The organism is Streptomyces angustmyceticus (genome assembly GCF_040701845.1).
GTDB lineage: Bacteria > Actinomycetota > Actinomycetes > Streptomycetales > Streptomycetaceae > Streptomyces > Streptomyces angustmyceticus_A.
Genome location: NZ_JBFBHQ010000028.1, coordinates 1 through 94,095, shown reverse-complemented (window position 1 = coordinate 94,095; position 94,095 = coordinate 1). Strand labels below are relative to the sequence as shown.

General features: G+C 72.6%; 88 protein-coding genes, 1 tRNA gene, 2 pseudogenes and 1 riboswitch. Of the genes and pseudogenes, 53 read left to right on the top strand and 38 right to left on the bottom strand.

Going from position 1 to position 94,095, the window contains the following annotated elements; genetic code table 11:
* Nucleotides 1-240, bottom strand: a 240-nt coding sequence (locus AB0411_RS33035) for a cbb3-type cytochrome c oxidase subunit I (RefSeq protein ID WP_366420957.1), incomplete at its 3' end; no start/stop codon positions are given.
* Between the two features lie 126 nt (nt 241-366).
* Between AB0411_RS33035 and AB0411_RS33030 the strand changes: the two genes are divergently transcribed.
* The 3 genes from AB0411_RS33030 to proP all read left to right on the top strand — a co-directional run bounded on the left by AB0411_RS33030 (nt 367) and on the right by proP (nt 4,118).
* Nucleotides 367-1,116, top strand: coding sequence for an RNA polymerase sigma factor (locus tag AB0411_RS33030; RefSeq protein WP_366420956.1), 750 nt, complete (start codon nt 367-369; stop codon nt 1,114-1,116).
* A complete protein-coding gene (locus tag AB0411_RS33025; RefSeq protein ID WP_366420955.1) occupies nt 1,109-2,140 on the top strand; it encodes a CU044_5270 family protein in 1,032 nt (343 codons plus the stop codon). Before AB0411_RS33030 ends, AB0411_RS33025 begins: the two co-directional genes overlap by 8 nt.
* A 484-nt stretch (nt 2,141-2,624) precedes the next feature.
* Entirely contained in the window at nt 2,625-4,118 is a 1,494-nt protein-coding gene (gene proP / locus AB0411_RS33020; RefSeq protein WP_366420954.1) for a glycine betaine/L-proline transporter ProP, read from the top strand.
* A gap of 159 nt (nt 4,119-4,277) precedes the next feature.
* Here proP and AB0411_RS33015 read toward each other — a convergent pair whose 3' ends face one another.
* Entirely contained in the window at nt 4,278-5,144 is an 867-nt protein-coding gene (locus tag AB0411_RS33015) for an AraC family transcriptional regulator (RefSeq protein ID WP_366420953.1), read from the bottom strand.
* A 67-nt stretch (nt 5,145-5,211) separates the two neighbouring features.
* Between AB0411_RS33015 and AB0411_RS33010 the strand changes: the two genes are divergently transcribed.
* The 3 genes from AB0411_RS33010 to AB0411_RS33000 all read left to right on the top strand — a co-directional run bounded on the left by AB0411_RS33010 (nt 5,212) and on the right by AB0411_RS33000 (nt 6,703).
* Nucleotides 5,212-5,673, top strand: a complete 462-nt coding sequence (locus AB0411_RS33010; RefSeq protein WP_366420952.1) for a DUF2000 family protein — start codon at nt 5,212-5,214, stop codon at nt 5,671-5,673.
* Nucleotides 5,674-5,734: 61 nt separating this feature from the next.
* The gene (locus AB0411_RS33005) at nt 5,735-6,067 is read left to right on the top strand and encodes an antibiotic biosynthesis monooxygenase family protein (protein WP_366420951.1); all 333 of its coding nucleotides are present in this window, start codon (nt 5,735-5,737) and stop codon (nt 6,065-6,067) included.
* A gap of 63 nt (nt 6,068-6,130) precedes the next feature.
* Nucleotides 6,131-6,703 (top strand): GNAT family N-acetyltransferase, encoded by a 573-nt coding sequence (locus AB0411_RS33000; protein WP_366420950.1) that lies wholly within the window; start codon nt 6,131-6,133, stop codon nt 6,701-6,703.
* Nucleotides 6,704-6,779: 76 nt separating this feature from the next.
* Here AB0411_RS33000 and AB0411_RS32995 read toward each other — a convergent pair whose 3' ends face one another.
* Entirely contained in the window at nt 6,780-8,858 is a 2,079-nt protein-coding gene (locus AB0411_RS32995) for an MFS transporter (RefSeq protein ID WP_366420949.1), read from the bottom strand.
* 232 nt (nt 8,859-9,090) lie between these two features.
* Here AB0411_RS32995 and AB0411_RS32990 point away from each other — a divergent pair, with 232 nt between their 5' ends.
* Together AB0411_RS32990 and AB0411_RS32985 are read left to right on the top strand one after the other, a co-directional pair.
* Entirely contained in the window at nt 9,091-10,212 is a 1,122-nt protein-coding gene (locus AB0411_RS32990) for a peptidoglycan-binding domain-containing protein (RefSeq protein ID WP_366420948.1), read from the top strand.
* Between the two features lie 263 nt (nt 10,213-10,475).
* Nucleotides 10,476-11,138 (top strand): HAD-IA family hydrolase, encoded by a 663-nt coding sequence (locus AB0411_RS32985; RefSeq protein ID WP_366420947.1) that lies wholly within the window; start codon nt 10,476-10,478, stop codon nt 11,136-11,138.
* A 101-nt stretch (nt 11,139-11,239) separates the two neighbouring features.
* Here the strand turns inward: AB0411_RS32985 and AB0411_RS32980 are convergent, their stop codons facing one another.
* Nucleotides 11,240-11,821 carry a TMEM165/GDT1 family protein gene (locus tag AB0411_RS32980; protein ID WP_086721272.1) on the bottom strand — a complete coding sequence of 194 codons (582 nt, stop codon included), beginning with the start codon at nt 11,819-11,821 and terminating at the stop codon, nt 11,240-11,242.
* A 179-nt stretch (nt 11,822-12,000) separates the two neighbouring features.
* Entirely contained in the window at nt 12,001-12,759 is a 759-nt protein-coding gene (locus AB0411_RS32975) for an ABC transporter permease (protein ID WP_366420946.1), read from the bottom strand.
* 211 nt (nt 12,760-12,970) lie between these two features.
* Here AB0411_RS32975 and AB0411_RS32970 point away from each other — a divergent pair, with 211 nt between their 5' ends.
* The 7 genes from AB0411_RS32970 to AB0411_RS32940 all read left to right on the top strand — a co-directional run bounded on the left by AB0411_RS32970 (nt 12,971) and on the right by AB0411_RS32940 (nt 21,537).
* Nucleotides 12,971-13,615 carry an HNH endonuclease family protein gene (locus tag AB0411_RS32970; protein ID WP_366420945.1) on the top strand — a complete coding sequence of 215 codons (645 nt, stop codon included), beginning with the start codon at nt 12,971-12,973 and terminating at the stop codon, nt 13,613-13,615.
* Between the two features lie 133 nt (nt 13,616-13,748).
* On the top strand, nt 13,749-15,497 hold the full coding sequence (locus tag AB0411_RS32965) for an alkaline phosphatase D family protein (RefSeq protein WP_366420944.1): 1,749 nt from the start codon (nt 13,749-13,751) through the stop codon (nt 15,495-15,497).
* A 206-nt stretch (nt 15,498-15,703) separates the two neighbouring features.
* The gene (locus AB0411_RS32960; RefSeq protein WP_366420943.1) at nt 15,704-17,803 is read left to right on the top strand and encodes an FAD/NAD(P)-binding protein; all 2,100 of its coding nucleotides are present in this window, start codon (nt 15,704-15,706) and stop codon (nt 17,801-17,803) included.
* Nucleotides 17,804-17,882: 79 nt separating this feature from the next.
* Complete coding sequence (locus AB0411_RS32955) at nt 17,883-18,347, top strand: DoxX family protein (RefSeq protein WP_366420942.1); 465 nt, start codon at nt 17,883-17,885, stop codon at nt 18,345-18,347.
* Nucleotides 18,348-18,658: 311 nt separating this feature from the next.
* A complete protein-coding gene (locus AB0411_RS32950; protein ID WP_366420963.1) occupies nt 18,659-19,267 on the top strand; it encodes a DedA family protein in 609 nt (202 codons plus the stop codon).
* A 136-nt stretch (nt 19,268-19,403) separates the two neighbouring features.
* The gene (locus AB0411_RS32945; RefSeq protein ID WP_366420941.1) at nt 19,404-19,985 is read left to right on the top strand and encodes a GNAT family N-acetyltransferase; all 582 of its coding nucleotides are present in this window, start codon (nt 19,404-19,406) and stop codon (nt 19,983-19,985) included.
* A gap of 259 nt (nt 19,986-20,244) precedes the next feature.
* Nucleotides 20,245-21,537 carry a class I SAM-dependent methyltransferase gene (locus AB0411_RS32940; protein ID WP_366420940.1) on the top strand — a complete coding sequence of 431 codons (1,293 nt, stop codon included), beginning with the start codon at nt 20,245-20,247 and terminating at the stop codon, nt 21,535-21,537.
* Here AB0411_RS32940 and AB0411_RS32935 read toward each other — a convergent pair.
* On the bottom strand, nt 21,513-22,280 hold the full coding sequence (locus AB0411_RS32935; RefSeq protein ID WP_366420939.1) for a MerR family transcriptional regulator: 768 nt from the start codon (nt 22,278-22,280) through the stop codon (nt 21,513-21,515). The two genes, AB0411_RS32940 and AB0411_RS32935, sit on opposite strands and share 25 nt — an antisense overlap.
* Before the next feature lie 247 nt (nt 22,281-22,527).
* Nucleotides 22,528-23,040 carry a hypothetical protein gene (locus tag AB0411_RS32930; RefSeq protein ID WP_366420938.1) on the bottom strand — a complete coding sequence of 171 codons (513 nt, stop codon included), beginning with the start codon at nt 23,038-23,040 and terminating at the stop codon, nt 22,528-22,530.
* Between the two features lie 104 nt (nt 23,041-23,144).
* Between AB0411_RS32930 and AB0411_RS32925 the strand changes: the two genes are divergently transcribed.
* A complete protein-coding gene (locus AB0411_RS32925; protein ID WP_366420937.1) occupies nt 23,145-23,801 on the top strand; it encodes a nucleoside/nucleotide kinase family protein in 657 nt (218 codons plus the stop codon).
* Here the strand turns inward: AB0411_RS32925 and AB0411_RS32920 are convergent.
* Nucleotides 23,758-24,180: a hypothetical protein gene (locus AB0411_RS32920; protein WP_366420936.1), complete on the bottom strand. Its 423-nt coding sequence runs from the start codon at nt 24,178-24,180 to the stop codon at nt 23,758-23,760. The two genes, AB0411_RS32925 and AB0411_RS32920, sit on opposite strands and share 44 nt — an antisense overlap.
* 169 nt (nt 24,181-24,349) lie before the next feature.
* Here AB0411_RS32920 and AB0411_RS32915 point away from each other — a divergent pair, with 169 nt between their 5' ends.
* The 3 genes from AB0411_RS32915 (at nt 24,350) to AB0411_RS32905 (ending at nt 27,444) form a co-directional block, all read left to right on the top strand.
* Nucleotides 24,350-25,063, top strand: a complete 714-nt coding sequence (locus AB0411_RS32915) for a MarR family winged helix-turn-helix transcriptional regulator (protein WP_366420935.1) — start codon at nt 24,350-24,352, stop codon at nt 25,061-25,063.
* Nucleotides 25,060-25,914: an alpha/beta fold hydrolase gene (locus tag AB0411_RS32910; protein ID WP_366420934.1), complete on the top strand. Its 855-nt coding sequence runs from the start codon at nt 25,060-25,062 to the stop codon at nt 25,912-25,914. The genes AB0411_RS32915 and AB0411_RS32910 overlap by 4 nt, the downstream gene beginning before the upstream one ends.
* 129 nt (nt 25,915-26,043) lie before the next feature.
* Nucleotides 26,044-26,258, top strand: a riboswitch (cobalamin riboswitch).
* Nucleotides 26,257-27,444, top strand: coding sequence for a HoxN/HupN/NixA family nickel/cobalt transporter (locus AB0411_RS32905; RefSeq protein ID WP_437044175.1), 1,188 nt, complete (start codon nt 26,257-26,259; stop codon nt 27,442-27,444). (Overlaps the previous riboswitch by 2 nt.)
* A gap of 224 nt (nt 27,445-27,668) precedes the next feature.
* Here AB0411_RS32905 and AB0411_RS32900 read toward each other — a convergent pair whose 3' ends face one another.
* The 7 genes from AB0411_RS32900 to AB0411_RS32870 form a co-directional block, all read right to left on the bottom strand.
* Nucleotides 27,669-28,169: a VOC family protein gene (locus AB0411_RS32900; RefSeq protein ID WP_366420933.1), complete on the bottom strand. Its 501-nt coding sequence runs from the start codon at nt 28,167-28,169 to the stop codon at nt 27,669-27,671.
* Between the two features lie 346 nt (nt 28,170-28,515).
* On the bottom strand, nt 28,516-29,067 hold the full coding sequence (locus AB0411_RS32895; RefSeq protein ID WP_366420932.1) for a DoxX family protein: 552 nt from the start codon (nt 29,065-29,067) through the stop codon (nt 28,516-28,518).
* Nucleotides 29,068-29,256: 189 nt separating this feature from the next.
* A complete protein-coding gene (locus AB0411_RS32890; RefSeq protein WP_366420931.1) occupies nt 29,257-30,057 on the bottom strand; it encodes an enoyl-CoA hydratase/isomerase family protein in 801 nt (266 codons plus the stop codon).
* Nucleotides 30,054-31,307, bottom strand: coding sequence for a CaiB/BaiF CoA transferase family protein (locus tag AB0411_RS32885; RefSeq protein ID WP_366420930.1), 1,254 nt, complete (start codon nt 31,305-31,307; stop codon nt 30,054-30,056). The genes AB0411_RS32890 and AB0411_RS32885 overlap by 4 nt, the downstream gene beginning before the upstream one ends.
* A 132-nt stretch (nt 31,308-31,439) precedes the next feature.
* The gene (locus tag AB0411_RS32880) at nt 31,440-32,810 is read right to left on the bottom strand and encodes a M20/M25/M40 family metallo-hydrolase (protein ID WP_366420929.1); all 1,371 of its coding nucleotides are present in this window, start codon (nt 32,808-32,810) and stop codon (nt 31,440-31,442) included.
* A gap of 220 nt (nt 32,811-33,030) precedes the next feature.
* A complete protein-coding gene (locus AB0411_RS32875) occupies nt 33,031-34,335 on the bottom strand; it encodes an MFS transporter (protein WP_366420928.1) in 1,305 nt (434 codons plus the stop codon).
* Nucleotides 34,336-34,535: 200 nt separating this feature from the next.
* Entirely contained in the window at nt 34,536-34,982 is a 447-nt protein-coding gene (locus AB0411_RS32870; RefSeq protein WP_366420927.1) for an ATP-binding protein, read from the bottom strand.
* 250 nt (nt 34,983-35,232) lie between these two features.
* Between AB0411_RS32870 and AB0411_RS32865 the strand changes: the two genes are divergently transcribed.
* The 5 genes and pseudogenes from AB0411_RS32865 to AB0411_RS32845 all read left to right on the top strand — a co-directional run bounded on the left by AB0411_RS32865 (nt 35,233) and on the right by AB0411_RS32845 (nt 38,594).
* Nucleotides 35,233-36,132 (top strand): LysR family transcriptional regulator, encoded by a 900-nt coding sequence (locus AB0411_RS32865; protein ID WP_366420926.1) that lies wholly within the window; start codon nt 35,233-35,235, stop codon nt 36,130-36,132.
* Between the two features lie 343 nt (nt 36,133-36,475).
* Nucleotides 36,476-37,060, top strand: a pseudogene (locus tag AB0411_RS32860) (transcriptional regulator); the annotation flags it as partial.
* Between the two features lie 240 nt (nt 37,061-37,300).
* Nucleotides 37,301-37,516: a hypothetical protein gene (locus tag AB0411_RS32855; RefSeq protein WP_403152032.1), complete on the top strand. Its 216-nt coding sequence runs from the start codon at nt 37,301-37,303 to the stop codon at nt 37,514-37,516.
* Complete coding sequence (locus AB0411_RS32850; protein WP_366420925.1) at nt 37,513-37,899, top strand: hypothetical protein; 387 nt, start codon at nt 37,513-37,515, stop codon at nt 37,897-37,899. The genes AB0411_RS32855 and AB0411_RS32850 overlap by 4 nt, the downstream gene beginning before the upstream one ends.
* Before the next feature lie 512 nt (nt 37,900-38,411).
* Nucleotides 38,412-38,594, top strand: a complete 183-nt coding sequence (locus tag AB0411_RS32845; protein ID WP_366420924.1) for a hypothetical protein — start codon at nt 38,412-38,414, stop codon at nt 38,592-38,594.
* Between the two features lie 161 nt (nt 38,595-38,755).
* Here AB0411_RS32845 and AB0411_RS32840 read toward each other — a convergent pair.
* Nucleotides 38,756-38,848 (bottom strand): annotated as a pseudogene (locus AB0411_RS32840) (helix-turn-helix domain-containing protein); the annotation flags it as partial.
* Between the two features lie 366 nt (nt 38,849-39,214).
* Nucleotides 39,215-39,286: transfer RNA gene (locus AB0411_RS32835), tRNA-Val, on the bottom strand.
* 142 nt (nt 39,287-39,428) lie between these two features.
* On the opposite strand from AB0411_RS32835, the gene AB0411_RS32830 reads away from it, so the two are divergent.
* The 7 genes from AB0411_RS32830 (at nt 39,429) to AB0411_RS32800 (ending at nt 46,195) form a co-directional block, all read left to right on the top strand.
* Nucleotides 39,429-40,817 (top strand): hypothetical protein, encoded by a 1,389-nt coding sequence (locus tag AB0411_RS32830; protein ID WP_403152037.1) that lies wholly within the window; start codon nt 39,429-39,431, stop codon nt 40,815-40,817.
* 151 nt (nt 40,818-40,968) lie between these two features.
* Nucleotides 40,969-41,718, top strand: a complete 750-nt coding sequence (locus AB0411_RS32825; protein ID WP_366420922.1) for a DUF4383 domain-containing protein — start codon at nt 40,969-40,971, stop codon at nt 41,716-41,718.
* 244 nt (nt 41,719-41,962) lie between these two features.
* On the top strand, nt 41,963-42,670 hold the full coding sequence (locus AB0411_RS32820) for a FadR/GntR family transcriptional regulator (protein WP_366420921.1): 708 nt from the start codon (nt 41,963-41,965) through the stop codon (nt 42,668-42,670).
* A gap of 138 nt (nt 42,671-42,808) precedes the next feature.
* Entirely contained in the window at nt 42,809-43,954 is a 1,146-nt protein-coding gene (gene dgoD, locus AB0411_RS32815; RefSeq protein ID WP_366420920.1) for a galactonate dehydratase, read from the top strand.
* 254 nt (nt 43,955-44,208) lie between these two features.
* A complete protein-coding gene (locus AB0411_RS32810) occupies nt 44,209-44,829 on the top strand; it encodes a bifunctional 4-hydroxy-2-oxoglutarate aldolase/2-dehydro-3-deoxy-phosphogluconate aldolase (protein ID WP_366420919.1) in 621 nt (206 codons plus the stop codon).
* Entirely contained in the window at nt 44,826-45,953 is a 1,128-nt protein-coding gene (locus AB0411_RS32805) for a sugar kinase (protein WP_403152042.1), read from the top strand. Before AB0411_RS32810 ends, AB0411_RS32805 begins: the two co-directional genes overlap by 4 nt.
* 26 nt (nt 45,954-45,979) lie before the next feature.
* Nucleotides 45,980-46,195, top strand: a complete 216-nt coding sequence (locus AB0411_RS32800) for an FmdB family zinc ribbon protein (protein WP_366420918.1) — start codon at nt 45,980-45,982, stop codon at nt 46,193-46,195.
* A gap of 108 nt (nt 46,196-46,303) precedes the next feature.
* Here AB0411_RS32800 and AB0411_RS32795 read toward each other — a convergent pair whose 3' ends face one another.
* From AB0411_RS32795 to AB0411_RS32780, 4 genes are all read right to left on the bottom strand, one after another.
* On the bottom strand, nt 46,304-46,927 hold the full coding sequence (locus AB0411_RS32795; protein ID WP_366420961.1) for an O-methyltransferase: 624 nt from the start codon (nt 46,925-46,927) through the stop codon (nt 46,304-46,306).
* Nucleotides 46,928-47,154: 227 nt separating this feature from the next.
* On the bottom strand, nt 47,155-48,030 hold the full coding sequence (locus AB0411_RS32790; RefSeq protein WP_437044142.1) for an HAD family hydrolase: 876 nt from the start codon (nt 48,028-48,030) through the stop codon (nt 47,155-47,157).
* Entirely contained in the window at nt 48,030-50,585 is a 2,556-nt protein-coding gene (locus AB0411_RS32785) for a phosphoribosyltransferase (RefSeq protein ID WP_366420917.1), read from the bottom strand. Before AB0411_RS32785 ends, AB0411_RS32790 begins: the two co-directional genes overlap by 1 nt.
* Before the next feature lie 33 nt (nt 50,586-50,618).
* Entirely contained in the window at nt 50,619-51,791 is a 1,173-nt protein-coding gene (locus AB0411_RS32780; protein ID WP_366420916.1) for an HpcH/HpaI aldolase/citrate lyase family protein, read from the bottom strand.
* Between the two features lie 218 nt (nt 51,792-52,009).
* Between AB0411_RS32780 and AB0411_RS32775 the strand changes: the two genes are divergently transcribed.
* Entirely contained in the window at nt 52,010-53,149 is a 1,140-nt protein-coding gene (locus AB0411_RS32775) for a TerD family protein (RefSeq protein ID WP_366420915.1), read from the top strand.
* Nucleotides 53,150-53,212: 63 nt separating this feature from the next.
* Here the strand turns inward: AB0411_RS32775 and AB0411_RS32770 are convergent, their stop codons facing one another.
* From AB0411_RS32770 to AB0411_RS32745, 6 genes are all read right to left on the bottom strand, one after another.
* A complete protein-coding gene (locus tag AB0411_RS32770; RefSeq protein WP_366420914.1) occupies nt 53,213-53,956 on the bottom strand; it encodes a TerD family protein in 744 nt (247 codons plus the stop codon).
* A gap of 99 nt (nt 53,957-54,055) precedes the next feature.
* Nucleotides 54,056-55,183, bottom strand: coding sequence for a DUF475 domain-containing protein (locus AB0411_RS32765; protein WP_366420913.1), 1,128 nt, complete (start codon nt 55,181-55,183; stop codon nt 54,056-54,058).
* Between the two features lie 53 nt (nt 55,184-55,236).
* On the bottom strand, nt 55,237-55,812 hold the full coding sequence (locus tag AB0411_RS32760; protein ID WP_366420912.1) for a TerD family protein: 576 nt from the start codon (nt 55,810-55,812) through the stop codon (nt 55,237-55,239).
* Between the two features lie 226 nt (nt 55,813-56,038).
* The gene (locus AB0411_RS32755) at nt 56,039-56,614 is read right to left on the bottom strand and encodes a TerD family protein (protein WP_328387028.1); all 576 of its coding nucleotides are present in this window, start codon (nt 56,612-56,614) and stop codon (nt 56,039-56,041) included.
* 174 nt (nt 56,615-56,788) lie between these two features.
* On the bottom strand, nt 56,789-57,247 hold the full coding sequence (locus AB0411_RS32750; RefSeq protein ID WP_030081426.1) for a peroxiredoxin: 459 nt from the start codon (nt 57,245-57,247) through the stop codon (nt 56,789-56,791).
* A 147-nt stretch (nt 57,248-57,394) separates the two neighbouring features.
* A complete protein-coding gene (locus tag AB0411_RS32745) occupies nt 57,395-57,826 on the bottom strand; it encodes a DUF3052 domain-containing protein (RefSeq protein ID WP_030081424.1) in 432 nt (143 codons plus the stop codon).
* A 515-nt stretch (nt 57,827-58,341) separates the two neighbouring features.
* Here AB0411_RS32745 and aceE point away from each other — a divergent pair.
* Nucleotides 58,342-61,074: a pyruvate dehydrogenase (acetyl-transferring), homodimeric type gene (gene aceE / locus AB0411_RS32740; RefSeq protein ID WP_366420911.1), complete on the top strand. Its 2,733-nt coding sequence runs from the start codon at nt 58,342-58,344 to the stop codon at nt 61,072-61,074.
* A 128-nt stretch (nt 61,075-61,202) separates the two neighbouring features.
* On the opposite strand, the gene AB0411_RS32735 is transcribed toward aceE, so the two are convergent.
* Both AB0411_RS32735 and AB0411_RS32730 read right to left on the bottom strand, forming a co-directional pair.
* The gene (locus AB0411_RS32735) at nt 61,203-61,622 is read right to left on the bottom strand and encodes a peptidase inhibitor family I36 protein (RefSeq protein WP_366420910.1); all 420 of its coding nucleotides are present in this window, start codon (nt 61,620-61,622) and stop codon (nt 61,203-61,205) included.
* A gap of 536 nt (nt 61,623-62,158) precedes the next feature.
* On the bottom strand, nt 62,159-63,646 hold the full coding sequence (locus AB0411_RS32730; protein WP_403152106.1) for an MFS transporter: 1,488 nt from the start codon (nt 63,644-63,646) through the stop codon (nt 62,159-62,161).
* 229 nt (nt 63,647-63,875) lie between these two features.
* On the opposite strand from AB0411_RS32730, the gene AB0411_RS32725 reads away from it, so the two are divergent.
* The 7 genes from AB0411_RS32725 (at nt 63,876) to AB0411_RS32695 (ending at nt 71,945) form a co-directional block, all read left to right on the top strand.
* Complete coding sequence (locus tag AB0411_RS32725; protein WP_366420908.1) at nt 63,876-64,571, top strand: TetR/AcrR family transcriptional regulator; 696 nt, start codon at nt 63,876-63,878, stop codon at nt 64,569-64,571.
* A gap of 172 nt (nt 64,572-64,743) precedes the next feature.
* Complete coding sequence (locus AB0411_RS32720; protein WP_366420907.1) at nt 64,744-65,958, top strand: alpha/beta hydrolase; 1,215 nt, start codon at nt 64,744-64,746, stop codon at nt 65,956-65,958.
* A gap of 207 nt (nt 65,959-66,165) precedes the next feature.
* Nucleotides 66,166-67,044: a DUF4429 domain-containing protein gene (locus tag AB0411_RS32715; protein WP_366420906.1), complete on the top strand. Its 879-nt coding sequence runs from the start codon at nt 66,166-66,168 to the stop codon at nt 67,042-67,044.
* A gap of 162 nt (nt 67,045-67,206) precedes the next feature.
* On the top strand, nt 67,207-68,574 hold the full coding sequence (locus tag AB0411_RS32710; protein ID WP_366420905.1) for a sensor histidine kinase: 1,368 nt from the start codon (nt 67,207-67,209) through the stop codon (nt 68,572-68,574).
* A complete protein-coding gene (locus AB0411_RS32705; protein ID WP_366420904.1) occupies nt 68,571-69,251 on the top strand; it encodes a response regulator transcription factor in 681 nt (226 codons plus the stop codon). Before AB0411_RS32710 ends, AB0411_RS32705 begins: the two co-directional genes overlap by 4 nt.
* Before the next feature lie 188 nt (nt 69,252-69,439).
* Nucleotides 69,440-70,606 (top strand): alpha/beta hydrolase, encoded by a 1,167-nt coding sequence (locus AB0411_RS32700; RefSeq protein WP_366420903.1) that lies wholly within the window; start codon nt 69,440-69,442, stop codon nt 70,604-70,606.
* A gap of 100 nt (nt 70,607-70,706) precedes the next feature.
* Nucleotides 70,707-71,945, top strand: coding sequence for an acyltransferase family protein (locus tag AB0411_RS32695; RefSeq protein ID WP_366420902.1), 1,239 nt, complete (start codon nt 70,707-70,709; stop codon nt 71,943-71,945).
* 69 nt (nt 71,946-72,014) lie between these two features.
* Here AB0411_RS32695 and AB0411_RS32690 read toward each other — a convergent pair whose 3' ends face one another.
* Complete coding sequence (locus AB0411_RS32690) at nt 72,015-73,040, bottom strand: aldo/keto reductase (RefSeq protein ID WP_366420901.1); 1,026 nt, start codon at nt 73,038-73,040, stop codon at nt 72,015-72,017.
* Between the two features lie 6 nt (nt 73,041-73,046).
* A complete protein-coding gene (locus tag AB0411_RS32685; protein ID WP_366420959.1) occupies nt 73,047-73,505 on the bottom strand; it encodes a MerR family transcriptional regulator in 459 nt (152 codons plus the stop codon).
* Between the two features lie 212 nt (nt 73,506-73,717).
* Here AB0411_RS32685 and AB0411_RS32680 point away from each other — a divergent pair, with 212 nt between their 5' ends.
* On the top strand, nt 73,718-74,539 hold the full coding sequence (locus tag AB0411_RS32680) for a serine hydrolase domain-containing protein (protein WP_366420900.1): 822 nt from the start codon (nt 73,718-73,720) through the stop codon (nt 74,537-74,539).
* A gap of 69 nt (nt 74,540-74,608) precedes the next feature.
* Here AB0411_RS32680 and AB0411_RS32675 read toward each other — a convergent pair whose 3' ends face one another.
* Nucleotides 74,609-75,280: a pirin family protein gene (locus AB0411_RS32675; RefSeq protein ID WP_366420899.1), complete on the bottom strand. Its 672-nt coding sequence runs from the start codon at nt 75,278-75,280 to the stop codon at nt 74,609-74,611.
* A gap of 57 nt (nt 75,281-75,337) precedes the next feature.
* Here AB0411_RS32675 and AB0411_RS32670 point away from each other — a divergent pair, with 57 nt between their 5' ends.
* The 5 genes from AB0411_RS32670 to fabF all read left to right on the top strand — a co-directional run bounded on the left by AB0411_RS32670 (nt 75,338) and on the right by fabF (nt 80,316).
* Nucleotides 75,338-76,522, top strand: a complete 1,185-nt coding sequence (locus tag AB0411_RS32670) for a PucR family transcriptional regulator (protein WP_366420898.1) — start codon at nt 75,338-75,340, stop codon at nt 76,520-76,522.
* Between the two features lie 89 nt (nt 76,523-76,611).
* On the top strand, nt 76,612-77,562 hold the full coding sequence (locus AB0411_RS32665; RefSeq protein WP_366420897.1) for an ACP S-malonyltransferase: 951 nt from the start codon (nt 76,612-76,614) through the stop codon (nt 77,560-77,562).
* 13 nt (nt 77,563-77,575) lie between these two features.
* Nucleotides 77,576-78,622: a ketoacyl-ACP synthase III gene (locus AB0411_RS32660; protein WP_366420896.1), complete on the top strand. Its 1,047-nt coding sequence runs from the start codon at nt 77,576-77,578 to the stop codon at nt 78,620-78,622.
* Between the two features lie 105 nt (nt 78,623-78,727).
* Entirely contained in the window at nt 78,728-78,976 is a 249-nt protein-coding gene (locus AB0411_RS32655; RefSeq protein WP_006605825.1) for an acyl carrier protein, read from the top strand.
* A gap of 77 nt (nt 78,977-79,053) precedes the next feature.
* Nucleotides 79,054-80,316: a beta-ketoacyl-ACP synthase II gene (gene fabF, locus AB0411_RS32650; RefSeq protein WP_366420895.1), complete on the top strand. Its 1,263-nt coding sequence runs from the start codon at nt 79,054-79,056 to the stop codon at nt 80,314-80,316.
* Between the two features lie 58 nt (nt 80,317-80,374).
* On the opposite strand, the gene AB0411_RS32645 is transcribed toward fabF, so the two are convergent.
* Both AB0411_RS32645 and AB0411_RS32640 read right to left on the bottom strand, forming a co-directional pair.
* On the bottom strand, nt 80,375-81,265 hold the full coding sequence (locus AB0411_RS32645) for an NAD(P)-dependent oxidoreductase (RefSeq protein WP_366420894.1): 891 nt from the start codon (nt 81,263-81,265) through the stop codon (nt 80,375-80,377).
* A gap of 69 nt (nt 81,266-81,334) precedes the next feature.
* Nucleotides 81,335-81,829, bottom strand: a complete 495-nt coding sequence (locus AB0411_RS32640) for a DUF3145 domain-containing protein (protein ID WP_366420893.1) — start codon at nt 81,827-81,829, stop codon at nt 81,335-81,337.
* A 322-nt stretch (nt 81,830-82,151) separates the two neighbouring features.
* Here AB0411_RS32640 and AB0411_RS32635 point away from each other — a divergent pair, with 322 nt between their 5' ends.
* The 3 genes from AB0411_RS32635 (at nt 82,152) to AB0411_RS32625 (ending at nt 85,029) form a co-directional block, all read left to right on the top strand.
* The gene (locus AB0411_RS32635) at nt 82,152-83,051 is read left to right on the top strand and encodes an SGNH/GDSL hydrolase family protein (RefSeq protein ID WP_366420892.1); all 900 of its coding nucleotides are present in this window, start codon (nt 82,152-82,154) and stop codon (nt 83,049-83,051) included.
* A gap of 108 nt (nt 83,052-83,159) precedes the next feature.
* Nucleotides 83,160-84,206: an aldose epimerase family protein gene (locus tag AB0411_RS32630; RefSeq protein WP_366420891.1), complete on the top strand. Its 1,047-nt coding sequence runs from the start codon at nt 83,160-83,162 to the stop codon at nt 84,204-84,206.
* 121 nt (nt 84,207-84,327) lie between these two features.
* Complete coding sequence (locus AB0411_RS32625; RefSeq protein ID WP_366420890.1) at nt 84,328-85,029, top strand: DUF4097 family beta strand repeat-containing protein; 702 nt, start codon at nt 84,328-84,330, stop codon at nt 85,027-85,029.
* Nucleotides 85,030-85,079: 50 nt separating this feature from the next.
* Here AB0411_RS32625 and AB0411_RS32620 read toward each other — a convergent pair whose 3' ends face one another.
* The gene (locus AB0411_RS32620) at nt 85,080-87,623 is read right to left on the bottom strand and encodes a beta-glucosidase (RefSeq protein ID WP_366420889.1); all 2,544 of its coding nucleotides are present in this window, start codon (nt 87,621-87,623) and stop codon (nt 85,080-85,082) included.
* 141 nt (nt 87,624-87,764) lie between these two features.
* Between AB0411_RS32620 and AB0411_RS32615 the strand changes: the two genes are divergently transcribed.
* Nucleotides 87,765-88,445: a TetR/AcrR family transcriptional regulator gene (locus AB0411_RS32615; protein WP_366420888.1), complete on the top strand. Its 681-nt coding sequence runs from the start codon at nt 87,765-87,767 to the stop codon at nt 88,443-88,445.
* A 14-nt stretch (nt 88,446-88,459) separates the two neighbouring features.
* On the opposite strand, the gene AB0411_RS32610 is transcribed toward AB0411_RS32615, so the two are convergent.
* Complete coding sequence (locus AB0411_RS32610) at nt 88,460-89,332, bottom strand: LppU/SCO3897 family protein (RefSeq protein ID WP_366420887.1); 873 nt, start codon at nt 89,330-89,332, stop codon at nt 88,460-88,462.
* Between the two features lie 164 nt (nt 89,333-89,496).
* On the opposite strand from AB0411_RS32610, the gene AB0411_RS32605 reads away from it, so the two are divergent.
* Complete coding sequence (locus tag AB0411_RS32605; RefSeq protein WP_366420886.1) at nt 89,497-90,807, top strand: pyroglutamyl peptidase; 1,311 nt, start codon at nt 89,497-89,499, stop codon at nt 90,805-90,807.
* Between the two features lie 360 nt (nt 90,808-91,167).
* On the opposite strand, the gene AB0411_RS32600 is transcribed toward AB0411_RS32605, so the two are convergent.
* Nucleotides 91,168-91,836: a TIGR03086 family metal-binding protein gene (locus tag AB0411_RS32600; RefSeq protein ID WP_366420885.1), complete on the bottom strand. Its 669-nt coding sequence runs from the start codon at nt 91,834-91,836 to the stop codon at nt 91,168-91,170.
* Between the two features lie 52 nt (nt 91,837-91,888).
* On the opposite strand from AB0411_RS32600, the gene AB0411_RS32595 reads away from it, so the two are divergent.
* On the top strand, nt 91,889-92,359 hold the full coding sequence (locus AB0411_RS32595; RefSeq protein ID WP_366420884.1) for a MarR family winged helix-turn-helix transcriptional regulator: 471 nt from the start codon (nt 91,889-91,891) through the stop codon (nt 92,357-92,359).
* Between the two features lie 153 nt (nt 92,360-92,512).
* On the top strand, nt 92,513-93,919 hold the full coding sequence (locus AB0411_RS32590; RefSeq protein ID WP_366420883.1) for a nitrilase-related carbon-nitrogen hydrolase: 1,407 nt from the start codon (nt 92,513-92,515) through the stop codon (nt 93,917-93,919).
* A 38-nt stretch (nt 93,920-93,957) separates the two neighbouring features.
* Here AB0411_RS32590 and AB0411_RS32585 read toward each other — a convergent pair.
* Nucleotides 93,958-94,095 (bottom strand): ATP-binding protein (locus tag AB0411_RS32585; RefSeq protein ID WP_366420958.1); only part of this gene is annotated, 138 nt, incomplete at its 5' end.

The window sequence follows — 94,095 nt, the reverse complement described above, 5'->3', positions numbered from 1 at the left end:
GTTCGCGAAACCGGCGAACAGCGGCGTCGCGAACATCAGCAGCATGATCGTGCCGTGCATCGTGAACGCCTGGTTGAACTGCTCGTTCGACATGACCTGGTGGCCGGGACGGGCCAGTTCGGCGCGCATCAGCAGCGCCATCACCCCGCCGACGCAGAAGAACGCGAACGCGGTGACCAGGTAGAGCGTGCCGATCGTCTTGTGGTCGGTGGTCGTCAGCCACTTCACGGGAGATCTCATGCTCCGTAGGTGTCCGCGGCCGCCGCGGACGTCACCCCCGGCCGGGAACGGCGGGCCCGAGCGCCGGTGGGAAGTCTCACCCCACAAGGGTGTGAAGATCGGCGCCATGCCGGACACCAAGGGTTCATGAGCACGGACGACGCCTTCGCCGAGGCCTATCGCGCGCACTACTGGGCGGTCAGCCGCTTCGTGGCGCGGCGGCTGGACGGGCAGGCACACGAAGTCGAGGAAGTGGTGGCGGAGGTCTTCTCCATAGCCTGGCGGCGACGCGCCGAACTTCCCGATGCGCCGCTGCCCTGGCTGTACGGGGTGGCCCGCAACTGTCTGGCCAATACGGTGCGGGGGCTGGGCCGCTACCGGCGGCTGCTGCACCGGCTCGGCAACCACGAGGCGGCGCAGCGGGGACAGACCGTGGAGAGCCCGGACGCCGAGCGGCCCGGCTCCTGGGTGCACGAGGCGCTGACCCGGCTCGCCCCGGCCGATCAGGAGGTGCTGCGCCTGACGGCCTGGGAGGAACTGAGCATCGACGAGCTGGCGGTGACCCTCGGGTGCGGCCGGAGCGCGGCGGCCATGCGGCTGCACCGGGCGCGCGGCCGGCTCCGTACCCAGATCGAGCGGATGCAGCGAGGCACCACCGGGCCCGAGGCGCCTCCGCCACGGCCCGAGGCGCCACCGCCGCCGTCCGACGCACCCCCACCGCGGTCCGACGCACCCCCGCCAGGTGCCGACGCACCGCCGTCGCGTCTCCCCTCCCCCTCGGCGCCCGCACCCCGCCCGGCACCCACTCGCCCCACCCGTGACTCCCCCGCCCCCGAACCCACCCGACGCTCCCCCCACCCCGTACCGACCCGAGCGGGAGGCCGCCGCCATGACTGAGGAACTGGAGCTGCTGCGGCAGGCCGACCCCGTCTCCGCCGACGAGGGACCCTGGCGCGACCGCCCCCTGACCGCGCGGGCCGAGGCCCGCCTGCAGGACCTGACCGCCGGCGCCGCCCCGCGCGGCCGCCCCCGTCCCGTGCGCCGTAACCGCCTGGTGATGGGGCTGACCGCCGTATCGGCGGCCGCCGTCGCCGCCCTGGCGCTCGCCTTCTCCGGCGCCGGCAGCAGCCCCGCCGTCGCCGCGCCCGCCGCCCTCGCCCTGCGCGCCGACGCCCCGTCCGTCCCGCTGGACGTCCTCGCCCGCCGGGCGGAGGCCAGGGCGCGGGCGGCCGGCGCCGGGGACGGGCCGCGCCGGGGCAGTCATCTGCAGAGCTGGTACATGACCATGGAGTCGGGCCCCGACGCCGATCCGCCCGTCACCGTGCCCGAGGAGCACATCACCCGCTGGCACGCCGACGGCAGCGGCTCGGAGCTGGTGGTGGCCACCGACCCGCGGCATCCGGGCCGCCCGGTGATCCACGACGACGACGGCCGGTGGCAGACCGTGAGCGACGGCAAGGTGCTGCACCGCAAGACCTACCCCGCGGGCTCCGAAGCCCAGCACGGCGGCCTCGCCTCCCGTACGCGGCCGTCGACGGACCCCGCGGGCCTGCGGGAACAGCTGTCGTGGCTGTACGGCGGGCCCGGCGGCCTCCGCACCACCCCCGAGCTCCTGTCCGCGCTCTCCTCCTTCCGGCAGGAGTGGACCCCGGGCCCGCGGGAGACCGCCGCCGTCGCCCGGATCCTGGCCGATGCCGACGGGCTGCGGCAGGCGGGCGCGGTCACCGACCGGCTGGGCCGGCGCGGTCTGGCCTATGTGTACGACGGTCCCGACGGCGCCGCGAACGCCACCCGGCAGATGGTGATCCTCGATCCGCGCACCGGCGAACTCCTCGGGCTGGAGATCACCTTCACCAAGGACGACCGGGACTCCAGGGTCAAGGCGGGGGAGGTCATGTCGTACGAGGCCTGGATGCCGTGAGCCGGCGCCTCCCCGCCGGCCCGCGCCCGAGTGGCGGGGCCGGCGGTCATGGCCGATCCTTGAGAGAACGCGACGATCCACCTCGGCGCGGCGGGCAGCACTGTGCCGCCGCGCCGTTCTCGTGTCCGTACGCGTCGTGCGCGTACCCCGAGCGGCGCGCTCGCGCACCCGGTCCCGCCGCCTCCCCCTCCCGGCCGGTCGGCCGGCCGGCCGCCCCGTGACCCACCTCACAAACCCGTGAGGGTTGCAGCGGATCACCGCGATATGGATCACAGACCTAAGCGCCACTGATTGCTTCCCGACAGGGCGTTTCCCCTGCAAGGAGCGGGTATACGGCCACCTGCGCGGTCGTCCGCGCACTGTCCGTGATGATCCGGTCTGCCCCTATGGTCGACCTTTGCCCGCCGCTCCATGGCGGGCTGTGGCCCGCCCGAGGCGGGCGGAGTCATGTTGTCGTCCAAAGAGAGCGCAGGCGAGCGAGCACGTGCCGACGCAGTCCCCCGTCGCCCCCGGGCCCCGCAACCCCGTCGGCGGCCGTGCCGACACCGCAACCGAGCGGAAACAGCCGTCCGATCCGGCACAGCAGGCATCGGGCGAGGTGACCGTCGTCGATCCCGTGATGGTCAAGCGTGCCGTCTCGGCGGCCGCGCTCGGCAATGCGATGGAGTGGTTCGACTTCGGCGTGTACAGCTACATCGCGGTCACCCTCGGACACGTCTTCTTCCCGTCCGGGAATCCGACCGCGCAGTTGCTGTCGACGTTCGGAGCGTTCGCGGCGGCGTTCCTGGTCCGCCCCATCGGCGGCATGGTCTTCGGGCCGCTCGGTGACAAGATCGGCCGGCAGAAGATCCTCGCGATCACCATGATCATGATGGCCGCGGGCACCTTCGCCATCGGCCTGATCCCGTCCTACGCCTCCATCGGCGTCGGGGCGCCGATCCTGCTGCTCGTCGCCCGCCTGGTGCAGGGCTTCTCCACCGGCGGCGAGTACGGCGGCGCCTCCACCTTCATCGCCGAGTACGCACCCGACAAGAAGCGCGGATTCCTCGGCAGCTGGCTGGAGTTCGGCACCCTGGCCGGTTACGTCGGCGGCGCCGGCCTGGTCACGCTGATGACCGCGCTGCTGTCCACCGAGGACCTGACCTCCTGGGGCTGGCGCATCCCGTTCCTGATCGCCGGACCGATGGGCGTCATCGGCCTCTACCTGCGGATGCGGCTCGAAGAGACCCCGGCCTTCGCCCAGTTGGAGAAGGAGGCGCGGACCAAGGAGAAGGCGCGCCGCGAGGCCGAGAAGCGGATCGGCGTCCGCGAGATGATCTTCGGTCAGTGGCGGTCGATGCTGCTGTGCATCGGCCTGGTCCTGGTCTTCAACGTCACCGACTACATGCTGCTGTCGTACATGCCGAGCTACCTGACCTCGGAGCTGAAGTACGACGAGACCCACGGGCTGCTGGTCGTGCTCGCGGTGATGGTCCTCATGATGTGCGTCCAGCCGTTCGCGGGCCGGCTCACCGACCGCTTCGGCCGCCGCCCGGTCATCGGCGCGGGCTGCGTCGGCTTCCTGGTGCTGTCCGTCCCCGCCCTGCTGCTGATCCGGCAGGGATCGCTGGCCGCCATCGCGGTCGGCATGGCCGCCCTCGGCCTGCTGCTGGTCACCTTCACCGCGGCGATGCCGTCCACGCTGCCCGCGCTGTTCCCGACGAAGGTGCGCTACGGCTCGCTGTCGATCGGCTTCAACGTCTCCGTGTCGCTCTTCGGCGGCACGACGCCGCTGGTGGTCACCGCCCTGATCGGCGCGACCGGCAACAAGATGATGCCCGCCTACTACATGATGGCGGCGGCCGTGATCGGCGGCATCGCCGTCCTGCTGATGTCGGAGAGCGCCCGCAAGCCGCTGCCCGGCTCCCCGCCGGCCGTCGAAACCGAGGCGGAGGCCCGCGAGGTCCGCGCACCGGCCACGGCCGACTCGGCGGCCTGACCGCCCGGACCGCCCCGGGCACCGGCCGGCATCACCGGCACCGTTGCTCCGCTCCGCCCCGTCGGCCTCCGCCGGCGGGGCGGAGTGCTGTGCTCGGCGACCTCCCGCGCCGGACGTCTCTGCGGTGGCCGGCGCGGAGGTCCCGCCCCGCTCGGTCCCTCAGCCCTTCGCCCCTTCACCCCGCGCGCCGGCCCGGCGGAAGGCACCCGGGGTGATGCCGAAGCAGCGCACGAACCAGCGGTGGAAGTGCGCCTGGTCGGCGAAGCCCGCCTCGGCGGCGGCATCCGATGCGGCGCGGCCCTCGGCGAGGAGGGTGCGGGCGCGGCGCAGGCGCAGCAGCCGCTGGAAGTCGCTGGGCGCCATGCCGTACTCGGCGCGGAACGCCCGGTAGAGCGCGAAGCGGCTGCATCCCGCGGCGTCGGCGAGTTCCTGGGCCGACAGCGGCTGGTCGAAGGCCGCCATCAGCAGATCCCGCGCCCGCCGGGCCGCCTCGGCCTGTGCGCCCGCGGGGAGTTCGCGGGGTCCGGCCGCCGCGGCACCGCCCGTGGCGTTGCGCCGCACCATGGCCTCGACGGCCGCGGTGAGCCGTTCTTCCCGTACGAGGGGATCGGCGCCGCCGACGAGCGCCGGATGCAGCCGCCGCAGCGCGCGGGCCAGCACCGGGTCGTCGACCACCGGCCGGTCGAACAGCGGCATGGCACCCCGGCCGCCCGTCACGTCGTCGAGCACGGCGCGTACGACGTCCGGGCCGATGTGCATGATCCGGTAGGTGAAGCCGAGTTCGACGGCGGACTCCCCGTCGTGCGGGTCGTCCGGGTTGAACGCCATCACCATGCCGGCGGCGCTGGTGTGGCCCGCACCGCGGCAGGTGAAACGCTGGGCGCCGCTCTCGGTCACCGCGAAGGAATAGGCGTCGTGGCTGTGCGGATGGAAGACATGGCGGACGAAGTGCGCGTGCATCGCTTCCAGCGGCCGGTCCGGATCGCGCCAGTAGCGCGCCCAGTCCCCGTCGTGCTGCCTGCTCATCGCTCCAGTCTGCCGGGCCGCACCAGCGTTCAATACGGCAGTCCGGATGGCGGACGAGACTCCCCGTATGACGACCGCACCCACCGCAACCGAATCCCCCCGTACGGCACCGGCCGCTCCCCGCTTCGAGACCAAGATCGCCGTGATCGTCCGGGACGACCTCGCCGGCTGGCAGAAGTTGAACGTCACCGCGTTCCTCGCCAGCGGCATCGCGCACGCCTCCGGCGACATCATGGGCAAGCCCTACGAGGACGCCTCCGGCCACGGCTACCTGGCACTGCTGCGCGAGCCGGTGCTCTGCTACGCCGCCGACGCCGCGGCCCTGACCCGCACCCATGCCCGCGCGCTGAGCCGGGCCGTGCCCACCGCGGTGTACACGGCCGACATGTTCGCCACGGGGAACGACGACGACAACCGGGCGGCGGTACGGGCGGTGGCCGCCGACGACCTGGACCTGGTGGGGCTCGCCGTCTACGGCCCCCGCGGCATCGTCGACAAGATCACCAAGGGCCTGAAACTGCACGGCTGACCGGGCCGCGCCCGCCGCCCTGGCCTGCCCTCGCCGTGCACCATGCGGCACGATGGTCGCCATGAGCATCGTGAAGATCAATGTACTGACCGTGCCCACCGAGCAGCGAGAGGTCCTGGAGAAGCGCTTCGCCTCCCGCGCCGGCACGGTGGACTCCTCGGACGGCTTCGAGTGGTTCGAGCTGCTGCGCCCCGTCGAGGGCACCGACCAGTACCTCGTCTACACCCGGTGGCGGGACGAGGAGTCGTTCCAGGCGTGGATGGAGGGGCCGATGAAGGCCGCGCACCAGCAGGGTGCCGGCGCCGAGGGCGGCGAGCGGCCCAAGCCCGCCGCGTCCGGGTCGACGCTGTGGTCCTTCGAGGTGGTGCAGCAGACCGGTCCGAAGCAGGGCTGAGCCCCGGCGGCGTCGCTCGAAATCCGTTGCGCCGTGCGCCGCCCCGGTGCCCACAATGACGACATGAGCGACGCCGCCACCCTGCGCCTCCCCTGGACCGTCACCCCGGAGCCGGTCGGGTCACCGGACGCCGGGGCGCTGTTGCGCGAGTACTACACCGAAGTGGCCGACCGGTACTTCGCCCTGCACGAGGGCCGCGGTTCGACGCCGGCGGAGATCGACGAGGGCATCGCGGAGTACCCCAGCGCCGATCTGACGCCACCGGACGGCGTGCTGCTGGTGGCCCGCCACGGCGGGGCGGTGGCGGGCTGCGCCGGGGTGCGGATGCTGGACGCGCGGACCGCGGAGCTCAAGCAGATGTTCGTACGGGCCGCCCGGCGCGGCCGCGGCGGGGCGGGCGTGCTGCTCACGGCCGCCGAGCGGGCCGCGGTGCGGCTGGGCGCCGAGCGGATGCGGCTGGACACCCGGCTGGACCTGGTGGAGGCCGTCGCGCTCTACCGGCGGCACGGCTTCGTGGAGATCGATCCGTACCACGAGGACCCCTACGCGGAGATCTTCTTCGAGAAGCGACTGGCGGGCCCGGACGCCGGGGACGACCGGGCGGGCGGCGGGGGCGCGCCGACCGGCACCGGCTGACGGCCGGTGCGGCATCCGGGCGCCGAGCCTCCCCGCCGGCCACCGGATCCCCCCGCCGACACCCCGTCCTCCCCACTCACTTGGCAAGATCCGGCGGCCCCGGCGTGCGCGGAGGGATGCGGGGCAGCGGGCGGCGGGTGTCGCCGTGGTGGGGTTCCTCCTCGTCCGAGCCGCACAGTTCCGCGGTCAGTTCGCGGACGAGTGCGGTGAGGTCGGTGGGCCGGTCGTCGGTCCACCAGTCGCCGAGCAGCTCCGCGAGCGACTGCTGCCGGGCCGCCGAGAGCCGTTCGGCGGTCTCCAGGCCGTCGCCGGTGAGCCGCAGCAACACCCCGTCGCGGGTGGCGAGTCCGCGTTCCTCGATCTGCCGGACGCTCTCGGCGAGCACCCCGAGCGGGACGGTGCTGCGTTCGGCGAGCCGTGCCGGTTCCACCGCGCCGCAGCGGTGGATGCGCAGGATCAGCCAGCCGGCCGCGGGTCTGAGGTCCAGGCCGGCCCGTGCGGTGATCTTCTCGTAGATGTGCTTGCGGCCTTCCCTGCTGCCGAGTTTGGACAGGGCGCGGGCGCATTCGTCGCGCGAGGACCGCTCGACGGGGTTGGAGGAGAGCACCTCGCTGGTGTCCGGGGCGGTGACGCTGCCGCGCAGCGGCTCCTCCTTGAGGAACCAGGCCAGGACGAACGCGACCAGGACGACGGGGACGGCGTAGAGGAAGACATCGGTGATCGAGTCGGCGTAGGCGTGCAGGACGCCGGCGGCCTGTCCGGACGGCAGCCGGGCGACGGTCCGCGGATCCTCGGCGATCGTGGCGGCGTCGACGCCCGGCGGCAGGGGCACCCCGGCGACGGCGTCGGCGATCCGCGGCCGGAGGTGGTTGGTGAAGACCGTGCCGAAGAGGGACACGCCGAACGAGCCGCCGATGGAGCGGAAGAAGGTGGCACCGGAGGTGGCGACGCCCAGGTCCTGGTAGACGACGGCGTTCTGCGCGATGAGCACCAGCACCTGCATCACCAGGCCGAGTCCGAAGCCGAAGACGAAGAAGTACGCGCTCATCTCGGCGACGCCGCTGGACGGGTCGAGCCGGTGCAGCAACAGCAGTCCGAGCGCGACGACGCCGGTGCCGGCGATCGGGAAGACCTTGTAGTGGCCGGTGCGGCTGACGATCTGCCCGGACCCGGTGGAGGCCAGCAGCATGCCGCACACCATCGGCAGCATGTGCACACCGGACAGGGTCGGGGTCACCCCCTGCACGACCTGCAGGAACGTCGGCAGATACGTCATCGATCCGAACATCGCGAAACCGACGACGAAGCCGATGACGGCGGTCAGCGTGAAGGAGCGGCTGCGGAACAGGCGCGGCGGCAGGACGGGTTCGGCGGCCCGGCGCTCGACGACCAGGAACACCGCCAGCAGCACGACGCCGAGTGCGCCGCATCCCACGATCTGCCAGGAGGACCACGGGTAGCTCACGCCGCCGAGCGAGGTCATCAGGACGAAGCAGGCGGCGACCGCGGCGATCAGGGCGGTGCCCGGGTAGTCGATCCGGTGCGGGGTGCGGCGGCGCGGGATGTGCAGCACGGCGGCGATGACGGCGAGCGCGACGATGCCGACGGGGACGTTGATGTAGAACACCCAGCGCCAGCTGAGGTGGTCCACGAACAGCCCGCCGAGCAGCGGTCCCAGGACGCTGGCGCCGCCGAAGACGGCACCGAACAGGCCCTGGTACTTGCCGCGTTCGCGGGGCGGCACGATGTCGCCGACGATCGCCATCGACAGCACGATCAGCCCGCCGCCGCCCAGGCCCTGGAGGGCCCGGAAGGCGATCAGTTGCCCGATGTTCTGCGCGACACCGCACAGCACCGACCCGACCAGGAAGATCACGATGGCGGTCTGGAACAGCTTCTTGCGGCCGTACTGGTCGCCGAGCTTGCCCCACAGCGGAGTCGCGGCCGTCGCGGCCAGGAGGTAGGCGGTGACCACCCAGGAGAGGTGGTCGAGGCCGCCGAGCTCGCTGACGATGGTGGGCAGCGCGGTGGCGACGATGGTCTGGTCGAGCGCCGCGATGAGCATGCCGAGCAGCAACGCGCCGATCGCGACGAGGACCGTCCGCCGGGACCGGTCCGCGCCGGGGACGGCAGGAGCACCGGTGTCCTGCGCCATGGGCGTCTCCCTCTGTTCGGCCGGGCCGCCCCTTCCGTCGCGGACCGCCCTTCGGACCCCTTCCATCCTGGGTGGTTCGCCCGGATATGGCCCGCCGAACGGCGTTCGGCATCCAGGGCCGTTCAGGGGACACCCGGGGTATGCCGTACGGATGTCTTCGAGCGCCTGCGCGAACGGGTGCGTCCTTTGGATAATCGCTGCCGGTTCGATGCCTCCAGGGAGGGGACCGCTCGTGACGGCACCGGCATGCCCGCACTGCTCCGCCCCCGTACGCGGCGGCGGCCGGCCGACCTGCCTGTGTGCGGCGGTCGACGCGGACGACTTTGATCCGTTGCGCGTTCGGCCGTACGTGTCACTGCCCGACGAGGACGAAGGCGAGGACGGCGAGGCGGGCGACCCCGCGTACGGCGGCCCGCGGCGCACCGACGGCGGAACGGGCGTCGGCCCGCCGGGCCGGGGCGACCTGCTGGACGACTTACCCGGGGTGGACGCGGCGGTGCACCGGGCGGAGCGGCCCGCACCCGCCGACCGCTCCGCCACCGGACCGCCGCCCCCGCCCGGCCCGTTGCACCCCGGCCCGTTCCTCCCCGGCCCGCTCCTCCCCGGCCCGCCGCAGGCCCCGGGCCCGGCGGCCGTCTCCGCCGGCCCTGCCGCCCATGACCCGCTCTTCCCCCGAGCGCGGCGCCGCCCCGGCCCGGCCTCCCGGACGTTCAGCGCCGCGGAAGACGAGCCGCCCGCCGGCGCCGTGCCCTCCGCTCCCGCCCGCCGGCGCACCGTGCCGGCCGTACTGGCCGCCGCCGGGGCCGCGGTCGCCGCCGCCGCGGTCCTGATCACCACCGACGCCCTGTCCGGCGGCACCCGGGACCGCGCCGCGCCACCCGACCGCGGCGCCGCCTCCCCCAGCGCCGGCCTCCCCACCGGCGAAGTCCCCGCCCCCACCCGCCGCAGCGCCGCCCCCTCCCGCTCCGCGACCCGTCCGCCGCCGCCCGCCCCGACCGGCGTCCCCGGCCCCACGGTCGGCGTACGGCGCTACTCGACCGGGGCGACGCCCGCCCCGGCTCCCACCCGGGCGTCCGGCAGCGTCACGCACTCCCCCGGCACCCACGGCCCCAGCGCCCCGCCGACGGGACCGATCGTGCTGCGCGAGGGAGCCGCCGGCCCGGAAGTGGCCGAACTCCAGGGGCGGCTGCGGCAACTGTCCCTCTACCCGGGCCCGGACGACGGCCGTTACGACGCGGAGGTGCGGGCCGCCGTGTCCCGCTACCAGCAGACCTACGGAGTGACCGGCGACCCGGACGGCGTCTACGGCGCGCGGACCCGGGCGTCCCTGGAGTCCCGCACCCACGAGCCGTGAACCGTGAGCCCGGACGCGCTCCGCCGGCGGGGTCCCCGGCCGGTCCCGCCGCGTCCGTTTCCGGCTGCCCGGCGCACCCCGGTCCCAGGTCGCTGACCAGCCCGGTTGTCGACACGGGGGTACATTTTGTATCGTGAAGAAACAAAGTGGTTCCGCCCGCACTCCCTGACCGGCGGGCGGAGCCGCTCTGTTCCCTCGTGCGATCCGCACCGTTCGCATACGGCCGCAGCGCCCGTGTGCCCGTAGCGCCCAGGAGCCCGCCGATGCCGGCCACCACCACGCTCACCGCCCGCGCCCTGCTGCTGGACATGGACAGCACGATCGTGAACTCCGAGGCCGTCGTCGAGCGCTGCTGGCGCCGCTGGGCCGCCGAGCAGGAGCTGGACGCGGACGAGGTCCTCAAGGTCGTCCACGGCCGGCAGGGCTGGGCCACCATGGCCGCGCTGCTGCCGGACCGCCCGATGGAGCTCAACCTGGCGGACAACCGCCGGATGCTGGCGCAGGAGACCGCCGACATGGACGGCGTGGTGCCGGTCCCCGGCGCACCCGCCTTCATGGCCGCCCTCGCCACCGTTCCGCACGCCCTGGTGACCTCCGCCGACGTCCCGCTCTCCGACGCCCGGATGGGCGCGGCCGGGCTGCCCATGCCCGTCGTGCGGATCACGGCGGAGAGCGTGAGCGCCAGCAAGCCCGACCCGGAGGGCTTCCTCAAGGGCGCCGCCGAGCTGGGCTTCGCGCCCGAGGACTGCCTGGTCTTCGAGGACTCCGAGGCGGGCATCGAGGCCGGCCGGGCGGCCGGCATGCGGGTGGTCGGCGTCGGCGACCGGGCCGCCGCCTTCGGCCCCACCGCGCAGGTGCGCGACCTCACCCGGGTCCGGGTCGAGGTGCCGGCGGACGGCGCGGTCGCGGTGCACCTCACGGCCTGAGGGCCCACGCGGGACAGGGGCCGCGGGCGGCGGGGCGCGCCCCCGAGAACCTCCCGAGGAGCCCGCCCCGCACCCCACGGCCGTCCCGGCCCGCGGACGCCTCAGCCGGCGATCGCCTCGTACAGGCTGAAGCCCGCCAGCACCAGCATCACTCCCGCGGCGATCTTGGTGATGAGCGTCAGCGGTACGTACTTCATGAGCGTGCGGCCGCCCAGGATGCCCAGGCCCGCCACCGCCCACAGGGCCAGCACGGCGCCCACGCCGACCGAGAGCGGGTCGTCGTAACGGGCCGCGAGGTTGGCGGTCATGATCTGGGTCAGGTCACCGAACTCGGCGACCAGGATCATCATGAAGCCCGCCCCGGAGACCTTCCAGAAGCTCTGGTCGGCGGGCTTCTTCACCTCTTCCTCGTCGTCGCCCTTCCGGAACAGCAGCACGGCGGCGCCGGCCAGGAAGAGGACCCCGACCACGCCCTGCACCCAGCGGTGCGGGAGCAGGGTGAGCACACTGCCCGCGGCGATGGCGAGCGCGACATGCACGAGGAAGGCCGCGGCGACGCCGGCGAAGACGTACGAGGCGCGGTAGCGGGTGCCGAGCATCAGGCCGGCGAGGGCGGTCTTGTCGGGCAGTTCGGCGAGGAAGACGACGCCGAAGACGACGGCGGCGACGGTAAGGCTGAACACGGGGTGGAATACCTCGATCGGTCGGGCCGCACCAAAGGGGCCCGGGAAAGGGGTCGCTTCGGCACGGCAGCGTCGAACACTGCGGCCGAAGGTCTCGCTGGCGCGGTACGGATGGGCACCGCGCTCCGGGCGCCGGCTCGCCACGGGGGCGGGCAGTATGTCGACGGTCCGGCAGAGAGCTACTCCCCTTCTGCTGCCGTCCAGGGTACGCGGTGCAGTCGTCCGCGGGCGACCAGCTCCAGCACCGTCGCACAGGCCGCCGCCTGCACCGCCAGCAGGGCCACCAGCACGAACAACTGCACGGCACCTGCCTGTACGGGGGACGCGCCGCCCAGCAGCATCCCGACGAACGCGCCGGGCAGTGTGACCAATCCCACGGTCCGGGTCTGGTCGAGCCCCGGCAGCAGGGCGTCCGAGGCGGCCGGGCGGGCGACCTCCATCCGCGCGTCGCGGTCCGGCAGCCCCAGCGCCAGGCCCGCCTCGAACTCGCCGCGCCGCGTCTCCAGCTCGTCCAGCGCCCGCCGCCCGCCCAGGACGGTGGCGGTCAGCGCGCCGCCGATCAGGATGCCCGCGACGGGGATCAGGGTCAGGCCGCGCGGCGGCACCAGGCCGGTGAGCAGCAGCAGGGCCACGACCGGGACGACCCCGGCGGCGATCGGTGCGGCGGCCCACCACCAGGTGCGGTTCTGGGTGATCCGGCGGCCCGCGGTCCGCACCGCGACCGCGAACATCAGCAGGAGGAAGCCCAGCAGCCAGGGCAGGGCGTGCACCACCCAGCCGATGAGGTAGGAGACGGCGGCGAGTTGGGCGGCGGCGCGCAGTCCGGCGACGGCGATGGCGCGGGCATGACCGAGGCGCGCCAGCGCGGCGGTGGCCACGGCGGCGGCCAGCAGGACGGCGAGGACGACCCCGAGCGTGACGTTGACCGGCAGCAGCACGCGCTCACTGTAGGGCGGCGGCAGGGGCGCATGCGCGGGAGCGACTCAACCGGAGTGCCGTGATGCATTTATGGCGCCTCGTCAGCTCCCCTTGAAGTGACGTGGGCATGTCGCCACTCTGTTACCTGGCGCCCATCTCGTGGAAACCCCACATCGCCACGATGGGCTCCGCATCGCACGGCAACTTCCCCCCACATTCCGGGAGTTTTCGATGAAAAAGGTCTACGCGCGTCGAGTCACTCTCGCCGCGGGATCGGCCGCGGCCCTGGTCTGCACGCTGGCCCTCAGCGGCCAGTCCGCCCAGGCGGCGCCGCCCAGCCCGCCGGACGCGGCCACCGCACGGACGTACCTCGGCCAGATCAAGGAACAGGCCGAGGGCCCGCAGGACGGCTACAGCCGCGACAAGTTCCCGCACTGGATCGACCAGGGCAAGAACTGCAACACCCGCGAGGTGGTGCTCAAGCGCGACGGCACGGACGTGCAGCAGGACGACAGCTGCGCGGCCACCAGCGGCAAGTGGGTCTCGGCCTACGACGGCGAGACCTGGACCAAGCCGGCCGACCTCGACATCGACCACGTCGTACCGCTGTCGGAGGCCTGGAAGTCGGGCGCCGCGCAGTGGACCACCGCGCGCCGCCAGGAGCTGGCCAACGACCTGACCCACTCCCAGCTGATCGCCGTCACCGACAACCTCAACCAGGAGAAGGGCGACAAGGACCCGGCGAAGTGGCTGCCGCCGAAGGCCTCGTACCACTGCGAGTACGCCCGGATGTGGGTGTGGGTGAAGCATGAGTACGGCATGACCGCGGACTCCGCGGAGAAGGCCGCCCTGAAGAAGATCCTGGACGGCTGCTGACCGGTCCGGTTCTGCGCAACCGTCCCGCGCGCCCGTCGGCCGAAACCACGGCCGGCGGGCGCGCCGCCGCCCCGGCCCCCCACCGCGCACGTTGTGCTCCTATCCTCTGACCACGACAAGTGGGGAGGCACCGATGGCCGGACTGCGCTTGGGGCCGCTGCTGCGCTACGTCGACGCGCAGAGCGCGACGGTGTGGGTGGAGACCGACGGGCCGTGCGTGGTGCACGTCCGCTGCGAGGACGGGGCGGCCGGCGCGCAACGGACCTGGCAGGTGGCCGGGCACCACTATGCGCTGGTCCCGGTGACCGGCCTCGCCCCCGGCACCGAGACGCCCTACCAGGTCCTGCTGGACGCGCCGGACGCCGCTCCCGGCGACGGCGGGGAGCAGGTCTGGCCGCCGCCCGGCAGCCGCTTCCCGGCGAGCACCATCCGCACCCTCCCCGCCTCCCCCGGCGAACCGCTGCGGTTCGCCTTCGGCTCCTGCCGCTGGTCGGCGACGCCCTCCAACGCGGCGCACGACCCGGTCGGCCCCGACGCCCTGGACACCCTCGCCGCCACACTGGCCGCCGATCCCGGCCGGCCGCGCCCGGACGTGCTGCTCCTGCTGGGCGACCAGGTCTACGCCGACCAGACCTCCGAGGCGACCGCCCGTGTCCTGGCCGGCCGCCGCGACCTCGGCGAGCCGCCCTGGAAGCAGGTCGCCGACTACGAGGAGTACACCCACCTCTACTACGAATCCTGGCTCGACCCCGAGGTCCGCTGGCTGCTGTCCACCGTCCCCAGCTGCATGATCTTCGACGACCACGATGTGATCGACGACTGGAACACCTCGGCGGCCTGGCTGGCCCGGATGCGGGCGGCCCCCTGGTGGCGGGAGCGGATACTCGGCGGCCTGATGTCGTACTGGGTCCACCAGCACCTGGGCAACCTCTCGCCCGCCGAGCTGGCCGCCGACGAGCTGTACGCGCGGGTGCGGGCGCTGCCGGACGCGACGGACGCGGTGCGGGAGTTCGCGGCCGGCGCGGACGCCGATCCGGCGTGCGCGCGCTGGAGCTACCGCCGCGACTTCGGCCGGGTCCGCCTGGTCATGATCGACACCCGGGCCACCCGGGTGCTGGACGAGGGCAGCCGCGCGATGCTCGACAAGACCGAGGGCGAATGGCTGCGGCAGGCGGTGCTGGAGGGGCGCGGCGGCTACGACCATCTGCTGCTCGGCAGTTCGCTGCCCTGGTTGATGCCGCATCTCATCCATGCCGCGGAGGGCTGGAACGCCGCGCTGTGCGCCGGCGAGCGCGGCCCCCGCTGGGCCCGCCGCAGCGAATTCCTGCGCCAGCGCGCCGACCTGGAGCACTGGGCGGCCTTCCCCGGCTCGTTCACCGCGCTCACCGAGCTGATCGCCGAGGCCGCCGCCGGCACGGACGCACCGGCGACGGTCTGTGTGCTCTCCGGCGACGTGCACCATGCGTACGTGGCGGAGCCGCACTGGCGCGGCGGCGGGCCGCGGCCCACGAGCCGGGTGCTGCAGCTGACCTGCTCCCCCGTCCACAACAGCATCCCCGGCTCGCTGCAGGCCGGCTTCCGCTTCGGCTGGAGCCGGCCGGGCCGCTGGCTGGGAAAGCTGCTGGCCCGGCACGGGCGGCTGACCCGGCCGGCGGTGAAGTGGCGGCGCACGGGCGGCCCGTGGTTCGGCAACCAGCTGATGACGCTGACCCTGGCGGGCCGGACGGCGCGCCTCGCCCTGGACCAGGCCCGCCGGGAGAAGCGCGGCGGCGTCCGGCTCGTCACGGTCTGGCGGGCGGCGCTGTCCGATGCGCGGGTTGCCGGGAAATCGGGCGATGCGGGCGGGCGTGCACCGGGAACCGAACGGCCGAAGACCGGATGATGCGGACGCGCCGGTTCCGCTAAGCCTCCGTCAGGGCCCGGCGGGCCGGGCAACGGCCCCGGGTCCGAACGGATTTTTGCCCACCCCCGGGTGCCGCCGCGGCGGATCGGGCGGTGATGATGGGGCGCACTCTTGCCCGTCGCCCGCACTCCCGGGCGGCCGCGCCCGCGCGCGCCGGCCGTCCGCCGCCCCAGGGAGGGCCTCTCTTGGCCGCCGACCATCTCGCCGACCGCCAGCACCGGCCCGCCCTCGCCGTCGTCGGCGCGGGCCCGCGCGGGACGAGCGTTCTGGAGCGGATCTGCGCCTCGGCCGCCGAACTGGCCCCGGGTGCCCGCCTGACCGTCCATGTCGTCGACCCCGCCCCGCCCGGCGCGGGCCAGGTGTGGCGCACCGCCCAGCCGCCCGAGCTGCTGATGAACACCGTGGCCTCGCAGGTCACGCTGTTCACCGACGACAGCGTCGAGTGCGCGGGGCCGATACGCACCGGGCCGAGCCTGTACGACTGGGAGGGCTGCGACGTCGGCCCGGACGACTATCCGGGGCGCGCGCTGTACGGCCGCTATCTGGAGTGGGTCTTCCGCCGTACCGTGCGCACCGCCCCCGAGGAGGTGACGGTCGTGGTGCACCGGGCCCGTGCCGTGCACCTGACCGAGGCCGCCGACGGTTCGCAGTCGCTCGCCCTCGACGACGGCCGCACGCTGCACGGGCTGGGCGCGGTGGTGCTCGCCCAGGGCCATCTGCCGGCCGTCGCCGACCCCGGGCAGCAGCACCTCGCCCACTACGCCGCCGGGCACGGCCTGCACTACCTCCCGCCCGCCAACCCCGCCGACCTCTCCGCCGGCCTGGCGGCGCTGGCCCCGGGCCGGCCCGTGCTGCTGCGCGGTCTGGGCCTCAACTTCTTCGACCACATGGCGCTGTTGACCACGGCCCGCGGCGGCCGGTTCGTCCGCGGCGCCGACGGGACGCCGGCGTACCTGCCGTCCGGCCGCGAGCCCCGGCTGTACGCGGGCTCCCGGCGCGGCGTCCCGTACCACGCCCGCGGCGACAACGCGAAGGGCGCGCACGGCCGTCATCTGCCGCTGCTGCTCACCCCGGACGTGATAGCGGCCTTCCGCAAGCGCGCGGACTCCGGCGACCTGCCCGACTTCCTGACGGAGGTCTGGCCGCTGGTGGCCAAGGAGGTGGAGGCGGTCCACTACGAGGCGCTGCTGCGGCGGCGCGGTGCGGGCGGCGAGCTGCGCCACCGCTTCCGGGAGCGCTTCGTGAGCTGCGCCCACCGCGGCCCCGAGGAGGCCGCCGCCCTGGACGCCTTCGGGATCGCCCCGGACGAACGCTGGGACTGGGACCGGATCTCCCGGCCGTACGCGCAACGGTCGTTCGCCGACCGCGCCGCCTTCCGGGAGTGGCTGCTGGGACATCTGCGCCAGGACGTGGCACACGCCCGGCAGGACAACGTGTCCGGCCCGCTCAAGGCGGCCCTCGACGTGCTGCGGGACCTGCGCAACGAGCTGCGGCAGATAGTCGACCACGGCGGACTGGCCGGCGCCTCCCGCCGCGACCACCTCGACCGCTGGTACACCCCGCTCAACGCCTTCTTGTCCATCGGGCCGCCGCGGCGCCGGATCGAGGAGATGACCGCGCTGATCGAGGCGGGGGTGCTGGAGGTGGTCGGCCCCCGGATGTCCGTCCGGCTCGGCACCGCCGACGGCGGCGGCCCCGGCTTCACGGCGCATTCGCCGGACGTTCCGGGCTCGGAGGTGACGGCGACGGCACTGATCGAGGCGCGGCTGCCGGAACCGGACCTGCGCCGCACCGCGGACCCGCTGCTGGCCCGCCTGCTGGCCGACGGCGGCTGCCGCCCGCACACCGTGGACGGCCATGAGACGGGCGGGCTCGATGTGACACCGAGCCCGTATCACCTGGTCGGGGCCGACGGCCGGCGCCACCAGCGGCGCTTCGCGGTCGGCGTGCCGACGGAGGGCGTGCACTGGGTGACGGCAGCGGGGGCACGCCCCGGCGTCGGGTCGGTCACCTTGTCGGACACGGACGCCGTGGCACGGGCGGCGCTGCGGGCGGCGGTGGGTGCACGGGCGAGTGCGGCCGGTGCGCGGGCCGCGACGGCGGGCCCGGGGGCGGGTGCGGCGGTCCCCAGGAGTGCGGGCCGGGGTGGAGGTGCGGACCCGGTGGCGGAACGGGGCACGGGTCCGGAAAGGGGCGCGGAGGCGGGTGCCGGCGGGGTTCCGGCCGTGGTTCCGGTGGTCGGCGCGGCCAGTTCAGGCCAAAGGTCCCCTTTGACCAGAGGTTGAAGTTGCAAGTACTGCTTAGGTGTCCCTAACCTCTGTCTCCGACGGTTACCTCGTCCCCAAAACCGTTAGGAGTCCCCACATGTCCACACCCCTCTCCCCGCTCATCCAGAGATCGACCCCGCACGTGCACGCGCTCTTCCGCGTCGTCGTCGGGCTGCTCTTCGCCTGCCACGGCGCGTCCTCGCTCTTCGGCGTCCTCGGCGGCGCCATGGGCCAGGGCGGCACCGTCCCCGCCGGCGCCTGGCCGGGCTGGTACGCGGCCGTGATCCAGCTGGCCGGCGGCCTCCTCGTACTGCTCGGCCTGGGCACCCGCCCCGCGGCGTTCATCAGCTCCGGCTCGATGGCGTACGCCTACTTCTCCGCCCACCAGGGCTCGGCGCTGTGGCCGATACAGAACGGCGGCGAGGCCTCCGCGATGTTCTGCTGGGCCTTCCTGCTGATCTTCTTCATCGGCCCCGGCTCGTGGGCCCTCGACCGGGTCTTCTTCGGCGAGGGCGAGCGGGCGCAGGCTCCGGCCGCTCACCAGGAGCCTTCCGCCGCCTGACGCACACCCCGGCGGGGACCGGCACCGCCCCGGCCCCGCCTCCACGCGGCCCGTACGGCCTCCCCGCCGTGCGGGCCGCGCCGCGTCTTCGCCGTACGGGCCCCGGGGCATCCCTCCGTACGGGCCTCGGGGGCGCGCCTCCCCACCGGCCCCGGGACCTCCCCGCACCCCGTCCCCTGGCCCGCGAATCCCAGGCGTACGCTGTATGGCTGAAGGGCCGCCCCTGCCGCACCGAGCGACGTCGCGGCGGGGTTCGGACCGGGAGCAGGACGTTGTTGGAAAGACTGGGGGCCCTCAGCGGCACCCCTTGGATGTATCTGATCGTCAGTCTCTCGATCGTGCTCGATGTCTTCGTGCCGATCCTGCCCAGCGGGGTCCTGGTGATCGCCGCGGCCACCACGGCCGCCGGCACCGGCACCGCGGCGGACGCGGTCGGCGGCGTCGACGTCACCTCCGCCGCCCACACCCACCCCGCCGAGATGTTCGCCCTGATGTTGTGCGCGGCCACCGCCTCGGTGCTCGGCGACATGGTCGCCTACCGGCTCGCCTGGCGCGGCGGCGACCGCTTCGACCGCGCCATAGCCCGCTCCCGTCGCCTGACGGCGGCGCAGAAACGACTCGGCGCGGCGCTGACGCGAGGCGGCGGCGGCATCGTCGTCCTGGCCCGCTTCGCCCCCGCCGGCCGCTCCGTGGTCAGCCTGGGCGCCGGCGTCGCGCACCGTACGGTCCGCGAGTTCCTCCCCTGGTCGGCGCTGGCCGGCCTCGCCTGGGCCGCCTACAGCGTCGGCCTCGGCTACTTCGGCGGACACTGGCTCGGCACGTCCTGGGTGGGCACCGCCCTCTCCGTGATCGCCCTCTTCGCCGCCGGCTCCGCCGCCGCCTTCCTGATGCGCCGCCCGGACCGCCGCACCGCCCACTGACGCGGCGGGGACGGGACCGACCGGACGCCGGCGGGGCCCTGGCACGGAGGCTGCGGCCCCCGTCGCCGGCAGCCGACCCGCCGTCGCCCCCAAAACCCTTGGCCGCCCGCCGGCCCCCGGTGCGACGATGCCCCGCATGAGCAGCTCCCACCGCAACGACGGCTCACCGGCCACCGGCAGCGGCGCTCCCCCGGCCCCCGCCACGGCCCGCGGCGCCTGGCACCCCCGCCCCGAAACCGCCCAGGACGTACCGGCCGTCCGCCGGATCAACCTCGCCGCGTTCGAGACGGCGGGCGAGGCGGACCTCGTCGACGCGCTGCGCCGCGACCCGGCGGCCTGGCTGCCGCAGCTGTCCTACGTCGCCGGGCCCCCGGACGGCGCGCCCGTCGCCCATGCGCTGCTGACGCGCTGCCATATCGACGACGTCCCGGCCGTTGCGCTCGCCCCGTGCGCGGTGCTGCCCGGGTACCAGAAGTGCGGTGCGGGCAGCGCGGTGATCAGTGCGCTCCTGGAGGCGGCGCGGGAGGCCGGCGAGCGGACCGCGGTCGTGCTCGGCCACCCGCCGTACTACCCGCGCTTCGGCTTCACCCCCGCCGGCCGGTTCGGCATCCTGCCCCCGCAGCCCTGGCCGGACGAGGCCTTCCTGGCCCTGTCCCTGGACGGCTCCCCGCCCCCGCACGGCACGGTGCGCTACGCCGCGGCCTTCGGCATCGCCTGACCCCGGCCCGGCGGACGCCCGACGGCCCGCTCCGGCCCTGCCCGGTTCCGCTGCGCCGTGGCCTCGCCCGGCCCGGTCCCCGGCCTGCGCAGCCGACCGCGGGGGCCGGGCGCACGGCCGGCACAGAGTAAAGTCGACCTTCACCACCCCCGCCCACCGTCCCCGCGAGCGCCGCACCGCTCCCCCGGCGCCGGACCGGCGCCGCAACCCCAGCGGCACCCCTGGGACGGGCCCGAACCACACACAGAGGCACTTTTCGGTGAACCAACCGCCGGTCGTCGAATGGACCGAGGCCGACGAGCCCCGATCCGCCCGTTGGCGCTCCGAGAACGGCACCCCGCCACCCCGCCGCATCGCCCTCGCGGACGACCGGACGAAGGCCGACGACGCCTACCGAGCCGCCTGCGAGGGCACCGCGCTGCTGTGGCGCGGCGACTTCCACAATGCCCGCCAACTGCTGACGGCACTGGCCCGCCGCATCGACCGCCGCCCCCGCAAGACGCCGCCCGCCGATGTCACCCAGGCCTTCCATGTGCACCGGGCCGCGCAGAACCACCGCGCCCGCATCCTGGGCATGCTGCTGGTCCCGCTCGATGCGGACCTCGCCGTTCCGCTGCACCGCGCCCCCGATGTCCGCGAGGCCTGCGCCAGGGCGTACGGGCCCGGCGAGCCCGCCACCGGGGAGACGGCCGACGAGACCGCGGGCACCACCGGGGGCACGGCTCCGGCCGCCTCCCTGGTCTCGCTGCGCGAGCTCCTCGGTCTCATCGGCGCCAACGAGTGGCGCAAGAAGGGCGTCGAGATCCCGGCGCTCGGCGGCGACCGCATCCATCCGCATTACGGCGTCTTCTCCCCGGCCCGCGGCGAGTACGTCGACCTGGTGGCCGAGGCGCCGCTGCCCGGCGAGGAGCTGGCGTTCGACATCGGCACCGGCACCGGCGTACTGGCCTCGGTGCTGGCCCGGCGCGGCGTCCGCCGGGTCGTGGCCACCGACCAGGACCCCCGCGCGCTGGCCTGTGCCCGTGAGAACACCCAACGGCTGGGCGTCGCCGGGCAGGTGGACGTGGTCGAGGCCGATCTGTTCCCGGCCGGCCGCGCCCCGCTGGTCGTCTGCAACCCCCCGTGGGTGCCCGCGAAGCCGACCTCGCCCGTCGAGTACGCGGTGTACGACCCGGGCAACCGGATGCTGTACGGCTTCCTGAGCGGCCTCGCGGACCATCTGACACCGGACGGCGAGGGCTGGCTGATCCTGTCCGACCTGGCCGAACACCTCGGCCTGCGCTCGCACGCCGAGCTCCTCGACGCCTTCGCCGAGGCCGGCCTCACCGTCCTGGACCGGCTCGACATCTCCCCGCGCCACCCCCGAGCCCGCGACACCTCCGACCCGCTCCACGTGGCCCGCGCGGCCGAGGTCACCTCCTTGTGGCGCCTGGGCCTCGCCGACCGGGACGCGCCCGGCGCCGCCCGGGCACGCGGTCGCGCCTCGGCCGGCGAGGCCGCGCCCCGGTCGGCTCCGCCGCACGTCGGTCAGCTGAGCCGCGCGTCCGCGTAGACGATCATCGCGTCGCGCTGGTAGTCGGCCAGCCCTTCGGCGATCTTGCCGTAGTTCGCGCGGAACTGCGGGTCGTCGCTATAGGTCCGGCCCAGCCCCTTGTACGCGTCCGCGTTAGGGGTCCAGAACCGGCAGACGTCCTGGTAGTGGGCGTCCACTTCGGCCTGCACCGCAGGATCGGCAACCGGGGTGCCGGCCACCATGAACTCCGCCATGCGGATCATCTGCGCCGTCACCTCACGCTGCCACTGCTCCATGCCCTCGGCGGTCATCGCCGCGACGGCCTGCTGGGTCTGCTCCCACGCCGCCGGCCATCGCTCCCGCACCTCGGCCTCGGCCTCGGGGCGGGCGGCCTCGAACCCCTCGAAAAGGTTCTCCGGCCTGTTGATCTTCGTCATGCCACTGCCTTCCTCGTGCTCCTCCAGTTCGGCGAGGGTCCGTCCGACCGTGCGGACCAGCGTCTCCAGCCGGTCCCGCTCCGCCATCAACCGCCGGTGGTGCTCGCGCAGCACAGCGACCCGGTCGACCTGGCTGTCCAGGACCGCCTGTATCTCGCGCAGCCCCAGGTCCAACTCCCGCATCAGGAGGATCTGCTGCAGCCGCAGCAGATCGGCCTCCTCGTAGTAGCGGTGCCCGTTGCTGCCGGTCCCCGCGGGCGGCAGCAGACCGATCTCGTCGTAGTGCCGCAGCGTCCGGGACGTCACCCCGGACATCCGGGCCACCTCCGCAATCGACCAGGCCATCGCCATGCCTCCCTGAGCAGGCCCTACCCTCACCGGGCCGGTTTCTCCGGCCCCACGAACGACCGTAGAAGTTGACGCCACGGCAACCGCAAGCCCTATCCGGCACCTTGCCCGTCCGGCGCGATGAGGGTCCGATGCGGTGACCGGATGCGGTGATCAGCCAGGAAGTGACCGGCGAGGGGCCGCGGCCGGGCCGGGGGCAACGGCGGGACGCGCATGCACCGCCTTCACGCGAGGCGCCCCGCCCTCATGCGTGGTCCCCGCGCAGGACCGCGGCATAGCGCTCACCCAGCTTTCCGCGCAGCTCCATCAGCTCGTATGCGGCCCTGCCCGCGACATGTGCGGCCGGGGGCAGGGGTGCGGTGGTCTCCCACCAGAGATCGTCGTCGGGCCGGTGGTCCAGCACCCCGGCCCGGACCAGGGCGTCTATCTCCACCACACGCTGCGCGAAGGCCTGTGCCCATTCCTGCTCGTCCGGCCGGAGGAAGGGCGAACTCCTGAGGAGGAGAAGGTTGACCTGCCTCATCCCGCTTCGTCCGGAAGCCTCGGAGCCGGCCCGGCTCGCCATGGACGTACGTTGCGACTCTTCGAGGTCGGACAGTGCCTCCCAGACCTCTTTCAGCGCCGCCACCCGTCGCGTGCGGAAGTTCGCCCGCGCCTCGCGCGTCTGGGCGCGCTGCCACTGCCACAGCCCGGCCGCCGTGGCCAACCCGGTTCCGATGAAGGTGAGGACGCCCACGATGACTGTGTCGGACACCATTGCGCGAGACTACTGAAACCGTGAACCGGGCGGGTGCGGATTGCCCAGGAGGCTCCGGCGGACATCCCACCGGCACCCCGCCCCTCAGGCACGATGGAGGCACCATGGATCCCCGGCACCTCCTCTCCCGCGCCCGCCGGCTCGCGGCCACCGCGACCCCCGGCCGACGGCGGCTGCTCGGCATCACGGGCCCGCCCGGCGCCGGCAAGTCCACCCTCGCCGCCCACCTCGTGGCCGAGCTGGCGGGCCGGGCGGCGCTCGTCCCGATGGACGGCTTCCATCTCGCCGAGGCGGAGTTGCGACGCCTGGGCCGTACGGACCGCAAGGGCGCCCCGGACACCTTCGACCCCGCCGGATACGCTGCGCTGCTGGCGCGCCTGCGCTCCCCGGAGCCGGACACCGCCGTCTACGCCCCGGCCTTCGACCGCCGTATCGAGGAGCCGGTGGCCGGCAGCATCCCCGTGGCACCCCACATCCCCCTCGTCGTCACCGAGGGCAACTACCTCCTCCTCGACTCCGCCCCGTGGCCGCGGGTCCGGGAACTGCTCGACGAGGTCTGGTACGTGGAGCTGGAGACCTCCGAACGGGTCCGGCGACTGGTCGACCGGCACGAGCGGTTCGGACGCCCGCGCGCCGACGCCGAACGGTTCGTGCACACCTCGGACGAGGCCAACGCCCGCGTCGTCGCGGCCACTCGCGACCGCGCCGACCTCGTCATCACCTTCGCACCCGAAGAGGCCCCGCCTCCACCGCGCACATAACCCCGTTCCCCCGCCGCCCTCGGGCGAGCAGCCCGGCCACCGACAGCGCACCCCACCCGACCGACACCGCCACGGCTTTCCGTCTCCGGTCGCGGCCCGGCAGCGTCGCACCGAGGAGCACGGCGTCCCCGAAGTCCGCCGCGATCCGCACATACGCGGCGGTGCGCAGCGCCGGGCCGTCCGGGGCCAGCGCCATCGCCAGCCCGCTCGCCGCGTCCCGCCAGGCCAGTGGACGCAGCGAGATCCGGGTCGCCGGCGCGGTCCGCCCTTCGCCGTCGACCAGCCCCGAGGGCCGCGCCAGCAGATCCGGCAGCGCCGCCACCGCCACTCCGTACACGGCCGTGGCCACCCCGACCGCACGCAACAGACCGACCTTCATCCGCCGTCCACCCTTCTCGTCGACCGCCCGCACGAGCCCCGTCAGGCCCGTCCGCCTCCTCAACTCCTTTCCGCGGCAACCCCCTTCTCAAACGACATCAACGATGTCATCATGACATCACCAGTGTCGATGAGTGATATGCCGCGACCACGCGAAGGGCACGGAACACGTGAAAAGCACGAACGACTCGGGAGCCGCCGGCGGCGATGGACCGACGCCCGCCGAAGGTCCGACCGTCACCGAAGCACGCAGCGAAGGCCTGGCCCCCACCGAAGCACCTGCCGCAGATCCGCCCCCCGCCGACATCCCGGCTCCCACCGAAGACCTGCTGTACGGCGTCATCCGGCGCCTGTGGCCCCTGCACCGCACGGTCGTCCGCGCGGTGGAGCGCGAGCTGGCGGGCACGGGCATGACCGCCGGCGAACACGCACTGCTGGACGCCCTGCGCACCGAAGGCCCGCGCACCGTGCCGCAGTTGGCGCGCGGGATGGGGCTCGACCGGCAGCCGGTGCAGCGCTGGGTGAACCACGCCATCGAACTGGGCCTGGTCGTGACGGCCCCGAACCCCGCCCACCGCCGCTCGTCCCTGATCCGCCTCACCGCCCAAGGCACCGAGGCGATACACGGCGTCCAGCAATTCGAGGCCACGGAGCTGCGCCGGCGACTGGCCGACCTGCCCGCCGAGGACGTCCGCACCGCGCTGCACGTACTGGACCGCCTCGGCGAGGAGTTCCGGCACCTCGCGAACGGCTCGCGCACCACACCGGAGGAAACCGACAGCCCCGACAGTCGCCGCAATCACCTCAACAGCGACAATGGCGGTGACAGCGGCATCACGCCCACTCCCCTGCATCCGGCGCACAAAGGACGGTCCAGAAGATGACCCGAGGCATCACCGCCTGGTCCGAGATCGACAACGGCATCGTGCCGATCGACGACGGTGAGCTGTTCTACGAGACGGCCGGCTCGGGCCCCGCGGTGGTACTGCTCCACGGCGGGATGCTCGACCAGCACATGTGGGACGAGCAGTTCGCCTGGCTGGTGAACTCCGGCCTGCGCGCGATCCGATACGACTTCCGCGGCCATGGCCTGTCCTCGACGGTGGCCGGTGACTACGCCAACCACGACGACCTCTGCACCCTGCTCGACGCGCTCGATGTCCCCGCCGCCGTCCTCGTCGGCCTCTCCCATGGCGCGCGGGTCGCGCTCGACACCGCCATAGCCCGCCCGGAACGGGTGACGGCCCTCGCGCTGGCCTCCCCCGGCATCAGCGGCCGCGCCTTCTCCGACCCCTTCCTCCTGGAGCACATCTCGGCGCAGGTGGCAGCGATCGGCGCACCGGACGGCGCGGAACGGTATGTGGAGCACTTCCTGCGGATGTGGGTGGACGGACCGCATCGCGAACCGTCCGCGGTGCACCCGGGATTCCGCGAACGGATGCGCGCCTCGGCCGAGGCCAATGTGGAGGTGCATGCGGACGGTGCGGGTGCCGGGATGCCGCTTGAGGTCGGCGCCGCCGACCGCCTGGGCGAGATCCGGGTGCCGACGGTCGTGTTCGACGGCGACCTCGACAGCAGCGACATCTCCGCCAACGCCCATGCGATAGTGCTGACCGTCCCCGGCGCCCGAAGAGTCCGGATACCGGGCGCGGCCCATATGGTCAATCTGGAGAACACCGCACTCTTCGACCACGAACTCCACGCCTTCCTCTCGTCCCTGGACTACGGCCACTGACCACCGCAGACCACGGGCCACGGTCACGATCACGGTCACCGGCCCTCGGAAAGCCGGCGGTCCCGGACCGCAGCCGCTCTCACTCACCTCGGGACGAACCCCGCCAACCCCACCCCTCCCCGGCGGCGGTTAGAGTGACCGGGCCGTGGTGTTCGGGAAGACCGGTGACGGACCTTGTGGTCCCAGACCGGAGCGGCCCTCGCCACTGTGATCGGGGAGTTTCCGTCCCTTCCGCAGGCGCACGGCGCGCCTGCGGCGCCACTGACCGCAGCCCGCGGCCGGGAAGGCGGGGGCGGGCACGGGCACCCGTAAGCCAGGAGACCGGCCACGGCATCTCACGAACTGATCCACGAGGTGCTGGAGCGTGACCGCCGGATGGCCCTGTCCACCGATACCCGCCACACCCCTGCTTCCGCCGCGTTCCGCTGGCGCCGGCAGGACACCGTCCGCACCGCGGGCCTGATGGCCGTCATAGCCGGCCTGCACGTCGTCGCCTTCGGCGTGCTCTTCCTGCTCGTGGTGCCGCACCACTACGCCGTGGGCAGCCAGGTCTTCGGCGTCGGCCTCGGCGTCACGGCGTACACCCTCGGCATGCGGCACGCCTTCGACGCCGACCACATCGCCGCGATCGACAACACCACCCGCAAGCTGATGGCCGACGGCAAGCGGCCGGTCTCGGTCGGCTTCTGGTTCGCCCTCGGTCACTCCAGCGTGGTCGTCGCGATGGCGGCCCTGGTCGCGGGCGGCGCGCAGCTCGCGGGCACCCTGCTCAACGACGAGTCCCGTACACACCAGATCCTGGGCACGATCGGCACCACGATCTCGGGGACCTTCCTCTACCTCATCGCCGCCCTCAACCTGATCGCACTGGCCGGCATCTGGCGGGTCTTCCGCGGTATGCGCAGCGGCCACTACGACGAGGCCGAGCTGGAACAGCGCCTCGACTCGCGCGGCTTCATGAACCGCTTCCTGGGCCGCTTCACCCGCTCCGTCTCCCGCCCCGGCCAGATGTTCCCGCTCGGCTTCCTCTTCGGCCTCGGCTTCGACACCGCGACCGAAGTGACCCTGATGGTGATGGCCGGCAGCGGTGCAGCGGCCGGTCTGCCCTGGTACGCCGTGCTGTGCCTGCCGCTGCTCTTCGCGGCCGGCATGAGCCTCTTCGACACCCTCGACGGCACGTTCATGAACTTCGCCTACCAGTGGGCGTTCTCCAACCCGGTGCGCAAGGTCTACTACAACCTCACCATCACCGGCCTGTCGATCGCCGTCGCCTTCTTCATCGGCACGATCGAGCTGGTGACCGTGCTCCACGAGAAGCTCGGCCTCAACGACCCGCTGACCGGCTGGATTTCCGGCCTCGACCTCGACAACGTCGGGTTCCTCATCGTCGGCCTGTTCGTGGTGGTGTGGGCCGCGGCGCTGGCGTACTGGCGACTGACCGGCGTCGAGAAGCGCTGGTCGGAGCGGGCGGCGCGCACAAGTCCGGCCGAGCAGGCGGAGTCGGCGAAGCAGGCCGCACCGGGCGCCTGAGAAGCGTCAGCCCCACGAGCCGCATACGCCCCGGCGTCCGAAGCGGCCCCGGGACACAGCCGATCCGGCACACCTGAGCCGAACCGTCACACCGGACGGGACACAGCCGCCCCGTCAGGTGTGACGCGGCACAACCACCCCGCCAGATGTGACGCGGCACAACCGCCCCGTCACACCGGACGAGGCGCAACGGCCTCGTCCGGTGTGACAGAGCCCGCCGCCCCTCAGGTGGCCGAACCGGCCGCCGCGCCCGTCATCAGATCCGGCCCCCAACGCTCCAGCGCCGCCGCCAGATCGAGCCGCCGCAGCCGCTCCGACTGCTCCGGGCCCGGCCAGTCCTCCCGTGGGACCCGCCACATCACCTCGAACTCATTGCCGTCCGGGTCCTTGCCGTACAGCGACAGGGCGACGAGGTGATCACTCGACCCCGCCAGCGCGCCCCGCTCGACGAGCCGCGCATGGGCCGCGACGAGTTCACCGAGCGTCCCGGTCTCCCAGGCAAGGTGGTACAGCCCGACCCGCCCGGCCTCGGGCCCCGGCGCATCCGGCCCCACCGAGAACAGCGCCAGATCATGATCGTTGAGTGAGCCGGGAGCCTGGAGGAAGGCGGCCCGACCCGGAATCTCGGCCCCCGCCACGAGCCCGAGTGCCTCGGTGTAGAAAGCCACCGACCGGGCCACATCACGGACATACAGCACCGCGTGGTTCAGACGTCGTACGGACATACAGCCTGCTCTCCGCTCTCCTGCCGCGACACCACCAGGGGACGCCACGCCTCCCCCGGTCCCGCTCCTGCTCTACCCCGCCCGACCCGCCGCTGCCCGGAAGCCTCCGGCCGTATCCGGCCGACTTCCCGGCCCTGGCGCCCGCTGCCCGGCGTCCGACTCCCGGCGCCTCCGGGGCTCCTGACGCCTCCGGGGCTCCAGGTGCCTTCGGGGCTCCAGGTGCCTTCGGGGCTCCTGGTACTTCCGAGGCCCCCGGTGCATCCGAGGCTTGTGGCGCTTCCGAGGCATCCGAGGCTTCCGGCGCCTCCGGCGAACGGCGCCCGGATCCCGGCATCCGGCGAACGGCTCACTTCCTGACCAGCAGGACCGCGCCTGCCAGCACCACACCCAGTACGAGCGCGACCACGCCGTAGACCAGCCGGTGTGCGCGCAGGCCCGGCAGGACGCGGTCGACGGCGTAGCGGCCGGGCCCGGTCAGCGCCAGGGCCGCCGCGCCGGCCGTCAGCAGCAGCTCGTACTCCACGCCCTTGGGCGCGAAGAAGCCCCCGCCCCACTTCACGGCCAGCGCATTGACCATCGTGCCGACGACCGCCGCGGCGGCGAGCGGCGTGAGCAGCCCGGCCACCAGCCCCAGCCCGCCGAGCGTCTCGCTCAGCCCGGCGACGACGGCCATGACCCGTCCCGACGGATAGCCGCTCATCGTGAAGAACTGCCCGGTCCCGTCCAGTCCCGGGCCGCCGAACCAGCCGAACAGCTTCTGGGCACCGTGGGCCGCCATGGTCAGTCCGAGCGCCAGCCGCAGCAGGAGCAGCCCGGCGTCGTAGCCGTGCGGAGAGGGGGCGGAACGCGTCGGGACACCGATGGGCGCGGTCTCGACGGTGCTGAGGGAGGACGTCATGGGAGCGCTCTTTCGCAGGTCGGGAACGAGTCCGCGAGGCATCGCGGAGAATTACTTGAAACTTCAAGTCACATCCCGACGATACACAGCACCCCCACGGCCGACAACACGGCCGGCGCATGACCCGCCGGCCGAACCGGCCCCGAACGAGGAGGCCCCGGCCGGCCCGCGGCGGCCAGGAAGCACCGGTCAGGAGGCGGCGGGCGGCCCCGGTGCGGCCGCGGACCGCTGCCCGAGGAACGCCGCGATCGCCCGGTCGAAGTCGGCCCGCGCCACCGCCGGCCGGCCCGGCCCGGCGGCCGCCTCCCGCTGCGGCGCCAGCGCGGCGGTCACCGCCAGCTTGGCGGCCCGGATCGCCGCGGGCGGCTGCTGGGCGATGACGGCGGCGATATCACCGGTGCGGACCGCGAGTTGCTCCTCGGGCCCGCTGTCGTCCGCGAGCCCCAGGGCCACCGCGCCACGGGCGCCGACCAGCCGGCCGGTGTAGAGCAACTCCCGCGCCACGGCGGGCCCGGCCAGCGCGACCAGGCGCGCGGCGAACGCCGGGCTGGCGAGGATGCCGAGCCGGGCGATCGGCATCCCGATCCGGGCGCCGTCCGCCATGAACCGCATATCGCAGGCGAGCGCGAGCTGGCATCCCGCACCGGCCGCAACGCCGCGGATCTCGGCGATCACCGGTACCGGACACTCCTCTATCGCGGTGAACGCCGCTTCCATACGGGCGAAGGACTCCTCGACGTACCCGGCTTCGGCATCCACCCAGTCGGTCATGTCCGATCCGGCACAGAACGTGTCGCCGTACCCCCGGATCACCAGCACCCGCAGCGAACGGTCCGCCCCCAGCTCCCTGACCTGCCGGGCCAGTTGCTCCCAGGCCCGGCCGGGCAGGGCGTTGCGCCGGCTGCCGTCGCCGACACGGATCTCGGCGACCGCGCCGGACCGGGACACCCCGAGGGCGGAGCGGGGAACGGGGGCGGGGGCGGGGGTCACTTCGCCGCCTTTCGTGCCCGAAGACCGGCCAGCCGGCCCGGTCCGACGCCGAGGGCGGTCAGGATCTCCGCGGTGTGCTCCCCGTGCCGGGGCGGCGGGGTCCGTACGGCCGCCGGATTGCCGGACAGCTTGAGGGGAGAGGCGAGGGTGCGCAGGGTGCCGGCATCGGGGTGTTCGAGTTCGGCGATCATGCCGCGCGCGATGACCTGGGGATGCCGCAGGGCCTGGTCGACGGTGTTGATCGGGCCGACCGGCACCTGCGCCTCCGTGAGGAGCACCGCCCATTCCTGCGCGCCGCGGGCCCGCAGCGCGCCTTCGATCAGGGGGAGCAGTTCTCCGCGATGACGGACCCGGTCGGGGTTGGTCGCGAACCGCGGATCGTCGGCCAGCGCGGCGAGTCCTATGGCGGTGGCGAAGCGGCGCCACAGGCCGTCGTTCCCTGCGGCGACCATGAGGTGACCGTCGGCGGTGGGAAACGCCTGGTACGGCACGATCGTCGGATGGGCCGAGCCGTAGCGCTGCGGGACCTCGCCGGAGGCGAAGTACCCGCCGGCGACGTAGCTGAGCCAGGCCACCTGCCCGTCCAGCAGCGAGATGTCGACCCACTCGCCGCGGCCGGTGTGCTCGCGGTTGCGCAGGGCGGCGAGGATGCCGATGGCGGCCCACATTCCGGCGGCGAGGTCGGCCGGGGACACCCCGAACCGCACGGGCGGGCCCGCTGGTTCGCCGGTCACGCTCATCACGCCGCTGACCGCCTGCGCGATCGCATCGTAGCCCGGCTCGTGCCGGTACGGACCGGTCTGCCCGTATCCGCTGATGGAGGCGTACACGACGCCGGGATGACGGCTGCGGACATCCTCATAGCCCAGGCCGAGACGGGCCGCGGTGCCGGGCCGGAAGTTCTCCACGATCACATCGGCCGTTCCGGTCAGCTCCTGCACCAGGCGCAGGCAGTCCGGGTCCTTGAGGTCGACCGCGATACCGCGCTTGTTGCGGTTGACGCTGTGGAAGTACGCCGCGTCCTCGCCCTGGAAGGGGGGACCCCAGGCGCGGGTGTCGTCGCCGGAGGCGGTGTCCTCGACCTTGATCACGTCTGCGCCCAGATCGGCCAGGACCATGCTGCAGAACGGCCCGGACAGGATGCGGGAGAGGTCGAGGACCTTCAGACCGGTCAGTGCCCCGTCGTGGACGAGCCACGGGGGAGAGTGGGGCGTGGGGGGTGTGCGGGGCGTGCGGGGCGTGTGGGGCATTGCGGTTCAGGCCTCTGTACGTCGGGGGCGCGGGTGTCGTGCGGGTGTCGTGTGGTGCCGCGGTACTTGCCTGGGGCCGCGGTGCTTGTGTGGTGCCGCAGGCGTTCGTGGGGTGACGCGAGGGGCCGAGGATCAGGTGCCCAGTTCGAGCAGCAGCTCCATGCAGATGGCGGTGGCGTCGAGGAAGTAGTCGACGCGCAGGTTCTCGTTCGGCGCGTGGTTCGCCTGGTCGGCGTTGGCCAGCGGCAGGCCGATGCTGGGCACGCCGAGGACCCCGGTGAAGATCCAGTCGGGCAGAGTGCCGCCGTACGCAGGGACCAGCAGGGGGTCTCGCCCGGTGACCCGGGAGATGGCGCGCGCCACCCTGGGCGTATACGGGTTGTCGATCGGGGTCCGGGAGGCCGGCACGCCACCGGACTTGGTGACGGTCACCTCGGGTGCATGGGTCCGCAGGTGGGCGGCCACCCGCTCGAACACGGCCTCGGGGTCCTGACCTGCCGTCAGCCGGATGTCGACACCCGCCTCCGCGGTGTCGGGGATGATCGTCCGGGCCACATCGCCCGTCGTGATCCCGTTGATCGTCAGCGTGGGGCGGTCGGCCAGCCGCTCGTAGAAGGACAGCCCGTTGAAGGCCGGATCCATCTCGGTCAACCCGATGTCACCGAGCACCTGCGGCAGATCCAGCGGAAGCGCGGTGAACGCGGCTCGGTCGGCGTCGGACAGCGGTTCGCGGCCGTCCTCGAAGCCCTCGACGAGAACCCGGCCGCTGGGGTCCTTGAGGCTGGCCAGCGCCTGGACCAGCTGCCATGCCGGATTGGGCGCCACATTGCCGAAGTTGCCGGAGTGCAGCGGGCGGCTGGGCCCGGTCGCACGGAGCCGGAGCCGGAGCATGCCGCGCACCCCGTGCGAGACGCACCACTCACCGGATTCGTGCACCGAGCGGTCGCTCCAGACGACGAGATCGCCGTCGAACCGCTCGGGGTGCGCGCGCAGGATGCCCGCCAGGGTGGGGCTGCCGATCTCCTCCTCGCCGTCGAGCAGCACCGTGACGGAACACGGGAGCGCGCCGACCCGCTCCTCGAACAGCCGCAGCGCCTGCAGGTGCGCGTAGTGCTGCCCCTTGTTGTCTCCGGTGCCGCGTCCCCAGATCCGCCCGTCCCGCAGGACCGGAGCGAAGGGTTCGGAGTCCCACAGCTCGCGTGGTCCGGTCGGCTGGACGTCGTAGTGGCCGTAGATCAGGACGTGCGGCGACCCCTCGGGCCCGGCGCGGTGACCGGTCACCAGCGGCCGGCCGCCGCCGTCGAGCACCGCCGGCGTCAGACCGGCCCGCTTGACCTCTTCGACCGCGCGGTCGGTCGCCGCGGGGAACCCTTCGCCGGTCGCGCTCACGGCGGGCTGGCTGATGTAGTCCATCAGCCCGGCGATGAGTTCGTCCTGGCATGCCTTCACCAGTTCACGTGGCGTGGCGGGGAGTTGGGCGCGGATCGTGGAAGCATCCGTCATGGGTCGACCTCGTTCTTTCGTGGGGCGCCGTGGGAGGCAGTGGGGCGCCGTGGGCACAGGGCCCGTCAGTTGTGGCGTGCGTCAGGTACGGGGACATCAGGTGCGAGGGGGGCATCAGGTGCCGGAGGGACATCAGGTGCCGGGGGAAGACACCGCGTGCGGGACGTGCGGGACGTGCGCGGTACATCAGCGATTCCTCAGCGGTACGCCGGCGATTTCGTCAGCGCAGGCCGAGGAAGCGTCGGCTCGCCAGCAGGGCGGCGATGCTCAGGGCGCCGGCCGCCATGATGTAGAAGCCCGGCGCGAGGTGGCTGCCGGTCGTGGCGATCATCCAGGTGATGATCACGGGGGCGAAGCCGCCGAAGGACATCACGCCGATGTTGTAGCTCAGCGACAGGCCGGTGCTGCGTGTCGCGGTCGGGAAGGACTCGGACATCAACGCGGGCAGCGCACCGAAGTAACAGGCCTTCAAGACGCCGAGGACCAGCATCACCACGCTCATGACCAGCAACGACGGGCTGCCCGACAGCAGCAGGAACAGCGGGTAGATGCTGAGCACCATGGCGATTCCGGCAATGAGCATGATCTTGATGCGGCCGACCCGGTCCGAGAGGTGCCCGACCAGGGGCGTCACCGCCGTGAGCGCCACACCGGACACCGCCGCCCCGATGAACCCGGCGGAGGGCGGCAGTCCGAGCACCTCCTGGGCATAGGTCGGCATATAGACGATCACGTAGGTCACCGCGGTGGACATCACCAGTGCGCCGACCATGAGGAGCACCCGCAGCTTCTGTTCGCGGATGACTTGCCTGATCGGGGTCGTCGCAACGTCTCCCGTTCCGGTTGCCTCGACGAATTCAGGGGTCTCCGGCACCTGGCGGCGGATGACATATCCGACCGGTCCGATCAGCAGGCCGACGAAGAAGGGAATGCGCCAGCCCCAGGAATCCAGCTGCGCTCCGGACAGCGTCAGGCTCAGTACGGTGCCGAATGTCGCGGCGAGCAGCGTCGCCAGGCCCTGAGAGGCAAACTGCCAACTCGCCATGAAACCACGCCGGTCGGGTTCCTGTTCGGCCAGGAATGCCGTCGCACTGCCGAACTCACCGCCCGCCGAGAATCCCTGCAACAAACGGGCCAGCAGAATCAGGACCGGTGCGGCCACGCCGATGGAATTGTAGGTGGGCATCACCGCGATCAGCAGCGTGCCGACCATCATGAGCCGGATGGTGATCAGCAGTGCGGCCTTGCGGCCGGTACGATCCGCGAAAGTCCCCAGGACGACCGCTCCCAACGGCCTGACCAGATACGACACCCCGAACGTGCCGAAGGCGAGCATCAGGGAAACCGTCGGGTCGCCCGCCGGAAAGAATGCTTTGGAGATCGAGACCGCGAAGAACCCGTATGTGGTCAGGTCGAACCACTCGAGCGCGTTTCCCGCCGTGGCCGCGACCACGGCACGCCTGGCGTGGCTTTTCCGGTCGGGCTTCTCGGCAATCATCTGGCCTGTCTCTCTGGCGGTCGTCATGAGTGTCACTCCCTCGAATCGAGCAGGCGAACTGTCGCGCAGGGTGGAGCAGGGTGGAACCGCCGACGGGTGAGTCCGCAGCGGAAGAAGGGGACTCGTGAACTCGCTGAGCGACGACGTTAGGGCCGCCGGAACGTTCACACAATCGCAACTTCTAGAACACCTGATTGCCTATTCGGCAACGCTGCACCGCCACCCGCTCATGCCGCACGGAGGTCCGCCCACCGCGTGATCCAGCCGCGGTGCGCCCGGATGCCGTGCCGGACGGACAGGGCCGTGACGATGCCGCTCCCCCGGCCGTGCTCCTCGGCCTGCCCGCCGTCGTCAGCTCGCCGGGTACCCGCAGCGGGCCCCGCGTCGGTGACCTCGATATGCAGGGCACGGGGCGCTTCGACGCCCGTTGTGGACAGCTGCAGCAGAGCCGGAGGGAGGGCATGAGTGACCGTATTGGTGACCATTTCGGAGATCACCAGGACCGCATCCTCAACGGTGTCGGGCGGCAGATTCCAGCCGGTCAGGATCGCGTGTGCCCGCCGGCGCACCAAGCCGACGGCCTCTGGGATGTGCGGCAGCGGACAGTGGAAGTCCGCGTCCCTGTACGGCATCGCGTACGAGCCGGTGAATTCGCTGGGGGCTGTCGCATTCATCGTTCTCCCCTGCCTAGGGCGTCTGCCCTGCCTAGGGCGCCTGCGGGGAAATACACACCGGAGTGGCCAAAGAGGCCTGGGCGATCGCTGACGAGATTGCCGTAGGGGGTGCCGCTCGGTCACGCGGTCTACCCGGCCGGGTGAGCCCGCAGGGCATAGGGAGAAGGTAGGCATATCCCGACCATTCGCACAATCGCAATTTATAGAACAAACCGTTGCCCGAAATGCAATGGCTCCTTAGGCTGGAGCCATGCTGAACAGTCCGGCTCTTGAATACTTCCTCGAGGTGGTTCGCACCGGCTCGGTCAATGAGGCGTCCAGACGGCTTCTGGTCGCGGGCTCCGCCATCAGCCGGCAGATCGGCAAACTGGAGCAGGAAATCGGCGTACCGCTCTTCGAGCGGCGCCCCCGCGGAATGGTGCCGAGCGAGGCCGGTGCCCGGCTCGCCGCCTATGCGCGCCGCGCCGCATTGGAAACCGATCAGGTGCTCGCGGACATCCGCGGCCGCGGCCGGCTGGGAAGCGTCGTCCGGGTGGCCAGTTCACAGGGCGCCGCGCAGGAATTCCTCCCGCACGCCATGGCCGGCTTCCGCAAGGAACACCCCGGCACCACCTTTCAACTTCCCGTGGTATCACCGTCGTCGGCCACACAAATGGTGCAGGACGGCTCGGTCGACCTGGCGGTGACCTTCAGTCTCGCCCCCGCTCCCGATGTCCGCGTCGTGCACGCCCAGCGGGCTCCGATCCAGGCCATGGTCAGATCCGACCACCCACTGGCCCGGCGAGACGAAATCCAGCTCCGCGACCTCCTCCCCTACCCGGTCGCACTCACCGAAGAAGGCACGACGAACAGACGCCTCTTCGACCTGTGCTGCTCCATCGAGGGAATTGCCTTCGAACCGCTGCTGGTCAGCTCCAGCTCCAGCGCATTGTCGACCTTCGTCAAGGAGACAAATGCTGTCTCGCTCATAGGCCACATCAGCGTGCACGAACGCCTGCGCATCGAAGGCCTGAAAGCCATCAGCATCCTCAACCCGGAAATGCACCTGCGCACCATCCAGATCCAAGCGATGGCGGGCCGTCAACTCCCCGCCGTGGTCAGCGCCTTCGCCGACCACCTGGTCCAAGTACTCGCGGAAACGGAGGTGTAGGGGCGCCCCGGAAGCAGGCCCGAGGCGGCGCGGCGCGGCCGTTGGGGGTGGATCGGGCCGGCCGGCCGGGCCGCGCGGACGGCCGCCGCGCACCAGCCGGGCATCGCGCACCTGACCGGCTCTCACGCTCCGGAGGGGATGCGCCACAGCGGGAAAGCCCGGCGCTGCTCCGGCCGACTGCGGATCAGGAGCGACCTGAGGTTCTCGCGCTGCTCACCCCCGAGGCCGAACGCCGCCACGAGCCGGGAGAACGTGGTGTGCGTGATGCCACGGCCCGCCGCATCGCTCTCGAAGGCGTCGAGTTGGCGGACTACGGCTTCCGGTTCGAGCTCCCGGGCGCTTCGGCCGCCGGGCGCTCGTCTATTTCCGCGAGGGCGAATACTCGATCGGTCAGCGCCTCATCCGCGCCGGCCACAGCCTGGTCGATGACATCGAAACGCGCGAGTCGATCGCCGTGCAAGGGCAGTTGCACCTCGGGGCGAGCGTCATCGCGGCCCGTGCTGGCGCCCGGGGCCGGGGTGCCGTGGACGCGCATCTGGACCAGGCTGGCGAGTGCGCTGCCCAGACCGGCGACGCCAGCGATGTGCACTGGCTCAGCTTCGGGCCGGCCAACGTCCAGTTGCACCAGATGTCAGCTGCCGTCGAGATGCGCCTGTACGACGACGCGCTCGGCCAGGCACGGGAGATCCGCCTTCCGGCCGGCCTTGCAACGTCTCGACGGGCGCGCTATCTGATCGATCGAGCACGCTCAGAGATGGAGACGGGGCACGCCAACGCCGCGCTGGCCAGTCTGGTTGCGGCGCGGAAGTCCGCCCCGGAGCAGACCCGTTATCACCCAGGTGCCCGGGAGACCATCAGCGGGCTGGTGCACCTGGCTCGCCGTACGCCGGACACTCTCGGGCACATGGCGGCCTGGGTCGGCATGTAGGTGTCACGGAGCGCTGTTGGCGCTCACAGATCTGTGAGCATTGTGCGTACGGCAGCCCGGCACCGTGGTCCTGTACCTGAGGACCGACGGAACGGGGCACAAAATGCGAGCAGAGTGCACGCCGTCAGGCCCGGGAGGTGTCGACACGCCCCCGCGCCTGGCGCCGATCGCCGCCGAAACGGCCACTGAGACGGTCGAGCGGGCACTGCGTCCGGGCCCACCCCGCCGTACGACGACCTGGTGGCGTTGGAACAGGAACTGCTCCTCATCATCGCGGACCTGTACGCCGCGGTAGCCGAGCATCCGCTCGGCCCGCGGGAGCAGTCCAGTCTGACGGCGATCCGCTACCAGACCGCCGTCGGTCTGGGTGCCGGGCTGGTGTCCGCTCACCAGCAGGTCCGTGCTCTGGCTCGGAATTGCCTGTGGCTGCTGGAGCAGCGGGAGGCCCGATCGTGACCGCGTTGCTGGGTACGCAGGCCCCGCTCGCGTTCGTCTACGACCGGTGCGCCAGCCGCCAAGCACGCCGTGACCTGGACATGCGCCTACTGGCCTGCCAGGTATACGTGGACCGGAGGCGCCCACCGTGGCTCGACCTCGGGGCGCATGCGCTCGGCACACACCGCCCGGCGCTGGCCGCCCTGACCGAGGCGATGCGGGCGGAGGCCGGGCGGAGGCCGGTGCTGTGCCTGGTGCACTCCTGGGGCCGCCTGGCGACGGACGACACCCACCGGCAGCAGCTCCAGCAACGCATCGTCTCGGCTGGCGGCTGGACCGTCACGACGTTCGGCGAGAGCGACGAGCACGCCGCCCGCGCCATCGCGTTGGGGAGGCAGGCGTGACGCGTGATCAACGCCGCATGTTCGTCTACCTGGCCTGCCTGGGCGCCCTCGTCTTCCGACTGGCCATCGGGATTGCGAGGGGGCCGCGGTGACGGTGTCGACCCGCTGCGATTGCGGCAGCACCCTCGACCTGCGTGATGTGGAAATCGATTCGGCGACCGGTCCGGCGCGCGTCGTAACGGTCTGCGGGCCGTGCGCCCCCGGGGCGACGCTGCCGGTACCTCCCGCTGTGGCGCGGGTCCTTGCCCGTCGGGCCCGGGTCCGACTGCCCGGCGACCCGCCGACGATCCGCCCATGAGACCCCCGCCGTGTCAGCGCCCCCGTCGCAGGCACTGCGGGCCGCCGGCCGCCGCGCACGACACCGCGGCGGCCGGCACCCACGACCCCGCTCCGGCACATCCGGGACAGCACCCCGCCGGAGCGGTGACTACCCGCCGAGGAACCCCTCGGCGGCTGTGGGTCACACCGACAGTACGACCGGTGCGGCCCCTCACGAAACAGGAGGTTGATCGATGAGCGCCACGGCAGTTGAGACGTACGAGACGCGCGCACCCGACCCTGAGGGATGGCGAGGGGTTCCGTTCCGGCACCCGCGGGACATGTCCGCGGTCGCCGAGGACGACGGCGGGAAGCACAACGGCGGCCCGATGCCTCCCGAGGCGCCGCGTGAGCCTGCGCCGAAGGACGGCAAGTAGGAGGTAGCCGGCTGCAGTTGAGGCCCCGTCTTCCCGGCGGGGTCTCGCTGCTGCCGCCAATCCGGTCCGGCCGTCGCTACGAATCCCGTACGAGTGCAGACAACGGCACGTCGAGCGCGGCGGCGGTGAGCAACAGGTGATCGAGGATGGAGGGACGTATGTCCGTTCTCGATCCGCGAGATCGTTTTCCTGTCCAAGCCGTTGGCGCGTTCAGCCAGCACCTCTTGTGCGAATCCCCGGTGGAGTCGGTACATTCTTTGATCTTTGGGACTCGCGTCACCCCCTGGGGCGATTGCACGCCGAATCGAATGCGCGTTCCCGTGATCGCGGCGCCGCATCGCGGTAGCCCACCAGACGCGCCGGGCGGTGGCCGAAGGCGGCACCTTCGTTGCTGCCCGGCGCTCGGGGCCCCTCCCCTTGCGGGAGGGGGCTCGCTTTCGTCAGGCGTCTGACGTGCACTTACGCGCACGCCTGTGGGAGATATTTGGGAGACGGCGCCCTGAGTTCAGACCGTACGCAGAAGGTTGGAGACCGTACGCAGAAAGGGAGCGAAAGAGGAAAGCCCAGGCAGGAAACTCCCTGACCTGGGCTTTCTCCGCCATTCGCACTGGCGGGAAGGGTGGGCACAGACGGATTTGAACCGCCGACATCTGCTTTGTAAGAGCAGCGCTCTACCGCTGAGCTATGCGCCCTGGCCGAGCCGACAGACTACCTTGCCTCCAGGGCTGAACGGCAAACCAGTACTCGAAGGGCGAACTTACCGGCCGGTGTGTTCGTTTCCGGTGAGTGGGAGAATGACATTCGGTCCTGGGGCGATCCGATCGGGAGAGGGAAGTGACGGCGACAGAGACGCAGCCGCATGAGCAGCGAGAACGCCGTCGCGTCCGTGGGGGTCCGCTCCGGGATGTGGTGGGGCTCGTGTTGCTGCCGTTGCCGTTGTTGGTGGCGATGGCGCCGATGTCGTTCGCGGGTGGGGGGACCCGGCGCTGGTTCGGGCGCGGGGAGAGTCAGCGCGCCGATGCGCAGGCCGCGAAGGACGCCGCGGCGGCCGCGTTCTACGAGCTGGACACCGCACACCGTGACCTGCGGATCTCCATAGAGACGATCACCGCGGTCGACCCATCGCCGGCCGCGCGGAAGGCCGCGGAGGACTACGAGGGCTTCGGCCGGCGGATCGACGAGGTCAGTCAGCGGTACATCACGGCGGTCGACACCCACGACCTGGACCGTGACGATCTGGACGGCGCCGCGGTGGCGCGGGCGCGCGCCGATCTGACGCGGGCCAAGGAGGAGCTCGATCAGGTCAGGGGCGAGCTCGAGCGGTTCGCGCAAGGGCTCGGGCCCTTGCTGCAGACCGCCGAGACGCAGCTGGCGCGGCTGGCCCCGGCCGTGGAGCGGGCGCGGCAGGCGCTGCTGGCGGCGAGCAACGCGCTGGACACGGTCCGTGCGCAGGGCCTGCGGGCCGATGATCTCGCGAGCCGGCTGGCGGCGCTGGGGCCCGAGCTGACCAAGCTCAATCAGGGCGCCGGGCAGCACGGCGTACCGGAGACGATCCAGCGCGCCGACGACATGCTGCGCAGGGCCGAGGACGTACGGGCCGAGGCCGAGCGGCTGCCGGGGAAGGCGGCGGAGATCGACAAGCGGCTGGTGTCGTTGCGGACCCGGGCGCAGGCGATCACGACGCGTGCGGGGAAGGTCGACCCGGTCCTCAGCGAGCTGCGGCGGCGCTACAGCGCGGCGTGCTGGCAGGACCTGCAGCAGGTACCGGAACAGGCCGCGCGGTCCGTCCAGCAGGCCGAGGTCAAGCTGCGGGAGGCGCAGCAGGCGCGTGACGAGCAGCGCTGGGCCGATGCCACCAGCCTGCTCGCGACCGTACGGGCGCTGCTGGACGGCACCGACGACGCGGTCTCGGCGGCGAGCGACCGGCTGCAGCGGCTCGACGCGGTGTCGTTCGACCGGCAGAAGGAGGTCGAGCGGACGCGGTTCGCGATCCGGGACGCGCAGCGGCTGGCGATGTCCGGGCGCAGCACCCCCGACCCGCGGCATGCCGGTCCCCTGGACGAGGCGGTGGCGCGGCTGGACCGTGCGGTCGCGGGCCTGGAGGGGCGGCATCCGGACTGGTGGCACTTCCTGACGGAGACCGAGGCGGTACGGCAGACGGCGGCCCGGGTGGTGCAGGAGATCCGCGGGTCCAGGGGCGGGGCGGGGGCTGGTGGCGGCTGAGCGGCCGCCGGCCGCTGATCCCCGGCCGCTGACCCCCAGCCCCGGCGGCGTACACGCTCGGTGCCCGGGCGCAATGGCGTGATGTCCCGCGCTGTCGGATCCTGGAGAGAAGTACGGCCCAGGCGGCACACCTGCGCGAAGGAGGCCGGAGATGGCTACTGGGGCTACTGGCCAGACCCTCCACGGGCCCTCGAACCCGTTCCATCGGGCGAAGACGCACCACCGCACCCGACTCGATGAGCATCTGCCCGTGGACCACCGGCTCAGCAAGGTCTACCGCATCGGTGCGGGGCTGATGGGCCTGGTGCTGATCGCGTTCGGCGTCCTCGGACTGACCCACCACATCGGCTTCTTCGACACCGGCGGCGACACCGTTGCCGGGCTGAACACCAACGGCTCCCTGAGCGTCCTGTCGATCGTCGTCGGCGCGATCCTCGTCGCCGGGATGGTGCTGGGCGGAAACCTCGCCTCGACCCTCAACATCGTGTTCGGCGTGCTCTTCCTCCTGAGCGGGTTTGTGAACCTGGCCCTGCTGCAGACCGACGCGAACTTCCTCGCGTTCCAGCTCCAGAACGTCCTCTTCAGCTTCGTGGTCGGGCTGATGCTGCTGGTCTTCGGGATGTACGGGCGGGTCAGCGGCGGCCTCCCACACGACAATCCGTACTGGCGCGCCCGGCACCCGGAGGAAGCGGAACGCTTCGATCGCGGGCAGTTGCGTCCCGTCTCCGGCATGACGGCCGCACGGCAGGCGGCGCGGGTCAAGATGCAGGGCGCCTCGCACGCCGGACGCGGTTCACTCGGCGCCGGCACCAGCGGGAGCAGGTCCCGCACGAGTACGGGGACCACCGCCTCCGGCACCCACACGGAAACCGGAACCGGCACCGGCGGCAAGCGGCCCTGAGCCGGGGCGGGGAGACGTCAGGGCGTACCGAGGTGGGATTGGGGTGCTCGGTACGCCCTGACGGCTGAGGCCGGGGAGACGGACGACGGAGGGTGGGGGCGTCTGCGGCTCCCCGTCCCGACGACGGGCCGGCGGAGACCGGGAGCAGGACCGTGCGGAGCGAGGACCAGGGAGCGGCCGGCCGGGCACAGGCACGGACCGCAGGCAGCCGGGAACACGGACCGGTGAGAGCAGGGAGCACACGATGAGCCGTCCGGGGAACGCCTCCTCCCCCACGGGGCACGGTCTTCACCACGCGGCGGTCGAAGCGCTCGCCGAGCGGATCCTCAAGGGCACATACGGTGCGGGCGACAGCCTCGTCATGCCGGAGGTGAGGGCGGAGCTGGATGTGACCCAGACCGTGCTGCGCGAGGCGATCAAGGTGCTGACCACGAAGGGCCTCCTCGATACCGACGAGAGGCGTGGCACCTTCGTCTGCCCCCGGGAGGACTGGAACCTCCTGGATCCGGACGTCCTGCACTGGAAGCTCGCGGCCGGCGTCTCGTCCGACTTCTTCGCCGACGTGCTCGAACTGCGCCGTTCCATCGAGCCCGCGGCGGCCGCGCTCGCCGCGGAGCGCCGTACGGACGAGGACCTCGCGGTACTGGACGACGCGCTCCGTTCGATGGCCGCGACCGACCACAATCCGGAGCTGCTCGTGCGCGCCGACGCGTCGTTCCACACGGCGATGCTGGTCGCGTCGAACAACCGCTTCTACGCGCAGATGCACCGGGTGATCGTGCCGGTGCTCGTCCAGCGGGACCGCGCCGTGCCGGCCGCGGACGACACGTCCGAGCACCACCCGCATGCCGCCCATGCCGCCGTGGTGGAGGCCGTGCGGAACCGGGACGTCGACGGGGCCTACGTGGCCATGCTCGAACTGCTCGATCTCTCGGCGCGGGAGCATCCGTAGGCACGAGCCGGAGCACCGGCGCAGGCACCTCCCCCGTTACCGCGCCGCCCGGGGTGGGCAGAACCCCGCCCACGGCCCGGACGCCGCGCGCCGCACGGGCCGGCCGTACCGCCGTATGCCGAAAGGACGGACCGGTCCATGAAGATCAGCCGCATCGAGACGTTCCTCGCCCCGCCGCGCTGGATGTTCGTACGGGTGGAGACCGATGAGGGCGTCGTCGGCTGGGGCGAGCCGGTGGTGGAGGGGCGGGCCGAGCCGGTGCGGGCGGCGGTGGAGGTGCTGTCCGAGTACCTGCTGGGCCAGGATCCGGCGCGTATCGAGGACCACTGGCAGGTCATGACCAAGGGCGGCTTCTACCGCGGCGGTCCCGTCCTGTCGTCCGCCGTCGCCGGCCTGGACCAGGCGCTGTGGGACATCAAGGGGAAGCGGCACGGCGTCCCCGTCCACCAACTGCTGGGCGGGCCGGTCCGCGAGAAGATCCGCGCCTACGCATGGGTCGGCGGCGACGAGCCCCGTGCCGTCCGCGACGCGATCGCCGCACAGGTCGAGGCCGGCTTCACCGCCGTCAAGATGAACGGCTGCGGCCGGATGACGCCGGTGGCGACCCGCGCCGAGGTACGGGAGTGCCTGCGGCGCGCCGAGACCGCACGCGAAGTGCTCGGCGAGGAACGGGACTTCGGCCTCGACTTCCACGGCCGGGTCTCGCCCGCCAACGCCCGCAGGCTCCTCCCCCTGCTGGCCGACTTTGCGCCGATGTTCGTCGAGGAACCGGTGCTCTCCGACCACCTGCAAGCCCTCCCCGATCTGGTCAACGCCTCCAACATCCCCCTCGCACTCGGTGAACGCCTCTTCACCCGGCGAGAGTTCCTGGCTCCCCTCCAGGCCGGCGTCGCGATCCTCCAGCCCGACATCTCGCATGCGGGCGGCATCTCCGAGCTGCGCCGGATCGCCGCCCTCGCGGAGGTGTACGGCGCCCAGCTCGCCCCGCACTGCCCGCTCGGCCCGGTCGCACTCGCCGCCAGCCTCCAAGTCGCCTTCACCACCCCGAACTTCCTGATCCAGGAGCAGTCCATCGGCATCCACTACCACGAAGGCGCCGAGCTGCTGGACTACGTGGTGGACCCGGAGCCGTTCCGCTTCCACGGAGGATCACTGCTGCGGACCGACCTGCCAGGGCTCGGCGTGGCGGTGGACGAGGCCGCGGTGCGGGCGGCCAATGAGCGGGGCCATGCCTGGCGGAATCCCGTCTGGCGCCACGAGGACGGGGCGTTCGCCGAGTGGTGAGGGGCCCCTACGGAGCTTCCGGCACCGGCACGGGGGCCAGGACCGCCCCGTCCCCCGCACCAACCCCTGGTACCCGCCCCGGTACCGTCCGCCGAACCCGCAGGTCACCCCCACCACTCCGGGCCCGCCCCCTGCGGCACACCCGGCACGCCCGTCCGCCCGGACCGGAATAATCGAAGGCGTCACCCGCGTGCCCGAACGACCCGGCCGCGCAGCACGTACGCGGCGGGGCGCAGGAGAAAGCAGGAAACGCCATGGACCTCAGCACGGCACTCCGGACCGAGCGGCTGGTCGCCATCATCCGGGGCAGAGATGCGGAGGCGTCCTTCCGCACGGTCATGGCGCTGGTGGAAGCAGGACTTCCGCTGATCGAGGTCTCGCTCAGCGGGAAGGACGCCCTCACCGTGATCCGACGGGCGCGCGCCGAGCTCGGCGACGCGGCCTGGCTCGGCGCCGGCACCGTCCTGACCGCGTCCGACGCCCGGCGCGCCGCCGAAGCCGGGGCGAACCTCATCGTCACGCCCGGCCTCGGCGCCGGCCTGGAGGAGTCCGTGCGCCAGGGGCTGCCGACGCTCGCCGGGGTGATGACGCCGTCGGAGGTGATCGCGGCCGACGCGCTGGGCGTCTCGGCCCTGAAGCTGTTCCCGGCGTCGGCCGGCGGGCCCGCATATCTGCGGGCGCTGCGCGCTCCCTTCCCCGAGCTGCCGTTCGTGCCGGTCGGCGGTGTGGACGCGGCGGCTGCGCAGGCGTACTTCGCCGCGGGGGCGGTGGCGGTGGGAGTCGGCTCGCCGCTGGTCGGGGACGCGGCGGACGGCGGCGACCTGGACGGGCTGCGCAAGCGCGCGGCGGAGTTCAGGGCGGTGTGCGCGCAATGACGGGACAGCCGGCTTCCGGAGGCGGGCAAGCGCAGCGCGGTGGCGCCGCTCCCCTCCCCGGGACAACCCCGGGCCGTCCGCGGGCTCCCCGGCAACCGGGCCGCCCGGACGTCTTCACCTTCGGCGAGACCATGGTCGCGCTGCGCGGCAGCGGCCCACTGAAGCTCGGCGGCACGATGCAGGTCTCCGTCGCCGGAGCGGAGAGCAATGTCGCCATCGGGCTGGCCCGGCTGGGGCACGACGTCCGCTGGGCGGGCGCGGTCGGCGAGGACGAGGCCGGCCAATTGGTGCTGCGAACGCTGCGCGCCGAGGGTGTGGAGGTCTCCGGCGCCTCGATCGATCCCGGCGCCCCGACCGGGCTGCTCCTCTTCGAGCCGCGGCTGCCCGAGGTCACCCGGGTGCACTACTACCGTGCGGGATCGGCCGGCTCGCGGCTCACCGCAGAAACCGTCGACCGTGCCTTCCGCACGGCCCCGCCCCGCGTCCTGCACCTGACGGGCATCACCCCGTCCCTGAGCCCCACGGCCCGCTCGGCAGCCCTCCGCTCCCTTCAACTGGCCCGCGAACACGGCTCCTTGGTCTGCCTCGACGTCAACTTCCGCGCTCGCCTGTGGACCGCCGAGGACGCCACAGCCGTCCTCCGCGAATGGATTCCCTTCGTGGATGTCCTGATCGCCTCCGATGACGAACTCCCGCTGTGCCTGCCGGGAGACGACGACGGACCGGACGACGCCGGACCGGACGCCCCCTCGGGAGCCACCCGGACCGGACCCGCCAGCGACCCCCGGGCCTCCCTCGCCTCGCAGGCCGGGCTTCTGCTGGACCTGGGCGTCGGCGAGGTCGTGGTCAAACTCGGTGCGGAAGGGGCGACGGCCTTCACCCACGGCGGCTCCTTGCCCCAGCCCGCCAAGGCCGTGCGGGCCGTGGATGCGGTGGGCGCCGGCGACGCCTTCGTGGCGGGCTACCTGTCGGCGCTGCTGGACGGCGAAGGGCCGGCCGGCTGCCTGGAGCGGGCCGTCACCACCGGAGCCTTCGCCGTCGCGTCCCCCGGCGACTGGGAGGGCGCGCCGACCCGTGCGGAGCTGGGCATGCTGGGCGCGCCGCCCGGCACCGTCGTCCGCTGAGCGGGGGCCACGGCTAATCTGTGCCCATGCCTCGTTACGAATACCGGTGCCGCCCCTGCGACGCCACCTTCGAGCTGAACCGGCCGATGGCCGAATCCTCCGCCCCGGCCGTGTGCCCCGAGGGCCACGGGGACACCGTGAAGCTCCTCTCCACGGTCGCCGTCGGCGGCTCCGCCACCGCTCCCGCCCCGAAGGGCGGGGGCGGCGGAGGCGGCTGCTGCGGAGGCGGTTGCTGCGGGTAGGGCACGTCCCCGGGCCGGGTCCCGGCCCGGCCCCGTGGGCACGTCACGGCCCGTGGCCCGGCCGGGCGGCCTCGGTCCGTGCCACCGCCCCCGTGCGCGACCCGGCCGCTACCTCTTGCGGGCCAGCGTCACGCCGTCCGCCACGGTGAGAATCACGGTCTCCATACGGGAGTCCGCCGCGACGTGGTCGTTGAACGCCCTGATCGCGAGGGCCGATCCGGTCGCCGCCGGGTCGGTGACCTGGCCGCGGTACAGGACGTTGTCCGCGACGATCAGGCCGCCCGGCCGCATCCGGGGCACCAGCTCTTCCCAGTAGGCGATATAGCCGCTCTTGTCCGCGTCGAGGTAGGCAAGGTCGATGTGCGGTTCGGCCGGCATCGCCCGCAGCGTCTCCAGCGCGGGCGCGATCCGCAGTTCGACGCGGTCGCCGACACCGGCCTTCTCCCACGCCTCCCGGCCGTACGCCGTCCATTCCTCGGACACGTCGCAGGCGATCAGCGTGCCGTCCGCGGGCAGCGCCTGGGCCATGGACAGCGCCGAGAAGCCGGTGAACGTGCCCACCTCGACGACATGACGTGCCCCGATCAGCCGCACCAGGAACGCCAGCAGCGGCCCCTGTTCCTCCGCCGACTGCATCCCCGCCGCGTCGGGGAACTGCTGACGGGTGAGCTCGATGATGTCCCGCTGCGCGGCGTTCAAGGGTGGGTTGTGGGCGAGGACGTAGTCGTACATCTCCGCCGTGATCGGCGTGCTCTTGGACTCAGCCACAGGCTCTCCTCTTGATCAAGGATCGCGGTCTCGGCCGATCACCGGACGATGCGGCCGGCCGCCCCGGCGAGACTAACCGAGCCCTCACCTTCGGCAACTGCTTTCCGCCGTCTCCCTCCGCTCGCGCCTCGTGCCTCTCTTCCGGTCTCACGTCCCCGGACGGGCGGTGGCGCTCTCTGTCGTCGTCCGTGTCAGCCGGCGTGGCCCGAAGGTACGGCGCCGCGGAGGAAGGCCCGCACGATGTCCTCGCCCGCGGCGACTCCCCGCTCGTCGAGCGCCGTGACGTGGGGGGCGTGCCAGCCGGAGTCCGCCAGCTCGCCGTGTCCGGGCCGCCATCCGCGGTCCGCGGCCAGCAGCAGATCGGCGTCGAGGAGGGAATCGCCGGCCGCGAGGACCTCGGACGCCCCGGTGCGGCGTGCCACCTCCGCCACGGCCGCGCTCTTGGTCAGCGGCTTCGGCACGGCGTAGACCTTGCGGCCCTGAAGGGACACGGTCCAGCCGCGTTCGTCCGCCCAGCCGGCGAGGTCCTTCACCCAGGTGTCCGGCAGCAGCGGCCGCTCCACGACGAGGTAGGCGAAAAGATCCTCCGCGACACGTTCCTTGAGCAGCCAGGCCGGGTCGGCGGTGCGGACGAGATGCGCGCGGACCTCGTCCAGGGGCGCGCACTGCGCGGCGAGCCGCTCGGCGACGGTGCGCTGCCAGTCCGGGTCCGACTCGCCGCGTACGAGCAGATGGCCGCCGTTGGCGCAGACGGCGAACTCCGGTGCCGGGCCCGGGAGGTGGATGCGCCCGTACTGCTCGCGCGTACGGGTGGTGGCCGGGACGAACGTGGTGGCGCCGGCCAGTTCGGTGAGCAGGGCCGCGGCCGTCTCCGTCATATAGGACAGCGGCTTGCGCTCGTAGGTCTCGACGCACAGCAGCCGGGGGGCTTCGGCGTCGGGCATGGCGAGGCCCAGGGCGGCGGCCGAATAGATCAGGGTGCGGTCGAGGTCGCTGGCGACCAGAAGAGGGGCAGCGCGCAGCGCTTCCAGGGAAGGGAGGTGGGGGGCGAGGGGCCGGCCGTTCATCAGGAGGCCACCGCCTTGCCGTCGGCGCCCGTGGCCCCGCGCGTGAAGCGGGGGTGGATCAACCCGACACAGGTATAGGGCAGTCCGTCGACTTCTTCGACCGGCACACCGCGTTGTTCCGCCAGGAGGCGCACATGGTCGAGGTCGGCCCCGGCGCCCTGCCGGGCCAGGATCTTCCAGGGGACCCGGCGCAGCAGCACGCGCGTGGTCTCACCGACTCCGGGCTTCACGAGATTCACGTCGTGGATGCCGTACTCCTCGCTGATCCGCTCGACGGCCGCCCAGCCCTCCCACGTGGGTGCCCGGTCGGCGGCGGCCAGTTCCTTCGCGTCCGTGGCGACCTGCGCGGCCACCTCGTCGAAACGGGCGCTGACCGTGTCCAGGAACACGCGCGACAGATCGTCCGCGGCCAGGTCGCGGTAGAACTTCGCGCCGTGGAAGTCGTCCGGCCCCACGAGGTCGTCGCGCAGGACGGTGCGGGAGATCAGGCCGGAGACGGTGGAGTTGAGACAGGCGGACGGGATGAGGAAGTCGTCCCGGGTCCCGTAGGTCTCGACACAGCCACCGGGGTCGGCGAGCACGGCGATCCGCGGATCGAAGCCCGGGAAGTCCTCCAGGGCCTGGGCGAGTTCGCGGGTGATGGCGCCCTTTCCGGTCCAGCCGTCCACGAAGACGACATCCGCCGGATCGTGGTGGGCGGCCAGCCAGCGCAGCGCGGTGGTGTCGATGCCCCGGCCGCGGACGATCGAGGCCGCGTAGTGCGGCAGCTCCAGGCCGTGGGCGTGCAGCGCCCAGCGGCGCATCAGCACCCCGACGGGGGTACCGGCCCGGGCCAGCGACACCAGCACGGGGCGCGGGCCGCGTTCGGCGAGCACGGTCTCGGTGACGGTCCCCACCGCCCGCGCGATACGGCCGGCGGAGGTCTCCAGCGCACTGTGGAAGAGCGCCTGGTACTGCTCGCTCGGCTGGTATTCGACCGGCAGCGACTCCGCGTAGTGGGCGCCACCGCGCTGAATCGCCTCCTCGCGTTCCTCGGTCGGCGCTTCCAGGGTGACGTCGGAGAGGTCCTGCAGCAGCCAGCCGACCTCGTCGGCGGTGTAGGAGGAGAAGGCGGGGCCGCGCAGCGGCTCGGGGAGGGCCGGTGGCCGCGGGGCGTAGGAGGGGATGACGGCGAGCAGCAGCCGGTCGGTGTGCTCGGCGAGCCGGTCCAGCAGACCGTCGGTGGCGTGCAGCTCCGGCAGGTCGCCGGGCGAGTCCACGACGGCCACGATGGCGTCGAAGCCGCGCTCCGGGTGGGTGCCGGCCGCGACGTTGTAGGCGTACCGCTCCCCCGGCCCGTCGGCCGGCTCGTCGTGCGCGGGGAAGGACAGCCGGGTCCGTATCGCGTAACCGGGGTCGTCGACGGCGAGCACCGGCGATCGGGTGGTGGTCGAGAAGAAGACGCCCGGCCCCCCGGGCGTCGCGGACACGCGACCGGTCCGGGGCGCCGGGGCGCCGTCCCCGGCTTCGAGGCCGTCACCGTTCGGCGTCGGCTCGGCGCCGCTCGCCTCCCCGGCCAGGAGGGTGTCCAGGGCCTCGGCTATCCGCAGCGGCGCGTACATCAACTCCTCGCTGCCGAGGACGAGGACGCGGCGGGCGCCGTCCACATGCCCGGCGATCCGGGCGGCCATCTCCGGCAGAGCGGCCTCCAGGCGGGCGCGGTGCGCCGGCGCGAAGCCGTGCCGCCCGCCGTCCGGCAGCCCGGCGGGCCAGCCCAGGTCGACCCGCACGACATCCGCCCGCGCCTCCCGGTCCCCAGGTGCCTTCCCGTCCCCGGCAGCCTCACCGGCCTCCTGGGCGGCGACGAGTTCCTGCCCGCGGATCAAAACGTCCTCGGGCAGCCGCACGCCTCCCGCGGCAAGCGCCACGAGGTCGACGCGGGCGCCCAGGTCGGCCGCGCACTTCTCCAGACGGCTGCGGTCCGCGTCGGAGCGCATATCGACCAGGGCGACGACCACGTACCGCTCCCGCGGGAACTGCGCATGCAGCGCCCGGATCGTGTTCAGGACGGTCGTGCCGGTGGAGAACTCGTCGTCGACGAGCACCAGCGGTCCGTCGCCCGCCAGCAGGGCGCGGTCCTCCGGGAGCAGCAGATGCGAGGTGGCGTGGCTGTGTTCCTCCTCGAACCCGCCCACCTGCGCCACGCCCGCCACCGGGCGGCGGGTGGAGTGCAGATAGGGCGCGAGTGCCAGGCCGTCGGCCACCGAATGCCCCAGGCCGGTGGCGGTCTCGGCATAGCCCAGGACGACGGAGCGGGCGGCGGCCTCGTCCCCCAGCAGCGTGCGCACCCGGCGTCCCAGCCCGACACCGACGCCATGGACCACGCCCGGTCGCTGGGGCACATGCTTGCCGAGCACGTTCGACACGAGCAGATGGGCCCGCTTGGGGTTGCGGCGCAGCGCGAGCCCCAGCAGCTCCGGCAGCTCGTCCCCGCCGCTCAGCGAGACTCCGAGCCGACCGGCGACCCATTCTCCCGTCCAGACCACGCGTTCCGTCTCCTCCGTCGTACCGTTCATCTGTTTCACCGCATTCACCGCATTCACCGCACTTCAGGTCTGCGGCAGGCTCGCCGCCAGCAGCTCCACGAACCCGATGCCCTCGCGGGCCACGCCGAACGCCTCGGCGCGCAGGAGGGTCCGCTCGGCCCAGGCGCGATGCGGCTTCACCTCGTTCATCTTGTTCGTGTAGGCGGAGCGCAGTACCCCGCCGTCGCCCCGTTCGGGCCGCAGGATGTCGACCGCGTCGCTGAACTCCTCATGGCTGACGACCGAGAGGGCGTGCACGGGCGCGACGTGCGAGGGGTGGATGCAGGTCTTGCCCTGCAGACCGTTCGCGCGGTCGAGTTCGATCTCCCGCAGCAGGCCGTCCATGTCGTGCTCGATCAGGGCGGTACGCAGTTCCTCGGCGCGGCCGAGGAACGGGCTGCGGCGCAGCTGCGGCTTGAACATCCGCTCCTGCAGCCGGAAGTACTCCCACACCGGGCCGGTGACCGTGAAGCCCGTGCCGTCCGCCCGTCCGAGCACATTCACCACGTCGGCGATCACGGAGGCGACGATCTGCACGTCGTACGCCGTCATGTCGGGGGCCCGGCGCAGTCCGTAGGCGGAGCAGAAGTCCGTGACGCCGAGCCGCAGGGCGAGCACCCGCTCCCGGTACTTGTCCACGGTCCTGGCGATGCCCTGAAGGGTTTCGGCGCGGCTCTCCAGATGCAGCAGCTCCGGCGACTCCAGCACCGGCATCGCGAAGAGCCGCCGGGCGCAGTCGGCCTCGGCGGCGGTCAGCGCCTCGAGGAACGGGACGCCGCGCTCCTCGGTGAACTTCGGAAGTACAAATCCGGACAGCTTGTGCACGGCAGCGCCCATCCGGCGCACCAGATCCGGTATTTGGCCGGGCGCGCGGACGCGGATGAACAGCAGCGGAAGGTCGGCGCCCCCGGCGGCCGCCTCGTCCAGGAGACCGAGCTGCCGCACGAGGTTCTCCTCGCCGGCCTCGACATCCGCGTCGCTTATGGAGTCCTCCAGGCACAGCACCATGGACTTCACGCCGAGTGCGGCCTGTTTGGCGACATCGGCGGCGAGCCGCGGGCGGGTGGCGGGGCTGTAGAGCGTCGCGCCCAGGGCGACCGCGAGCGTGCGGGCCGGGGAGTCCGCGGAGAACTCCACCGGCTCCTGGTGGAACAGTGTCTTCCGGATGTCGGGCGCAAGGTGCCCAAAATGCCGCATACAACTCCCCGTATACATGCGGGACCCGGGCACCCCCGCTGCGTCTCGCTGTCTGGATCCAGCCGGTAATCGTACGTGTGTGGGGGCCTGGTTAGTTCCCGCGTGCGTGAAAATCACGTAACCCCCACGGGACTCCCGGGTGCCTGCCGTCGCGCCCCGGAGGCGGCTCGCGGCCCCCCGCGTTGTCGCTGCGACCTCAGGGAAGGCAGGATTACGGCATGACGCACGCGATGCTGAAAGGGTCGAACGTCCCCCTCGATGCCACGGCTGTCCGGGCCGTCCTGCGCTGGACCCCCGGCACAGGCGTCCCCGACGTCGACGCCTCGGCCCTGCTGGTGGGGCCCGAGGGGCGCGTGCACTCCGACGAGGACTTCGTCTTCTACAACCAACCGCGGCACCCCAGCGGCCTGGTGCGGCACCTGCCCAAGACCCGGCTCGAAGAGAGCCTGACCGACACCATCGAGGCGGATCTCTCGGCGCTGGACGCGTCGGTGGACCGGGTGGTGCTGGCCGCGTCGTCGGACGGTGGCGTGTTCGCGGGGGTCCCGGATCTGCGGGTCCTGCTGTACGACGCGGCGGCGAGCGACGGCGAGCCGATCGCGGTCTTCGACGTGGTGCCCGAGACGGGCGACGAGCGGGCCCTGATCTGCGGGGAGTTGTACCGGCGCGCGGACGGCTGGAAGTTCCGCGCCCTGGGGCAGGGGTACGAGACCGGTCTGGTCGGTCTGGCGACCGAGTTCGGGATCTCGGTGGACGAGAGCGAGGCGGACGGCGACGGCCCGGCGACGCCGGAGGAGGCGTCCGCACCGGCATCGGCGGCACCGAGGCCGGAGGCACCCGTCTCGGAGGCGCCGGCTTCGAAGGCTCCGCCGGCAAAAGCACCGGCACCGGCGCCCTCCGCAAGCACCCCGGCCGCCTCCGCGACCCCGCCGCCCAGCACCTGGCCCGAAGAGGCCTCGGGCCCCCCGTCCGCGGCGGACCCGCAGGCGCCCTCGGCGTCGGACCCGGACGCGGTCACCCAGCATGTGCCGGACGCCATGCCGGAGCCCTTCTCGTCCGCACCGCTGCCGTCGTCCGCCGCGCCGTCGCAGGCGCCGGGGACGCCGCCCACCAGCGGCGGCTACGGCTATCCGCAGAACGTGCCGCCGCCGCCCACGCAGCCTCCGGCCCAGCCCGCCTACGGCTACCCGGGGCCGCCGCCGCAGTACCAGCCGCAGCAGCCGCCCCCGTCGCCGTACGGCGCTCCGCAGCCGCCGCAACAGGCCCCCGCGACCTACGGCTACCCGGTGCAGCAGCCCTTCGTGCCGGACCCGTCCTTCGTGCTGCCGCCCCAGGGGCCGCAGTTCCAGCGGCGTTAGCGATCTCCGCCGACGGTCCCTGCCGACGCGGCACGGGCAGGGACCGGGGCGGGCACGCCCGCCTCACGCGTTCGTCTTGTAGCCCCGCCCCCACTGCAGCCCCCAGCCGTACAGCCGGTCGAGCTCCGCCTGGAAGCCGTAGACGTACTTCACCTCGCGGCGCACCGTCAGCTCGCCCTTGACGTTCTCCAGCATGAAGATGGCGCAGGAACGGGCCTGCGGCGCCCGCTCGTCCAGCTTGACCTCGACCCGCGGTCCGCTGCTCGGATAGAGCGTCACGACCGCATGCGTACGGTCGAACGCGGGCGTCCCGTCGTAGATGTAGACGAAGAGCAGCATGCGCTTGATCTCATCGCGGTGATCCAGGTTGATGTAGAGCGTCTCGCCGGATCCCGAGCCGAAGCGGTCGTCGCCGCTGAGCTTCACGAAGGGCGCGGCGTTGAGGTCGCCGAGGAAGTTGCCCAGCGGCTGCACCACGCCCTTGGTGCCGTCCTGGAGCTCGTACAGGCAGGCCAGGTCCAGGTCGACATTGACCACGGCCGGCCCCTGCGCCTGCACTATCTCGGGCTTGAACAGCTTGCCCGGGTGCCGCAGCAGCCCGCCCCTGCCCTGCCCGCTGCGCTCGTGCAGATCCGAGGTCCGCATCTGCCAGTGCAGATTGACCCGCAGATGCCCCGTGGCCGCCCCCTGCTTGGTCAGCGAGACGACCGGATTCCGTTTCGTCAGCTCGACGACGTACGACGCTCCGCCGCTGTCGAAGTCGAACTTCGCCGCGCCACCGCGCCGCAGATTCCCCAGGAACGACACTCTGCCCACCCCCTTGCTCGACCCCACATCACTGCGGGGCGGCCCGAGGTCCGCACCTCGCAGCCGCCCCGCAAAGAGCGTTCCTCAATCAGCGTCGCGTCACACTCCGGAGGTGACTTCCGACGGTGTTCCCGAGGTGTCCCCGGGCTTGCCCTCGCGCCGGTTGCGGATCACGGAGGAAGCGAAGGAGAGGCCGATCAGCGCGATGCCCACCAGGCCGGTGACGACCTCGGGGATCTCGTACTTGATCGTGAGGAGCAGGATGACGGCCAGCGCGCCGATCGCGTAGTGGGCGCCGTGCTCCAGGTAGACGTAGTCGTCCAGGGTTCCCTTGCGGACCAGGAAGACCGTCAGCGAACGGATGTACATCGCGCCGATGCCCAGACCCAGCGCCATCATGAAGATGTCGTTGGTGATGGCGAAGGCGCCGATGACACCGTCGAAGGAGAAGGACGCGTCGATGACCTCCAGGTAGAGGAACATGAAGAACGCGGCCTTGCCGGCCAGGCCCACGGCCGCGCCGGTGCCCTTCGTCGCGGGGGCCGCCGCACCCTCTTCGTCCTCGTCCTCGTCCTCGTCGAGCTTGTCCTCGAAGTAGCCGGAGACGCCGCCGACGACGAGATACGTGATCAGGCCCGCGACGCCGGCCAGCAGGACCGTGGCGCTCTTGTCACCGGCGCCGTGCGCGGCGTCGGTGGCCACCGTCATCGCGGTCACCAGCAGGGCGACCAGTGCGAGGATGACCGACAGCATGTCGAGTTTGCCCATCTTGGCCATGGGCTTCTCGATCCAGGACAGCCACTTGTAGTCGCGGTCCTCGAATATGAAGTCGAGGAAGATCATCAGCAGGAAGATTCCGCCGAAGGCCGCGATGGCCGGGTGCGCGCTGGTGACCAGTTCCTGGTATTGCGCCTTGTCGTTGATGGCGAGGTTGACCGCCTCGATCGGCCCCAGCTTCGCGGTGATCGCGACAATGACGACCGGGAACACCAGCCGCATGCCGAACACCGCGATGAGGATGCCGAAGGTGAGGAAGATCTTCTGCCAGAAGGCGTTCATCTTGCGCAGGATGCCCGCGTTGATGACGGCGTTGTCGAACGAGAGCGAGATCTCCAGGATGGACAGGATCCCGACAATCGCCAGCCCCTGCCACCCCCAGAGCACGCCCGCCAAGGCGAGGCCTATCACCGTGATGGCGAACGACCAGCCAAAGGTTTTCAGGAGCACTGCCTACCCAATCCCTCGCTGTATGGGGTCCCCCGCGCGCAGCGCGCGGCGCTTTACGAAACGTTGACCCCGAAGTCTAGAGCGATGCCCCGCAGACCCGACGCGTACCCCTGCCCTACCGCACGGAACTTCCATTCCCCGTTGTGGCGGTACACCTCGCCGAAGATCATTGCGGTTTCGGCGGAGGCGTCCTCGCTGAGGTCGTAGCGGGCGAGTTCGCTGCCGTCGGCCTGATTGACGATCCGGATAAAGGCATTGCTGACCTGGCCGAAGCTCTGGCCGCGCGCATCGGCCTCATGGATCGAGACCGGAAAAACGATCTTGTCGACCTGTTCGGGCACCTGCGAGAGATCGACGAGAACCGACTCGTCGTCGCCCTCCCCCTCGCCGGTGAGATTGTCCCCGGTGTGCTCGACGGAGCCCTCGGGGCTCTTGAGGTTGTTGTAGAAGACGAAGTACTCGTCTCCCAGCACCCGGCCCGACTGGCACAGCAGTGCGCTGGCGTCGAGGTCGAAGGGCGCTCCGGTCGTGGACCGCGCGTCCCAGCCGAGGCCGACCATGATCTGCGTGAGATCCGGCGCGGCCTTGGACAGGGAGACATTGCCCCCCTTGGCAAGCGTGACGCTCATCGTTCGCTTCCTCCCCTGCGTCCGTGCGGGCCGTGTCCGGCGCGGCCCGTGTCCCTCGATGCGCGTCCGGCGCCGTACGTCCCCGGACGGGGGCGTACGGCGCCGGACGCCGTCGCTCTCGGCCCGGCAGCCGCTGCGGCAGCCGCCCGGCCCCGAGGCCGACGATCAGATGGCTGATTCCCTCGGGTCCCCTCGGATCCCGTCGGATCCGTCAGGTCCCGCCGGATCAGACGTTGACGCCGAAGTCCTGCGCGATGCCGCGCAGCCCCGAGGCGTAGCCCTGGCCGATGGCTCGGAACTTCCACTCGGCGCCGTTGCGGTACAGCTCGCCGAAGACCATGGCGGTCTCGGTCGAGGCGTCCTCGCTCAGGTCGTAGCGCGCCAGCTCGTTGTTGTCGGCCTGGTTGACCACGCGGATGAAGGCGTTGCGGACCTGGCCGAAGCTCTGCTGGCGGGTCTCGGCGTCGTAGATCGACACCGGGAAAACGATCTTGGAGACCTCGGCCGGCACCGCGGCCAGGTTCACCTTGATCTGCTCGTCGTCGCCTTCGCCCTCACCGGTGATGTTGTCGCCGGTGTGCTCGACCGAACCGTCCGGGCTCTTCAGGTTGTTGAAGAACACGAAGTTCTGGTCGTTGGCCACCTTGCCCTGGTCGTTCGTCAGCAGGGCGCTGGCGTCCAGGTCGAAGTCCGTACCGGTGGTCGTGCGCGCGTCCCAGCCCAGACCGACGACGACCGCGGTCAGATTGGGGGCTTCCTTCGTCAGCGAGACGTTGCCGCCCTTGCTGAGGCTGACTCCCACGAGTCCTCCCATAGATTCGAGGGGTACGTAAAGATTGCGCCCCCATCGTGCATGGCATCGGATCAACGAATTGATCCTAGTGACCGGTTCCCACCGATTGCAGATCCCGCACCTGGATCCGTGCGGATTCGGCCGGTGGGCGCAGAGGACGCCGGCCGGGACGGGCGCGCGCCCTCAGAGGGTGTCGAGCGCCTTGGCGTACTCGTTCAGGTCGCGGGCGTCGGGCAGGCCGTTGACGACCGTCCAGCGCACCACGCCCTCCTTGTCGATGATGAACGTGCCGCGCACCGCGCAGCCCTTCTCCTCGTCGAAGACGCCGTACGCCCGCGAGGCCTCGCCGTGCGGCCAGAAGTCCGACAGCAGCGGGTACTCCAGGCCCTCCTGCTCGGCGAAGACGCGCAGCGAGAACGGGGAGTCGTTCGAGACGGCCAGCAGCTGGACGTCGTCGTTGACGAACTTCGGCAGCTCGTCACGGAGCGCGCAGAGCTCGCCGGTGCAGACACCGGTGAAGGCGAAGGGGTAGAAGAGGAGGACGACGGCCTTCTCGCCGCGGAAGTCGGAGAGCTTGACCAGCTCGCCGTGCTGGTTCTTCAGCTCGAAATCCGGAGCCTTCGTGCCGACCTCGATCGCCATGGGGTGCTTCCCTTCCGCTCACTCACAACAGGACGCGACCAACCCTACGCGCCGGGGTGCACGTCCGGGGAACCCGTCCTGAACAGGGCCGAGCCCCCTCCGGAACAGGGCGGAGGGGGCTCGGTGGCGAATGAGGGGACGTGCGGCTCAGCGCTTCCCTGCCTTGGGCGTGACCAGCCGGCTTCCGGCCCAGTCCTTGCCCGCATTGATGCTCTTGGTCTGGGACAGACCCGCGGTCTGCGCGGCCTCATTGATGTCGCTCGGCTCGACGTAGCCGTCGCGGCCGGTCTTCGGGGTCAGCAGCCAGATCTGCCCGCCCTCGTCGATCAGCCCGATGGCGTCCACCAGCGCGTCCGTGAGGTCGCCGTCCTCGTCCCGGAACCACAGCAGGACGACGTCACACACGTCGTCGTAGTCCTCGTCGACGAGATCCTGGCCGATCACGGTCTCAATGCCTTCGCGGAGATCCTGATCGACGTCGTCGTCGTAGCCGATCTCCTGGACCACCTGTCCGGGCTCGAACCCCAGCCTGGCGGCAGGGTTGGTCCGCTCCTCCGCGTGGTCCGCGGTCGCGCTCACGGATTGCCTCCTGTCATGTTTCGGAAATGCTCGGGGACCCCGCGCGTGCGCGGAGCATTGGGCGTAGTCCACACGGGCCGGGCGGATCGCGCAAGTACCCGGCGGTCCAGACCGCCGAAACGGTGACGTTCCGAGGCGTCTCGCCGCAAGCACGACCCCCGCAGGCCAGGCTGAAGTGATTCACGCCACAGCTTTCTGTGAAGTTTATCGGGTACTCGCGCGGGACTGGTCCCTTCGGGGGGCGGCAGCCGCTCCCGGACCCGCTTTCGGCGCCCGCACGTCCGTACGCGAAGCACTTTCGACATGGGCGTATGGTTGCGATTTGGCCGACGCGAGAAATCGGCCTTTTCAGCGCCATCTCTCTACGGATGGTTACCCATCGGTAGAGGTGACGTATCCCTGTGGCTCGGTACACGATGGAAGACGGCGCGACACCAAGGCAGCGACAGCATTCGTCCCGTGCACAGCATCAATAGCCTGCAGAGCACGAAACGAACCGAACACGAAGGAACAGCGTGGCTTCCGGATCCGATCGAAACCCGATCATCATTGGCGGCCTTCCCAGCCAGGTCCCGGACTTCGATCCCGAAGAGACCCAGGAGTGGCTCGACTCGCTCGACGCAGCCGTCGACGAGCGGGGCCGGGAACGTGCCCGCTACCTCATGCTCCGCCTGATCGAGCGCGCGCGAGAGAAGCGGGTGGCCGTGCCCGAGATGCGCAGCACGGACTACATCAACACCATCGCGACCAAGAACGAGCCGTTCTTCCCGGGCAACGAGGAGATCGAGCGCAAGATCCTCAACGCGACCCGGTGGAACGCCGCCGTCATGGTCTCGCGCGCCCAGCGTCCGGGCATCGGCGTCGGCGGCCACATCGCCACCTTCGCGTCCTCCGCCTCCCTCTACGACGTGGGCTTCAACCACTTCTTCCGGGGCAAGGACGAGGGCGACGGCGGCGACCAGATCTTCTTCCAGGGCCACGCCTCGCCCGGTGTCTACGCCCGTGCCTACCTCCTGGACCGACTCTCCGAGGGGCAGCTCGACGCCTTCCGCCAGGAGAAGTCCAAGGCTCCCGACGGCCTGTCCAGCTACCCGCACCCGCGGCTGATGCCGGACTTCTGGGAGTTCCCGACCGTCTCGATGGGCCTCGGCCCGCTCGGCGCGATCTACCAGGCGCGGATGAACCGCTACATGGAGGCGCGCGGCATCGCCGACACCTCCAAGTCGCACGTATGGGCCTACCTCGGCGACGGCGAGATGGACGAGCCCGAGTCGCTCGGCCAGCTGTCCATCGCCGCCCGTGAGGGCCTGGACAACCTGACCTTCGTCGTCAACTGCAACCTGCAGCGCCTCGACGGCCCGGTCCGCGGCAACGGCAAGATCATGCAGGAGCTGGAGTCGCAGTTCCGCGGCGCCGGCTGGAACGTGATCAAGCTGGTGTGGGACCGCAGCTGGGACCCGCTGCTCGCGCAGGACCGCGACGGCATCCTGGTCAACAAGCTCAACACCACCCCCGACGGCCAGTTCCAGACGTACGCCACCGAGACCGGCGCGTACATCCGCGAGCACTTCTTCGGTGACGACCACCGGCTGCGCGCCATGGTCGAGAACATGACCGACGACCAGATCCTCCACCTGGGCCGCGGCGGTCACGACCACAAGAAGATCTACGCGGCGTATGCGGCGGCCAAGGCCCACAAGGGCCAGCCGACGGTGATCCTCGCGCAGACCGTCAAGGGCTGGACGCTCGGCCCGAACTTCGAGGGCCGCAACGCGACCCACCAGATGAAGAAGCTGACGGTCGACGACCTCAAGGGCTTCCGCGACCGGCTGCACCTGCCGATCCCGGACAAGGACCTGGAGGACGGCCTGCCGCCGTACTACCACCCGGGCCGGGACTCCGAAGAGATCCAGTACATGCACGACCGCCGCAAGGGCCTGGGCGGGTACGTACCCACCCGTGTCGTGCGCGCCGAGCCGCTGCCGCTGCCGGACGACAAGGCCTACGCGGGCGCCAAGAAGGGCTCGGGACAGCAGAAGATCGCCACGACCATGGCGTTCGTCCGCATCCTGAAGGACCTCATGCGGGACAAGGAGATCGGCAAGCGCTTCGTGCCGATCGCGCCCGACGAGTACCGCACCTTCGGCATGGACGCGTTCTTCCCGTCGGCCAAGATCTACAACCCGCTGGGCCAGCAGTACGAGTCGGTCGACCGCGAACTGCTCCTCGCGTACAAGGAGTCGCCGACCGGCCAGATGCTGCACGACGGCATCACCGAGGCGGGCTGCACGGCCTCGCTGATCGCCGCGGGCTCCGCCTATGCGACGCACGGCGAGCCGCTGATCCCGGTCTACGTCTTCTACTCGATGTTCGGCTTCCAGCGCACCGGCGACCAGTTCTGGCAGATGGCCGACCAGCTTGCGCGGGGCTTCGTGCTCGGCGCGACCGCGGGCCGGACGACGCTGACCGGTGAGGGCCTGCAGCATGCCGACGGCCACTCCCAGCTGCTGGCCTCGACCAACCCGGCCTGTGTCGCCTACGACCCGGCCTACGGCTACGAGATCGCGCACATCGTCAAGGACGGTCTGCGGAGGATGTACGGGGAGAACTCCGAGGACATCTTCTACTACCTGACCGTCTACAACGAGCCGATCCAGCACCCGGCGGAGCCGTCCGACGCGGACGTCGAGGGCATCCTCAAGGGCCTGCACCGCATCAAGGCGGGCGAGAAGGGCGAGCACGCGGCCCAGATCCTCGCCTCGGGTGTCGCGGTGCCGTGGGCGATCGAGGCCCAGCAGATCCTCGCGGACGACTGGAACGTCAAGGCCGACGTCTGGTCGGCGACCTCCTGGAACGAGCTGCGCCGCGACGCGGTGGAGATCGAGGAGCACAACCTTCTGCACCCGGAGGAGGAGCAGCGCGTCCCGTACGTGACGCAGAAGCTCCAGGGTGCCGAGGGTCCGACGGTCGCCGTCTCGGACTGGATGCGGGCGGTTCCCGACCAGATCGCGCGCTGGGTTCCCGGCACGTACCAGTCGCTGGGTGCCGACGGCTTCGGCTTCGCGGACACCCGTGGCGCGGCCCGTCGCTTCTTCCACATCGACGCGCAGTCCATCGTCCTTGGCGTGCTCACCGAGCTCGCCAAGGAGGGCAAGGTCGACCGGTCGCTGCTGAAGCAGGCGATCGACCGCTACCAGCTCCTGGACGTCACGGCCGCCGAGGCCGGGGAGGCCGGCGGCGACGCCTGACCTCTTCGCGGCCGACGGCCGCACCGCTTCCGCCGCGCCCCCCGACCAGCGTTCTCCGCCGGCCGGGGGGCGCTGTGGTGCGGGCGCGGGGTACCGGTGCGCAGGGCGGGTGCGGGGGCGTGGCCGGGTCAGCGTTCCCACACCTTGAACGCCCTTACCCGGTACGGGGATCGGGGCACCCAGCTGCCGCCGCCCGGATAGGTGTCGAACTCGGCGGTCTCGGCGCACTCCGCGCTCTGGTAGGTGGTGACCGGCCGGCCGGTCCGGTTGGCGAGTGCGGCGGCGGTGGTCCCCTTGGGCAGCGGGGTACAGCTCTCGATGTCGGTGTCCGACAGCTCGTAGGTCCGGCGGGTGCCGCCGAAGTCCGCCTTCGGCCAGAGGCACAGCGCTCCCGCCGCGCAGGGGCCCGGGGCCGCACCGGCCCGGCCGCCGGGGGCCGCGTGCGCGGCCGGGCCGCCGAGGGCGGGCGGGACGGCGAGGGCCGCGGTGAGCGCGGCGAGGCCGGTGAGGAGCGCGGTGGTACGGGACGTGTGCGGGCGCAGGCGCATAGGAATCTCTCCCCCGTGGAGTACGACGATGGCGTCCCGCCGTGGGCGGGTCGCCCGCGGTGGGTGCTGCGTGTCGAGCTTCGCGAGGGCGCGGCGCGGTTGCCAAGGCCGTGGCGGCACGGCCACCCGGATCAGGTATGTGGACGGACGGAGAGGCCCGGAGCGGGGCGCCGGTGCACGGCGTTGACGGGGGAGGCGCCGGCGGGGCGTGGTGCGGAAACCGTTCGCCCCATGGCCTGCCGGGGGCGGGGAGGCAGCTGACGCCCCGGAGGAGGCCGGTGCCCGGTTCGGTTCCCCGGTCGGCTCATCCGGATGAGGGATTCGGCCCTCCGGCAGGGGCCAACTCCCGTCGGCCGTACGGCGGGAGGGGCCGGGCGCGGGCCGGGCCGGCCGGTTGACGCCCGCCGTTGACGACAGCACGCGGGCGGCACATGGGCACCACGCAACGGCGCGCGGCAGGGCGAGGACGAGCCTCGCGCCTGCCGCGCGCCGGGAGCCTGGGTCCCGAGCCGGTGACCGGGGGCCAGGGACCGGGATCAGATGTGGCCGACGCCCGCGCCCGCCTCGGCGTTCGCGCCACGCTTGGTGAAGACGGCGACGACGGCGGCGACGACCGCCACGCCGCAGGCGACGGTGAAGGCCAGGCCCATGCCGGACACGAAGGTGTCGTGCGCGACGGAAACGATCTTCTGGGCGAACGCCGGCGGGGTGCCCTTCGGGACCGGGGCGATACCGGCCGAGACCGCGTCGGACAGCTGGGACGCCTGCCCGGGCGGGACCGGCGGGAGGCCGGCCGACTTCCAGTTGCCCGGGAGCTCGTTGTCGACGCGGGAGGCCATCACCGCGCCGAGCACGGCCGTGCCGAGGCTGCCGCCGACCTGCATCGCGGCCTGCTGGAGGCCGCCGGCGACGCCGGAGAGCTCCAGCGGGGCGTTGCCGACGATGACCTCGGTGGCGCCGACCATGACGGGCGCGAGGCCCAGGCCGAGCAGCGCGAACCACAGGGACATCGGGCCGGTGGTGCTGTCCGTGTCGAGCCCGGACATGCCGTACATGGCGACGGCGGTGAGGACCATGCCGCCGACCAGCGGGATGCGCGGGCCGAACTTGGTGATCAGGGCCCCGGCGAGCGGCGAGCCGACGATCATCATGCCCGTGAGCGGAAGGAGGTGCAGACCGCTGTCGACGGGGGTCATGCCATGGACGTTCTGGAGGTAGAACGTCACGAAGAACAGGCCGCCCATGAAGGCGAAGGCCATCAGCACCATCAGGACCGTGCCGGCGGTCAGCGGCAGGGAGCGGAACATCCGCAGCGGGATGAGCGGTTCGCGGACCTTGGTCTCCAGGACGGCGAACAGCGCGAAGAGGACCACGGCGCCGATCAGGAAGCCCAGGGTCTTCTGATCGCCCCAGCCCCAGGCCGACGCCTTGATCAGCGGCCAGATCAGGCAGAACATCGCGCTGGAGAGCAGCACGATGCCCGGGATGTCGAACGAGCGCGGGGCGTTCACCGCACGGTGGTCCTTGAGGATCACCAGGCCGAGGACCAGGGCCAGCACGCCGACCGGGACGTTGATGAAGAACACGGACTGCCAGTTGACGTGCTCCACCAGCAGTCCGCCGACTATCGGGCCGCCGGCGGTGGAGGCGCCGATGACCATGCCCCAGATGCCGATCGCCATGTTGAGCTTCTCGGCCGGGAAGGTGGCGCGCAGCAGGCCCAGCGCGGCCGGCATCAGCAGCGCGCCGAACAGACCCTGCAGCACGCGGAAGGTGATGACCAGCGCGACCTCGTGGGAGAAGCCGATGGCGCCGGAGGCGGCGGCGAAGCCGAGGATGCCGATGAGGAAGGTCTGGCGGTGGCCGAAGCGGTCACCGAGCTTGCCGGCGGTGATCAGCGAGACGGCCAGCGCGAGCATGTAGCCGTTGGTGATCCACTGCACGTCGGCGAGCGAGGCGCCGAGGTCTTCCTTGATGGCCGGGTTGGCGATGGCGACGATCGTGCCGTCCAGGGCGACCATCATCACGCCGATGGCGACGGAGAAGAGAGTCAGCCACGGATGGCCGCGCAGCCCCTTGGGGGCCTGTGGTGCGGGAAGGTCCGGCGCTGCGACGGCAACCGGGGTCTGGGAACTCATACGACGAGGCTAATGTCAGCCACTGACAGTTGACAAAGCATTTCATGAGTCGGTAACTGTCATCTCGCTCACAGGTAACCTGAGCAGCGAGAACACCAGGGAAAGGCGGCTCAGGATGGCGACCCCGATGCCGCATGCGGCACCCACGGGCCTGCGCGAACGCAAGAAGCAGCGCACCCGCGACGCCCTGATCCGCGCGGCGCTCGAACTCTTCACCGAGCAGGGGTACGAGGCGACGACGATCGACGAGATCGCGGAGGCGGTGGACGTCTCCCAGCGGACGTACTTCCGCTACTTCGCCAACAAGGAGGACGTCGCCTTCGCCGTCCAGACGATGGTCGAGGCCCGCTTCCTCGACGAGCTGCTCGCGCGGCCCGCGACGGAGGCGCCGCTGACCGCCCTGCGCAGCGCCGTGATGGTGGCCTGGGACGACATCGGCAGCGCCATCGAGTCGGTGATCCCGGTGGAGCTGCACATGCGCTCGTACCGGATGATCGAGTCGACGCCCGCGCTGGTCGCCGCGCATCTGCGGCGCTCCTCCGAGCTGGAGGAGGAGATCGCGCGGCTGATCGCCCGGCGCGAGGGGCTGGACGTCGACACCGATCCGCGGCCGCGGGTGCTGGTCGCCGCGTTCAGCGGGGTGATGCGGGTGGCCGGCAAGGTGTGGGGCGAGGGACAGGACTGCACCGTGGCCTCCATCCGGGAGCTGACCCGGTCCTATCTGGACCACATCGGGCCGGCGATGGACGACGACTGGCGGACGGGCCGGGAGCGGCCCGCGGCGACCTCCGCCACCCCCTACTCCCTGTAACGGCCATCCATCTTTGCGCGAGGGCTCCGGCCCCCTCATGAGTTCGCGTATGCACGACTGAGCACCGAAAACGGACGACACGTGTCCGGTTTGGTCGAAATACCCACCGTGAAACGTGATCTCACTCACGGTCACAGCGAGCATGCTGCCGCGTCTCCTAGGGTGGCCCGCGGTGACTTCTTTCCCGGGCCTCGCCCCCTCCTCCGGCTTTCTGCAGTCCTCCGTCTGGCGCGCCGCGCTCGCCCTGGCGGTGGTGTTCGTGATGCTTGCGCTGACCGGCTGGACCGCCGTCAGAGGTACCAAGGAAGACGCCAACCCGCTGGCCACCGCCAGGACCGCCTGGCAGCACGCCACCTTCCACGGCCGCCCGCTGCCCGACCCCAAGGGTCCGCCGGCCACGCTCCGGGCCTTCTTCGGCAAGCTCACCGGCGGCGACAAACAGCGGCTCGCCCGCCGCTATCCGCTGGTCGTGGGCAATATGAACGGCGCCCCCGTGCGGCTGCGCTACCGTGCCAACCGGATGGCGCTCGACGACGCCCGCGCCGTCGAGAAGCAGCGGATGGGCGACCGCCGGCTCACCCCCGTCGGCCGCCAGGAGGCGGGCCGGCTGATGCACCGCTTCGCCTCGATGATGAGTCCCGCCCGGCAGATCCTCGCCTTCGACCCGGCCGGTGACGGCCGGGCCGCCGAGGTCTTCGGCAACCTCCCGGCGGCCCAGCGGGTCTCGGTCGTGGTGCCCGGTGTGGACACCAACCTGTCGACCTTCGAGCGCACCGCGCGGGCCACCAGCGCCCCCGTCGGCATGGCGCGGTCCCTCTACAGCGCCGAGCGCGAGGCCCGTCCCGGCACCCGTACCGCCGTGATCGCCTGGGCCGACTACACCTCCCCGGCCGGGATGGGCGTCGAGGCCGCCACCGGGAAGCTGGCCGCGGACGGCGCGGTCCGGCTGCGCGCCCTGGTGGACGCGCTGCCCTCCTCCGACACCGTCTCGCTGTTCTGCCACAGCTACGGGTCCGTGGTGTGCGGGCTCGCGGCCCGCACCCTGCCGTCCAACGTCGAGGACATCGCCGTGGCCGGCAGCCCCGGCATGCGGGCCGGCAGTCTCGCCGGGCTGGGCACCCGCGCCCGCGTCTGGGCCATGCGGGACGCCGACGACTGGATCGCGGACGTGCCCTACCTGGAGGTCGGGGGGCTCGGCCACGGCGCCGATCCCGTCGATCCGTCCTTCGGCTCACGGGTCCTGTCGGCCGACGGCGCCGTCGGGCACGCCGGCTACTTCGCGCCCGGCACCCGCAGCCTGCGCAACTTCGCCCTCGTCGGCGTCGGCGCGACCAGCACGGTCTCCTGCGCCTCCGACGACCCGCACTGCAGCTCGGACCTGGCCTGAGGGCCGCCGGGCCGTACGACCGGTGCCGCAGGCACGGCCCGGCGCCCGGGGACGGGCCGTGCCTGCGGGAACCGCACCCGGCACCGGCGACGTCCACCAGGCAGGGAACACAGCGGGTGACCGGGGTGACGCGCGTAGCTCCGGCAGCCGCCCCCGAGGTGTCCGGAAGGGGGACGGGCGGGCAACCGCCCGCATACGATGAGCCGCATGGGTGATGTGCTGGCCGGTTTTCATGCCGTCTGGGAGTTCGACACGGACTCCGTACTCATCCGCTTCGAACGGGGGATCCGCAAGCCGAAGCTGTTCCAGGCGCTCGGCGAGCGACGCATTCCGTACGAGGCGCTGAGCTCCGTCGAGGTGAGCGGGGGCAGACGCGGCACGGTGGTGCTGCACGCCGTGCCCCGGCCCGGCGCCGACCCCCTGATGGAGGCGGCGGACGGACAGCTCAAGGAGGACGCCGATCCGTACCGGCTGGTGCTCCCGGCCGAGCGCGAGACGCTGGCCGAGTACTACGCCGACGAGCTGCGCGCGGTGCTCGGCCCCGACGCGAAGGAGCCCGCCGACCGCCACCTGGTGGCCGCGCCGGAGCCTCCGCTGCACTTCAAGGCGTACGACGGGAAGGCGTCCTTCGACGGCCGGTCGGTCGCCTTCCGGTGGTTTTGGACGGGCGCGTCCTCGGCGAAGTGGAAGTGCGGGGACCAGACCTTCCCGGTCGGCGAGCTGGCCGGGGTCGAGTGGCGGTCCCCGGAGATCCTCAACGGCTATCTGCGGCTGCTGGAGCGCGGCGCGCGCGAGCCGGGGGCGGGCGAGGCGGACCAGGATCCGGCCGCAGTGGTCTTCGGGCTGGGGTACGGCCCGGTGCACGAGTCGCTGCCGTTCGCGGCCGCCGTGCTGCAGGCCGTACGCGCCGCCGACCCGGCGCAGGACCCGGCGGAGGGCGAACCGCGGCGCCGGACCGGGGATGCGCGCCGGGACCCCGCCGACATCGCGGACCGGATACGGCACCTCGGCGAGCTGCACGGGGCGGGCCTGCTGACCGACGACGAATTCAGCACGAAGAAGGCCGAGTTGCTCGCGGAGCTCTAGGCCGCCTGGTCCGGGGGACTCCAGGGCCCCGGCGGCCCCGGGGGTCCGTGCGGGCCGGGTGAGGGCACGGCGGCGGCCGGGGGCTCATACCGTGGTAGGGGGTGGAAGTCCGGACCCTGGTATGACGTCACGGCCGCGGCGGTCCGCTTGGATGGAGTCGCGATGACCGGACCCTCTTCCCACCCCGCGCACGAACCGACCCGTCGGCGGGTGCTGCGCGCCGTACGGCAGGCACTGCACCTCCTCGCCGTCGAGCTCGGCACGCCGACCGAACCCGGCACCCCGCTCTTCGGCAGCGTCCGGAGCGCCTGGCTGCGCCGGCTGCCGTACCTGGTCGCGTTCGCGTTCGCGGTGTCCCTGCTGCCGACGACCATCACCCTCCTCAGCCACGACTACGGCCTGGACGGCGGACTGTCCGGCGCGCTGGCCACCGCGCAGGTCGCGCCGCTGCTGCTCGCGGTGACCCGGCCGCTGCAGGCCTGGTGGGTGATCTTCACGGCGGACATCTTCGGCGCCCTGGCGCTCATCCACGCGTCCGGCATCGAAGGCCGCTCCTGGCCCTGGCCGCCCACCGCGATCGTCGGCTATCTCGCACTGATGGTGGCGCTGTCGCTGCGCGAGCGCGGCCGCACCCTGATCGCCGTCTGGCTGACGACCGGCCTGGCGGGCATCCTCTTCGAACCGTGGACCCCGGACGGGAGCACGGGCACCTGGGTGCTGCTGTTCGTCCTCACCGGAGTGGTGCTGATGATGGGCGCCACGCTGCGGGAACGCGGCGACGCCCGGCGGAAGTTGATCGAGCAGGAGACCATCAGCGAGGCCGAGCGGGCCCGCCGGACGCTGCTGGAGGAGCGCACCCGCATCGCCCGTGAGCTGCACGACGTCGTCGCCCACCACATGTCGGTGATCACGGTCCAGGCCGACAGCGCCCCGTACCGCATCAGCGGGATGCCCCGGGAGGCCGAGGAGGAGTTCGGGTCGATCGCGGCGACCGCCCGGGAGTCGCTGGCGGAGATGCGGCGGCTGCTCGGGGTGCTGCGCAGCGAGGAGGCGGAGCGGCACGGCGGCCCGGCGAAGACCCCGCAGCCCGGTATCGGCATGCTGCCGAAGCTGGTCGAGGGGACCGTACGGGCCGGTGTGCCGGTGGAGTTGTCACTGGCGGCGGACTCCGCGCCGCTGGAGCCGGCGGTGGATCTGTCGGCGTACCGCATCGTGCAGGAGGCGCTGGCCAACGTCGTACGGCATGCCCCGGGCGCACGGACCCGGGTGTCGGTGACGACGGCCGCGGAGGGCTCCCTGCTGACGGTGCTGGTCGTCAACTCCCCGCCGCCGGCGCCGTCCGCGCCGCTGGAGCCCTCCGGCACCGGCCACGGCCTGATCGGCATGCGGGAGCGGGTGCGGCTGGTGGACGGCGCGCTCGACACCGGACCGCTCCCCGACGGCGGCTTCCGGGTCGCCGCCCAGCTTCCCCTCTCCCCGCCGCCCGACCCGGCAACTCCCCTTTCACCGAAGGACTCCGACTCCGTATGACCACCCGCGTGATCATCGTCGACGACCAGGCCATGGTGCGCGCGGGCTTCGCCGCCCTGCTCGCCGCGCAGAGCGACATCGATGTGGTGGGCGATGCGCCGGACGGGGTCCAGGGCGTGCAGCTGAGCCGCCGCACGCACCCCGATGTGGTGCTGATGGATGTCCGGATGCCGGAGATGGACGGCCTGGAGGCGGCCCGGCAGCTGCTCGATCCGCCCGCCGGTGTGCTGCACCGGCCGAAGGTGCTGATGCTGACCACCTTCGACGTCGACGACTACGTCTACGAGGCGCTGCGCGCGGGCGCGTCCGGGTTCCTGCTCAAGGACGCGCCGCCGGGCGATCTGATCGCCGCGGTCCGGGTCGTGGCGGCCGGGGAGGCGCTGCTCGCCCCGTCCGTGACCCGGCGGCTGATAGCCGATTTCGCCCGGCGGTGGCCGGCGCCCCGCAAGAACCGGGCCGCGCTCGGGCTGAAGGGCCTCACCCCGCGGGAGACCGAGGTCCTGGAGCTGGTCGCCCGCGGCCTGTCGAACCAGGAGATCGCCGAGGCGCTGATCGTCGCCGAGCAGACCGTGAAGACCCATGTCAGCCGGGTGCTGGCCAAGTTGGCGCTGCGCGACCGCGCGCAGGCCGTGATCTTCGCGTACGAGTCGGGGCTGGTCGCGCCCGGGGAGCAGTAGCGGCCGCGGGCGCCGGCCCCGCGGCCGGCGCCCCAGCCCGACGCCGGGCTCTCCTCCTGGAGAACGAGAGAGCCCCCTCCCCCCTACCGGGGTAGCACCCGGCAGTTGGCTCCGCGGTGTGACGCTGCGTCATACGCCCTCTTCCTACGTTTCCCTCCGCCACACCAACGGGAGAGGGAGACACCACCATGTCCAGGCTGCGAACCATCGCCCGGCGCGGCCGGCGCACGCTCATCGGCGCCGCGCTCGCGCTGACCGTGGTCGCCGGCACCGGCGGCTGGGCGGCCGGCACCGCACAGCACGCCGTCACGGGTCCGGCGCCCGGCGCCGCCGCCTGGCGCGCCGACCACTCGCTCGGCATCCGGCTGCCGGACCCGGCGACCGCCCGCCCCGCCGAGGTCGCCCGCTTCTTCGCCGCGCTGACCGACGGGCAGCGGCGAGCGCTGGTGGCCCGGCATCCGCTCACCGTCGGCAACCTCGACGGCGTGCCCCCGGCCGTGCGGTACGCGGCCAACTCCCGTGCGCTGGCCGCCGAGCGGGACCGCCAGCGGGCCCGGGCCGCCGATCCGGCCGGCACCCGCGAGGACCGCCGGCGGGCCGGGAAGGCGGCCGCCCGCTGCGCCTCGCTCCTCTCCCCCGGCCGGCACATCCTCGCCTTCGACCCCCGCGGCCGCGGCCAAGTGGCCGAGGTGTACGGCGACTTGGCGGCGGCCGAGCGCACCGCCGTGATCGTGCCCGGCTCGGACATCGACCTGGGGTCCTTCGACCGCGCGCGGGACCCGTACGGCACGCCGGCCGGGATGGCCGCGTCGCTGCGGACCCGGCTGGCCGCCGAGGCGCCCGGGACCCGTACCGCGGTCGTCGCCTGGGCCGGGTACACCACACCGGTCGGGGTCGGCCCGGACGCCATGACCGGGCGGCTCGCCGAGGCGGGGGCGCCCCGGCTGGCCCGCTTCCTGTCCGGCCTGGCCGCCGTCGGCGCCCCGGCCCCGGCGGTGCTGTGCCACAGCTACGGCTCGGTGGTCTGCGGGCTGGCCGTGGCGCGTCCGGACGGTGGCCGCCTCGCCGACCTGGTCCTCTTCGGCTCCCCCGGAGTCCGCCGGGACAACGTGGCCCAACTGCGCACCGCGGCCCGGGTCTGGGCGGCGCGGGACGCCTCCGACTGGATCGGCGACGTCCCGAACGTCGAGCTGTTCGGCCTCGGGCACGGCACCGACCCCACCGACCCCGCCTTCGGCGCCCGCCGGGTCTCCGCCGCCCGCGCCGTGGGCCACACCGGCTACCTCGCCCCCGGTACGGACTCCCTCCGCAGCTTCGCGGCCATCGTGCTGGGCCGCTACGGCGCCGTGCGCTGACGCCGGGCCGGGCCGCCGGACCGGCTCCGCCTCACCGGCCGCCGGACGCCCGCGCTCCGCCGCTCCTCACCCTCTCGGCCCTCTCACTCAAGGACGCCTCATGGCTCTCGCCCTCCCCACGCCTCTCAGAGACGCCGTCCGCACGACGGTCCGCGCCATCGAGGACCGCACGCCCGCGGACCGCGACCGCGCCCTCGACGGGCTGCGCGCGCTGGCGCTGCTCGCGGTGCCCGCCGGCCACTGGCTGGTCGGGGGCTTCACCCGCGACGCCGACGGCGCACTCCACAACAGCAGCGTGCTGACCGCCGTCGGCGCGCTCGCGCCCGCCAGTTGGGTGCTGCAGATGCTCGGCATCTTCTTCCTGGTCGGCGGCCACGCGTCGGTGCGCTCGCTGCGGCGCGCCGGCGAGCGGGGCGAGCCCGTCCGGGCCTGGCTGCGCGGCCGGATCGTCCGGCTGGGCCGCCCGGTGCTCGGGGTGACGGCCGTCTGGGCGATGCTGCTGCCCGTCCTGTACGGCCTGGGGGTGCCGGAGGCGACGCTGCGGACCGGGGCGACGCTGGTGATCCAGCCGCTGTGGTTCGTCGGCGTGTACGCGGCGGTCACCGCACTGACCCCGTACTGCCTGCGGGCCGCGCGGCGGTGGGGCGTCGGGGCCGCGGCGCCGCTGGCGGCGGCCGTGGCGGCGGTGGACTTCCTGCGCTACGGGCCGTTCGCCGAGGCCGTGCCGGCCTGGCTCGGCCTGCTCAACCTCCTGCCCGGCTGGCTGTTCGCCTATCAGCTCGGGGTGTCCTGGGGCGAGCGGCGGCTCGGCCGGCGCGCCGCCTGGACGCTGCTGCTCGGGGGCGCCGCCCTGTTCGCGGCCCTGCTGCTGTTCTTCCACTACCCGGCGAGCATGGTCGGCGTCCCCGGCCAGGACCGGACGAACTCCCACCCACCGTCGCTGCTGGTCGTGGCGCTGGCCGCGGCCCAGTCCGGCGCCGCCGTCCTGCTCCGGGACCGGCTCGCCCGGCTGCTGCGCCGGCCCGCCCTGTGGGCACCGGTCACCGTCGTCAACCTCTCGGCCATGACGGTCCTGTGCTGGCACCAGACGGCGCTGCTCTCGGCGGCCGTGCCCGCGTCCTTCCTGGGCGAGGTGCCCGGGCTGACCGCGTCCCCCGACACCGCCGCCTGGCTCCTCACCCGGCTCGCCTGGCTGCCGGTGTTCGCCGCGGCGCTGCTCCTGATCGGCCGCACCACCCGTCGCTTCGAGGCGCCCTGGACCGGTGTCACCGGCGCCCGCCGGGCGGCCGCGGCGCTCCTGGCCGCCGGGTTCGCCGTCTTCGCGCTGCGGCTGGCGTGAGCACCCGGCCGGCGCGGCACGGCCGGGTCCCGAGGGGGCGGGGCGCCACGCGGCCCCGCCCCGTGCGCCCTACGACCGTCCCTGCGAGGTGTGCGACATGTCCGCGTACCGCGCCCCCGCGACCTGCCCGGCGATCGGCTCCAGCAGCGCCAGGTCCTGCTCGCTCAGCCGGATCCGGGTGGCCGAGGTGTTCTCCTCGACGCGGCTGCGCTTACGGGTGCCGGGGATCGGCACGACGGCGACCCCGCGGACCGCGGCCTGCTGCTGCACCCAGGCCAGCGCGACCTGGCCCGGCGTCGCGCCATGGGCGTCGGCGATCGTGCGGACCGGCTCCAGCAGCGCGGCGTTGGCGGCGGCGTTGTCGCCGGTGAAGCGGGGCTGCGTGCGCCGGAAGTCGCCCTCCGTCAGCTCCTTGTCGGCGCTGACGAACGCACCGGTGAGGAAGCCCCGGCCGAGCGGCGAGTACGGGACGACGCCGACCCCGAGCTCGGCCGCGGCCTGCACCACACCGTCCTCGATGTCCCGGCTGAACAGCGACCACTCGGACTGCAGGGCCGCGATCGGGTGCACGGCGTGCGCCGCGCGCAGCTCGGCGGCGGTCACCTCGCTCAGCCCCAGGTGCTTGACCTTGCCCTCGGCCACCAGCTCGGCCATCGCGCCGACCGATTCCTCGATCGGGACGTTCACGTCGCGCCGGTGCATGTAGTACAGGTCGATCTCGTCGACGCCCAGGCGCTCGAGGCTGCCCTCGACGGCCTGCCGGATGTAGGGCCGGTCGTTGCGGATGACGCGCTTGGTCGGGTCGGCCGGGTGGTCCGGGTCGGGGGAGATCGCGAACTTGGTGGCCACCACGACCTCGTCGCGGTGCGCCTGGATGAACGGGGCGATGAACTTCTCGTTCTCCCCCCTGCCGTACATGTCGGCGGTGTCGAAGAGCGTCACGCCCAGTTCCCGGGCCCGCTCCAGCGTGGCCCGCGCCTCGTCGGCGTCCGTCGGGCCGTAGGCGAAGCTCATGCCCATGCAGCCGAGGCCCTGCACCCCGACCCGCGGCCCGCCGGTGCCCAGCCCGACCGTCTCGATCTTGTCGCTACCCATGAGACCTCAGAACCTCTCGGACGCCCGTCGGGCGTCGGCATAGATGTCGATCTTGTAGTCGAGTACGTCCAGCGTGCTCTGCAGCTCGGCGATCCGCTGCCGTACGTCCTCGCGGTGCGCGGTCAGCAGGTCCTCGCGCTCGGCGAAGGTGTGCTCCCCGCCCCGCACCAGCTCGGCGTAGCGGACCATGTCCGCGACCGGCATGCCGGTCAGCCGCAGCTTGGTCACCAGGCTCAGCCAGTCCAGGTCGCGGTTGCTGAAGCGCCGCTGCCCGGTGTGGGTGCGGTCCACGTGCGGCATCAGGCCGATGCGCTCGTACCAGCGCAGGGTGTGCGCGCTGAGCCCGGTGTGCTCCGCCACCTCGCTGATCGTGTACTGGTCCCGGCCGGCGGGCCGCGGGTGCGCGAGTTCGGTGCCGCAGCCGCGCGGCCTCGTCGGCAGCCTCCCGGCCACTGCCGGGCTCATATCCTTTTCGCGCTGTGTGACCGTCATGCCCCGTTCTCCCCTGTATCGCCGGATGTACCCCGGCTCTCGCGCCGGATGTCCTCGACGTGCCCAACGCTAGAGACTTCGAGTGCACTCCAAGCAAGAGCGGATCACGGGCGGACTTGACCGGGATTTGAGGAGCCACGGCCCTCCCGGCGGGGGCGGACCGGACACCGCCTAGGCTCGTGGGCATGCAGAGCCTGCGGATGATCGAGAACTGGCCGGTGCCCACCGCTGCGGCCGCCGTCGTACGAGCCGATGGGTCGGTGGCCGGATCCTACGGCCCCCAGGACCACCGCTTCCCGCTGGCGTCGGTCACCAAGCCGCTGGCCGCGTACGCCGCCCTGCTGGCCGTCGAGGAGGGCGCCGTCGAGCTGGACGAGCCGGCCGGGCCCGAGGGGTCCACGGTCCGTCACCTCCTCGCCCACACATCGGGGCTGGCCTTCGACGAGCAGCGCACGATGGCCGAGCCCGGCACCCGCAGGCTCTACTCCAACACCGGTTTCGAGGCGCTGGGCGATCACCTCGCCAAGGCGACGGACATCCCCTTCCCGCAGTACCTGCACGAGGCGGTGCTCGCCCCGCTCGGGATGACCGCGACGGAGCTGCCCGGCTCGCCCGCCAAGGACGGCGTGTCCACCGTCGCCGACCTGGTCCGGTTCGCCGCGGAGCTGCAGGCGCCGCGGCTGCTCGCGCCGGAGACGCTCGCGGAGGCCACGCAGGTGGCGTTCCCCGGTCTGACGGGTGTGCTGCCGGGCTACGGCCACCAGAAGCCCAACGACTGGGGGCTGGGCTTCGAGATCCGCGACGGCAAGTCGCCGCACTGGACGGGCAGCGCGTCCTCGCCCCGCACCTTCGGGCACTTCGGGCAGTCCGGGACGTTCCTGTGGGTGGACCCGGACGCCGGCGCGGCGTGTGTGGCGCTGGCCGACCGGGCCTTCGGACCCTGGGCGATCGAGGCCTGGCCGCCGCTGACCGACGCGGTGCTCGCCGAACTGGCGCAGTCGGCCTGACGGCGCGGCACGGCCCGGACGGCGCGCCCGGCGCGGGAAGCCGCCGCGCCCCCGGGCCGCGTGCCGGTCTCACCCGTACGCCGGCTCCGCCCCCATCTCCCACACCAGGCACTCCGACGCGGTCAGCCCCCGCAGCTCCAGCCCCGCCCCGTCGCTGATCCGCGCCTCGTCACCGGCCTCCAGGCGCTCCTCGCCGAGCCGTACGGCGCCGCGCACCACATGCACATACGCGCGGGCGGCGTCCGGGACCGCGGTGCGCTCGCCCTCGGCGAGGCGGCGCAGATGCAGCAGCGCCCCGGCCCGGGCGACCGCGTACGGGGTGCCGTCGGCGATGCCGCGCACCACCTCGTACGACGGCTCGCCGCCGAACGCGAGCGGCGCCAGCCACATCTGGACGAAGCGCAGTGGTCCCGTGCCGTCGTTGCGCTCCACATGCCGTACGCCGCCGGCCGAGCTGAGCCGCTGGAGATCACCGGGGCGCACCGTGGTCTCGTGGCCGGCCGAGTCGCGGTGGGTGAGCTCGCCCTCGACCACCCAGGTCACGATCTCCGTGTCGCGGTGCGGGTGCTCGTCGAATCCGGCGCCGGCCGCCAAGCGCTCCTCGTTGCAGGCGATCAGCGCGCCGAAGCGCAGATTGTCCGGGTCGAAGTGGGGCCCGAAGGAGAACGCGTGCAGCGACGCGATCCCGGCCTCCGCGTCCCCGCCCGGATACCGTTCATGGCCTCTCCGCACCTGAATCATGGGCCCACCGTAGCCCCGCCCCCGCACCCTCCCGCCCCGATAGTGCAGGCTTGTCCCGTGTCTGAACCCGCATCGCGCGACGCGCACCCGCACTCCGCCACCCTCCGGCGCCTGGAGAACTCCTCCGGCAAACTGGCGGCCGCGGCCATCGCCCGCATGGACGCCACCTTGCCGTGGTACCGCGCGATGCCCCCGGAGAACCGCTCCTGGATCGGCCTGGTGGCACAGGCCGGTATCGCCGCGTTCACCGAGTGGTTCCGGCACCCGGAGACCCCGCAGGCGATCAGCACCGACGTCTTCGGCACGGCGCCGCGCGAGCTGACCCGGGCGATCACCCTGCGACAGACCGTGGAGATGGTCCGCACCACGATCGAGGTCATGGAGACCGCGATCGACGAGGTCGCGGCCCCGGGCGACGAGTCCGTGCTGCGCGAGGCGCTGCTGGTCTACGCCCGGGAGATCGCCTTCGCCACCGCCCAGGTCTACGCCCAGGCCGCCGAGGCCCGTGGCGCGTGGGACGCCCGGCTGGAGTCGCTGGTGGTCAACGCGGTGCTGTCGGGCGAGGCGGACGAGGGCGCGGTCTCCCGCGCCGCGGCGCTGGGCTGGAACTCCCCCGAGCATGTGTGCGTGGTGCTGGGCACCGCCCCGGACGGGGACAGCGAACTGACCGTGGAGGCGATCCGGCGGGCCGCCCGGCACGCCAAGCTCCAGGTGCTGACCGGGGTGCTGGGCTCCCGCCTGGTGGTGATCGCGGGCGGCTCGGACAATCCGCTGAAGGCCGCGAAGGCGCTGATCGGGCCGTATGCCGCCGGTGCCGTGGTGGCCGGCCCGGTGGTCTCCGACCTGCTGGCCGCGACCCGCTCGGCGCAGGCCGCCGCGGCCGGTCTGCGGGCGTGTGCCGCCTGGCCCGACGCGCCGCGGCCGGTACTCGCCGACGATCTCCTGCCGGAGCGCGCGATGGCCTCGGACCCGGTCGCCCGCGAGCAGCTGGTGGAGGAGATCTACAGACCGCTGGAGGAAGCGGGATCGGCACTTCTGGAGACGCTGAGCGTTTACCTGGAACAGGCGAGCAGCCTGGAGGGTGCCGCCCGGATGCTCTTCGTGCACCCCAACACCGTGCGCTATCGGCTCCGACGTGTGACCGACGTCACCGGCTGGTCACCCTCCGACGTGCGCTCGGCGTTCACCCTCCGTATCGCGTTGATTCTGGGGCGTCTGGCTGACGGTGAGGCACAACCCTAGACTTTTGTCGGACACCAACAATTCCCCCGATGGTTCTTGGTCCCTGTCCCCACGGGCGGCCGGAACCACCCACAAGAGAGAGTGTGAGGGTGCTCGTACTCGTCGCTCCCGGCCAAGGCGCTCAGACGCCCGGCTTCCTGACCCCCTGGCTCGACCTCCCCGGTGTCGAGGACCGGCTCCGTGCCTGGTCGGACGCCATCGACCTGGACCTGGTCCACTACGGCACCAAGGCGGACGAGGAGGAGATCCGCGACACGGCGGTGGCGCAGCCGCTGCTGGTGGCCTCCGCCCTCATCTCCGCCCGGCAGCTGTTCCCCGCGGCCGACGACGTCGCCGCGCAGGTCGGCGCGACAGCCGGCCACAGCGTCGGTGAACTGGCCGCCGCCGCGCTGGCCGGCACGGTCTCCGACGAGGCCGCGATGAAGCTGGTGCGCCGGCGCGGCCTGGCGATGGCCGAGGCCGCCGCGGTCACCGAGACCGGAATGGCCGCCCTCCTGGGTGGTGACGAGGCCGTCGTCATCCCGCATCTGGAGCAGTTGGGCCTGACCCCGGCCAATGTGAACGGCGCAGGCCAGATCGTCGCCGCCGGCACCGCCGAGCAGATTGCCGCTCTGGTCGAGAACAAGCCGGAGGGCACTCGCCGGGTCGTACCGCTGAAGGTGGCCGGCGCGTTCCATACTCACCACATGGCACCCGCTGTCTCGGCCCTGGAATCGGCGACCACCCAGCTGTCGGTCGCCGATCCGCACACGCGCTACGTCTCCAACAAGGACGGCCGGCCGGTCTCCTCCGGCCAGGAACTGGTGCAGCGGCTGGTCGGCCAGGTGGCCAACCCCGTGCGCTGGGACCTGTGCATGGAGACCTTCAAGGAGCTCGGTGTCACCGCGCTCATCGAGGCGGCTCCCGGTGGCACGCTCACCGGCCTGGCCAAGCGCGCCCTGCCCGGCGTGCGGACCCTCGCCCTCAAGACGCCCGACGACCTCGACGCGGCCCGCACGCTGATCGCCGGACACGCCGACAACGCTGCACCGGCCGAATAGGAGTCCGAAGCGCATGACCTCGAAGATCAAGCCCTCCAAGGGCGCCCCGTACGCACGGATCATGGGTGTGGGCGGCTACCGCCCGACCCGTGTCGTGCCCAACGAGGAGATCCTCAAGCACATCGACTCGTCCGACGAGTGGATCCGCTCGCGGTCCGGCATCGCGACCCGCCACTGGGCGAGCCCCGAGGAGACCGTCGCGACGATGTCGGTCGAGGCGTCGGGCAAGGCCATCGCCGACGCGGGCATCACGCCCGAGCAGATCGGCGCCGTGATCGTCTCCACCGTTTCGCACTTCAAGCAGACCCCGGCCATCGCGACCGAGATCGCGCACCGCATCGGTGCCGGCAAGCCGGCCGCGTTCGACATCTCGGCGGGCTGTGCGGGCTTCGGCTACGGCCTGACGCTGGCCAAGGGCCTGGTGACCGAGGGCTCGGCGGAGTACGTCCTGGTCCTCGGCGTCGAACGGCTCTCGGACCTGACCGACCTGGAGGACCGCGCGACGGCCTTCCTCTTCGGCGACGGCGCCGGCGCCGTGATCGTCGGCCCGGCGACCGAGCCCGCGATCGGCCCGACCGTCTGGGGCTCGGAGGGCGACAAGTCCGAGACCATCAAGCAGACCCTCGGCTGGGACGTCTACCGTCCCACCCCGCTCCCCGGAGGGGACGCCCCCGAGGGCCGCCCGGCTCCGGAGGAGATCCGGTACCCCGCCATCACCCAGGAGGGCCAGTCGGTCTTCCGGTGGGCGGTGTTCGAGATGGCGAAGGTCGCCCAGCAGGCGCTGGACGCGGCCGGCGTCAGCCCGGACGACCTGGACGTCTTCATCCCGCACCAGGCCAACATGCGGATCATCGACTCGATGGTGAAGACTCTGAAGCTGCCGGAGAGCGTGACGGTCGCCCGCGACGTGGAGACCACCGGCAACACCTCGGCAGCCTCCATTCCGCTCGCCATGGAGCGGCTGTTGGCGACCGGGCAGGCCAAGAGCGGCGACACCGCGCTGGTCATCGGCTTCGGGGCGGGTCTCGTCTACGCCGCGACGGTCGTTACCCTCCCCTAGGCAAGATCTGCGCAGGGCCGTACGTCCCCGGACGTGTCGGCCGTCGCACGGATCCTCACCGCAAGTAACGCAGTTTCCCCATAAAATGACCGAAGGAGCGCCATCATGGCCGCCACTCAGGAAGAGATCGTTGCCGGTCTCGCCGAGATCGTGAACGAGATCGCCGGGATCCCCACCGAGGACGTCCAGGTGGACAAGTCCTTCACCGACGACCTGGACGTCGACTCGCTGTCCATGGTCGAGGTCGTCGTCGCCGCCGAAGAGCGCTTCGACGTGAAGATCCCGGACGACGACGTCAAGAACCTCAAGACGGTCGGCGACGCGACCGACTACATCCTCAAGCACCAGAGCTGATCCAGCTCCCGCGCATGTCGCCACCCCGCGGTGGCGCCGTCGATTCAGACCCCTCTACCCGTGGAGTAAGAATTCCCGTGAACGCGACCAATCGCACCGTGGTCGTCACCGGTATCGGCGCAACCACACCGCTGGGTGGCGACAGCGCTTCGACCTGGGAGGCCATGCTCGCCGGACGTTCCGGTGTCGGCCTTCTCGAACAGGACTGGGCGGCCGAGCTGCCCGTCCGCATCGCCGGCCAGATCGCCGTGGAGCCCACCGAGATCCTGCCGCGCCCGCAGGCCCGCAAGCTGGACCGCTCGGCGCAGTTCGCGCTCGTCGCGGCCCAGGAGGCCTGGAAGGACGCCGGCTTCACCGCCAAGGCGGGCGAGGACGCCTCGGTCAACCCCGACCGGCTCGGCGCCGTCATCGCCTCCGGCATCGGCGGTGTGACGACCCTGCTCGACCAGTACGACGTGCTCAAGGAGAAGGGCGTACGCCGCGTCTCCCCGCACACCGTGCCGATGCTGATGCCCAACTCGCCGTCCGCCAACGTCGGCATCGAGTTCAACGCCCGTGCCGGTGTGCACACGCCGGTCTCGGCGTGCGCGTCGGGCGCGGAGGCCATCGGCTACGCGATCGAGATGATCCGCTCCGGCCGCGCCGACGTCGTCGTCGCGGGCGGCACCGAGGCGGCCATCCACCCGCTGCCGATCGTCGCGTTCGGCAACATGATGGCGATGTCCAAGAACAACGACGACCCGCAGGGCGCCTCCCGCCCCTGGGACGTCGACCGCAACGGCTTCGTGCTCGGCGAGGGCGCGGGCGTGATCGTCCTGGAGTCCGAGGAGCACGCCAGGGCCCGCGGCGCGACGATCTACGCGGAGGCCGTCGGCCAGGGCATCTCCTCCGACGCCCACCACATCACCCAGCCCGAGCCCTCCGGCAACGGCATCGCGGCGGCGCTGCAGAACCTCCTCGACAACACCGACCTCGAGCCCGCCGAGATCGTGCACGTCAACGCGCACGCGACCTCGACGCCGGCCGGTGACGTCGGTGAGCTGAGGGCGCTGCGCAAGGCCTTCGGCGACGACGTCGACCACATGGCCGTCACCAGCACCAAGTCGATGACCGGTCACCTCCTCGGCGGCGCCGGCGGTATCGAGACGGTGGCCACGGTCCTCGCGCTCAAGAACCGCGTCGCCCCGCCGACGATCAACATCGACAACCTCGACCCCGAGGCGCAGGCGGACATCGTGCGCGGCGAGCCGCGTGCGCTGCCCGAGGGCCGGATCGCGGCCCTGAACGACTCGTTCGGCTTCGGCGGCCACAACGTGGTCCTGGCCTTCCGCACGGTCTGACACACGGCACACGAGGGGCCCGCCCGGTGACTGTCACCGGGCGGGCCCCTCGTGTGTCTCAGCCCTCGAAGGCGGCGAAGTACGCGGCGCTGGCGTCCTTTTCGCCGTGGCCCTGCCGCTCGGCCCGGCGCAGGCGCTCCGCTGCCGCCGCCGCCAGATCCATCCGTACGCCGAAGTCCGCGGCGGCCTCCAGGATGAGCCGGGCGTCCTTGCGGGCCGCGGACACCGTGAAGCTCGGCGGGTAGGTCCCGGACAGGATCACCTCGGATTTCAGCCGGAGATACGGCATGTCGAGCGCCCCGCCGGCGACCGCGTCGAGGAAGGTGCGCGGGTCCACACCGAGCGCCCCGGCGAGCGCGAGGGACTCACCCGTACCGTTGATGACCGTCAGCACCCAGTTGTTGACGACGAGCTTGAGACGGCTGGCGGCCCCGCCCGCCGCGTCCTCGCCCGCCCACAGGGTCCGGCTCCCGACGATGCCGAAAACGCGCTCGGCGCGCTCCCTGACCTCCGGGGCTGCGGCCGCCAGGATCGTCAAGTCCCCCTTCTCCGCGGGCGCCTTGGTGCCCAGTACGGGGGCGTCCACGAACCGCAGGCCGTGCTCGTCGGCGAACCGGGCGAGCTGCGGGAGGGCTTCGATGCCGACCGTGCTGGTCTGGAGCCACAGGGCGCCGGGCGCCAGCGCGTCCGCGGCCTGCCGCATCGCGTGCAGGACGGCCTCGCCGTCCAGGAGCATCGTGAGGACCACCTCGGCGCCCTCCACCGCCTCGGCGGGGGTGCCGGTGACCCGGACGCCGTCGGCGGCCAGCGGCTCGGCCCTGGCGCGCGTACGGTTCCAGGCGCGGACGTCGAGGCCCGCCGCGGCGAGGTTGCGGGCCATCGCGGCACCCATGATTCCGGTGCCGAGCACCGCTACTGACGGGGCGTCGGAAAGGTTGTTGTCGGCCATGACGGCACGCTAGGCCGTGGAGCGCGCTCCACGGCAACCGCCGCGGCGTGTCGGGACGGCTCCCCCGCCCTAGACGACCTGGTGGAGCCAGCGGACCGGGGCGCCCTCACCCGCGTAGCGGAACGGCTCCAGTTCGTCGTCCCAGGGCTTGCCGAGGAGCTTGTCGACCTCGGCGGCCAGCTCGGTCTCGCCGCGCGCGGCGCGGGCGGCGGCGGCGCGCAGCCGGTCCTCGGGGATGAGGATGTCGCCGTGGATGCCCGTGACGGCGTGGAAGATGCCCAGGTCGGGGGTGGAGCTGTAGCGCTCGCCCTCGGCGGTGGCACAGGGCTCCGCGGTCACTTCGAAGCGCAGCAGGTGCCAGCCGCGCAGCGCGGAGGCCAGCTTGGAGGCCGTGCCCGCCTCCCCCTGCCACGAGAACTCGGCTCTCCAGGTGCCCGGGGACGCCGGCTGGCGGATCCAGTCGAGGTTGACGCGCACACCGAGGACGCCCGCGGCGGCCCATTCGACGTGCGGGCACAGCGCGCGCGGAGCGGAGTGGACGTACAGAACTCCACGTGTCGTCACCGGGACCTCCAGTGCGGTTCGAGGTTCGCCTTCCCCAGCGGCCTCGTGCCCGTTCCGGTTGCGGCCGGGACAGTTGTCATTCTGCCCCAGTGATCACTTCGGCACCAGCATGCTGGTGACCTACAGTAAACACCATTAGGCGGAATTTGCCGCAAATGGGACAGGAAATGACGTGATGTAATTTGTCTGTGCCGACTGCACTTGCCACTTTGGGTCACCGCCCGGCAGGCACGGGGCAAAGCTACCGCGCGGTGCCGGTCGAGCGGGTGACGTACCGTCGGTACCCGAAGAGATATCACTCGCACGCCGGAGGGGACAGGGGATGACGCGCATCGATCGGCCTGTTCGCCCCCGGCGCATCCGCTTCGGCCCCCGCTCCTCACGCACCGTCGCCGTCGCGTCCGCCCTGGTCATCACGCTCACCGCCTGTAGCGCCGACGGCTGCTCGGGTCACCGCCCCGGCAAGCCCGCCAAGCCGGCGCCCGTGTGGCACACCGACCCCGGCTCGATCGCGGCGCTCGGCGACTCCATCACCGTCGGGTTCGACGCCTGTACGCTCCTGTCCGACTGCCCGCAGGTCTCCTGGGCCACCGGCACCGACCCCAAGGTCGACAGCCTGGCCCGACGGCTGGTCAAGCGGCCCGCCACGCACAGCTGGAACTTCGCCCGAACCGGTGCGCTGATGCGCGATCTGCCGGACCAGATCACCGCCGCCGTCGCCCGCAGGCCCGAGCTGGTCACGGTCCTGATCGGCGCCAACGACGCCTGCCGGCGCGACGTCGGCGCGATGACGCCGAAGGCCGCCTTCCGCGCCGACTTCGCACGGTCCATGAAGCGTCTGCGCAAGGCCCTGCCGCACACCCAGGTGTATGTGGCGGCGGTCCCCGACCTGCTGCGGCTGTGGTCCGAGGGGCGCAAGAACCCGCTCGGCAAACAGGTGTGGAAGCTGGGCATCTGCGGGTCCATGCTGCGCGATCCGGACGATCTGACGAAGGCGGCGCAGGACCGCAGGGCGGCGGTGCGCGAGCAGGTGGTGGCCTACAACTCGGCGCTGGCGGAGGTCTGCGGCAAGGATCCGCTGTGCCGCTTCGACAAGTCGGTCTTCGACTACCGCTTCTCCGGCCGCGAGTTGAGCACCTGGGACTGGTTCCACCCGGGCGCCCGCGGCCAGAAGGAGCTGGCGGCGCTGGCGTTCCGCACGGTCACCCGGGCGCGCCCGTAGGCCCGTCCGCCGCGTCATCCGCACGCGCCGGGACCGTGCCGACGCCGCCGGCACCTGCGCGCGGGCCCGGGACGACGGACGACCGGCGGCGGGCATAGGCTCACACGCATGACGACGCAGGTCAGCAGGGAACCCTTCGGCACGCTGGACGACGGCACCGGTGTCGACCGCTGGACCCTGGAGTCGGGACCGGGCGGACTGCGGGTGCGCATCCTCACGTACGGCGGGATCGTCCAGACGGTGGAGGCGCCGGACCGGGACGGGACGCGGGGGCAGCTGGCGCTGGGGTTCGCCGACCTCGCGTCGTACGCCGCGCACGGCGGGTCGTACTTCGGCGCGCTGGTCGGGCGCTATGCGAACCGGATCGCCGGGGCGTCCTTCACGCTCGACGGCCGGGCCCGCACGCTGACGCCGAACGACGGCCGCCACAGTCTGCACGGCGGGCCGGGCGGCTTCTCGCGGGTGGTGTGGGACGCCCGGGAGGTCGACGGCGGTGTGGAGCTGCACCGCGTCAGCCCGGACGGCGAGGAGGGCTTTCCGGGCGCCCTGGACGTCCGCGTGACGTACACGCTCACCGACGGCGGCGCGCTGCGCGTCGTCTCGTGCGCGACGGCCGACGCGCCGACCGTCGTCAACCTCACCCAGCACACCTACCTCAACCTGGGCGGCGACGGCAGCGGCAGCGCCGCCGGCCATGAACTGCGGCTGGCCGCCGCCCGGTACACGCCCGTCGACGACACCGGCATCCCGCTGCCCGGTGCGCCCGCCGAGGTCGCCGGTACCCGCTTCGACTTCCGGGCGGCACGCGCGGTGGCGGGCGCCTACGACCACAACTTCGCGCTGGACGGCGGGGTGCGCGCCGCGCCGCGTACGGTCGCGGAGCTGTACGACCCGCGCTCGGGCCGCTTCCTGGAACTGTCCACCACCGAGCCCGGCCTGCAGCTCTACACCGCGGAACATCTCGACGGCACCCTGACCGGCACCTCTGGCGTCCCCTACGGGCGGGCGGCCGGACTCGCCCTGGAAACCCAGCACTTCCCGGACTCCCCGAACCGGCCGGACTACCCCACGACGGTGCTGCGGCCCGGCGAGAGCTACCGGTCCGAGACCGTGTACGCGTTCTCGGTGCGGCCGCGGAGTGCGGGACACCCTTAAGGGCACAGGGCGGACAGGGTCATCCTGTGCGGCGACGCGCGGGAGCGGCGGAGAAGCAACGATGAGCAGTGACCGGATCCCCGGTCCTTCGACCGCCACCTGCCCCGGGAGACCCCACACCATGGCCCGCCGCCTCCGCGTTCCCCTTCTCGTGCTCTCCGGCGTGGCGTTGACCGCGCTGACGGCCGGCTGCTCGCTGTCGGGCTACGGCCCGTCGAAGGAGGCCCAGCGGACGTACACCGTGCACGACAAGGTCACCGCCCTCTCCGCGACGACGCACGGCGGGGACATCGAGATCGTGCCGGTGGACGCCGGCGGCTCGGTCAAGGTGACGGAGAAGTACGTGTACAACGAGAGCAAGCCCACCCCCGCGCACAGCGTCAAGGACGGCCGGCTGACGCTCGAGGCCGAGGACTGCGGCATGGGGCGCAGGTGCGAGGTGGGCTACCGGGTCCTGCTGCCGCGCAACGCCTCGGTCGAACTGCGCACCAGCGGCGGGGACATCACCGTTCACGGCGCAGCGGGCGGGATCACCGCGGAGACCAGCGGCGGCGACATCAGCGTCGCGGACTCCGCGGCCCGCACGGCGACGGCGCGGACCAGCGGCGGAGACGTGGACCTCGCGCTGTCCGCGGCACCCGACAAGGTGTCGGGCCGGACCAGCGGCGGCGATGTCACCATCCGCCTCCCGAAGGGCTCGTACGCGGTGGACGCCTCGACCAGCGGCGGCGACCGCAAGGTCTCCGTCCCGACGGACGAGGACTCCGCGCACGAGGTGACGGCGCGATCGAGTGGCGGTGATGTGTCGGTGGTTCGCTCATGAGGGGGCACCGGGGGCGTCCGCGCGCGGGAGCGCCCCCGTTCCCGGCCGCGTCAGCCGACGGTGACCTCCGCCGCCAGCCTGCGGTCCTCGACGCTGCGCGCCGCCTCGACGCGGTAGACGCCCTTGACCCGGCGCCAGCCGCCGCCCTCCGCCGCTCCGCCCTGCTCCTCGTCCCAGACCGCGAACGCCCGGTCCGGCAGCGGGATCTCGGCCTCGGCGCTCTCCCCCGGACCGGCCTCGACGACGGCGAAGCCGGCCAGCCAGCGGGCCGGGCGCTCCGGAGCGTCCGGGGCGGCGTCCGCGGTGGGCGCCAGGTAGATCTGGACGACCTCGCGGCCGGGCCGGTCCCCCGCGTTGCGGACCCGCACCCGCACCGAGTCGGGCGTGGTGTCCAGCGACTCGTACTCCCAGTCGGTGTAGCCGAGCCCGTGGCCGAAGGGGTACGCGGGCGCGGTGGCGGACCGCTGCCAGGCGCGGTAGCCGATGTACACCCCTTCGGAGTAGGCGAGTTGACCGCCGGCGGGGGTGACGTCGGTGACCGGGGCGTCGGCGAGCCGGGCCGGCCAGGTGGTGGGGAGCCGCCCGCCCGGCTCATGGGCACCGAGCAGGACGTCGGCGAGCGCCGCACCGGCCTCCTGGCCCGGGAACCAGCTCAGCAGCACGGCGGGGACCCGCGTGCGCCACGGAAGCTCCACCGGGGAACCGGAGTTGACGACCACGACCGTGTGCGGGTTGGCGGCGGCGACCCGGGTGACCAGCTCGTCCTGGCGGCCGGGCAGTCGCAGGTCGGCGCGGTCGAAGCCCTCGGACTCGACCTCGTCGGTGGTGGCGACGACCACCACCGCGACGTCGGCGCCGGCCGCGGCGCGGACCGCCTCCTCGATCTCCGCGTCGGCGTCGGGCCGCGGTTCGCCGTGACCGAGGGCGAAGTTCAGCCCGGCGAGGCCGTCGCCCAGGTCCGGGCCGCCGGGCACGAACCGCAGGCTGACCGCCACGCTCCCGCCCGCCGTCAGCTGTGCCGTCACCCTCTGCTCGACGGGGCGCAGGAACGCCTCGAAGGGGTCGCTGCCCCCGGGCGCGCACCGGCCGTCGAAGAGGACCGCGCCGCCGACGGTCAGCCGCAGCTCGCCGGTGCCGGAGACCGCGAAGGTGTGGCCGCCGGTGTGCCGCGGGGTGAAGCTGCCGGTCAGCTCGACGGCGCCCAGGTTCTGCCGGGTGACGCCCTCGGGGAAGCGCCCCATCAGCCGCACCCTGCCGTCCGACTGCGGCTCCTCCGCGAGCACGTGTCCGTCGGCGGCCAGGTAGCGGGCGCGCAGCGTGAAGCCCTCGCGGGCGTGCGGGAGCCGGGTGCGCGGCTCCGCGCCGGCCGCGAAGGCGACCTCGACGTCGTCGGGGAGCGCGGCGCGCAGCCCCTCCAGGGGAGAGGTCACCGTGCCGGGGAAGACGGTCGCGGAGCCGCCGCCGAGCACCCGCGCGTCGCGGGCGGCCGCCCCGATGACGGCGACCTTGCGGACGGCCGTGGGATCGACCGGCAGCGCCCGCCGTCCGCCGTCCACCGGCTCGTTGCGCAGCAGGACACACGCCCGCCGGGCGATCTCGCGGGCCACCGCCCGGCCGTCGATCCCCTGCGGGACGGCGGCCGGATCGACCGCGGCGGGCACTCCTTCCAGGCATCCGGTGCGGGCGGCGAGCAGCAGCACCCTGCGCACCGCGTCGTCCACCTCCGACTCGGCCACCTCACCCGCACGGACGACCTCGGCGAGCGGCGCGCCGTAGACCGTACGGGGCCCGGGCATCGCCACGTCCAAGCCGCCCCGCAGCGCCCGCACGGTGTCGCGGGCGGCCGTCCAGTCGGAGACATTGACGCCGTCGAAGCCCCATTCGCCGCGGAGCACGCCCTGTACGAGAGCGCGGTGTTCGGTCATCGTCAGGCCGTTGACCCGGTTGTAGGCGGTCATCACGCCCCAGGGGCGGGCGTGTTCGACGAGGTGCTCGAAGGGCGCGAGATAGAGCTCGCGCAGTGGGCGCGGGGCGATGCGGTTGTCGACCGTGAACCGGTCGGTCTCCGCGTCGTTGCCGACGAAGTGCTTGACCGTCGTACCGACGCCGCCCTCCTGCACACCGCGCACATACCCGGCGCCGATCACGCCGGTGAGCAGCGGGTCCTCGGCATAACACTCGAAGTGGCGGCCGCCCAGGGGCGAGCGGTGGAGGTTGACGGTCGGCGCGAGGAGGACGTGCACGCCCTTGCGGCGGGCCTCCTGGGCGAGGAGGTGGCCGGCCCTGCGGGCGAGCGCGGGGTCCCAGGTGGCGGCCAGCGCGGTGGGGCTGGGCAGCGCGACCGAGGGGTCCTCGGCGTCCCAGTCCGGGCCCCGCACCCCGACCGGGCCGTCCGACATCACCAGCGAGCGCAGCCCGATCGCGGGCACGGCCGGCAGGGTCCAGGTGTCCTGGCCGGACAGCAGCCGGGCCTTGGTGTCGAGGTCGAGTGCGGCGAGCGCCCGCTCCACCACCGCGGTGTAGTCGTGCACGCCGCCGGGGGCGCGGTGGTGGGTGTCGGCATCGGCGAGGTCGTGGGGCTGGGCGTCGGTCATGTGGTTCTCCGGTGCTCCATGAGTGGTCGTGCGGGCCCCCCTTCCGGGATTCTCGCCGCCCCACCTCCTAGGCGGTAGGCGCCGTTACTTTTCCGTTACACCAGCCGTACGGGATCTCCACGGGAGGGTTACGCTCGGCCGGTGACTGCACCAGACCAGGACGGATCCCGCCACGACGGCGGGGCGGGCGGCCGGCGGAGCGGCGGCGGGCGGGAGGCCCGGAGCGCCGAGCGGCGCGAGGCCATCCTGCAGGCCGCCATGGAGCTCATCGCCGAACGCGGCTACCGCCGTACCTCACTCGCCGCCGTCGCCGAGCGCGCCGGCCTGACCCAGCAGGGGCTGCTGCACCACTTCCCGACGAAGGAGCAGTTGCTGGTCAGCGTGCTGGAGGCGCGCGACCGCTGGGACCTGGCCTGGTCCGTCGCGGCGTCCGGCGCCTGGCGCACCGACGCCCTCGCCCAGATCGTCGACTACAACGCCACCCGCCCCGGCATCGTCCGGACCTACACGGTGCTGTCCGCCGACAGCGTCACCGAGGACCACCCCGCCCGCGACTTCTTCGAAGCCCGCTTCCGCGCCGTACGGGCCGCGATGGCCGAGATCCTGCGCGCCGAGTGCGGCGACGCCCTGCCCGGCGGCCTGACCCCGGAACGAGCGGCGCCCCTGCTGGCCGCCGTGATGGACGGCCTGCAACTCCAGTGGCTCCTGGACCCGGAGGAGGTCGACATGCCGGCCGCGTTCCGGGACTTCCTGGCGCTGCTGGGGCGGGCGGAAGGGCAGGGCGGCGGCGCCGGATCCGGTGAGGAGCCGGGCGCGGAGTGATCCTCCCGGCGCCTCTACCGGGCGGGGGAAAGACAGGAAATCGTCGCCTTGTCCGGGCTGTACTCGGGACCGGCGAGCAGGTCACCGCCGGCGCAGTGGTCCTTCGAGGTGTCGAGCCTGCGGGTCACCTTGTACTCCGCGTCGGCCGAACCGCAGTCCACGACCTCCAGGTCCTCGTCCTTCCAGTCCCCTTCGTTGCGTACACAGTCCCCCACGGCGAGCGTGGGCGCCTTCCCGATACCGGTCCCGTCGACGAACGCGCCGAATACGACCAGGGCCGGGATCGCCACCACCACGAGGGCCATGGGCAGCAGGAACAGCAACGCCTCCGGCCGGCGCAGCAGGGACTTGCCCGGATCGAGCGGGGGCCGGAAGCCGCCCACGGGGGCGGCCAGTTTGCGGAAGCGGCCCCGGGGGCCGAGGTTCATCAACAGGGTGAGCGGGGTGATCGCCACGGACAGCGGGCTCCACCAGCCCTGCCACAGCGTCTTCGCGGACATCTCACGGTAGGTGGCCAGCCCGCAGGAGCGGCAGAACACGCCGCCGCGGCTGAGGAACCGCATCAGGAGGAGCAGGCCCTGGTGCCCGCGCACGGTGGCCTGCACGGCCGGCTGCGCACCGCAGAACTGGCAGCCCGGGCCACCGGCGAACGGCTGCGGGTGCGGGTGCTGCTGCGGGTGCTGCTGGGCGTACGGGTACGGGTGTTGAGCCGGGGCCGGGTATCCCGGCGGTGGGGCGTACGGGCTGGCGGGCGGGTACGGGTGGGCACCGGGCGGCTGGTGCGGGGCGGCACCGGCGGGCTGCTGCGCGTAGGGCCCCGCCGGGTAGGGCCCTGCGGGCGGGTGGGCATGCGGGTACGGGCCGTGCGGCGGTGGCGGGGTGGCCACGGAGAGTCCCCCTGAGTCTCGTGGAAATCGCCGGACGCGGTGGCGGACCGGGCCCGGCCGAACCAGAAACCCTATCCGCGGCCGGTCGGCGGGTGAGGGGCAGGGCCCGGGGCACGTTCGAGGACCCCTACCGCCCCGCCGCGCGCACCGCTTTACTCGCCCCCATGAGACGCATACGTACCAGGATGGGCGCGCTCGGCGCCGCGCTGCTGGCCGTCGCCCCGCTGTCCCTGACGGCGCCGTCCGCCGCGGCCGCCCCGGCGGATGTGACGGTGGAGGAGGGGCGCCTGACGCAGGCCGCGCCGCAGGAGATCCTGCGGCGCAGTGGATTCGACGCGGCGGAGCGGGAGTTCGGGCGCGGGCTGGCGCGGGTGACCAGCTACGGGGAGGCCCGGCGCCATGTCGCGGAGCAGGGGCGGGCGCTGTGGCGGCGGGCCGTGGACCGGGCGCAGGGACGCGGGCCCGACGGCGGTGACCTGAGCCGGGACGACGACCGGCCGCTGTACTGGGCGCGATTGGGAATGACCAGGCAACTACGGCAGTGGCAGCCGGCCTTCGGGCTGACGGAGTCCGAGCGCGGCGCCCTCCTCGGGTCGCTGGAGCGCGGCTCGCGCGGCCAGGAGTCGGTCGAACTGCCCGCGGACAAAGGCGTCCTGCGGATCGTGGTGACCGGGTTCGACCCGTTCCAGCTGGACGCCGATCCGCGGCGCAGCAACCCGTCGGGGGCGGCGGCCCTCGCGCTGGACGGGACGACGGTGCGCACCGCCTCGGGGCAGCCGGCCCGGATCGAGACCGCGGTCTTCCCCGTACGGTGGGCCGATTTCGCCGACGGCACCGTGGAGCGCACCCTGCTGCCGCACTTCCGGCCCGGCCCGCGGCAGGCCGACCTGTTCACGACGATCAGCCAGGGCCGGCCCGGCCGGTTCGATGTCGAGCGGACCAACGGGGCCTGGCGGGGCGGCTATCCGGACAATGCGCGGGAGTCCCGCACGGAGACCGTGCCGATTCCGGCCGGGGTGCCGACCGTGCGGCCGCAGCCGCAGTGGACGACGACCAGCCTGCCGTACGCCCGGATCGTGGCGGCCGGGGCCGGCCCCTTCCCCGTCGTCGACCACACCGAGGTCACGGAGATCCCGGCGGGCGGCACCGGCCCGATCGACCGCCCCGACGGCCCCACTCCGGGATCGACGGCCCGCGCCGGGGGCGGCGGCGACTACCTGTCCAACGAGATCGCCTACCGCGCGACCCTGCTGAGGGACGCGGTGCGCCCGGCCCTCCCGGGCGGCCATCTCCACACCCCGGTACTGGAGTTCGGCCCCGGCAACACCGACCCGGCACACGGCCGGATCACCGACCCGGACTTCGTGCACCACCGGGTCACGATCACCGAGCAGGTACGGACGATCCTGACGGTGGCGGCCTCGGAGACGGCGGCGGCCTCGGAGACCGCGGCGGCCAGGGACGGCCGGGGCTAGAGCACTCCCGTCGGACGTCGCTGCCCCGAAGGCGGCGACCTGCTCGCCGCCTTCGGGCCGGCGAACCGGACCTGCCCAAGGCCCAGGGCAGGCAGCGGGCACGTTCGCCGGCGCGTCGCAGCGCCGAACGGCAGGCCCGGGCCGCCGGATGGCCTTCGCTTGCCGTGCCGTACGGCAGTGCAGAGCCGCCCGGGTGCGGCCACGGTCCGGCAGCGGCCCGACGGCACATGGCCCTCCCCCGCTCCCCCGCCGCCGGGACGCCGCTGCCGCCGGTTCCCTGACCCCGCCGGCCCGGGGGCGCGCGCCGGGCCGCGGCCGACGCCTCCGCGAGGGTGTCCTCGCGGCGGGACGGCCCCACCCCTAGGCGCCGATCACACCTGGCGCCGAAGGGGGCCGCCAGTCCGGTGACCGGCCGAGGACGGCGAGGATCTGCTCCAGGGTGCCCGCGTGGTGGTCCGCGGACAGTCCCGGTCGGAAGGCGCTGTCCGGGGCCAGGCGGGAGTCGTCGTCCGGGACGGCGCGGGCGATCGGCAGGGCGACCCGGAGGAGTTCGGGGGCGGGTGCGTACGGGCGGCCCAGGGTGCGGGCGACGTCCCAGCCGTGCACCAGGTAGTCGATGAGGTGGAAGCCGATGGCGCGGGCGGCGGGAAAGGTCCGCGTGCGGCTGAACTCGGGGAGGGCCAGCCGGCGGTCGGGGCGGTCCACGGTCGCGAAGGCGGCGATGACGTGTTCGGCCGCGGCGCGGTACTGCGCGACGGGGTCCGCGCCGAGCGGCCCGACCGTCCAGTGCGACAGATCCTGTCCGCGCCCGAGCGCCGCCGCCGCGAACCCATGGTGCTGGGCCGTCATATGGGCGAGCAGATCGGCCAGCGTCCACGCCGCGCAGGGGGTTGGTCTGAGCAGATCGTCGGGGGTCATCCGGCGCACCGGCGTCACGCTGTCCCGGACCGCGCGGGCATGGAGGCGCCGGAGCCGTGCGAAGTCCGCGGACGGTGGGGGCGTGCTCTCGCTCTCCGTATTCGTAGGCATGCGCTTACGATCTACGCGAGCACATGATGTGTCAACAGGTATTTTCTTGACCATGGCCGAGAACGCAGCCGACAGCGGCACCACATCCCGAGGGCGGCCGGCCCGTCCCGATCTGGCGGCGATGATCGTGCCCCTGGGGCGTGCGCTCATGGCGGCCGAGCAGCCGGTCCTCGACGCGCACGGTCTGACGATGTGGGCGTACTCGGTGCTGCTGCACCTCGACGAGACACCGATCCGCACCCAAGCGGCACTGGCCGAGGCCATCCGGGCGGACAAGACCCGCATCATCGCCGTCCTCGACGACCTGGAGTCGAGGAAGCTGATCCGCCGCCGGCCGGACCCCGAGGACCGGCGTGTGCGCCTGCTGTCGCTCACCGCCGAGGGCCGGCGGCTGCGGGACGCCACGCAGACCGCGATCCAGCAGGGCGAGGAGCGGCTGCTCGCCCACCTGCCGGCCGCCGACCGCGCCGGCTTCCTCAAGGGACTGCGGGCCTTGTCCGCACTGCCGGAACTGCGGCGGTGACGCGGCGCGTCGGCGTCGCGGTGCCTTGCGCCGGCTCCCCGGCCTCCTGCCCCCTTGGGGCCCTGGCGTGTTGACGTGCCGGCTTGCTGACGTCCTGGCTCGTTGACGTCCTCGTCCGAGCCGGCGCCGGACACCTCCGGGCATCATGGGTGAATGATCATTGCTGCCGCACAGTTCCTTCCGGTACCGGGCGATATCGAGGCCAATGCCGCGCGGATGGCCACGCTTCTCACCGGGGCCGCGACGCGCGGGGCGGGGCTGGTGGTCTTCTCCGAACTGGCGCTGACGCACTACGACCTGGACCTGATAGCCGCCGACCCGACGGGCCTGACGGTCACGGAGGACGACGCCCGGCTGGCCCCCGTACGCGAGGCGTGCCGGGAGACGGGGGTCGCGGCGGTGGTGAACGCGGCGGGCCGCGGTGCCGCCGGCGGGGGCCGCCCGACGATCTCCTCGTTCGTCTTCGGACCGGACGGCGCCCTGCTCACCCGTTACGACAAGACCCATCTGTTCGGGGACGGAGGAGAGGGCGAGAGCGCCCTCTTCGCGCCGGGCTCCGCCGACGGCCGCTTCACCCTGGGCGGGATCCGGTTCGCGCTCGCGACCTGCTTCGACAACAGCTTCCCCGAGGTGCCGGCGCGGGCCGCGGCGGACGGGTGCCGGGTGTACCTCGCCAGCTCCTTCCACGACTCGGCGCAGCGGGTAGCGCAGTACGGGCACCTGGCGCGCGCACACGGACTGCAGGTGCTGCTCGCCAATGGCACGGGGACCGGACGCTCTGCTTCGGGGTGCGGTCTCAGCGGCGCCTGGCTGCCGTCCGGCGAGCGGGTGGCGGCGGCTGCCGAGTGGACCGGGGCGGTGCCCGGCGACGGTGCGGAGCTGGTGCTGAGCGATGTCCGCGACCGGATCACGCTGATGGGGGACCCGGCGGTGGCGGCGATGCCCGTGCGGGAGTGCGGCGAACCGCTGCTGGACGTGCGGACCGCGGCGCCCGCACTGCTGGTGGCCGCGGCCTGCGAGGACCCGCGGGGCGCCTTCGCGCGGCTGCGCGCGGGGGTGCTGCAGCGGCTGCTCGCGGCGCAGGAGGTACTGCCGGACGGGCTGCGGCTCCAGATCGTCGAGGGCTACCGGCCGCCGGAACTGCAGCGCCGTTACTTCGAGGGGTACGCGGACGAACTGCGCGCCGCGCACCCCGACTGGGAGGCGGGGCGGATCCACCGGGCCGCCAGCCGCTATGTGTCGCCGCCCGCGATCGCCCCGCACAGCGCGGGCGGCGCGGTGGATCTCACCCTCGTCACCGCGGAGGGCGAGGAGGTCGACATGGGGACACCGATCGATGCGTCCCCGGAGGAGAGCGACGGCGCCTGCTACACGGCCGCGCCGGGTCTGACGCCCGCCGCCCGCGCCAACCGGCGGGTGCTGAACTCCGCGCTGCACTCCGCGGGGCTGGTCAACTACCCGACCGAGTGGTGGCACTGGTCCTACGGCGACCGCTACTGGGCGCTGGCCACCGGCGCGGACCACGCGTTGTACGGGCCGCGGGAGTGGGACGGGCGATGAGGCCGGACGCCGGGCGCACAACGGCCCTGTGGCCTGCGTCAGAGCGGCAGGACGACCCGCATGTCGAGGCCGCCGCCCTCACGGGGCACCGCCGTGATCGTGCCGTCATGCGCCCGCACCACCGACCGCACGATCGACAACCCCAGCCCCACACCCTTGTCACTGCCGGTCCGCTC

Excerpts from the sequence above, each read along its gene's own strand:
- AB0411_RS32590 (WP_366420883.1), top strand. The coding sequence starts at position 92,513 with ATGATCATTGCTGCCGCACAGTTCCTTCCGGTACCGGGCGATATCGAG.
- AB0411_RS32700 (WP_366420903.1), top strand. The coding sequence starts at position 69,440 with ATGTCCAGGCTGCGAACCATCGCCCGGCGCGGCCGGCGCACGCTCATC.
- AB0411_RS32685 (WP_366420959.1), bottom strand. The coding sequence starts at position 73,505 with ATGAGCCCGGCAGTGGCCGGGAGGCTGCCGACGAGGCCGCGCGGCTGC.
- AB0411_RS32935 (WP_366420939.1), bottom strand. The coding sequence starts at position 22,280 with ATGGCCTGGTCGATTGCGGAGGTGGCCCGGATGTCCGGGGTGACGTCC.
- AB0411_RS32690 (WP_366420901.1), bottom strand. The coding sequence starts at position 73,040 with ATGGGTAGCGACAAGATCGAGACGGTCGGGCTGGGCACCGGCGGGCCG.
- dgoD (WP_366420920.1), top strand. The coding sequence starts at position 42,809 with ATGAAGATCAGCCGCATCGAGACGTTCCTCGCCCCGCCGCGCTGGATG.
- AB0411_RS32635 (WP_366420892.1), top strand. The coding sequence starts at position 82,152 with ATGACGCGCATCGATCGGCCTGTTCGCCCCCGGCGCATCCGCTTCGGC.
- AB0411_RS32965 (WP_366420944.1), top strand. The coding sequence starts at position 13,749 with ATGGCCGGACTGCGCTTGGGGCCGCTGCTGCGCTACGTCGACGCGCAG.
- AB0411_RS32715 (WP_366420906.1), top strand. The coding sequence starts at position 66,166 with ATGGGTGATGTGCTGGCCGGTTTTCATGCCGTCTGGGAGTTCGACACG.
- AB0411_RS32705 (WP_366420904.1), top strand. The coding sequence starts at position 68,571 with ATGACCACCCGCGTGATCATCGTCGACGACCAGGCCATGGTGCGCGCG.
- AB0411_RS32955 (WP_366420942.1), top strand. The coding sequence starts at position 17,883 with ATGTCCACACCCCTCTCCCCGCTCATCCAGAGATCGACCCCGCACGTG.
- AB0411_RS32775 (WP_366420915.1), top strand. The coding sequence starts at position 52,010 with ATGACGCACGCGATGCTGAAAGGGTCGAACGTCCCCCTCGATGCCACG.
- AB0411_RS32660 (WP_366420896.1), top strand. The coding sequence starts at position 77,576 with ATGACCTCGAAGATCAAGCCCTCCAAGGGCGCCCCGTACGCACGGATC.
- AB0411_RS32875 (WP_366420928.1), bottom strand. The coding sequence starts at position 34,335 with ATGACGACCGCCAGAGAGACAGGCCAGATGATTGCCGAGAAGCCCGAC.
- AB0411_RS32825 (WP_366420922.1), top strand. The coding sequence starts at position 40,969 with ATGGCTACTGGGGCTACTGGCCAGACCCTCCACGGGCCCTCGAACCCG.
- AB0411_RS32625 (WP_366420890.1), top strand. The coding sequence starts at position 84,328 with ATGGCCCGCCGCCTCCGCGTTCCCCTTCTCGTGCTCTCCGGCGTGGCG.
- AB0411_RS32795 (WP_366420961.1), bottom strand. The coding sequence starts at position 46,927 with ATGTACGACTACGTCCTCGCCCACAACCCACCCTTGAACGCCGCGCAG.
- AB0411_RS32800 (WP_366420918.1), top strand. The coding sequence starts at position 45,980 with ATGCCTCGTTACGAATACCGGTGCCGCCCCTGCGACGCCACCTTCGAG.
- AB0411_RS32845 (WP_366420924.1), top strand. The coding sequence starts at position 38,412 with ATGAGCGCCACGGCAGTTGAGACGTACGAGACGCGCGCACCCGACCCT.
- AB0411_RS32870 (WP_366420927.1), bottom strand. The coding sequence starts at position 34,982 with ATGAATGCGACAGCCCCCAGCGAATTCACCGGCTCGTACGCGATGCCG.
- AB0411_RS32805 (WP_403152042.1), top strand. The coding sequence starts at position 44,826 with ATGACGGGACAGCCGGCTTCCGGAGGCGGGCAAGCGCAGCGCGGTGGC.
- AB0411_RS32895 (WP_366420932.1), bottom strand. The coding sequence starts at position 29,067 with ATGACGTCCTCCCTCAGCACCGTCGAGACCGCGCCCATCGGTGTCCCG.
- AB0411_RS33025 (WP_366420955.1), top strand. The coding sequence starts at position 1,109 with ATGACTGAGGAACTGGAGCTGCTGCGGCAGGCCGACCCCGTCTCCGCC.
- AB0411_RS32820 (WP_366420921.1), top strand. The coding sequence starts at position 41,963 with ATGAGCCGTCCGGGGAACGCCTCCTCCCCCACGGGGCACGGTCTTCAC.
- AB0411_RS32790 (WP_437044142.1), bottom strand. The coding sequence starts at position 48,030 with ATGAACGGCCGGCCCCTCGCCCCCCACCTCCCTTCCCTGGAAGCGCTG.
- AB0411_RS32910 (WP_366420934.1), top strand. The coding sequence starts at position 25,060 with ATGACCCGAGGCATCACCGCCTGGTCCGAGATCGACAACGGCATCGTG.
- AB0411_RS32725 (WP_366420908.1), top strand. The coding sequence starts at position 63,876 with ATGGCGACCCCGATGCCGCATGCGGCACCCACGGGCCTGCGCGAACGC.
- AB0411_RS32630 (WP_366420891.1), top strand. The coding sequence starts at position 83,160 with ATGACGACGCAGGTCAGCAGGGAACCCTTCGGCACGCTGGACGACGGC.
- AB0411_RS33015 (WP_366420953.1), bottom strand. The coding sequence starts at position 5,144 with ATGAGCAGGCAGCACGACGGGGACTGGGCGCGCTACTGGCGCGATCCG.
- AB0411_RS32675 (WP_366420899.1), bottom strand. The coding sequence starts at position 75,280 with ATGATTCAGGTGCGGAGAGGCCATGAACGGTATCCGGGCGGGGACGCG.
- AB0411_RS32655 (WP_006605825.1), top strand. The coding sequence starts at position 78,728 with ATGGCCGCCACTCAGGAAGAGATCGTTGCCGGTCTCGCCGAGATCGTG.
- AB0411_RS32925 (WP_366420937.1), top strand. The coding sequence starts at position 23,145 with ATGGATCCCCGGCACCTCCTCTCCCGCGCCCGCCGGCTCGCGGCCACC.
- AB0411_RS32760 (WP_366420912.1), bottom strand. The coding sequence starts at position 55,812 with ATGAGCGTCACGCTTGCCAAGGGGGGCAATGTCTCCCTGTCCAAGGCC.
- AB0411_RS32750 (WP_030081426.1), bottom strand. The coding sequence starts at position 57,247 with ATGGCGATCGAGGTCGGCACGAAGGCTCCGGATTTCGAGCTGAAGAAC.
- AB0411_RS32865 (WP_366420926.1), top strand. The coding sequence starts at position 35,233 with ATGCTGAACAGTCCGGCTCTTGAATACTTCCTCGAGGTGGTTCGCACC.
- AB0411_RS33005 (WP_366420951.1), top strand. The coding sequence starts at position 5,735 with ATGAGCATCGTGAAGATCAATGTACTGACCGTGCCCACCGAGCAGCGA.
- AB0411_RS32995 (WP_366420949.1), bottom strand. The coding sequence starts at position 8,858 with ATGGCGCAGGACACCGGTGCTCCTGCCGTCCCCGGCGCGGACCGGTCC.
- AB0411_RS32885 (WP_366420930.1), bottom strand. The coding sequence starts at position 31,307 with ATGCCCCACACGCCCCGCACGCCCCGCACACCCCCCACGCCCCACTCT.
- AB0411_RS32930 (WP_366420938.1), bottom strand. The coding sequence starts at position 23,040 with ATGGTGTCCGACACAGTCATCGTGGGCGTCCTCACCTTCATCGGAACC.
- AB0411_RS32985 (WP_366420947.1), top strand. The coding sequence starts at position 10,476 with ATGCCGGCCACCACCACGCTCACCGCCCGCGCCCTGCTGCTGGACATG.
- AB0411_RS32600 (WP_366420885.1), bottom strand. The coding sequence starts at position 91,836 with ATGCCTACGAATACGGAGAGCGAGAGCACGCCCCCACCGTCCGCGGAC.
- AB0411_RS32950 (WP_366420963.1), top strand. The coding sequence starts at position 18,659 with ATGTATCTGATCGTCAGTCTCTCGATCGTGCTCGATGTCTTCGTGCCG.
- AB0411_RS32810 (WP_366420919.1), top strand. The coding sequence starts at position 44,209 with ATGGACCTCAGCACGGCACTCCGGACCGAGCGGCTGGTCGCCATCATC.
- AB0411_RS33000 (WP_366420950.1), top strand. The coding sequence starts at position 6,131 with ATGAGCGACGCCGCCACCCTGCGCCTCCCCTGGACCGTCACCCCGGAG.
- AB0411_RS32620 (WP_366420889.1), bottom strand. The coding sequence starts at position 87,623 with ATGACCGACGCCCAGCCCCACGACCTCGCCGATGCCGACACCCACCAC.
- AB0411_RS32945 (WP_366420941.1), top strand. The coding sequence starts at position 19,404 with ATGAGCAGCTCCCACCGCAACGACGGCTCACCGGCCACCGGCAGCGGC.
- AB0411_RS32730 (WP_403152106.1), bottom strand. The coding sequence starts at position 63,646 with ATGATGGTCGCCCTGGACGGCACGATCGTCGCCATCGCCAACCCGGCC.
- AB0411_RS32605 (WP_366420886.1), top strand. The coding sequence starts at position 89,497 with ATGAGACGCATACGTACCAGGATGGGCGCGCTCGGCGCCGCGCTGCTG.
- AB0411_RS32900 (WP_366420933.1), bottom strand. The coding sequence starts at position 28,169 with ATGTCCGTACGACGTCTGAACCACGCGGTGCTGTATGTCCGTGATGTG.
- AB0411_RS32780 (WP_366420916.1), bottom strand. The coding sequence starts at position 51,791 with ATGCGGCATTTTGGGCACCTTGCGCCCGACATCCGGAAGACACTGTTC.
- AB0411_RS32880 (WP_366420929.1), bottom strand. The coding sequence starts at position 32,810 with ATGACGGATGCTTCCACGATCCGCGCCCAACTCCCCGCCACGCCACGT.
- AB0411_RS32680 (WP_366420900.1), top strand. The coding sequence starts at position 73,718 with ATGCAGAGCCTGCGGATGATCGAGAACTGGCCGGTGCCCACCGCTGCG.
- AB0411_RS32970 (WP_366420945.1), top strand. The coding sequence starts at position 12,971 with ATGAAAAAGGTCTACGCGCGTCGAGTCACTCTCGCCGCGGGATCGGCC.
- AB0411_RS32595 (WP_366420884.1), top strand. The coding sequence starts at position 91,889 with ATGGCCGAGAACGCAGCCGACAGCGGCACCACATCCCGAGGGCGGCCG.
- AB0411_RS32785 (WP_366420917.1), bottom strand. The coding sequence starts at position 50,585 with ATGAACGGTACGACGGAGGAGACGGAACGCGTGGTCTGGACGGGAGAA.
- AB0411_RS32645 (WP_366420894.1), bottom strand. The coding sequence starts at position 81,265 with ATGGCCGACAACAACCTTTCCGACGCCCCGTCAGTAGCGGTGCTCGGC.
- AB0411_RS32710 (WP_366420905.1), top strand. The coding sequence starts at position 67,207 with ATGACCGGACCCTCTTCCCACCCCGCGCACGAACCGACCCGTCGGCGG.
- AB0411_RS32695 (WP_366420902.1), top strand. The coding sequence starts at position 70,707 with ATGGCTCTCGCCCTCCCCACGCCTCTCAGAGACGCCGTCCGCACGACG.
- AB0411_RS33010 (WP_366420952.1), top strand. The coding sequence starts at position 5,212 with ATGACGACCGCACCCACCGCAACCGAATCCCCCCGTACGGCACCGGCC.
- AB0411_RS32920 (WP_366420936.1), bottom strand. The coding sequence starts at position 24,180 with ATGAAGGTCGGTCTGTTGCGTGCGGTCGGGGTGGCCACGGCCGTGTAC.
- AB0411_RS32735 (WP_366420910.1), bottom strand. The coding sequence starts at position 61,622 with ATGCGCCTGCGCCCGCACACGTCCCGTACCACCGCGCTCCTCACCGGC.
- AB0411_RS33030 (WP_366420956.1), top strand. The coding sequence starts at position 367 with ATGAGCACGGACGACGCCTTCGCCGAGGCCTATCGCGCGCACTACTGG.